79 protein-coding genes, 1 tRNA gene and 1 riboswitch (1 of these 81 running past the window's edge) are annotated in these 83,725 nt (G+C 67.3%); of the genes, 38 read left to right on the top strand and 42 right to left on the bottom strand.

Annotated features, from left to right (window positions below):
• On the bottom strand, positions 1-811 hold an 811-nt coding region (locus tag IV112_RS04680; RefSeq protein WP_304001282.1), incomplete at its 3' end, for a proton-conducting transporter transmembrane domain-containing protein.
• Between the two features lie 94 nt (positions 812-905).
• Positions 906-3,386 carry an ABC transporter permease gene (locus IV112_RS04675; RefSeq protein ID WP_304001280.1) on the bottom strand — a complete coding sequence of 827 codons (2,481 nt, stop codon included), beginning with the start codon at positions 3,384-3,386 and terminating at the stop codon, positions 906-908.
• A gap of 107 nt (positions 3,387-3,493) precedes the next feature.
• Here IV112_RS04675 and IV112_RS04670 point away from each other — a divergent pair, with 107 nt between their 5' ends.
• Complete coding sequence (locus IV112_RS04670; protein ID WP_304001278.1) at positions 3,494-4,198, top strand: uracil-DNA glycosylase; 705 nt, start codon at positions 3,494-3,496, stop codon at positions 4,196-4,198.
• Here IV112_RS04670 and queF read toward each other — a convergent pair.
• The 7 genes from queF to mltG are packed head-to-tail and all read right to left on the bottom strand — an operon-like array spanning position 4,188 to position 9,586.
• Positions 4,188-5,012: an NADPH-dependent 7-cyano-7-deazaguanine reductase QueF gene (gene queF, locus IV112_RS04665; RefSeq protein ID WP_296811190.1), complete on the bottom strand. Its 825-nt coding sequence runs from the start codon at positions 5,010-5,012 to the stop codon at positions 4,188-4,190. The genes IV112_RS04670 and queF overlap by 11 nt on opposite strands.
• Positions 5,012-5,650, bottom strand: a complete 639-nt coding sequence (locus tag IV112_RS04660; protein WP_304001276.1) for an ankyrin repeat domain-containing protein — start codon at positions 5,648-5,650, stop codon at positions 5,012-5,014. Before IV112_RS04660 ends, queF begins: the two co-directional genes overlap by 1 nt.
• On the bottom strand, positions 5,647-6,444 hold the full coding sequence (locus tag IV112_RS04655; RefSeq protein WP_304001274.1) for a TatD family hydrolase: 798 nt from the start codon (positions 6,442-6,444) through the stop codon (positions 5,647-5,649). Before IV112_RS04655 ends, IV112_RS04660 begins: the two co-directional genes overlap by 4 nt.
• A 27-nt stretch (positions 6,445-6,471) precedes the next feature.
• On the bottom strand, positions 6,472-6,837 hold the full coding sequence (locus tag IV112_RS04650) for a PilZ domain-containing protein (protein ID WP_304001272.1): 366 nt from the start codon (positions 6,835-6,837) through the stop codon (positions 6,472-6,474).
• Between the two features lie 22 nt (positions 6,838-6,859).
• Positions 6,860-7,915, bottom strand: coding sequence for a DNA polymerase III subunit delta' (holB, locus tag IV112_RS04645; RefSeq protein ID WP_304001270.1), 1,056 nt, complete (start codon positions 7,913-7,915; stop codon positions 6,860-6,862).
• Positions 7,916-8,533 carry a dTMP kinase gene (gene tmk / locus IV112_RS04640; RefSeq protein WP_304001268.1) on the bottom strand — a complete coding sequence of 206 codons (618 nt, stop codon included), beginning with the start codon at positions 8,531-8,533 and terminating at the stop codon, positions 7,916-7,918.
• 39 nt (positions 8,534-8,572) lie between these two features.
• The gene (mltG, locus tag IV112_RS04635) at positions 8,573-9,586 is read right to left on the bottom strand and encodes an endolytic transglycosylase MltG (protein ID WP_304001267.1); all 1,014 of its coding nucleotides are present in this window, start codon (positions 9,584-9,586) and stop codon (positions 8,573-8,575) included.
• 90 nt (positions 9,587-9,676) lie between these two features.
• Here mltG and ygfZ point away from each other — a divergent pair, with 90 nt between their 5' ends.
• From ygfZ to IV112_RS04610, 5 genes are all read left to right on the top strand, one after another.
• Positions 9,677-10,699 (top strand): CAF17-like 4Fe-4S cluster assembly/insertion protein YgfZ, encoded by a 1,023-nt coding sequence (gene ygfZ / locus IV112_RS04630; RefSeq protein ID WP_304001265.1) that lies wholly within the window; start codon positions 9,677-9,679, stop codon positions 10,697-10,699.
• Positions 10,696-10,986: a DUF4936 family protein gene (locus tag IV112_RS04625; RefSeq protein WP_304001264.1), complete on the top strand. Its 291-nt coding sequence runs from the start codon at positions 10,696-10,698 to the stop codon at positions 10,984-10,986. The genes ygfZ and IV112_RS04625 overlap by 4 nt, the downstream gene beginning before the upstream one ends.
• Before the next feature lie 15 nt (positions 10,987-11,001).
• Positions 11,002-11,775: an NRDE family protein gene (locus IV112_RS04620; RefSeq protein WP_304001262.1), complete on the top strand. Its 774-nt coding sequence runs from the start codon at positions 11,002-11,004 to the stop codon at positions 11,773-11,775.
• 150 nt (positions 11,776-11,925) lie between these two features.
• On the top strand, positions 11,926-13,668 hold the full coding sequence (locus IV112_RS04615; RefSeq protein ID WP_304001261.1) for a sensor histidine kinase: 1,743 nt from the start codon (positions 11,926-11,928) through the stop codon (positions 13,666-13,668).
• Positions 13,669-13,791: 123 nt separating this feature from the next.
• On the top strand, positions 13,792-14,199 hold the full coding sequence (locus tag IV112_RS04610) for a response regulator (protein WP_304001259.1): 408 nt from the start codon (positions 13,792-13,794) through the stop codon (positions 14,197-14,199).
• Here IV112_RS04610 and IV112_RS04605 read toward each other — a convergent pair.
• The 7 genes from IV112_RS04605 to IV112_RS04575 form a co-directional block, all read right to left on the bottom strand.
• Positions 14,166-14,588 carry a GNAT family N-acetyltransferase gene (locus IV112_RS04605; RefSeq protein WP_304001256.1) on the bottom strand — a complete coding sequence of 141 codons (423 nt, stop codon included), beginning with the start codon at positions 14,586-14,588 and terminating at the stop codon, positions 14,166-14,168. The two genes, IV112_RS04610 and IV112_RS04605, sit on opposite strands and share 34 nt — an antisense overlap.
• A gap of 2 nt (positions 14,589-14,590) precedes the next feature.
• Positions 14,591-15,070 carry a L,D-transpeptidase gene (locus IV112_RS04600; RefSeq protein WP_304001255.1) on the bottom strand — a complete coding sequence of 160 codons (480 nt, stop codon included), beginning with the start codon at positions 15,068-15,070 and terminating at the stop codon, positions 14,591-14,593.
• Positions 15,070-15,543 carry a tRNA adenosine(34) deaminase TadA gene (tadA, locus tag IV112_RS04595; protein WP_304001254.1) on the bottom strand — a complete coding sequence of 158 codons (474 nt, stop codon included), beginning with the start codon at positions 15,541-15,543 and terminating at the stop codon, positions 15,070-15,072. The genes IV112_RS04600 and tadA overlap by 1 nt, the downstream gene beginning before the upstream one ends.
• Before the next feature lie 107 nt (positions 15,544-15,650).
• Complete coding sequence (gene epsG, locus IV112_RS04590) at positions 15,651-16,514, bottom strand: chain length determinant protein tyrosine kinase EpsG (RefSeq protein ID WP_019918454.1); 864 nt, start codon at positions 16,512-16,514, stop codon at positions 15,651-15,653.
• An 11-nt stretch (positions 16,515-16,525) separates the two neighbouring features.
• Positions 16,526-17,914, bottom strand: a complete 1,389-nt coding sequence (gene epsF, locus IV112_RS04585) for a chain length determinant protein EpsF (protein ID WP_304001253.1) — start codon at positions 17,912-17,914, stop codon at positions 16,526-16,528.
• A 12-nt stretch (positions 17,915-17,926) separates the two neighbouring features.
• A complete protein-coding gene (gene epsE, locus IV112_RS04580; RefSeq protein ID WP_304001250.1) occupies positions 17,927-18,730 on the bottom strand; it encodes a polysaccharide export protein EpsE in 804 nt (267 codons plus the stop codon).
• 73 nt (positions 18,731-18,803) lie between these two features.
• Positions 18,804-19,748 (bottom strand): EpsD family peptidyl-prolyl cis-trans isomerase, encoded by a 945-nt coding sequence (locus tag IV112_RS04575; RefSeq protein ID WP_304001249.1) that lies wholly within the window; start codon positions 19,746-19,748, stop codon positions 18,804-18,806.
• 273 nt (positions 19,749-20,021) lie between these two features.
• Here IV112_RS04575 and IV112_RS04570 point away from each other — a divergent pair, with 273 nt between their 5' ends.
• Genes IV112_RS04570 through IV112_RS04550 form a run of 5 tightly spaced genes read left to right on the top strand, consistent with a single transcriptional unit; the run spans position 20,022 to position 24,115 of the window.
• Complete coding sequence (locus IV112_RS04570; protein ID WP_304001248.1) at positions 20,022-20,357, top strand: hypothetical protein; 336 nt, start codon at positions 20,022-20,024, stop codon at positions 20,355-20,357.
• A 1-nt stretch (position 20,358) separates the two neighbouring features.
• Positions 20,359-20,670, top strand: coding sequence for a DUF3301 domain-containing protein (locus tag IV112_RS04565; protein WP_304001247.1), 312 nt, complete (start codon positions 20,359-20,361; stop codon positions 20,668-20,670).
• 40 nt (positions 20,671-20,710) lie between these two features.
• Positions 20,711-22,513, top strand: a complete 1,803-nt coding sequence (gene pabB / locus IV112_RS04560; protein ID WP_304001245.1) for an aminodeoxychorismate synthase component I — start codon at positions 20,711-20,713, stop codon at positions 22,511-22,513.
• Positions 22,488-23,579 (top strand): aminopeptidase, encoded by a 1,092-nt coding sequence (locus tag IV112_RS04555; RefSeq protein WP_304001243.1) that lies wholly within the window; start codon positions 22,488-22,490, stop codon positions 23,577-23,579. Before pabB ends, IV112_RS04555 begins: the two co-directional genes overlap by 26 nt.
• Positions 23,576-24,115, top strand: coding sequence for an adenine phosphoribosyltransferase (locus IV112_RS04550; RefSeq protein WP_304001242.1), 540 nt, complete (start codon positions 23,576-23,578; stop codon positions 24,113-24,115). The genes IV112_RS04555 and IV112_RS04550 overlap by 4 nt, the downstream gene beginning before the upstream one ends.
• Position 24,116: 1 nt before the next feature.
• On the opposite strand, the gene epsL is transcribed toward IV112_RS04550, so the two are convergent.
• Positions 24,117-25,364 carry an XrtB/PEP-CTERM-associated polysaccharide biosynthesis outer membrane protein EpsL gene (epsL, locus tag IV112_RS04545; protein WP_304001240.1) on the bottom strand — a complete coding sequence of 416 codons (1,248 nt, stop codon included), beginning with the start codon at positions 25,362-25,364 and terminating at the stop codon, positions 24,117-24,119.
• A 201-nt stretch (positions 25,365-25,565) separates the two neighbouring features.
• Between epsL and IV112_RS04540 the strand changes: the two genes are divergently transcribed.
• Genes IV112_RS04540 through IV112_RS04525 form a run of 4 tightly spaced genes read left to right on the top strand, consistent with a single transcriptional unit; the run spans position 25,566 to position 29,146 of the window.
• Positions 25,566-26,900 carry an undecaprenyl-phosphate glucose phosphotransferase gene (locus IV112_RS04540; protein WP_019918464.1) on the top strand — a complete coding sequence of 445 codons (1,335 nt, stop codon included), beginning with the start codon at positions 25,566-25,568 and terminating at the stop codon, positions 26,898-26,900.
• A gap of 4 nt (positions 26,901-26,904) precedes the next feature.
• Entirely contained in the window at positions 26,905-27,258 is a 354-nt protein-coding gene (locus IV112_RS04535; RefSeq protein WP_304001239.1) for a VanZ family protein, read from the top strand.
• A complete protein-coding gene (locus IV112_RS04530) occupies positions 27,258-27,905 on the top strand; it encodes a lytic transglycosylase domain-containing protein (RefSeq protein ID WP_304001238.1) in 648 nt (215 codons plus the stop codon). Before IV112_RS04535 ends, IV112_RS04530 begins: the two co-directional genes overlap by 1 nt.
• Complete coding sequence (locus IV112_RS04525; protein WP_304001237.1) at positions 27,905-29,146, top strand: TIGR03862 family flavoprotein; 1,242 nt, start codon at positions 27,905-27,907, stop codon at positions 29,144-29,146. Before IV112_RS04530 ends, IV112_RS04525 begins: the two co-directional genes overlap by 1 nt.
• On the opposite strand, the gene IV112_RS04520 is transcribed toward IV112_RS04525, so the two are convergent.
• The gene (locus tag IV112_RS04520; RefSeq protein ID WP_304001235.1) at positions 29,134-30,144 is read right to left on the bottom strand and encodes a class 1 fructose-bisphosphatase; all 1,011 of its coding nucleotides are present in this window, start codon (positions 30,142-30,144) and stop codon (positions 29,134-29,136) included. The genes IV112_RS04525 and IV112_RS04520 overlap by 13 nt on opposite strands.
• Positions 30,145-30,311: 167 nt before the next feature.
• On the opposite strand from IV112_RS04520, the gene IV112_RS04515 reads away from it, so the two are divergent.
• Complete coding sequence (locus IV112_RS04515) at positions 30,312-31,571, top strand: D-amino acid dehydrogenase (RefSeq protein ID WP_304001234.1); 1,260 nt, start codon at positions 30,312-30,314, stop codon at positions 31,569-31,571.
• On the opposite strand, the gene IV112_RS04510 is transcribed toward IV112_RS04515, so the two are convergent.
• Both IV112_RS04510 and IV112_RS04505 read right to left on the bottom strand, forming a co-directional pair.
• Entirely contained in the window at positions 31,572-32,444 is an 873-nt protein-coding gene (locus IV112_RS04510; protein WP_304001233.1) for an NAD(P)-dependent oxidoreductase, read from the bottom strand.
• A gap of 10 nt (positions 32,445-32,454) precedes the next feature.
• Positions 32,455-33,339 carry an NAD(P)-dependent oxidoreductase gene (locus IV112_RS04505; protein WP_296811133.1) on the bottom strand — a complete coding sequence of 295 codons (885 nt, stop codon included), beginning with the start codon at positions 33,337-33,339 and terminating at the stop codon, positions 32,455-32,457.
• Between the two features lie 137 nt (positions 33,340-33,476).
• On the opposite strand from IV112_RS04505, the gene ybiB (IV112_RS04500) reads away from it, so the two are divergent.
• Positions 33,477-34,388: a DNA-binding protein YbiB gene (ybiB, locus tag IV112_RS04500; protein WP_304001232.1), complete on the top strand. Its 912-nt coding sequence runs from the start codon at positions 33,477-33,479 to the stop codon at positions 34,386-34,388.
• A 27-nt stretch (positions 34,389-34,415) separates the two neighbouring features.
• Here ybiB (IV112_RS04500) and IV112_RS04495 read toward each other — a convergent pair whose 3' ends face one another.
• Positions 34,416-35,903, bottom strand: coding sequence for a methyl-accepting chemotaxis protein (locus IV112_RS04495; protein ID WP_304001230.1), 1,488 nt, complete (start codon positions 35,901-35,903; stop codon positions 34,416-34,418).
• A 32-nt stretch (positions 35,904-35,935) separates the two neighbouring features.
• Entirely contained in the window at positions 35,936-36,094 is a 159-nt protein-coding gene (locus IV112_RS04490; RefSeq protein ID WP_304001229.1) for a hypothetical protein, read from the bottom strand.
• A 737-nt stretch (positions 36,095-36,831) separates the two neighbouring features.
• On the opposite strand from IV112_RS04490, the gene nirB reads away from it, so the two are divergent.
• The 6 genes from nirB to ybiB (IV112_RS04460) all read left to right on the top strand — a co-directional run bounded on the left by nirB (position 36,832) and on the right by ybiB (IV112_RS04460) (position 46,682).
• A complete protein-coding gene (gene nirB, locus IV112_RS04485) occupies positions 36,832-39,300 on the top strand; it encodes a nitrite reductase large subunit NirB (protein WP_304001227.1) in 2,469 nt (822 codons plus the stop codon).
• Positions 39,301-39,426: 126 nt separating this feature from the next.
• Positions 39,427-39,747 carry a nitrite reductase small subunit NirD gene (nirD, locus tag IV112_RS04480; protein ID WP_304001226.1) on the top strand — a complete coding sequence of 107 codons (321 nt, stop codon included), beginning with the start codon at positions 39,427-39,429 and terminating at the stop codon, positions 39,745-39,747.
• 123 nt (positions 39,748-39,870) lie between these two features.
• Positions 39,871-41,085, top strand: a complete 1,215-nt coding sequence (locus IV112_RS04475) for a nitrate/nitrite transporter (RefSeq protein WP_304001223.1) — start codon at positions 39,871-39,873, stop codon at positions 41,083-41,085.
• 13 nt (positions 41,086-41,098) lie between these two features.
• Positions 41,099-42,772 (top strand): bifunctional protein-serine/threonine kinase/phosphatase, encoded by a 1,674-nt coding sequence (locus IV112_RS04470; RefSeq protein WP_304001221.1) that lies wholly within the window; start codon positions 41,099-41,101, stop codon positions 42,770-42,772.
• 157 nt (positions 42,773-42,929) lie between these two features.
• Positions 42,930-45,659: a nitrate reductase gene (locus IV112_RS04465; RefSeq protein WP_304001219.1), complete on the top strand. Its 2,730-nt coding sequence runs from the start codon at positions 42,930-42,932 to the stop codon at positions 45,657-45,659.
• Positions 45,660-45,692: 33 nt separating this feature from the next.
• On the top strand, positions 45,693-46,682 hold the full coding sequence (gene ybiB, locus IV112_RS04460; RefSeq protein WP_304001217.1) for a DNA-binding protein YbiB: 990 nt from the start codon (positions 45,693-45,695) through the stop codon (positions 46,680-46,682).
• A 44-nt stretch (positions 46,683-46,726) separates the two neighbouring features.
• Here the strand turns inward: ybiB (IV112_RS04460) and IV112_RS04455 are convergent, their stop codons facing one another.
• From IV112_RS04455 to IV112_RS04440, 4 genes are all read right to left on the bottom strand, one after another.
• Positions 46,727-47,581, bottom strand: coding sequence for a dienelactone hydrolase family protein (locus tag IV112_RS04455; RefSeq protein ID WP_304001215.1), 855 nt, complete (start codon positions 47,579-47,581; stop codon positions 46,727-46,729).
• Positions 47,582-47,627: 46 nt separating this feature from the next.
• On the bottom strand, positions 47,628-48,215 hold the full coding sequence (locus tag IV112_RS04450) for a hypothetical protein (RefSeq protein WP_304001213.1): 588 nt from the start codon (positions 48,213-48,215) through the stop codon (positions 47,628-47,630).
• 31 nt (positions 48,216-48,246) lie between these two features.
• Positions 48,247-49,020, bottom strand: a complete 774-nt coding sequence (gene yaaA, locus IV112_RS04445) for a peroxide stress protein YaaA (RefSeq protein ID WP_304001211.1) — start codon at positions 49,018-49,020, stop codon at positions 48,247-48,249.
• A 204-nt stretch (positions 49,021-49,224) separates the two neighbouring features.
• Positions 49,225-49,503 (bottom strand): HU family DNA-binding protein, encoded by a 279-nt coding sequence (locus IV112_RS04440; protein WP_019918484.1) that lies wholly within the window; start codon positions 49,501-49,503, stop codon positions 49,225-49,227.
• A 220-nt stretch (positions 49,504-49,723) separates the two neighbouring features.
• Between IV112_RS04440 and IV112_RS04435 the strand changes: the two genes are divergently transcribed.
• The 5 genes from IV112_RS04435 (at position 49,724) to IV112_RS04415 (ending at position 52,267) form a co-directional block, all read left to right on the top strand.
• Positions 49,724-50,332, top strand: coding sequence for a septation protein A (locus tag IV112_RS04435; protein WP_020164442.1), 609 nt, complete (start codon positions 49,724-49,726; stop codon positions 50,330-50,332).
• Between the two features lie 16 nt (positions 50,333-50,348).
• The gene (locus IV112_RS04430; RefSeq protein ID WP_304001209.1) at positions 50,349-50,651 is read left to right on the top strand and encodes a YciI family protein; all 303 of its coding nucleotides are present in this window, start codon (positions 50,349-50,351) and stop codon (positions 50,649-50,651) included.
• Positions 50,648-50,932, top strand: a complete 285-nt coding sequence (locus IV112_RS04425) for a BolA family protein (protein ID WP_304001207.1) — start codon at positions 50,648-50,650, stop codon at positions 50,930-50,932. Before IV112_RS04430 ends, IV112_RS04425 begins: the two co-directional genes overlap by 4 nt.
• A 51-nt stretch (positions 50,933-50,983) precedes the next feature.
• The gene (locus IV112_RS04420; protein WP_020164439.1) at positions 50,984-51,808 is read left to right on the top strand and encodes a peptidylprolyl isomerase; all 825 of its coding nucleotides are present in this window, start codon (positions 50,984-50,986) and stop codon (positions 51,806-51,808) included.
• Between the two features lie 96 nt (positions 51,809-51,904).
• Entirely contained in the window at positions 51,905-52,267 is a 363-nt protein-coding gene (locus IV112_RS04415) for a hypothetical protein (protein WP_304001205.1), read from the top strand.
• 39 nt (positions 52,268-52,306) lie between these two features.
• Here the strand turns inward: IV112_RS04415 and IV112_RS04410 are convergent, their stop codons facing one another.
• The gene (locus tag IV112_RS04410; RefSeq protein ID WP_304001204.1) at positions 52,307-52,876 is read right to left on the bottom strand and encodes a flavodoxin family protein; all 570 of its coding nucleotides are present in this window, start codon (positions 52,874-52,876) and stop codon (positions 52,307-52,309) included.
• The gene (locus IV112_RS04405) at positions 52,873-53,604 is read right to left on the bottom strand and encodes a pirin family protein (RefSeq protein WP_304001203.1); all 732 of its coding nucleotides are present in this window, start codon (positions 53,602-53,604) and stop codon (positions 52,873-52,875) included. The genes IV112_RS04410 and IV112_RS04405 overlap by 4 nt, the downstream gene beginning before the upstream one ends.
• A gap of 94 nt (positions 53,605-53,698) precedes the next feature.
• Between IV112_RS04405 and IV112_RS04400 the strand changes: the two genes are divergently transcribed.
• From IV112_RS04400 to IV112_RS04385, 4 genes are read left to right on the top strand one after another with little or no spacing between them, the layout of a single operon-like run.
• A complete protein-coding gene (locus IV112_RS04400; protein WP_304001201.1) occupies positions 53,699-54,670 on the top strand; it encodes a LysR family transcriptional regulator in 972 nt (323 codons plus the stop codon).
• Complete coding sequence (locus tag IV112_RS04395) at positions 54,667-55,623, top strand: CobW family GTP-binding protein (RefSeq protein ID WP_304001200.1); 957 nt, start codon at positions 54,667-54,669, stop codon at positions 55,621-55,623. The genes IV112_RS04400 and IV112_RS04395 overlap by 4 nt, the downstream gene beginning before the upstream one ends.
• A 56-nt stretch (positions 55,624-55,679) precedes the next feature.
• Positions 55,680-57,272 (top strand): protein adenylyltransferase SelO, encoded by a 1,593-nt coding sequence (locus tag IV112_RS04390; protein WP_304001199.1) that lies wholly within the window; start codon positions 55,680-55,682, stop codon positions 57,270-57,272.
• Positions 57,269-58,240: a succinylglutamate desuccinylase/aspartoacylase domain-containing protein gene (locus IV112_RS04385; protein ID WP_304001198.1), complete on the top strand. Its 972-nt coding sequence runs from the start codon at positions 57,269-57,271 to the stop codon at positions 58,238-58,240. Before IV112_RS04390 ends, IV112_RS04385 begins: the two co-directional genes overlap by 4 nt.
• Before the next feature lie 113 nt (positions 58,241-58,353).
• Here the strand turns inward: IV112_RS04385 and IV112_RS04380 are convergent, their stop codons facing one another.
• From IV112_RS04380 to IV112_RS04355, 6 genes are all read right to left on the bottom strand, one after another.
• Positions 58,354-60,402: a TonB-dependent receptor gene (locus IV112_RS04380; RefSeq protein WP_304001197.1), complete on the bottom strand. Its 2,049-nt coding sequence runs from the start codon at positions 60,400-60,402 to the stop codon at positions 58,354-58,356.
• Between the two features lie 62 nt (positions 60,403-60,464).
• The gene (locus tag IV112_RS04375) at positions 60,465-61,250 is read right to left on the bottom strand and encodes a DUF4465 domain-containing protein (RefSeq protein WP_304001196.1); all 786 of its coding nucleotides are present in this window, start codon (positions 61,248-61,250) and stop codon (positions 60,465-60,467) included.
• A gap of 26 nt (positions 61,251-61,276) precedes the next feature.
• A complete protein-coding gene (locus tag IV112_RS04370; protein ID WP_304001195.1) occupies positions 61,277-62,095 on the bottom strand; it encodes a PEP-CTERM sorting domain-containing protein in 819 nt (272 codons plus the stop codon).
• 168 nt (positions 62,096-62,263) lie between these two features.
• A riboswitch (cobalamin riboswitch) is annotated at positions 62,264-62,484 on the bottom strand.
• Positions 62,485-63,024: 540 nt separating this feature from the next.
• Positions 63,025-65,829: a formate dehydrogenase subunit alpha gene (gene fdhF / locus IV112_RS04365; protein WP_304001194.1), complete on the bottom strand. Its 2,805-nt coding sequence runs from the start codon at positions 65,827-65,829 to the stop codon at positions 63,025-63,027.
• A gap of 16 nt (positions 65,830-65,845) precedes the next feature.
• Positions 65,846-67,534: an NAD(P)H-dependent oxidoreductase subunit E gene (locus IV112_RS04360; protein ID WP_304001193.1), complete on the bottom strand. Its 1,689-nt coding sequence runs from the start codon at positions 67,532-67,534 to the stop codon at positions 65,846-65,848.
• A 98-nt stretch (positions 67,535-67,632) separates the two neighbouring features.
• Positions 67,633-68,634 (bottom strand): MBL fold metallo-hydrolase, encoded by a 1,002-nt coding sequence (locus tag IV112_RS04355; protein WP_304001192.1) that lies wholly within the window; start codon positions 68,632-68,634, stop codon positions 67,633-67,635.
• 108 nt (positions 68,635-68,742) lie between these two features.
• On the opposite strand from IV112_RS04355, the gene IV112_RS04350 reads away from it, so the two are divergent.
• Positions 68,743-69,096: a hypothetical protein gene (locus IV112_RS04350; RefSeq protein WP_304001191.1), complete on the top strand. Its 354-nt coding sequence runs from the start codon at positions 68,743-68,745 to the stop codon at positions 69,094-69,096.
• 49 nt (positions 69,097-69,145) lie between these two features.
• Here the strand turns inward: IV112_RS04350 and IV112_RS04345 are convergent, their stop codons facing one another.
• Together IV112_RS04345 and IV112_RS04340 are read right to left on the bottom strand one after the other, a co-directional pair.
• On the bottom strand, positions 69,146-69,970 hold the full coding sequence (locus IV112_RS04345) for a quinoprotein dehydrogenase-associated SoxYZ-like carrier (protein WP_304001190.1): 825 nt from the start codon (positions 69,968-69,970) through the stop codon (positions 69,146-69,148).
• 171 nt (positions 69,971-70,141) lie between these two features.
• Positions 70,142-71,047, bottom strand: a complete 906-nt coding sequence (locus IV112_RS04340; RefSeq protein ID WP_304001189.1) for a quinoprotein relay system zinc metallohydrolase 2 — start codon at positions 71,045-71,047, stop codon at positions 70,142-70,144.
• Positions 71,048-71,149: 102 nt separating this feature from the next.
• Here IV112_RS04340 and IV112_RS04335 point away from each other — a divergent pair, with 102 nt between their 5' ends.
• From IV112_RS04335 to IV112_RS04325, 3 genes are all read left to right on the top strand, one after another.
• Positions 71,150-72,538, top strand: a complete 1,389-nt coding sequence (locus IV112_RS04335) for a TolC family protein (RefSeq protein WP_304001188.1) — start codon at positions 71,150-71,152, stop codon at positions 72,536-72,538.
• Entirely contained in the window at positions 72,535-73,581 is a 1,047-nt protein-coding gene (locus tag IV112_RS04330) for a hypothetical protein (protein ID WP_304001187.1), read from the top strand. Before IV112_RS04335 ends, IV112_RS04330 begins: the two co-directional genes overlap by 4 nt.
• A gap of 173 nt (positions 73,582-73,754) precedes the next feature.
• Entirely contained in the window at positions 73,755-76,919 is a 3,165-nt protein-coding gene (locus IV112_RS04325) for an efflux RND transporter permease subunit (protein WP_304001186.1), read from the top strand.
• Between the two features lie 278 nt (positions 76,920-77,197).
• Here the strand turns inward: IV112_RS04325 and IV112_RS04320 are convergent, their stop codons facing one another.
• Positions 77,198-77,677 carry a DUF6647 family protein gene (locus IV112_RS04320; protein WP_304001185.1) on the bottom strand — a complete coding sequence of 160 codons (480 nt, stop codon included), beginning with the start codon at positions 77,675-77,677 and terminating at the stop codon, positions 77,198-77,200.
• 92 nt (positions 77,678-77,769) lie between these two features.
• On the opposite strand from IV112_RS04320, the gene IV112_RS04315 reads away from it, so the two are divergent.
• Entirely contained in the window at positions 77,770-78,213 is a 444-nt protein-coding gene (locus IV112_RS04315; protein ID WP_304001184.1) for a putative toxin-antitoxin system toxin component, PIN family, read from the top strand.
• Between the two features lie 170 nt (positions 78,214-78,383).
• Positions 78,384-80,591: a TonB-dependent receptor family protein gene (locus tag IV112_RS04310; protein WP_304001183.1), complete on the top strand. Its 2,208-nt coding sequence runs from the start codon at positions 78,384-78,386 to the stop codon at positions 80,589-80,591.
• Here IV112_RS04310 and IV112_RS04305 read toward each other — a convergent pair.
• From IV112_RS04305 to senB, 5 genes are all read right to left on the bottom strand, one after another.
• Positions 80,579-81,367 (bottom strand): TatD family hydrolase, encoded by a 789-nt coding sequence (locus IV112_RS04305; protein ID WP_304001182.1) that lies wholly within the window; start codon positions 81,365-81,367, stop codon positions 80,579-80,581. The genes IV112_RS04310 and IV112_RS04305 overlap by 13 nt on opposite strands.
• Before the next feature lie 125 nt (positions 81,368-81,492).
• Positions 81,493-81,720, bottom strand: a complete 228-nt coding sequence (locus tag IV112_RS04300) for a glycine zipper 2TM domain-containing protein (RefSeq protein WP_019918139.1) — start codon at positions 81,718-81,720, stop codon at positions 81,493-81,495.
• 326 nt (positions 81,721-82,046) lie between these two features.
• Positions 82,047-82,131, bottom strand: a tRNA-Leu gene (locus tag IV112_RS04295).
• A gap of 40 nt (positions 82,132-82,171) precedes the next feature.
• A complete protein-coding gene (gene selD, locus IV112_RS04290; RefSeq protein ID WP_438362227.1) occupies positions 82,172-83,239 on the bottom strand; it encodes a selenide, water dikinase SelD in 1,068 nt (355 codons plus the stop codon).
• 26 nt (positions 83,240-83,265) lie between these two features.
• Positions 83,266-83,725 carry the 3' portion of a selenoneine biosynthesis selenosugar synthase SenB gene (gene senB / locus IV112_RS04285; protein ID WP_304001180.1) on the bottom strand. It continues 530 nt past the right edge of the window, so 460 of the gene's 990 nt are visible here — the last part of the coding sequence; its start codon lies beyond the right edge, outside the window; the stop codon is at positions 83,266-83,268.

Below are 83,725 nucleotides of genomic sequence, written 5' to 3'. Positions count from 1 at the left end.
CGTCGGTGCCGGCCAGCACCGGCCACAGCCGCGCCAGCAGGAACACGCCGGCCTTCACCATGGTGGCCGAATGCAGGTAGGCCGACACCGGTGTCGGTGCCGCCATCGCATTGGGCAGCCAGAACTGGAAGGGGAACTGCGCGCTCTTGGTGAAGGCGCCGAGCAGCACCAGCACCAGCATCGGCCGGTACAGCGGATGCGCACGCACCGTGTCGCCGGCCGCCAGCACCGCGTCGAGGTCGTAGCTGCCTGCGATGTGGCCGAGCAGCACCACGCCCGCCACCAGGCAGAGGCCGCCGGCGCCGGTCACGGTCAGGGCCATGCGCGCGCCGCGGCGTGCATCCTTGCGGTGGTGCCAGTAGCCGATCAGCAGGAAGGAGAACAGGCTGGTCAATTCCCAGAACAGCACCATCTGGAACAGATTGCCGGACAGCACGACACCGCTCATCGCGCCCATGAAGGCGAGCAGGAAGGAGAAGAAGCGCGGCACCGGGTCGGCCGGCGACATGTAGTAGCGCGCGTACAGCACCACCAGCGCACCGATGCCCAGCACCAGCATCGAGAACATCCAGGCGAAGCCGTCCATGCGCAGCACGAAGTTCAGGCCGAGCGACGGCAGCCAGGAAATTTCCTGACGGATCACCTGCCCGGCCGCGATCTCCGGAAACAGCAGCGCCGCCTGCACCGTGCAGAGCAGCGCGATCAGGCCGGCCAGCGTCGATTCGGCATTGCGCGCATTGGTCGGCAGCAGTGCTGCAATCAGGCTGCCGGCGAAAGGCAGTGCGACGAGGGTGATCAGCGGCAGTTGCATCGGATGACCATCTTCTTGTTCTCGTTTGGAACGGACAGACGAACAGGACGAGTGCGCGGCGGCAGCGCCGCGTCACATCGGCCGTACGAAAAAATCAGAGCGCGCGCAGGCTGGTCAGCGCGGGTGCCTTCAGCGCTCCGCGCAGACCCAGCATGCCGGCGGCAAGCACGGCCAGCACGCTGAATGCGACGCCGGCCAGCGGCAGGCCGGCGGAGGGCAGATACGGGAGCTGAAAGGCCTGGCGGGCCAGCAGCATGGTCAGCACGAGAGCGCCGAATGCGGCGAGCACGCCAGCGAGAGCCCCGAGTATCGCAAATTCCGCGGCCAACGAGGCACGCAATTGCCGGTCGCGTGCGCCGAGGGTGCGCAGCACCGCCAGCTCGAAACGCCGCTCGTCGTGCGTGGACTCGATGGCTGCCAGCAGCACGACCACGCCAGCCAGCAGCGCGAAACCGAACACCACGCTGACTGCCGCCGACAGCTGGTCCATCAGCGCGCGGAACTGGCGCACCACGGCATCGACATCGACCGCGGTCAGATTGGGAAAGCGCGCCACCAGTTCGTTGGTGAAGCCGGCTGCCGTTGCCGGCAGATGGAAGGAGGTGATGTAGCTGGCCGGGAAGTCCTCCAGCACGCCGGGGGTCGCGACGACGAAGAAATTGACGTTCATCGAATCCCACTCCAGCTCGCGCAGGCTGCCGACCACCGCCTCGACCTGGCGGCCGGCGATATCGAAGCGCAAACGGTCACCAGGCGCGATGCCCAATGTGCGCGCCAGTCCGGCCTCGACCGAGAAGGCGGGCTGCGCGGCGTCCCAGTTGCCGGCGACGATGCGGTTGCCAACCTGTACGTGGTCGTCCCAGGACAGGTTGAATTCGCGCTCGACCAGCCGCTTGGCGCGCGCGTCGTCATAGTCGTCCGGCGACACCGCACGGCCGTTCAGCGCCACCAGGCGAGCGCGCGACATCGGCAGCAGCTGCGGCGGCGCCAGGCCGGCATCGGCGAACTGCGCGCGCACCGCGTCGAGCTGGTCGGGCTGGATGTTCAGCACGAAGCGGTTCGGTGCGTCGACCGGCAGCCGATTGCGCCAGGCATCGAGCAGATCGCCGCGCACGATGACCAGCAGCAGCACGGCGGTGAGGCCGAGACCGAGCGCGGCGATCTGCACCGTCGAGGCGACGCGCCGGCGGGTCAGGCTGGCCAGACCGTAGCGCCAGCCGCCGGCAGTGCCGCCGCGCAGCCGCGCCACCAGCGCCAGCGCGCCCCAGGCGACCGCCGCGTAAATGCCGCAGGCGGCCGCGAAGCCACCGACCACGACGGCGCCCAGCGTCAGGTCGCCGGCCATCAGCACGATCAGCGCCGACAGGCAGGCCAGGCCGAAACCGTAGGCGCCCCAGGACACGACGTCGGCATCGTCCCATTCGCGCCGCAACACGCGCAGCGTCGACACCCTGCGCAGGCGCAGCAGCTGCGGCCAGACGAAACCCAGCATCAGGGTCATGCCGACGGCAAAGCCGTACAGCACCGGCGTCGGTCCCGGCTGCGGCAGCGTGGTCGCGAACAGACCGGCCAGCAGCGCCTCGACGCCGAACTGCGTGGCATAGCCGACCACGCAGCCGAGCGCGCAGGCGAGCAGGCCGACCAGCACGAATTCGATCAGGAACAGCCGCGTCAGCCGCGCCTGCGTGGCGCCAAGGCAGCGCATCACGGCGCAGCCGTCGAGATGGCGCTGCATGTAGCGGCGCGCCGCAAGGCCGACCGCCACGGCGGCGAACACGACCGCCAGCATCGCCGCCAGGCGCAGGAATTTCTGCGCCCGGTCGAGCGCGCCGCGCACCTCGGGCTGCGCCTCCTCGACATTCTCGACGCGCTGGCCGCGCGCCAGCTGCGGCTTCAGCCAGGCGGCGTAGGCGCGCACCGCGGCATCCTCGCCGGCCACGTGCAACCGGTAGCTGATGCGGCTGCCTTCCTGTATCAGCCCGCTGGCCGGCAGGTCGGCCGCGTTCAGCATCAACCGCGGCACGATGGCGAAGAAGCTCGCACCGCGATCCGATTCGAAGGTGAGCACCGCGGCCACGCGCAGCTTGAGCTGGCCGACGCTGATCGTATCGCCGCTGCGCACGCGCAGCGCACTGGTCGCGCGTTCGTCCAGCCACACCGTGCCGGGCTCGGGTATCGCCCGCGTGTCGGCGTCCGGCGCATTCAGTTCTGGCGCGATGCGCAGCTTGCCGCGCAGCGGGTAACCGTCGGCCACCGCCTTGACGCCGACCAGCTGCGCGCCGTCGGCGGCCGACGCCATGCTGGTGAAGCTCCAGCTACGGATCGCACGCAGACCGCGCGACTGCGCTTCATCGACGTAGGCGTCGGGCAGCGGGTTGTCGCCGGCCACGCGCAGGTCGCCGCCAAGCAGCTGGTTTGCCTCGCTGACCACCGAGCGCGACACCCGGTCGGTGAAAAAGGACACCGAGGTCAGTGCCGCCACCGCCAGCAGCAGCGCCAGGCCAAGCACGCGCAGTTCGCCGGCGCGGAAGTCGCGCAGCGCCATGCGCGCGGCCAGAATCAGATCGGAGGTCATCGCTTCATTCTCTTTCTTGTCTTGTCCGGCGTCTGTCGACCGCTCCCGGTACGACAGCCAGGTCGGGCACAATGCGCGCCTTGCGTTTCAGCCCGTATGGACACCCGATGTCGAAAAACGATCTCGACAGTTTTGTTTCCGCCGTCGCGGCCGGTGCATTGATTCCCGAGCCCGCCACGATGTTCAACCCCTGGGGCGATCACGACCCGCTGCACGACACCGGTCCGGACGCACCGCGCATCCGCGCCGACCACCTGCAGCGCTATCTGGCCGCCCGGCTCGGGCGCGCTCGCGTGCTGCTGATCGCCGAAGCGCCGAGCTACAGCGGTGCCAAGTTCTCCGGCATGGCGATGACCAGCGAGCGCGACGTGCTGGCCGCCCATGCCGCCGGCCGCGGCAGCGACTATTTCGACGGCGGCTTCCAGCGCACCAGCCGCGTGCTGCCGCAGCTGAAGAACACCGACGGCATGCTGGAGCGGACTGCCAGCATCGTCTGGGCCGCGATGGCCGGCAATGGCTGGGCACCGACCGACTTCGTGCTGTGGAACGCGGTCGCCTACCATCCGCACGACGCCGGCCGGCCGCTGACCAACCGTGCGCCGAGCGTGAGCGAACGGCGCGCGCTGCGCCCGCTGCTGGAACAGTTCCTCGCCCTCTTCCCCGGCGTGCCGCGGCTGGCCATCGGCCGCATCTGCCAGCACAGCCTGGCCGACATGGGCATCGACGCGCTACCGGCGCGGCATCCGAGCTACGGCGGCGCGCCGGAGTTCCGCGCCGCGGTAGCCGACCTGCGCGCCCGGCTTACTGCCTGATCAGCTTGACGAAACTGTCGGGCGGCGACTCGAAATTGCTGCGCCAGGGGTTGATGTCGAGCCCGCCGCGACGGGTGTAACAGGCGCACACGGTCAGCAGTTCGGGCTGGCAGCGCGCCATCACGTCCATGTAGATGCGTTCGACGCAGTGCTCGTGGAAATCGGCGTGATTGCGGAAGGACACGATGTAGCGCAACAGCCCGGCGCGGTCGATCTTCGGTCCGCGGTAGCGCAGTTGCAGCGACGCCCAGTCCGGCTGCAGCGTGACCGGGCAGTTGGACTTCAGCAGGTCGGAGCGCAGCGTTTCCTCGACCGTGTCGCCGCTGGCGGACAGCAGCGCTGCGTCCGGCTGGTAGCGGTCGCAGACGATGTCCAGGCCGTCGATCGACTCGCCCACCATCTGCGTCTGCACCGGCGGCACGCCGTCCGGCGCATACATCTGCACCGTCACGCCGGACTGACAGGCAGCCGACAGATCGGTCTCGATCAGCGCGCGCACCGCTTCCAGCGAACTCATGCGTTCGTTGTTGTAGCCGTTCAGGTAGAGCTTGAGCGACTTCGACTCGACGATATGGCTGCTGTCGGCCGGAATGTCGAAGCGGCCGATCGCGACTTCAGGCTTGCCCTGCGGGTTGAGCCAGGAAATCTCCCAGGCGTGCCAGCGATCGACGCCGCCGAAGGGTAGCGTCTGCGCAGCGATGCCCAGCGCCGCGCGCGACGCCTCGCGCGGCATCGGGAACAGCAGGCCGGCGTCGTAACTGTCCGGATAGTCCGTCGCGTGGCCGAGGCCGGATCCGCTCGCAGGGTGCGTCATCACTGCCCCATCGCCGCGCGTATCAGCGCGGCCGCGTCGGTGTTGCCGGCCTTCATCGCCCAGTCGAGTGCGGTCTCGCCGTCGCGGCCGCGGATGCGCGCGTCGGCGCGTGCGGCCAGCAGCACCCTCACCGATTCGATATTGGCCTTGGCCGCCAGCATCAGCGCGGTGGCGCCATTGGGCGCAGGCGCGTCGACCGGCGCACCGCGCGCGATCAGTGCCTTCAGCACCGCCGTGTGCCCCTGCATCGCCGCGTAGTGCAGCGCCGACCAGCCCTGGGTATTGACCGGATTGGCGCCGGCTGCGAGCAGCTGGTCGACCACCGCCACGTGGCCGTTGAAGGCGGCCACCGCCAGCGCCGTCTCGCCGACCGCATTGACCGCCTCGACCTTGGCGCGGCGCGCCAGCAGCGCCTTTACGAGCTCGGTATAACCGTTGCGTGCGGCGATGATGAGCAGCGTTTCACCGCGCGGATCGACCGAATTCACGTCCAGCCCACGGTCGATGAAACTGGCCACCTTGCCGGTGTCGCCGAGGTTGGCGGCGTTGATCAGGTCGTCGTACGCGGCCGCCGACACGCCACTGGCGCCGGCCAGACCAAGGATGAAACCGAGCAGTGCGATGCGCAGTGCCTTCATGCGGCCACCTCCTCGCGGCCAGCCAGTCGGGCGGCGTCGTGGAACAGGCGGAAGAAATTGTCGGAGGTGACGCGGCCGACCTCCTCCACCGTCATGCCACGCACCTTCGCCAGTTCGGCGGCGACGTGCGGCACGAAGGCTGGCTCGTTCATCTTGCCGCGGTAGGGCACCGGCGCCAGATAGGGCGAATCGGTCTCGATCAGCATCGACGCCAGCGGGATGGCCTTGGCTACGTCGCGCAACTGCTGTGCGTTCTTGAAGGTGACGATGCCAGAGAAGGAAATGCAGAAGCCCATGTCGATCGCCGCTTCGGCCACTTCGAGCGTTTCGGTGAAGCAGTGCATGACGCCGCCTACCTCGTGCGCGCGTTCCTCGCGCATGATGGCCAGCGTGTCCTCGGCCGACGAACGGGTGTGGATGATGAGCGGCTTGCCGCACTCGCGCGCGGCGCGGATGTGCGTGCGGAAGCGCTTGCGCTGCCATTCGAGGTCGCCGGTCAGGCGGAAGTAGTCGAGTCCGGTTTCACCGATGGCGACCACGCGCGGATGGGCGGACATGTCGACCAGCTGCGCCACGTCCGGCTCGGTCACGTCCTCGTAATCGGGGTGCACGCCGAGCGAGGCGAACACGTTGGCGTGTCGCTCGGCCATGCCGGTGACGCGCGGCCACTGTTCGATATTGACCGACACGCAAAGTGCGTGGCTGACCTGCTGCGCCTGCATATTGGCGAGCACTTCGTCCTCGCGCGCGGCGAGGTCAGGGAAATCGATATGGCAGTGTGAGTCGATGAACATGAAAAACCGTTGTGGATCAATACTGAATCAGAGCGTGTGGGTCTGTCGCGACGAACCGAGGTAGCCGCCGACCACCTGTTCGATCTTGGCCCGCGCCGACTTGCTGCTTTCGTCCTCGCCGAAGCGCAGGCCTATGCCCTGCTGCTTGCCGCCCTGCGCGTCGGCCGGCGTCACCCAGGCCACCGTGCCCTGGATGGGCAGCTTGGCCGGATCTTCCATCAGCTGCAGCAGCAGGAACACTTCGTCGCCCAGACGGTAGGCGCGGTTGGTCGGCAGGAAGATGCCGCCGCCCTTCAGGAAAGGCATGTAGGCCGCGTAGAGCACCGATTTCGACGTCACCGCCAGCGACAGCACGCTGCGCCGGTTACCCGGCTGGATATGCGGATCGCTCATGACAGCCTCCCTTTTCGTGCGCTCAACGTTGCGACCGGAACAGACGGGCGTAACGGATGAGCATGTCTTCGAGGAACAGGCGCGCATTCAGCGGGTGATGCGCCAGCGCCCGCACCTTCAGCAATTCATTGTACCCACGCAGGACAGTGCCCACGTCGCTGCGTTCCGCCAGCTGCCCGAGCTGGGCGCGTCGGCCGACAAATACCCGCGGCTCGCCGGCCTGCGCCAGCAGCACGAGGTCGGCCAGCCAGCGCTGCAGCCAGGTGACCAGCGTCGGCAGATCGGTCAGGCCCGGTTCACCCTTCTTGCGCCCCTTGAGCCAGCCGTCCCAGCGCGCGGCGACTTCCAGCGGCGCGCTCAGCGCGTGCTTCGATACATCATCGACAAACTGGGCCTGGATTTGAGCATCCTTCGAACTGGCGAGGTCGCGCGCATGCAGTGGCGAGCCTGCGCACAGCGCCAGGGCATCCCCGGCATCGCGCACGCCCTGGGCTGCGAGCCAGGCCAGCGACTGTTCGATGGGCGGCTGCTGGAAGGACAGCACGCGGGTGCGGCTGCGTATCGTCGGCAGCAGCTTTCGAGGATGGTCTGTTATAAGTAAAAACAATGTCTTGGGTGGCGGCTCTTCAAGTGATTTGAGAAGAGCGTTCGCGGCATCGACGTTCATCGCTTCGGCCGGATACAGCAGCACTACGCGATAGCCGCCCTGGTGCGAGCCAACGCCCAGACGATCGGTCACCGCCCGCACCTGGGCAATGCGGATCAGTTTCGATTTCGCCTTGCCGTCACCGTCGTCGGGCGCCGCCTCGTCGCCCTCGTCGGCCTCGTCGTCGAGCGCCTCCGGCCGCACGACCAGCCAGTCCGGGTGGTTGTCGGTGGCGATCAGCCGGCAGGACGCGCATTCGCCGCAGGCTGCCTGTTCGCCGCGCGCCCGCTCGCACAGCATGCGCGCCGCCAGCGCTTCGGCGAATTCGCGCTTGCCCAGGCCGGCCGGCCCGGCCAGCAGCAGCGCATGCGGCATCCGTTCGGCCAGCGCCATCAACTGCGACCACTGCGGCTTGCACCAGTCGTAAATCATTCAGAAACAGTACCTTGAAAGAATTTCTTCAAGTTGAATGGAAACTTCTTCCGGGGTCCGCGCAGCGTCGAGCACCTGCATGCGTCGCGGGTCGGCCTTGGCGCGCGCGAGGTAGGCGGCACGCACCCGGTTGAAGAAATCCGACTGTTCGCGCTCGAAGCGGTCCGGGTCGCCACCGCTGGCCGCCAGTCTTTGCGCCGCCACCTCGCAGGGCAGATCGAAAAGCAGCGTGAGTCCGGGCTGCAGACCGCGCTGTACCCAGGTTTCGAGCGCTTCGAGCCGCGCCGTGTCCAGCCCGCGACCGCCGCCCTGGTAGGCGAAGCTGGCGTCGGTGAAGCGGTCGCACAGCACCCATTCCCCGCGCGCCAGCGCGGGTTCGATCACCTGCGCAAGGTGTTCGCGGCGGGCGGCAAACATCAGCAGGGCTTCGGTATCCGGGTGCATGGCCTGGTGCAGCAGCAGCGCGCGCAGCGACTCGCCCAGCGGAGTACCGCCCGGTTCGCGGGTCAGCAGCACCGCATGACCGCGTGCGCGCAGCCAGTCGGCGGTGCGGGCGATCTGCGTGCTCTTGCCTGCACCGTCCATGCCTTCGAAGGTGATGAAGCGGGTGTTGTGCATCGGGTTCGGATGAATGGGAATGATGGGTGACAGCCGGCTTCAGTTGCGTGCAGCGCGCGCCGGCCGCCGCTGGTAGCGATCGACCGCGCTGTTGTGCTCGGCCAGCGTCTTCGAGAACACGCTGCTGCCGTCGCCGCGCGCGACGAAGTAATAGTAACGGGTGGGCGCCGGATTCAACGCCGCTTCGATCGATGCGCGCCCGGGCGCGGCAATCGGCGTCGGCGGCAGGCCACGCCGCAGATAGGTGTTGTAGGGGCCGTCGGTCTGCAGGTGCGCGCGCGTCAGATTGCCGTCGAAGCGCTCGCCCAGCCCGTAGATCACGGTGGGGTCGGTCTGCAGCGGCATGCCGGCACGCAGCCGGTTCACGAAGACCGACGCCACCTTGTCGCGATCGGCCGCGGCGCCGGTTTCCTTCTCGACGATGGACGCCATGATCAGCGCGTCCTGCAGCGAGGCGTAGGGCAGATCGGGCGCGCGCGCCGCCCAGGCCTGTTCCAGTTGCGCGCGCATCGCATGATGGGCGCGCTTCAGTATCGACAGGTCACTGTCGCCGGCGGCAAACAGATAGGTGTCCGGAAAGAACCAGCCCTCGACGAACGTTGCGTCGCTGCCGAGCCGGGCCAGCAGTTCGGCGTCGGACAGCGCGGCGGCGTCCTGCTTCAGGTCGGGACTGGCGGCCAGCGCAGTGCGGATCTGCTTCAGGGTCCAGCCCTCGATGAAGCGTACCTCGCGCATGCTCACATCGCCGCGCGTCATCATGCCCAGCAGTTCGAGCGGCGTCACGCCGCTGTTGAAGGCGTAGCTGCCGGCCTGCAGCCGGGTGCCATCGACCGCGACGCGGCCGATCAGGCCGAGCAGGCGGCCATCGACCGGAACGCCCGCCGCCTCGATCTGGCGCGCCGCCTGGCGCAGCGCGGTACCCGGGCGCAGCGTGTATTCGACGGCATCGCCGCTCCAGTGCAGCGGGCGCTGCGCGTACCAGACCAGTGCGGCACCGATCAGCGCGGCGACTACAGCCAGAAGAAGGAACAGACGGACAAGCAGACGGGTCATGCGAAAGAGGCGGGAACGCGCAGGCAGCACGCGCGGCCCCGTATGTTAACCTTTTCGGCAATCTCTCCTGCCTACGGATTTCGCAACATCATGATGCTCAACGACCTGATTCCTTCCGGCGCGTCGGCCGACGACGGCCAGTTCCCCGCCATGCAGGACGCCGCCGCCGAAATGCGCGCCGCGCAGCAGGGCACGGTGCTGGTGCCGCTGACCCATCTCGCCCGGCTGCGCGCCGACGGCGAGGACGCCGCCACCTTCCTGCACAACCTGATGACCAACGACGTCAAGGGCCTGCCGGTCGACGGCGTGCGCAGCGCTGGTTTCTGCACCGCCAAGGGGCGTCTGCTCGCCACCTTCACGATGTGGCGCGACGGCGACGCCACCGTACTGCAGTTGCCGCGTGCGTTGGCAGAGGCGATGCGCAAGAAGCTGTCGATGTACATCCTGCGCTCCAAGGCCACGCTGACCGACGCGACCGGGGCGACGCCCGCGCTCGGACTGGCCGGCCGCGACGCCGAAGCCGCACTGCAGGCGGCCGGTCTGCCGGTTCCGGCGGCGCCGATGACACAGGCAGCGGCCGATGGCGTGCGTGTGCTGCGCCTGGCGAACGACCGCTTTGAGATCGTGCTGCCGGCCGACCGGCTCGAAGCGGTCTGGAGCGCGCTGAGCAGCCGTGCGACGCCGGCCGGCACGCCGGCGTGGCGCTGGTTCGACATCCGCGAAGGTCTGGTCAGCGTATGGCCGGGCACGCAGGAGGAATTCGTGCCGCAGATGGTCAATTTCGAACTGACTGGCGGCGTCAGTTTCAAGAAGGGCTGCTACCCCGGGCAGGAGATCGTCGCCCGCACCCAGTACCTCGGCAAACTCAAGCGCCGCATGTACCGCGCAAGTGCCGACTGCCCGCCCCCGGCGGCGGGCACGCCGGTGCACGGCGTGGACACGAACGGACAGGCCTGCGGACTGGTGGTCGATGCGGTGGCGCTGCCGGACGGCGGCTGCGATCTCCTTGCCGTGGTGCAGATGTCGAGCACCGAGGCGGGCGAGGTGCGCATCGGCGGTCTGGACGGGCCAGTGCTGCGCTTCACTGCCCTGCCCTACGCGCTTGGCGAATGACGGTGCGCATCGACTACTACATCTACTACCGCATCGACACGACCCGCGAGGCGGCCTTGCTGGCCGCGCTGAGCGCCATGCAGGCCTCGCTGCAGGCGGCCACCGGCATTGCCGGCCGGGTGCGTCGCCGGCTGGATGATCCGCAGACCTGGATGGAAGTGTATGAAGGCGTGAACAATCAGCGGCTGTTCGAACTGGAACTGGGCTGCCACGTCCAGAGCCACGGCTTGCACGCATTCCTGGCGCCGGACAGCGTGCGCCATCTCGAACGCTTCCGGACCGCCTGACGGACGCCGCAGCCCATGTGTCTTATCGTGCTCGGCTGGAAGCTGCAGCCGGACTGCCCACTCATCGTCGCCGCCAATCGCGATGAGTTCCACCGTCGCCCGACGGCCGCACTCGACTTCTGGCCGGATGCGCCGCAGGTGCTGGCCGGGCGCGACCTGCAGTCGGGCGGCAGCTGGATGGGCGTGAGTCGCTGCGGCCGTTTCGCAGCCCTGACCAACTACCGCGACCCGTCGACGCAGCGCGACCACACCCGCTCGCGCGGCGAACTGGTCGCCGGCTTCCTGACCGGCCGGCAGACCGCCAGCGACTACGCCCGGCAGGCCTGCGGCGAGGCAGGCGCCTACAACGGTTTCAATCTGCTGCTCTGCGACGGCGACACGCTGGCGTGGGTCGGCCATCGCCACGGTGCAGAGGCGCAGTGGCGCGTGCTCGACGACGGCGTCCATGCGCTGTCCAACCACCTTCCGGGTACGCCCTGGCCCAAGCTGCTGCGCGCCCGCGACGGCTTTGCGCGGGCACTTGCGCAGGAGGACGCCGAAGCGCGTCAGGAGGCACTTTTCGACACGCTGCGTGACGACACGCCGGCCCCTGACGCCGACCTGCCGGACACCGGTGTCGGTCTTGAATGGGAGCGCCGCCTGTCACCGGTCTTCATTGCCGGCGAGGAGTACGGCACCCGGTCGAGCACCGTGCTGACAATGTGCCGCAGCCGTATCGACGTCGAGGAGCGCTGCTACGGCCCGGGCGGACGCGCGGACGACAGACGCCGCATCGCGATCGATCGCTGAACGCTCGCGGACACCGGCGGTCAGTCAAGTTTGAAGGCAGAATGCCGACAACAGGCCGACACTGCCCGCCGTCGCCTCCACCCCCTCCAACCCTGCAGCAGCGGCGGGTGAAATGATGATTGGCAGCACTCCGCTACGGACACGTGCAGCATGACTTCCACGATCGCAGCCCCACTGCCGCCCGACGAACACGAACGCCTGCAGGCGCTGCAGGCCTGCCGGCTGCTCGATACGCCGCCCGAACCAGCGTTCGACGATCTGGCGCGCATTGCTTCGCAACTCTGCGGCACCCCGATCGCGCTGGTCAGCCTGGTCGACCAGGACCGGCAATGGTTCAAGTCGCGCATCGGTCTGGACGCCACCGAAACACCGCGCGAGCAGGCCTTCTGCGCACACGCCATCCTGCAGCACGAGGTGCTGGTGGTGCCGGACGCGACGATGGACGCGCGCTTTCGCGACAACCCGCTGGTCACTGGCGGGCCGGGCATCCGCTTCTACGCCGGGGCGCCGCTCGAAGTCGCCGATGGCCGGCGCATCGGCACGCTGTGCGTCATCGACACCGTGGCACACGAGCTCGGCGCCGCCCAGCGCGAAGCGCTGGCCGCGCTGGCGCGGCAGGTGGTCGCGCAAATCGAACTGCGCCTGCATGTGAGCGAACTGCAGGCCGCACACGCGCGGCAGAACCTGTTCGAACAGCAGTTGCAGCGTTTCAATGCCGAAATGAAGGCGCTGGTCGACCATCGCACCGCCGAACTGAAGGCGGAACGGGACCGCGCCGAGCTTTACTTCGACATTGCCGGCAACATGATGGTGGTTGCGGACAACGACGGGCGCATCGTGCGCGCCAACCGGATGGCGGCCGATGTGCTGGGCCACCCGGGCAACAGCCTGCCTGGACGCGACTGGTTCGAGCTGTGCTTTCCGGAAGACGAGCGTGCCGATGCGCGCGCCTTCTTCGCTCAGCTGGTCAGCGGCGAACGCGACGCGGCGCGCCGCTTCCGCGGCCACGTACTGACGGCCGACGGTCAGTTGCGCGTCGTGTCCTGGCACACCACGCGACTGCACGACGAACAGGGCGCGACCGCCGGCCTGCTCGGTGTCGGCGAGGACATCACGGCGCGGCTGCAGGCGGAGGAACATCTGCAGCGCACGCTCTTCGAACTCGAACGCAGCAACATCGCGTTGCAGCAGTTCGTGCATGTTGCCTCGCACGACCTGCGCGAGCCGATCAACTCCATCCTGAATTTCGCCAAGCTGCTCCGGCGTGACGCCCACGAGGCGGATGCGACGCGACGCGAGCGCTACGTGGACTTCATCGTGCGTGGCGGCGAGCGGCTGCGCGCGCTGGTGGACGATCTGCTTGCCTTCGTACGGCTCGACGCGACCGAAGCACGGATGGACGCCGTAAATCTGGCGGAACTGGTGGAAGAAACGCGCCAGTCGCTGGCCGCCGCCATCGGTCGCAGCAGCGCGACCATCCGCGTCACGCCGCTGCCAGTCATTCGCGGCGACCGCAGCCTGCTCGGCCTGCTGCTGCAGAACGTGATCGACAACGCGCTGAAGTTTCACGCGCCGGGCACGCCGCCGGAAGTCGATATCGCTTACGCCGTGGTCGGCGACGAACTGCACATATCGGTGCGCGACAACGGCATAGGCATCGCACCGGAATTCCAGGAGCGCATCTTCGAGGCTTTCCAGCGGCTGCATGCACAGGCCGAGTACGAGGGCACAGGCCTCGGACTCGCGCTGAGTCGTCGTATCGCCGACATGCACCATGGCCGCATCTTCGTCGAGTCGCAGCCCGGCGCCGGCAGCCGTTTCGTGCTGGCATTACCCGCGAGATGCCGTATCGGCATCGCGTCGCATACGATGCAGCGGACGGAGATAGCGTGATGCCCGCATGCCTGACAGGACGCTCGCCATGCCGATGAAAGCCCATGCTGTCGGAACTGTCGCCGTCAGGATGCAGGCGCCTCGATCCCGCGTGCGCCGCACCGATCAACCGGAGTTTGCACAATGACGACCGCAGCGCTGCGCACCGTGATGCTGATCGACGACAACGACGCCGACAACTTCTTTCACGGCATGATGATCGAGCGCTCCGGCCTGGCGACGGAGCTGCTGGTATTCGAGTGGGCGGAAAAGGCGCTGGAGTGGTTCCACGCGCACCCGGGCCACGCGGTCGACCTCATCCTGCTCGACATCAACATGCCGCGCATGAATGGCTTCGAGTTTCTCGAACAGTTCCACCAGCTGCCTGCGTCGCATCAGGCGGATGCCCGCGTCTGCATGCTCAGTTCGTCACCGCTGGACAGCGACCGCGTCCGCGCCTTCACCTTCCCGCGCGTGACCGACTTCATCGTCAAGCCGCTGGGGGACGGCTTCCTGTCTCAGCTGACCAAGGCCTGCGACATACGCCGGTGAAGGATGCCGGCCTCGTCGAATACCGGTCCGTCGGCAACGAAACCCTGCGCCTCGTAGAAGCCCAGCGCATGCATCTGCGCGTGCAGCACCACCTCACGCATTCCGCGCCGCCGCGCCTCGGCGAGCAAAGCCTGCAGCAGCGCCCGGCCCACACCCGTCGAGCGGAACGGCGCGCGCACGGCCATGCGACCGATGTGGCCGTCGGGCAACAGGCGCCCGCAACCGACCGGGTGACCGTCGAGCAGCGCCAGCGCATGCACGCTGGTAACGTCGTCGGCGTCCCACTCCATCTCTTCCGGAACCTGCTGTTCGACGATGAATACTTCGCGGCGTATCGCTTCGAGCGCCGGCGTCATCGACACCCAGTCACCCAGCTCGACGCGCAGCACGCTCAGTCCGTGATGCGGACCGGGGTGCCCGCCGGCACCAGGTCGAACAGTTCGATGATGTCGCGATTGCGCATGCGCACGCATCCGATCGAGCCGGGCACGCCCATCTCCGCCGTATCCGGGCTGCCGTGCAGATAGATGTAGCGACGCATCGTATCGACCTCACCCAGCCGGTTCACGCCCGGCTCGCAGCCTGACAGCCAGAGAATGCGCGTCAGTATCCAGTCGCGGCCCGGATGTGCGGCCGCCAGCTCGGACGACCACAGTTCGCCGGTCGGGCGCCGGCGCACGAACACCGTGTTCGCCGGCGCACCGGCGCCGATGCGGGCGCGGATGACGTGCCGCCCGCGCGGCGTGCGGAAGCTGCCGCGCTGCTCGCCGGCGCCGTTCTTCGCTGTCGACACACGATAACGACGGATCAGCACGCCGGCCTCGTCGTACAGGCGCAGCCACTGCGAGCGGATATCGATGTCGATATGCATCAGGCGGTTTCGATGCGCCGGCGGCGGGCGGCGAAGAAGTCGCTCAGCAGGCGACCGCATTCCTCGGCCAGCACGCCGGACTCGACTTCAGCATGATGGTTGAGCCTGGGCTCGGCGAACAGGTCGGTCACGCTGCCACAGCACCCGGTCTTCGGGTCGCGCGCGCCGAACACGACACGCGCGATACGCGCGTGCTGGATCGCACCGCTGCACATCGCGCACGGCTCGAGCGTCACGTAGAGCGTGCAGCCGGGCATGCGGTAGTTCGCCAACGCCTGCCCCGCCGCGCGCAAGGCCATCACCTCGGCATGGGCGGTCGGATCGTTGGCCATGATGGGACGATTGAAGCCGCGGCCGACGATCTCGCCGTCGCTGACCACGACGGCGCCCACTGGCACCTCGCCAAGCGATCCCGCCTCACGGGCGAGCGCAAGCGCCTCGTTCATGAAGAGCAGATCGGCGTCGCTGCTCATGACCGGCCCTCAGGCCGCTGCATCGGCCTTGCGCACGCTGGCACTGTGAGAGATCTGTGTCAGCACGATGACGCGGGGCAGTGTGTCCCTGGACGCAGTCGACACGATCAGGGCTCGTTCATCACCGAGCCGACGACGGTCGCGCTGGCGGTGATCAGTTCGTCGGCCAGGCGACGCAGGCGCGAGGCGCGGCTCACGTTCTTGCGCGCAACCATCAGCGCACCGCTCGCGCGTACGGCAATGGTCTGCGCGTCGGCGTACTCGGCGCCTGCAGGCGTGTCGATCAGGATGACGTCGAAGTCCTTCGACAACTGCCCCAGCAACTGGCTGAACACCGGTCGCGACAGCAGTTCCTGCGGGTTCGGCGGCACTGCACCGGCCGGCATCACGCACAGGTCGAGCAGCGCCGGCACGCGCTGCACCGCATCCGGACCACCGCGCCCGGCCAGCGTTTCCGACAGACCGACCCGGTTGCTGACCGAGAACAGCGTGTGCTGACGCGGGTTGCGCATGTCGGCGTCGATCAGCAGCGTGCGCTCGCCCAGCTGGGAGAACACGACGGCCAGATTGGCGGCGATGAAGCTGCGCCCCTCGCCACGCTCCGGACTGACGATGGCCAGCGTCTTGCGCTCGGCTTCGGCGTCGAACCAGCGCAGCATGAGCTGACTGCGCAGCGCGCGCAGTTCTTCGACCTGGTGGGTGAAGGGACGATAGGCCGCGATCACCTCGTCACTGACTGCGCTTTCGCCAGCCTGCAGGAATGGGTAGTCGAACTGGCGCGACAGCGCGAACTGGATGTCGGATTCCTTCAGCAGGCCGAGCGAGATCGCCGCGTCGCCGAAGCGCAGGCCGCGCTCGCGCTGCGCACGCAGGATGCGCTCGGCGCCGTCCGGGCTCAACCGGCCGGCGTCGATCAGGATGGCGCCGATGGCCCGCCCGGACCCGGTGTCGATGGAAGTGGGTGCGTTCATGGTGATGTCCTTCAGGCGGTGGCCGCGCGGGCGCGTTTTGCACCCTTGTTGAACTTGACGGTCGAGATCAGGCCGAGCACCGGCACACCGAGCAGTTGCTGCAGATCGTCGTCACCGCGCACACGCTGATCCAGCAGTTCGAGCAGCAGCACGGTGCCGACTGCCAGCAGCACGCCGAGGAAGACGGCGACCAGCGTGTTCAGCAGCAGGTTGGGACTGGAGTGCTCGACCGGTGCGATCGCCGGCGTCAGCACGACGATATTGGTCTGCGTGGTCTGGCTTTCGAGGCTGGTCTGGGTGAAACGCTGGGCCACGGCATCGTAGGCGCGCTGCGCGCTCTCGACCTCGCGCTGCAGGACGGCCAGGTCGTCGCGCTGCTTCTTCAGTTCGAGCACGCGGTTCTTCTGCGCCGCCAGTGCTGCACGCACCTCGGCCTCGCGCTGCACATTCACGCGGTTGCTGGTGCTCAGCGTGCTGGCCACCTTCTTCATTTCGGCATCGAGCTTGCTGCGCAGGGTATCGACCTCGCCCTGGGCGCGCTGGTACTCCGGGTGGTTGCGACCGAAGCGCTGGCTCATTTCGTTCAGCCTCGACTCACCGCGCGCCAGTTCCGACTTCAGGCCGATGATGAGCGAGTTCTGCTGCACTTCGGGCAGCGTTTCGATCTGCGACTGGCTGACCTGCGCCTGGCGCGACGAGCTGTCGCTGCGCTGCGCCTGGATCGCGGTGTACTGGCTGGAGAGCTCGGCCAGACGCGCGCTCTCGATGTCGAGACGCTCGTCGGTGTTTACGATGCCGGTTTCCTGCTGGAAGGCCGACAGCTTGCTCTGCGCCTGCTCGAGGTTTTCGCGCAACGCCTTGGACTGGCCAGCGAACCAGTTCGCGTACTGCTTGGCCGGTTCGATCTTCAGTTCAAGGTTGGTGTCGATATAAGCCTGCGCGAAGGCGTTCGCGACGGCCGCGGAGAACGCCGGATCCTGGCCGCTGAATGCGATAGACAGCACGTTCGAGTCGCGCGACGGCTTGACGTCGAGCTTCTTCTTCAGCAGATCGGCAAAATAGGCGTCCATCGAGCCCTGACCGTCGGTCGCTTCGCGCCACTGTTCGACCGCCTGGGCGCTCTTTTCGAAACCAAGCATCCGCACCACGCGCTGGGCGACGCGATCCGAGGTAACGATGTCCACCTGGGTGGCCATGTAGCCTGGCGTCACCAGCGCCGGCAACGTGACGCCAAGGATGGGATCGGGCGACTTCACGTCGATCAGCACCGAGGTGGCCGAAGTGTATTGCTTGGGCAGCACCAGACTGACTACCACCGTGGTGGCGACGACGACCAGAAGCACGGCCAGACCGACCAGCCAGCGCGCACGCAGAATGAGCAGGAATTGCTGAAACGTCATGGAATCATCCGATCAGAAAAGGCTTTCGCGCACGTAAACGACATCGTCGCTCTGCAGCGTCATCGACATGTCGGGCTCGATCGCCTCCACCGCACCGGCCGCATTGCGGCGATGCAGCTTGAGGCGCTTGTCGGTGCCGCGCAGCGTGATGCCGCCCCCCTGGGCGAGCGCCTGCATCACGGTCATGCCGCGTTCGAGGCGGTAGGACCCCGGACGATTCACTTCCCCGTAGATGTAGAACACCGGCGCGCGGTGGATGTAGAGGATGTCGCCCCCCATGACGGGTATGTCCGCATTGATCCCTTCCGGCTGGAACAGGGCCGGAATGTCGATCTCGGCGCGGAAGGGCTTGTCGTTGCGGGTACCCACCAGCGTCACGATGTCGGCACCGGTCACTGACGCACCGCCGGCAGTGGCCAGCATGTCGGTGACCCGGGTGTTGGCGATCTCGATCGGATAGCGGCCCGGGCGATTCACCATGCCCAGCACCGAAACCTGGTTGCCGCGGATCTGCAACAGCAGCACGTTCACCTGCGGCTTCAGCACGAAGCCGCCGTCGCGCAGCTTGTCGGCGATCAGCTTCTCGGTTGCCGGCAGCGTCAGACCGCCGACCGCCACGCCGCCGATCAGCGGATAGGTGATGCTGCCGTTTTCGGTCACCCGCGTCTCGACGGTCAGATCCGGGTTCTGGAACACGGTGACGCGGATGACGTCGCCGGAACCGAGCACGTACTCACGCGCATCGGCGGCACTGGCGGCCGGCAGCAGCAGCATCCCGAAACAAAGGCCTAGCAGCAGACGTACGAACTTCGTCATATCGAGGGGTTTCCAGTTGATCAGTCCGATAGGACGGTGCCGTGCGCTGGCGCGGCGCCGCCCCGAGAGAGGCTTACTTGAGCCCCGAAAGTCCCTTGTCCACCGGCGATTCAGCACCGGCGGCAGGCGCTGCGGCCGGCGCGGCAGTTGCAGCAGCCGGTTCAGCAGCGGCCGACGCAGGTGCAGTGAATTCGCCCATGTACTCGATCTTGCCGCTTTCACGCAGCTTCTTCACTTCCGACTGTGCCAGCTCACCCTTGCGCTGGTTCAGCAGGAACTGTTCGATCACCGGCCGTGCGGCGTTCTCGTCAACCGGCACGCTGCGCGAAGCAGCCACCTCGATCACCAGAATGCCGTTCGAGGTGCCGAGCACGCCGATCTGGCCGTCCTTGATCTGGTGCACTCGCTTCACCATTTCGAGCGGCAACTGCTCGGCGGGTTTGGTCACCGCATTGGCGGTGAAGCGCACGTTCTCGCTGCGCAGCCATTCTGCGATCTGCTGCAGATTGCGCGGTTGCGACATGAACTGTTCGAGCTTGGGCGTGAAGTCGGGGCCGGCCGCGATCGCCAGCTCGCGCAGATTGAAGATGCGGCGCTCGGAGAACAGCTCCGGATGCTGGCTGTAGTATTCCTTGATTTCGCTGTCGGTCGGCTTGACCGCAGCGCTGGACACCTGCTCGAGGTAGGCGCGGGCAAGCACCTCGCGACGCGCAGCCTCGATCGCCTGCAGCGTCTTCGGATCGCGGTCCAGCTTCTTCTCGACCGCCTGCTGCACCAGCAGCTCCTGGTCGATCAGGCGCTCGAGAACCTGGCGGCTGGCCGCCTTGGCCTGCTCGGGATTCGCCACATTGGTACGCTGCATGACCTGATTGATCTGATGCACCGAAACTTCACCGCCGTTAACCTTTGCGGCAACCTGAGTTGCCGTCTTCTTTTCGCCGCCCTCGCCGCCGCAGGCAGTCAGGATGGCTGCAGCGATGACGGTCAAGGCGATGGAACGGCGTGCGTGATGTGGCATGTTTTCCCCGAATGATTATTGCTGATTTGTGACATGAGGCCGTCGGCCAAGATAGCCCAACTGACCAAGGCTGAACAGTATCGGGCGCGTGTTACAGCGCCGTTGCGTGAAATGTTTCCGTAATGCAGCATGCCTGCCACGCGGCGATGGCAGCTTGCCATGCCTTGCTCCGCGGCCGGCGGCAGACAAAGCGGGCCGCGCCGTCCAACCCCCGACCAACCCTCTTGCACACGATAGAATCGGGCACGCTTCCCGGTTCATATCGTCTTACATATGTCTTTCTCTCCCGACGCCTTTGCCGAGGCCTTGTCCGTCTTCGCGACCCACGAACGGATGGATCCGCTGATGCTGCTGTGCAAGCTGACCGAGGAATCCGGCGAACTGGCCGAGGCCGTACTGGTCCAGCGCGGCTACAAACCGCACAAGACGCTGCCCGCCGACGCGTCGATCGACGAAGCCGCCGACGTGTTGCTGTGCCTGCTGCTGGTGCTGTCCCGCCTGTATCCTGAGCGCAGCCCTGCGCAGCTGGCGGCGCAGCTGGCCGAGCGCATCGACGGCAAGCTGGGACGTTATGTCGCGCGCCAGCCGATGGCGCAACCGGAGCGCTGACATGCCGACCTTCGAACTCGTGTCGCTGCTGCTGATCGCCGGCCTGATCTGGTTCTGGCTCGACAGCCTGAATGCGCGTGAAGCGGGCATGGAAGCCAGCCGTGCCGCCTGCAATGCGGAAGGCACCCAGCTGCTCGATGATACCGTAGCCATCCGCTCGACCTCGCTCGCCCGCGACGAAGGAGGTCAGATGCGCATCAAGCGGACCTATGCCTTCGAATACAGCGACACCGGGAACAACCGCCGCCACGGCTCTGTCACGTTGCTCGGCCGACGCGTGATCGCGCTCTACATCGCACCGCACGTCGTCTGAACACTGCTCACGCCAGCACCGGCCCGCTGCCGGCAACACCATGAAATTCATACTCGATTTCTCGACCCCGGACAGACTGCCACGCCGCCTCGTGTTCGGCGAACCGCTTGAAGTGGTTCGCGCCGACAGCGTGGATGCCGTCCGCCCTGCCCTGCGTCGCGTGGCCGAGGCCACGCAGCGCGGTCTGCATGCGGTCGGCTACGTCGCCTACGAGGCGGCGCCCGCCTTCGATCGCGCGGCGCGCGTGCGCAGCGGATGCAGCGTGCCGCTGGTGTGGTTCGGCCTGCACCACGCGCCGGTCGACTGCGGCCCCGACGCACCGGCCCCGTTCGAGGTGCCGGCGTGGGAACTGGACACCGGGCGGGACGAATACGGACAGGCGATCGACGCGATCCACGCCGCCATCCGTCGCGGCGACGCCTACCAGATGAACTACACGGTGCGCGCCCACGCACACTTCTCCGGCGACGCTCAGTCCTACTACGAGCAATTGCGACAGGCGCAGCAGGCCGAGTTCTGCGCCTATGCGGACATCGGCACCCACCGCATCCTGTCGGCGTCGCCGGAGCTGTTCTTCGCGTGGCAGGACGGCGTATTGACGACGCGACCGATGAAAGGCACCGCACGTCGCGGCCAGCTGCCGGAAGAGGACGCCGAACTCGCGCGCTGGCTGCGTGATTCGGAAAAGAACCGTGCCGAGAACCTGATGATCGTCGACCTGCTGCGCAATGACCTGTCGCGGCTGTCCATGCCGGGTGGCGTGCAGGTGCCGCACCTGTTCTCGATCGAGAACTACCCGACCGTGCTGCAGATGACCTCGACCATCACCGCGCGCACCCGCCCCGAAGTGACGCTGGACGACGTGTTTGCCGCGCTGTTCCCGTGCGGCTCGATCACCGGCGCCCCCAAGCTGAAGTCGATGGACATCATCGCCGACCTCGAGAAATCGCCGCGCGCGGTCTACTGTGGCGCGATCGGCCATGTGGCACCGGGCGGTGCGGCGCGCTTCAACGTCGCCATCCGCACGGTCACGCTCGACGCAGCGAGCGGACGGATGGAGTGCGGCCTGGGTGGCGGCATCACCTGGGATTCGGTCGCCGCCGACGAGTACGCCGAAGTGCAGACCAAGAGCCGCTTCCTGACGCGCGCCGGCAACGGCTTCGAACTGTTCGAGACGCTGTTGCTGGTCGATGGCCGCTACGAACTGCTCGACCGCCACCTCGCCAGGCTGACCGCGTCGGCGCGTCATTTCGGCTTCGCCACCCCGCAGGACGCGGCGGCGGTGCTGGCGGCGCATGCGGCGGCACATCCACAGGGTCGTCTGCGCGTGCGCCTGCTGTGCGCCGCCGACGGCCACCTGCGCGTCGAGAGCGGCGCCGCTGGCGAGCCCGACAACAGCCCGCGCAAGGTCAGGCTGGCGTCGGCACCGGTGTCCCGCGCCGAACCGCTGCTCTACCACAAGACCACACGCCGGGGCATCTACGACGCCCACCTGTCGCAGGTCGCCGGCAGCGCCTTCGACGTGCTGCTGTGGAACGACGCCGGCGAACTGACCGAATTCACGCGCGGCAATCTTGTGCTGGACATCGACGGCAGCCTTTACACGCCACCGGTATCCAGTGGCCTGCTCGATGGCACGCTCAGGCGCGAACTGGTGGAGCGCGGCGAACTGATGGAACGCGTCCTCACCCGAGAGGACCTCGGCCGCGCCCAGTCCGTCTGGTTCATCAACAGTGTACGCGGCTGGATACCGGTCACCATCGACAACGCGCCGCTGGACACGGCCCCCGCCGTCGTTCCCGCCTACGCCGACCCCTATGCCGGACACCGCGACGCGGGCTGAGCGGCGCCGGCACCGCGGCCTCGTCGTCGGTCTGGCGCTGCTGCTCGGCGGCTGCAACGGCAGCTTCTCGCCACGCTACTACTGGCAGGCGGCACACGGCCAGTTCGAGCTCTGGCGGCTGGCGCGTCCGCTGGCCGCAGTCGATGCCGACCCGTCGAGCACGCAGACGCTGCGCCACAAGCTCGCGCTGGCGGCAGAGATCCGCGACTGGGCCAGCAGCGAGATGGCGCTGCCGGACAATGGCAGCTATCGCCGCTACGCCGACCTCGGGCGCCCTTTCGTCGTCTGGAACGTGTTCGCGACCGAGCCGCTGTCTATCAAGCCGCGCCAGTCCTGCTTCCCGATCGCTGGCTGCGTCAGCTATCGCGGCTTCTTCGCCGAGGTCGATGCCCGCAGGCACGCCGACGCACTGGCGGGCGAGGGGCTGGACGTGCATGTGAGCGGCGTGCCGGCCTATTCGACACTGGGCTGGTTCGACGACCCGCTGCTGAACACCTTCATCCACTACCCGGAAACCGAGCTGGTGCGTCTCATCGTGCATGAACTGGCGCACCAGATCGTCTATGTGCGCGACGACACCGAATTCAATGAGTCCTTCGCCAGCGCGGTGGAAGAGGAAGGCGTGCGCCGCTGGCTGGCGCGCCCCGGCAAGGAAAGACTGCGCGACGGGTTCGAGCGGGCGCAGCGGCTGCGCAGCGATTTCTCCGCGCTGGTGATCCGCTATCGCGACGCACTGGATGCGCTCTACCGCAGCGATCTGGCAGATTCCGAAAAACACGCCGACAAAGCGCGCCTGCTCGAAGAACTGGGCACGGATTATCGCGCTCTGCGCGACACGCGCTGGGCCGGCTTCCGCGGCTACGATCGCTGGTTCGCGCAGGACATCAACAACGCGACGCTGGCGTCGATCGGCCTCTACACTGCAGCCAGACCGGCCTTCACGCGACTGATAGCCGCCTCGCCCGACATGCCCGCCGTATGGGCGACCATGCGCGAGCTGGCTGCACTGCCGCGCGACGAACGACGCGCCCGGCTCGGCCTGCCCGCCTTCCAGGAAACGCCATGACACATCCGGCCGACCTTGCGCCGCTGCGCTCGCTGATCCGCACCATTCCCGATTTTCCCGAGCCGGGCATACAGTTCCGCGACATCACGCCGCTGCTGGCCGACGCGCGCGGCCTGACGCAGGCACTGGACGCACTCGAACGCAGCATCGAGCCCGCCAGCGTCGACATCGTCGCTGCCATCGAGGCACGCGGCTTCCTGCTCGCAGGTGCGCTGGCGCAGCGACTGGGCGCTGGTCTGGTGCCGGTTCGCAAGCCCGGCAAGCTGCCGGGCCCGACGCTGGGCGTCGACTACGCGCTCGAGTACGGCAGCGACCGGCTGGAAATGCACGTCGGCGCTTTCGCCAGCGGAGCACGGGTGCTGGTGCTCGATGACCTGATCGCCACCGGCGGCACCGCCGTGGCCTGCGGCGAACTGGTCGAACGCGCCGGCGGCCGGCTCGTCGGTTTCCGCTTCCTGATCGACCTGCCGGCACTCGGCGGTTCGGCCCTGCTGGCTGCGCGCGGCTGGAACAGCCACGCGCTGCTGCAGTACTGACTCAGAACAGGTACTGCAGCGACATCGATACACTGTCGGTGCGGTACTGAAAGAAATTGACGTTGGAATCGCGACGATCATGGCGCCACTGCGCGTTGGCGCTCAGGTTGCGTTGGATGGACCACGTGGCGCCGACACTGTAAGTGTAGAGGTCCTCGGTACGCTGAGCCGCGCGATCACCCAACAATGCCAACACCGCCGGATCGATAAAATCGCTGTTACCACGACCCTGCCCATCGCGGGCGCGATACTGCACGAGTCCATCGACCCGCAGCTTTCCGGTGACATACCAGACCGGGGTCAGGCTATAAGTTTCGGTCTCGAAATAGGTGGTGAAGTTGTCGTCCAGCCCGCTGATCTGGCGCTGTGCGTCGAAGGTCAGGCCCAAATGGCCGGTCGGTCGCCATTCCCACGAAAACCTCCCGTACACGTCGTCGTAATTGCGCGTCGGTGCCCGCTCGTGCTCGCGTTTGGACACCCCGACCGAGGCCGACAGTTTCGAATGCCCGAATGGCTGCCAGCGCACCCGAAATTCCGCGTCCTTCTGCTTGTAAGCATTGTCGCGAAGGACGCTTGCAGCGCGGTTTGGAAAGTCCCCTCGGCTCTCGCGTCCCAGCAGCTCGAATGCGGTACCACCTCGCGTCGTGTAGCGTGCTCCCGCCTCGAGGCGATCGATGTCGTAATCACTCGGACGACGTATCGCCGCATCATTGCGTTGAGTATCTCGGTTCAGGCTGCCAAACAGCGCCCAATAAGCGTCAAGCATATAGCTTCCATCGAAGCGCCAGGTTTCCGCATCGACAAGATTTTTAGTCGGCTCCGCCGGCCGAAAATCGCCGAAACCGAGCATGTAGCGTCGCTTGGTGTAGCTCAAGTTGCCGCTCAGGTCGCTGCCGACGGTCCAGCGCCAGCCAGCAGCGAGGTTATAACCATCGTTATCGAGCAGGCTGAGGTCGTTGTACCGCGTACGGTTGAATGTGGTGTTCGCGGTAAGCACCTGCCGACCCAGACGCTTCTCGCCAACGATGCCGGCGCTGAGTATTGTGCTGTGGTCACCGCGAGGTGCGTTCGGCCCAAAGGACGTCGGTTCACTGCCATCGGGCAGATAGAACACGTTGTCGACATATTGCCAGTTCGCCGAGGTGACCAAGCTGAACACATCGTCCTCGTCCGCGCGGGCGCTGTCCGCAATCGGCAGGGTCAGTAACAACAGCACAACGGGCAAACATTTTGAAATGTTATTGTTCATTGAAGAGAGTATGAATGCGGGCCGTGACGCTTTTCTTTCCAGCACGCAAATCGTGAAAATACGCAAAAACGCTTCCGGTATTCTAGCCGGCACGTCGTCTGCAGGTCTCCAGATCCATTGAATTCACCGGTTTCATTCCCGATGCTCGCCAAGTTTGAGCGTAACACTTCCGTATTGCGGGCACCGTTGAGCCTATCCGGCATGGTCGAAATGTTCCTCGACCCGCTGTCGCTCATCCTGTCCCTGATCGCCTGCGCGCTCTATTACGGCGATACCGTCGACGCGCGCTATGTCGTGCTGTCGCTCGTCGTCTTTTCCCTGTCCTTCCCTGGCTCGTCGCTGCTCAGCATGCGGCCGCGTCGGGTGATCCGGCAGACCGTCATCAGCTGGCTGCTGATCGCCTTCATCCTGCTGTTCTTCGGTTACGCCAGCCAGTACATCGAGAACTTCCCCTACGAGGTCGTGGTGTCCTGGCTGGTTGCGGCACCGCTGACACAGCTGGTCGCCCACTTCGTTGCCCGCGGCTATCTGCAGCGCGCCGCCGCGCAGGAAGCGAACCAGACCCGCGTCATCATCGTCGGCTGCAACGATATCGGTGTGTCGCTCGCCGAACAGTTCGAAACCAATCCTTACCTGGGTGTGCGCTGCGTCGGCTACTTCGACGACCGCGCCCCCGAGCGCATCACCCAGCTCAACGGCCTTCCGCTGCTCGGTCGTCTGCGCGATCTCGCCGCCTACGTGAAGGCGAACCGCATCGACCAGATCTACCTGGCGCTGCCGATGGCCAGCCAGCCGCGCATCCTGTCGCTGCTGGACGATCTCAAAGATACGACGGTGAGCATCTTCTTCGCACCGGACATTTTCCTGACCGACCTGATCCAGGGGCGCATGGACTACGTGGCCGGCGTACCGGTGGTGGCCGTCTGCGACACGCCGTTCACCGGCATCAACGGTCTGGTCAAGCGCGCGAGCGACATCGTGCTGTCCATCATCATCCTGCTGCTGATATCGCCGCTGCTGCTGGCGATCGCGATAGGCGTGAAGATGAGTTCGCCCGGTCCGGCACTGTTCCGCCAGCGCCGCTACGGCCTCGACGGCAAGGAAATCGTCGTCTACAAGTTCCGCTCGATGACCGTGCAGGAGGACGGCGGCGTGGTGAAGCAGGCCACCCGCAACGATCAGCGCATCACCCGCTTCGGCGGATTCCTGCGTCGCACCTCGCTCGACGAACTGCCGCAGTTCATCAACGTGCTGCAGGGGCGCATGAGCATCGTCGGCCCGCGGCCGCACGCGGTGTCGCACAACGAAACCTACCGCAAGCTGATCAAGGGCTACATGGTGCGTCACAAGGTCAAGCCGGGCATCACCGGCTGGGCGCAGGTGAATGGCTATCGCGGCGAAACCGAAACTGTGGACAAGATGCAGAAGCGCATCGAATACGACCTCGAGTACCTTCGCACCTGGTCGCTCGGACTGGACCTCTGGATCATCGTCAAGACGGTTGCCGTCGTGTTCAGCGACCGCAATGCCTACTGAGGTCATGCGTCTGGAACCTTATCTGCAGTGGGCGGCCGGGCTGTTCGCGCTGACGATGATCGCCAGCCTGATCCGCCTCGGCGAAACCTCGCTGGCGGTCGGCCTGATTCCGTCGCCCTGGGACAAGCTCGCCCACGCCGGCACCTTCGGCGCGATCGCGCTGTCGCTGTGGCTGGCGGCCGGCCGGCGCTGGCTGTACGCGTGCGCAGGACTGGCGCTGGCGCTGGCTTGCTATGACGAGTGGCGGCAGCTCATGTTGCCGGGGCGCGAAGCCGATCTTTACGATCTGCTCGCCAACACCGTCGGCATCGCGCTGGCGGTCTGGTTCGCCACCCGACTGACTCCGAAGGAAGGCTGATGCGTACGCCCGTCATGCTGCTCGCGACACTGCTGATGCCCGTTGCCCACGCCGGCGATTCCGCGGACTATCAATTGCGGCTGCCGGGCGGCGCCGACTACCGCCTCCATCAACCCGAATCGCCGCGCATTTCCGAGGCCGAACGCAAGCAGGCACGCCGCGAAGCGCTGGGCAAGCTGCCGTTCTCCGCACAGATCGAGGCGGCGGCCGAGGCCGGCGGCATCGAACCCGAACTGCTGCACGCCGTCGTCCACGCCGAGTCGGCCTACAACCCGCGCGCCGTGTCGCCCAAGGGGGCGCTCGGTCTGGCCCAGCTGATGCCGTCCACCGCCCGCATGTACGGCGTGTCCGACGCGTTGAAGCCCGCTGACAATCTGCGCGCCAGCGCACGCCACCTGCGCGACCTGCTGGACGATTTCGGCGACATCGAACTGGTGCTGTCCGCCTACAACGCAGGCGCCGGCGCGGTCAGAAAGTACGGCGGTGTGCCGCCCTACGCGGAAACACGCGCCTATGTGCCCAAGGTTGCCGGCCGCTACGAGGCGCTGAAGAAGCGCGCAGAAGTACCCGAACCGCTGCTTCCACCGAGCCCCTACCGCCTGCGCAGCGACGACAGCGCGCTGCGGCTGGTGCAGACGCCGGACTGATGCCCCTGCCTCACACCGCCGTTCAGGTCGCCATCGTCGGCGGCGGACCGGCCGGGCTGATGGCGGCCGAAGTGCTGTCGGCGCGCGGCCTCGCGGTCGATCTGTACGACGCCAAAGCGTCGGTCGGCCGCAAGTTCCTGCTCGCCGGCAAGGGCGGCCTCAATCTGACGCACGCCGAAGCCGCCGATCAGTTCGTTACGCGTTACCGCGAACGCCGCGCCGAAGTCGGCCACTGGCTGGCCGAATTTGATGCGGCCGCGCTGCGTGACTGGTGCGCGGGTCTCGGCATCGACACCTTCGTCGGCAGTTCCGGGCGGGTATTTCCGACCGACATGAAGGCGGCGCCACTGCTGCGCGCATGGCTGGCGCGGCTGCGTGCGGCCGGCGTGCGCTTTCACATGCGCCAGCGCTGGACCGGATGGAACGTCGCCGGCGCGCTCACCTTCGACACGCCGGACGGCGAGCGGCTGGTCGGCGCGCGCGCGACGCTGCTCGCCCTCGGCGGCGCCAGCTGGCCGCAGCTTGGCTCCGACGGGGCCTGGATGCCGCTGCTCGACGCGCGCGGCGTCGCGCTCGCGCCACTGCGTGCCGCCAACTGTGGCTTCGACATCGACTGGAGCACGCACTTCGCCGAGCGCCACGCCGGCGCACCGCTGAAGAACGTCGCCATCCGCTTCGACGGAATGGACGGGACGCCGATCGAACGACGCGGCGAGTGCCTGGTCAGCGCGCACGGCCTCGAAGGCAGCCTGATCTATGCGCTGTCCGCCGCGCTGCGCGAACGGCTCGAACGCGACGGCCACTGCGACATCGCGCTCGACCTGCTGCCGGCGCACGACGCGACACGCGTGCTCGACGAAATCCGCCGCCCGCGCGGCTCGCGTTCGCTCAGCTCGCATCTCGCCAGCCGGCTCGGCTTGGGCGGCGTCAAGCTGGGGCTGGTGCACGAGGTGCTGGACAAGGCTGCGATGGCCGACCCGTCACGCCTGGCGGCGACGCTAAAGGCGCTGCCGCTGCGCCTGCAGCGCACACGGCCGGTGGCTGAGGCCATCAGCACGGCGGGTGGCGTGCGGCTGGAGGCGCTGGACGACGGACTGATGCTGAAGGCGCTGCCCGGCGTGTTCTGCGCTGGCGAGATGCTGGACTGGGAGGCGCCGACCGGTGGCTACCTGCTCACCGCCAGCATGGCCAGTGGCCGCGTCGCGGCCGCTGGCATCGCGCGCTTCCTTCAGACGGCGTGATAGCCGGTCACGCGCTCCACTTCGTTCTTCGACCCGAGGATGACCGGCACACGCTGGTGCAGCTTTTCAGGCTGGACGTCCAGGATGCGCTGGTAACCCGTGGTCGCCGCGCCGCCCGCCTGCTCGATCAGCATCGCCATCGGATTGGCCTCGTACATCAGGCGCAGCTTGCCCGGCTTGGTCGGGTCTTTGGTGTCCTTCGGATACATGAAGATGCCGCCGCGGGTCAGGATGCGGTGCACATCCGCCACCATTGAACCGACCCAGCGCATGTTGAAATCCTTGCCGCGCGGACCGCTCTTGCCCGCCAGTAGCTCGTCGATATAGCGCTTGACCGGCGCTTCCCACCAGCGCGCGTTCGACGCGTTGATCGCATATTCCTTGGTGTCTTCCGGCACGCGCATGTTTTCGGTGGTCATGACGAAACTGCCGGTCTCTCGGTCCAGCGTGAACGCGTGCACGCCGTTGCCCACGGTCAGCACCAGCTGGGTGGCCGCGCCATACACCGCGTAGCCGGCTACCAGTTGCTGGGTGCCGGGCTGCAGGAAGGCCTTCTCGTCGACCGGCTCGACGCTGCCATTCAGCTCAGGGCAGCGCAGCACCGAAAAGATGGTCCCGACCGAAATGTTCACGTCGATGTTGGACGAGCCGTCCAGCGGATCGAACAGCAGCAGGAATTCGCCCTTCGGGTAACGGTTCGGAATCTGGTGCGGAAGATCCATTTCTTCCGACGCCATCGCCGCAAGATGGCCGCCCCACTCGTTCGCTTCGAGCAGGATTTCGTTGGCGATCACGTCCAGCTTCTTCTGCACCTCGCCCTGCACGTTCTCGCCACCGGCCTCGCCGAGCGAATTGGTCAGGCCGCCCTTGCCGACTGCGTTGCCGATCGCCTTGACCGCGCGGGCGACGACTTCGACCAGGAAGCGCAGCTCGGCGCAGATGCGCTCGCCGTCGCGCTGTTGCTGGATCAGGAACTGGCTCAGGGTGATGCGGGACATGTGTCGCGACTCCGGAATGGCAGGAAATGCATTATCGTGCACAGCACCATGATCCGGGTCGCACGATTTCACGTCCGACCGATTTGAAAGCCGGCAGCGCGCCCAGCGCACGGAACCGGCAGCGGTCGCACCCGGTCATCCACAGCGTCGTCCATAACTAGAACCGCATGCACATCCTCGTTCTGGGTGCCGGCGTCGTCGGCATCACCACCGCCTGGTACCTGCGCCAGGCCGGTCACACCGTGTCGGTCATCGACCGGCAGGCTGATCCCGCAATGGAAACCAGTTTCGCCAACGGCGGCCAGATTTCGGTCAGCCACGCCGCGCCCTGGGCCTCACCGCAGGCACCGATGATCGGGCTGCGCGGACTGCTCGATTCGAATGCCCCGGTGCGCTTTTCGCCGACCGCCAACCACCGTCAGTGGCGCTGGATGGGCGCCTTCCTGTACGAGTGCCTGCCCGGCCGCATGCGTCGCAACACCGATGCACTGGCGCGACTGGCCGTCAGCAGTCAGGCCGAGCTGCAGTCGCTGCGTCACGCGCTGAAGCTGGAGTATGAGCAGTCGGCAAGCGGCATCCTGCACGTGTTTTCCGAGCGTCGCGAATTCGAGCGCGCCCGTGCGCGCGCGGAATGGCTGGCGCCGCACGGCATACGCATCGACAGCTGCGACGCCGCGCGCTGCATCGACATCGAACCGGCGCTGGCGAACAGTCAGCGCACGCTGGTAGGTGGCCTGCACGCACCGAACGACGAGACCGGCGACGCGCACCGCTTCACGCGGGCGCTGGCCGCCGCCTGCGTCGACGCCGGTGTGACCTTCCACTACGAAATCACGGTCGAGGCGCTGGACATCCACGAGAACACGGTACGCGGCGTCGCCGTGCGCGACGCGCGCGGCGTGCGCGGCCTGCTGCGCGGCGAACAGGTGGTGTGCGCGCTCGGCACGCACACCCGCCAGCTGGTCGAGCAGCACGGCCCGCGACCGGCGCTGTACCCGATCAAGGGCTACTCGATCACCTTCCCGGCCGGACCGAATGCGCCGCGCACCAGCCTGACCGACGAGGAACACCGCATCGTGCTGTCGCGCCTCGGCGACCGCGTGCGCGTCGCCGGCATGGCGGAACTGGGCGGACTGACGGTGACGATAGAACCGGAGCGCGTGCAGTTGCTGACCCGGCTGGCGCGCGAACTGTGCCCGGACGCCGGCGATTTCGACGCGGCCGAGGCCTGGGCCGGCCTGCGTCCCTGTACGCCGGGCAATGTGCCGCTGATCGGCCGCAGCCGGATCGATGGCCTCTGGTACAACACCGGCCACGGCTCACTCGGCTGGACCCTGGCCTGCGGTTCGGCCAGGCTGCTTTCAAGGCTGATGGACGGTCAGAGCCCGGCCTTCGACTTCCCCTGCCTGACCGGCCGGCGACACTGATCAGGCGCTGCCCGGCCCCTCGAGCACGGTGAGCAGGGCCGAGGTATCCAGCGTACCGCCGCCCTGCGCCATCAGGGCATTGAGTTGCTGCCACACCGCAGCCGACAGCGGCATCGCCAGCCCCAGTTCGACCGCCTCGCCGAGCACGATGCCCATGTCCTTGTGATGCAGGCGCGACTGCACGCCGGCCGAAAAATCGCGCGTCGCCATCTTGCCGCCGAACAGTTCGAGTGCACGCGACGAAGCCGAGCCGTGCAGCATCGCCTCGCGCACCTTGCCGAAATCGACGCCACTGGCCGCAGCCAGTCGTGCCGCCTCGGCCGCTGCCTCGATGAAGGCGCACAGGACGAGCTGGTTGCAGGCCTTGGTGACCTGCCCCGCACCGTTCGGCCCGACATGCACCTGGGTGCGGCCGACCGCCGCCAGCAGCGGCTTCATGCGCTCGAACACCGCCGCCTCGCCGCCAACCATGATGGCCAGCGTCGCGTCGATGGCGCCGCGCTCGCCGCCCGACACCGGCGCGTCCAGCATGTCGATGCCGCGCGCCCTGAGTGCCGTGGCGATGTCACGCGCCACCGACGGCGGAATGGTGCTGTGGTCGATGAAGACGCAGCCTGGCGCCGCCCCTTCGATGACGCCTTGCGGCCCCAGCGCCACCTCGCGCACGTCGGCGCCGGTGGTGACGATGCAGCACACCGCGTCCATGCCGCGTGCGCAATCCGCCGGCGACGCCGACGGTCGTGCGCCCTGGTCGAGCAAGGGCTGCATCGATTCGGCGCGACGCGCCCACACGGTCACGTCGTGCCCGGCGCGCAGCAGATTGGCCGCCATCGCGCGGCCCATCGCGCCCAGACCGATGAAGCCGATCTTCATCGCGAGCCCCTCAGCGCTCGACGCCGCCAAGACCTTCGAGCACCTTCAGCACGGCGATCGAATCCTCCTCGCCCAGCCCCTGCCCGACCATCGCGTTCAGCATCTGCGCCGCGGCGGCGGCCGACGGCAGCGCCAGGCCCATGCGGTGCGCCTCGTTCATGACGATGCGCAGATCCTTCTGGTGCATCCACGACTTGAAGCCCGGCTTGAAATTGCGATCCAGCATGCGCTGACCGTGGTTCTCCAGGATGCGGCTGTAGGCGAAACCGCCGAGCAGCGCCTCGCGCACGCGCGCCGAATCGACGCCGCTCTTCTCGGCGAAGGCGAAGGCCTCGGCCAGCGCCAGCACGCCGACGCCGGTCAGTATCTGGTTGCAGGCCTTGGCCACCTGGCCGGCGCCGCTGTCGCCGACGCGGGTGACGTTCTTGCCCATCAGCTGGAACAGCGGCAGCACGCGGTCGAACGCCTCCTGCGTGCCACCGGCCATGATGGTCAGTGCGGCGTTGATGGCGCCAACCTCACCACCGGATACCGGCGCATCGATCATTGACACACCCTTGGCAGCCAACTGGGCGGCGATGGTGCGTGCCGAATCCGGCGCGATGGTGCTCATATCGACGAAGATCAGGTCGGTGCGACCGGCCGCGCCTTCGGCAATGCCCTGCGGGCCGAGTGCCACCTGTTCGACGTCCGGCGCGTCGGCCACCATCGAGAACACGACATCGGCTTCGCGCGCGACGTCGGCAATGGTCGAGTGAAAGGTCGCACCGCTGTCGCGGAAGGGTTCGAGCGATTCGGGGCGACGGGCCCACAGGTGAAGACTGTGACCGCCCTTGGCCAGATGACCCGCCATCGGGCGGCCCATCAATCCGAGTCCGATGAAACCTACTTTCATGTCCGTCTCCTTATATGTATGCGTCGCTGTGCGCGGAGCGGCTCTGACCCCGCGGCAGGCGCCGGTGTTCCGGCGCGACGAATCCGAATATAACGCAGGCCGGCACAGGGTTCCGGCGCGGGCATAATCCTGTACCCATGAACTACACGAAACAGATCAAGGAAATCGGCCGCGGCGCCAAGGGCTCACGCTCGTTGTCGCGCGACGACGCGCAGGCACTGTTTGCCGACATGCTGGACGGGCGCGTGCCGCCGCTGCAGCTGGGCGCCATCGTGCTGGCGATGCGTATCAAGAGCGAGTCGCTGGACGAACTGCTCGGCTTCAAGGCGGCGATCGATGCGCGCATCGCCCACATCGTCGCTCCGGCCGGCCCGCGCACGGTGGTGCTGCCGACCTACAACGGCGCCCGTCGCCGCCCGAATCTGATGCCCTTGCTGGCGATGCTGCTGGTACGTGAGGGCATTCCGGTGCTGATCCACGGCCGCTTCGATTTCGACACCCGCGCCGACCCGTTCGCGCTGCTGCGTGCGCTCGATCTGCCGATGGCGGACAGTCCGGCACACGCCGGCGAGCTGCTGGCGGCGCAGCGCATCGCCTGCATCGGCGTCGACAGGCTGCTGCCTGGCCTGGATGCCCTGCTGTCGCTGCGCCCGCAACTGGGCGTGCGCAACTCGGGCCATTCAATGACCAAGATGATCGATCCGATGCCCGGACGCAGCGTACGCGTGGTACCGGTGACGCATCCGGAATACCTGGAGAAGATGACGCAGTTCCTGCGTCTGGACGGTGGCCGCTCGATGCTGATGCGCGGCACCGAGGGCGAGGCCTATGCCAATCCCGCGCGCCGACCGCAGATCATCGGCTTCGTCGATGGCGTCGAATCGGTGCTGTGCGAAGCGGAAGAAGGCAGCGCGCTGACGCAGCCCGAACCCGGCATCGAGGCGGAGGCGAACGCGCGCCTGATACGCGACATGCTGGAAGGACGCAGCGCGGTGCCCGCGCCGCTGCTCGCCCACCTCGACGCCTGCCGGCAGCTCGCCTGTATCTGAGCGCGGTGCGGCAGCAGGTCGACCGCTTCAGCTCACCCTGAACTGGCTGCCTGCGTCGACCAGCGACTGCGCCATCGCATTCAGCTGCGCCGCCGTCGCGCGGTCCTCGGCCGCCATCGCGGCCGTGCTGTCGGCCAGCGCCGCGACCTGCTCGACCCCGGTTGCGATCTCGGTCGCCGCCTGCGACTGTTCCTTCATCGAATCCGATATACCGACGATGATGGTCATCATCGCCGCGATGTCCGCGGACACCGCGGCGATCGACTGACTGACTTCACCGACGCGATCGACGCCGCGCTGCGCGGTGGCGACCGTGCTGGCGACGCTGTGCAGCGCCTCGTCCTTGCTCGCCTGCATGGCTTCAACGGTTCGGGCGATGTCCTCGGTCGCGTTGCGGGTGCGTTCGGCAAGCTTGCGCACCTCGTCCGCCACGACCGCAAAGCCGCGCCCCTGCTCGCCCGCACGTGCCGCTTCGATGGCCGCGTTCAGGGCCAGCAGATTGGTCTGGTCGGCGATCTCCTTGATCAGCGCGACGATGGATTTCACGCTTTCGAACTGCGCGCCGATCCGCTGCATGCCGTTCTCGACCTCATGGATGGACGCGCCGGTATGGCGGATCTCGTCGGCCAGCGTGTGCATCACCGCCACCCCTTCGTCCGCCGACACGCCGCCGCGGCGCACGCGGAGGCTGGCCTCCTCTGCGTTCTGCGCAATCTGCTGGATGGACGCCGTCAGTTGCTGCACGGCCGAGGCCATGCGCTGGGTTGCTTCGCTCTGCTGACCGGTCGAGGCGGTCACCTGCTCGGCATTGGCCACCATCGTGTCGGCCACGCGCTGCGCGCTGGCGGACTCGGCCACCAGCAAGCTCACGGTGCGCGACAGCCGCGCCCGCATCTGCTCCATCGCGGCGAGCAGCGACATGCCCGCCTGCTGCGGAATCGCCGACGCGAGATCGCCGGCACCGATGCGCTCGGCCGCTTCGCCGACGCGCGCCGCCTGCAGCGCCTCGCGCGACAGGCCCAGCGCCATGTAGCACAGCAGCCCGGCCTCGGCCACGACGAATGCTGCGTGCACCAGAACCATGTTGAAGTTGGCGCCGCCATTGAAGATGAACACGCCAAGGCCGGCTGCCTGCATGAAGTTGAACGCCAGGTGGTGCACGGCGATCAAGCCGGCGGCCACCAGCACCGGCCGCCAGTCACGGTAATAGAGCAGGAAGGCGAGCAGCACGAAGATGCTGAAGTGCGCCTCGATCAGGCCACCGGTCAGCTGGATCAGCAGCGCGGCCAGCACCATGAAGGCACTGGCGAAGCCGGTGCGCGACACCAGCGAGCCCGGTGCCATCCGGAACAGCGCGTAAGGCACCAGACAGGCCGGCACGCCGACCAGCAGGGCGGTGGTCAGACCGCCTGAAATGGCTGCAAGGACGATGCACACCGCGGACAGAACGGTCGCGGTGCCGAGCATGACCCGGTCTGCGCTGACGTAATAGGCGTGAAGCGCGTGGTCGTTCATCGTGAAGGTCTCCAGAGGATGTTCTTGTCCGGTCAGTCGCGGGTCACGCAGACACCGACCGGATTGTTTTTCATGTGCGCAAGCAGCACGCCACCGCTGGCGACGAGCCAGCTTGCGAGCAGGCACCAGGCGAGCGCGGTGCGGCCTGTTCCGGTGCGGCGCTTGGAGTGGTCAGGACCTCGATCGTTCATGACGTGTTTAACGGCCCCGCCAGGACTTACTGGAGCGCACCGGCGTGAAGAGCGGCTGCACCACATCCGTGCGAAGACGGCCCGACCGGCGACGGCCAAGCACTCCAAACAGACCTCGAAATCCAGGCAACAACTCATATGAATCAGCAGGTTGATCCCTTCTGAGCGATGGCTCCGAACGGGTGAAACGGACCTGGCAAAACTTTTGCTTTGTCGACACCCGTGAGAGGGTTGGCCGCGCGTGCGGGCATCTCTGCACCAGGCTTGGTTCACATCGGCACCATCGAAGTTCGCCTCACGGCACAGCCGGCACGGCGGACTTGGATAGAAAAGCCCGGGCACACACGACGCAACGATGCGTCGTGCCCCGGCTGGTCGCCCGGTCACTGAAGCAGGTCGACGACACAAAGCGGGCGCAAGCCTGCGACACACCGGCACCGCGTCCAGGATGGATCGGCTGTCGTCAACGCTGCGGGACGCATCGACTGCGCCGCGCAGCCCGGTTTTATCGGCTTCGTCTCCCAATGGCGGGACACGACCGACCAAGCGCGTCATTTGCCGACCGGCACGATCCGGTCACGAAAGGTTTTGCCCTACAGGCGCCAGCGATGCTGCAGGCGCAGGTCCGTGCTCGTCCCTGCGAACCGTCACCGGTCCGCGACAGCACAGCCGGGTAAGGGATGTCGGCCGCACCCGCTGCGGCCTGTTATTGCAGCAATCGGTAGAGGGAACGGGTCATGGAAAAGAAGCGTCTGGTCATGGTCGGCAACGGGATGGCGGGCTGTCGCACGCTGGAAGAGCTGCTCAAGATCGCACCGGAGATGTACGACATCACCGTGTTCGGTGCGGAGCCGCATCCGAATTACAACCGCATCCTGCTGTCGCCGGTGCTGGCCGGCGAAATGACGGTGCAGGACATCATCCTGAACGACTGGGACTGGTACCGCGACAACAACATCACGCTGCACACCGGCAAGAAGATCGTCAAGATCGACCGCAAGGCGCGCAAGGTATTCGCCGATGACGGCACCGAAGCGGAATACGACCGCCTGCTGCTCGCCACCGGTTCCAACCCCTTCATCCTGCCGGTGCCGGGCAAGGACCTGCCGGGCGTGATCGCCTACCGCGACATCGCCGACACCGACGCGATGATCGAAGCCGCCGCCACGCGCAAGCACGCGGTGGTCATCGGCGCCGGTCTGCTCGGACTGGAAGCGGCCAACGGCCTGGCGCTGCGCGGCATGCAGGTGACCGTGGTGCATCTGGCGCCGTGGATCATGGAACGCCAGCTCGACAAGCCCTCGGCCGACATGCTGCAGGCCTCGCTGGAAAAGAAGGGCCTCGCCTTCCTGCTGGAGAAGCAGACCGAATCGCTGATCGCCGGCGCCGATGGCCGGGTGTCCGCAGTGCGTTTCAAGAGCGGCGAAACCATTCCGGCCGACCTCGTCGTGATGGCCGCCGGCATCCGCCCCAACACCACGCTGGCCGAATCGGCGGGCATCCACTGCAACCGCGGCATCGTCGTCAATGACACGCTGCAGACCTACGACCCGAAGATCTACGCGGTCGGCGAATGCGTGAACCACCGCGGCATCGCCTACGGTCTGGTCGCGCCGCTGTTCGAACAGGCCAAGGTGTGCGCCAACCACCTTGCCCAGTACGGCATCGGCACCTACAAGGGCTCCGTCACCTCGACCAAGCTGAAGGTGACCGGCATCGACGTGTTCTCCGCCGGCAACTTCATGGGCGGCCCAGGCTGCGACGACATCGTGCTGCACGACCCGGCGGGCGGCGTCTATAAGCGTCTGGTGCTGGAAGGCGAGCGCCTGGTCGGCGCCTGTCTGTATGGCGACACCGCCGACGGCAGCTGGTACTTCCAGCTGATCAAGGACGGCCAGGACATCCACGCCGTGCGCGACCATCTGATGTTCGGCCAGAACCACCTCGGCGACGTCGGCCACAAGGGCCAGACCCAGGCCGCCTCGATGCCTGACAGCGCAGAGGTCTGCGGCTGCAACGGCGTGTGCAAGGGCACCATCGTCAAGGCGATCAAGGAGAAAGGGCTGTTCTCGCTGGACGACGTGCGCAAGCACACCAAGGCCTCCAGCTCCTGCGGCTCCTGCACCGGCCTGGTCGAACAGATCCTCGCCTCCTGCGTCGGCGGCGCCTACACGCCGGCCGATTCGAGTTCGAAGCCGATGTGCGGCTGCACCGACATGAACCACGGTGACGTGCGTGCGGCGATCCGCGACCGCCACATGATCGACATCCCGACCGTGATGCGCGAGCTGAAGTGGAAGACGCCCAACGGCTGCGCCTCCTGCCGCCCCGCGCTGAACTACTACCTGATCTCGACCTGGCCGCACGAGGCGAAGGACGACGCGCAGAGCCGCTTCATCAACGAGCGCGCGCACGCCAACATCCAGAAGGACGGCACCTATTCGGTGGTGCCGCGCATGTGGGGCGGCCTGACCACGCCGGGCGAACTGCGCGCCATCGCCGACGCCGCCGAGAAGTACAAGGTGCCCACCGTCAAGGTGACCGGCGGCCAGCGCATCGACCTGCTGGGCGTGAAGAAGGACGATCTGCCGGCGATGTGGGCCGACTTCGCCAAGGCCGGCATGGTGTCCGGCCACGCCTACGGCAAGAGCCTGCGCACGGTGAAGACCTGCGTCGGCGCCGAGCACTGCCGCTTCGGCACCCAGCTGTCCATGGGTATGGGCGTGAAGCTGGAAAAGATGCTGTTCGGCATGTACAGCCCGCACAAGGTAAAGCTCGCCGTGTCCGGCTGCCCGCGAAACTGCGCCGAAGCCGGCATCAAGGACGTGGGCGTGATCGGCGTCGAATCCGGCTACGAAATCTATGTCGCCGGCAACGGCGGCATCAAGACCGAGGTGGCGCAGTTCTTCTGCAAGGTGGCCAGCGACGACGAGGTGATGGAGTACTCCGGCGCCTTCCTGCAGCTCTACCGCGAAGAGGGCTGGTACCTCGAACGTACGGTGCACTACATCGAGCGCGTCGGTCTCGACTATGTGAAGGGCAAGGTGGTCGATGACGCCGAGAACCGCAAGGCGCTGTACGAACGCCTGCTGTTCGCGCTGCAGGACTACAAGGACCCGTGGCTGGAGCGCGCCGAAGCCGACGCGAAATCCGAGCTCGGCCGTGAGTTCCGCACCATCGCCATCAAGCAGGCGATGAAGGCCTGATCTTGGGATGAGGGACTAGGGGTCAGGGGCTAGCGACAAGCCCACTTCGCGCGGCACAGCCGCGCCTGTTCCCTAGCCCCTAGCCCCTCACCTCCAGCCCCTCCAGACACACATACAGGAATCCTCATGAGCACCGAAACCTCCACCTGGGCGCACGTCTGCGCACTCGAAGACATCCCCCTGCTCGGCTCGCGCGTGGTGAGCGCCGATGCCGGCGACATTGCCATCTTCCGCACCGACGGCGACCGCGTGTTCGCTGTGCATGACAAGTGCCCGCACAAGGGCGGCCCGCTGTCGCAGGGCATCGTGCATGGCGACACGGTCACCTGTCCGCTGCACAGCTGGAAGATCAAGCTCGAATCGGGCGAGGCGGTGGCACCCGATGTCGGCTGCACGCGCGGCTTCGACGTGAAGGTCGAAAACGGCCAGGTACTGCTGAAGGCCTGAAGCCTTCGCGCGGCGGACACGGCACCCACCGGCCGCCGCAACTTCGTTCAACACAGATCCCGAAGAACGGCTGTGCGCAACGCTGCGCGCAGGCCGGACTGATAACGGGGAGGTCATCCGCCGATGGACAGGAAAGCATTTCTCAAGGCCGGCCACACGCCCACGCTGTTTGCCGCCTTTCTCTACTTCGATCTCGCCTTCATGGTGTGGGTGCTGCTCGGCCCGCTCGGCGTGCAGATCGCCCAGGACCTGCAGCTCACGCACGCACAGAAGGGCTTCATGGTGGCGGTGCCGGTGCTGGCCGGCGCGCTGCTGCGCATGCTGATGGGCGTGCTGGTGGACCATCTGCAGCCGAAGAAGGCCGGCGCCATCGGTCAGGTCATCGTCATCGCGGCGATGTTCGTCGCCTGGCAGTTCGGCATCCACAGCTACGAACAGGCGCTGCTGCTCGGCTGCTTCCTCGGCTTCGCCGGCGCCGCCTTCGCGGTTGCGCTGCCGCTGGCCTCGCGCTGGTATCCGCCGGAACACCAGGGCACGGCGCTGGGCATTGCCGGCGCCGGCAACTCGGGCACCGCACTGGCCGCGCTGTTCGCACCGGGTCTGGCCGCGGCCTTCGGCTGGATCAACGTGTTCGGCCTGGCGCTGATTCCGCTGGTGGCCGTATTCATCTTCTACCTGCTGGTGGCGAAGGACGCGCCCGAATGCCCGCCGCCGAAGACGCTGGCCGAATACCTGAAGGTGCTGAAGGACCGCGACGCATGGTGGTTCATGTTCTTCTACAGCGTCACCTTCGGCGGCTTCGTCGGTCTCGCCTCCTCGCTCACCATCTACTTCAACACCCAGTACGGGCTGGACGCGAAGATGGCCGGCTACTTCACCGCCGCCTGCGTGTTCGCCGGCTCGCTGGTGCGGCCGATCGGCGGCAACCTGGCCGACCGCATCGGCGGCATCCGCACGCTGAGCATGATGTACGTGATCGCCGCCGCCTTCCTGTTCGGCGTGAGCTTCGGCCTGCCGCAGGCGTGGATGGCGGTGGTCGTATTCGTAGGTGCCATGCTGGCGCTGGGCATGGGCAACGGCGCCGTGTTCCAGCTGGTGCCGCAGCGCTTCCGCCGCGAGATCGGCGTGATGACCGGTCTGGTCGGCATGGCCGGCGGCATCGGCGGCTTCTACCTTGCCTCCTCGCTCGGCTATTCGCGCGAAGTCACCGGCAGCTACCAGACCGGTTTCGTCGTGTTCGCCGTGCTGGCGGTCGCCGCGCTGGTCGGCCTGACCCGCGTGAAGACGCGCTGGCGTACCACCTGGGGTGCGGCACACCTGACGTCCGCCCGCATCTGAGCCGGCCGGCGTCATGACACTCGCAGTGTCCATCGGCCAGTGCTCGATCACCGGGCCGCGACCGCGCAACGAGGACTTCGTCGGCGCGGTCACGCCGACCGGCGAAACACTGGACGCCAAAGGCGTGCTGCTGGCGGTCGCCGACGGCGTCGGTGGTCACGCCAAGGGACGTGAAGCGGCCGAGTTCACCGTGCGCGGCCTGCTCAACGACTATTACGCGACGCCCGACACCTGGCGCATCGCGCAGGCGATCGACCAAGTGCTGGGCGCGCTGAACCGCTGGCTGGTCGCGCATGCCGCGCGTACCCGCGAATCGGCCGGCATGGCTACCACGCTGTCGGCGCTGGTACTGCGCGGCACCCGCTGGCATCTCGCCCACGTCGGCGATTCACGCATCTACCTGTATCGCGACGGCAGGCTGACCCAGCTGACCGAGGACCACACCTGGGCACACCCGGAGCTGTCCAACGTGCTGCACCGTGCGGTCGGCCTCGATGCGCGCCTGGCGGTCGACCATGCCGACGGCGAGCTGGAGATTGGCGACACTTTCGTGCTGATGAGCGACGGCGTCTGGAACACGCTGCGCGACGACGGCATCGCCGCCGTGCTGGCGCGTGGCGGCGACGCCGAGTCGCTGGCGTCGACGCTGGTGCTGCAGGCCGAAGCGCGCGGCGCCAACGACAACTGCACCGCGCTGGTCGCGCGCGTCGACGCGCTGCCGCAGGCCGCACTGCGTGACCGGCTGGCCGAGGCGGCCGGTCTGTCGCTGCCACCCCGGCTGGCAATCGGCGAAGAACTGGACGGTCTGCGCGTCGAGGCGGTGCTGCACGAGTCGCGCGTCACCCTGCTCTACCGCGTCACCGATCTGGCCAGTGGCGAGGCGCGCGTACTGAAAACGCTGCGCGAGGACGCCGATCCGGACGCCGTCGCCGCACTGGTGCACGAGGAATGGCTGGCACGTCGCGTCGTGTCGCCGCAGTTCCCGCAGGTGATCGGCCATCCGCGCAGCCGTCTCTATTACCTGATGAGCTGGCACGAAGGCGCCAGCCTGCGCGCGCGCCTCGATGCCGGCCACCACTTCGGCAGCGAACAGGTGGTCAAGCTGGGCTGCAGCGTGCTGCGTGCGCTCGGCACGCTGCACCGTCTGGGCATCGTCCATCGCGACATCAAGCCGGACAACCTGCACCTCGACAGCCAGGGCACGCTGCGCGTGCTCGATCTGGGCGTCGCGGCGTCCGACGGCGAGGACTTCAAGGAGATCAACAACCCGGGCACGCCCAGCTATATGGCGCCGGAGCTGTTCGCCGGACAGAGCGCCAGCGAATCCAGCGATCTGTTCGCGCTCGGTGTCACCCTCTACCAATTGCTGACCCGCCACTACCCGTGGGGCGAGATCGAACCCTTCCAGCGCCCGCGTTTCGGCGAGCCGGTGCCGCCCACGCGCTATCGCCCGGACCTGCCGGAGTGGCTGGAGGCGGTGCTGCTGAAGGCCATCGCCCGGGCGCCAGAAGCGCGCTTCGAAACCGCCGAGGAATTCCTGCTCGCACTCGAACGCGGTGCCCACCGCCCGCTCGCGCTGCCTCGCCGCGCGCCGCTGGTCGAGCGCATGTCGGTGCGCCTGCTGCGCGTGCTGCTGGTGGTGTCGCTGCTGATCAACATCCTGCTGCTGTGCGTGCTGCTGCGTTAGCCCTTCCCGGAAAGCATGGCGCACCAGTCGCATGCATTCACAGGTCATTGCGCCCCGGCGCGGAGCGCTGAAAGCCCGAACCGCACCGGTTCGCACGCGAATCGCCCCTCAGTGACGTGGCATACCCCTTGCTAAAAGTCTCGCGGAGACAAAGAACATGACCCAGAGCCAACACGAAACCCGCTCGACCTGCTGCTACTGCGGTGTCGGGTGCGGCGTGATCATCGAACACGACGGCAGCCGCATCACCGGCGTGAAGGGCGACCCGGACCACCCGGCCAACTTCGGCCGTCTGTGCACCAAGGGAGCGACCCTGCACCTGAGCGCCCGCCCGGACACGCGCGCGCTCCACCCCGAGCTGCGCACCGCGCGCGACATGCCACGCAGCCGCGTGAGCTGGGACGCCGCACTGGCGCACGCCGCCGACCGCTTCGCCGCCATCATCGACGAGCACGGTCCGGACGCGGTCGCCTTCTACATTTCCGGCCAGCTGCTGACCGAGGACTACTACGTCTTCAACAAGCTTGCCAAAGGACTGATCGGCACCAATAACGTCGACACCAATTCGCGGCTCTGCATGAGTTCGGCGGTGTCCGCCTACAAGCAGACGCTGGGTGCCGACGCCCCGCCCTGCAGCTACGAAGACATCGACCACACCGACTGCCTGCTGATCGCCGGCGGCAACCCGGCCTACGCTCACCCCATCGTCTATCGCCGCATCGAGGACGCGCGCCGTGCCAATCCGGCGATGAAGATGATCGTGGTCGACCCGCGACGCACCGATACCGCCTCCGACGCCGACCTGCACCTGCCGCTGCTACCGGGCACCGACATCTGGCTGTACAACGCGATGCTGCACGTGCTGCTGTGGGAAGGTCACGTCGACGACACGTTCATCGCCGCGCACACCGAAGGCTTCGCCGAGTTGCGCAAGCACGTGCGCGACATCACGCCGGCGGTCGCCGCCGAGGTGTGCGGCCTGCGCGCCGAGGACATCGTCACCGCCGCCAAGTGGTTCGGCGAATCGAAGGCTGCAATGTCGATGTGGTGTCAGGGCCTGAACCAGTCGCATCACGGCACGCACAACGGCACGGCGCTGATCGCGCTGCACCTGGCCACCGGCCAGATCGGTCGCCCCGGCGCCGGCCCGTTCTCGCTGACCGGCCAGCCCAATGCGATGGGCGGTCGCGAAGTGGGCGGCATGGCCAACCTGCTGTCGGCCCACCGCGACATGGCCAACGCCGAACACCGCGCCGAAGTGGCCGCGCTGTGGGGCCTGCCGGACGTGCCGTCGCAGCCCGGGCTGACCGCGGTCGAGCTGTTCGATGCGGTGCGCGACGGCAAGGTGAAGGCGGTGTGGATCGCCTGTACCAACCCGGCGCACTCGATGCCCGATCAGACGCGCATCGTCGAAGCGCTGAAGGCGGCCGAATTCGTCGTCGTGCAGGACGCCTACCGCGGCACCGAAAGCGCCGCCTTCGCCGACCTGCTGCTGCCGGCCACCACCTGGGGCGAGAAGGAAGGCACGGTCACCAATTCCGAGCGGCGCATCACGCACGTCAATGCCGCGCTGCCTGCCGCCGGCGAAGCGCGCGCCGACTGGGTGATCGCGCGCGACTTCGCACGCGCGCTCGGCGCCCGCCTGGGTCGCGACGCGGAGGCACTCTTCCCCTACGAAACAGCCGAGCAGGTGTTTGCCGAACATGTCGAGAGCACGCGCGGCCGCGACCTCGACATCACGGGCCTGTCCTACGCGGTGCTCGACCGACTGGGTCCGCAGCAATGGCCCTTCCCGGCCGGCGCCGAAGGCGGTACCGCCACCCTTTACACCGATCGCCGCTTCGCCACGGCAAACGGTCGCGCCCGCTTCGTCGTGCCGTCGGCCGCAACCACCGCGGAGAAGATCGACGCCCGCTACCCGCTGCACCTGAATACCGGCCGTCTGCGCGATCAGTGGCACTGCATGAGCCGCACCGGCCAGGTGGCGCGCCTGTACAGCCACGTCGACGAGCCGCGAGTCGAGGTGCATGCCGACGACCTGGCCCGGCGCGGACTGAAGGACGGCGATCTGGTGCGCATCAAGAGCCGTCGAGGCGAAATCGTGCTGCGTGCGTACGCGAGCAACGCCCAGCGCCCGGGCAGCACCTTCGTCGCCATGCACTGGGGCCGCAACGCGCTGTCGAACAGTGGCGCCAATGCGCTCACCGCCGGCCGCGTCGACCCCTACTCGAAACAGCCCGAACTGAAGCATGCAGCGGTACAGATGAGCCGCGCCGACCTGCCCTTCCAGGCGTTGCTGCTGCGCACGGAAACGAGCGACGAGTCGGCACAGCGCAACACGCTGACGCGGATGGAAGCGCTCGCCCCCTTGCTCGCCCGCTTCGCCTACGCCTCGCTGTCGATGGCCGGACGCGACCGCCCGGCGCTGGTGCTGCGCATCGCGCACGACCAGCCGATTCCCGAAGACTGGCTGGCCGAACTCGACCGCCTGTGCGGCCTCGACAACCCGGCCTGTCTGGCCTACCGAGACGCACGACGCGACATCACCAAACGCGCGCTGATCGAGGACGGGCTGCTGACCGGCATCCGCCTGACCGGCGAAACCGCCGCCGCCGCCTGGCTGCGCGAGGTGATGGTCGAGCGCCAGCCGACTGCGGAACTGCGGCGCTGGCTGTTCGCACCGCTGGCGACGCCACCGGTCGCCGCGAAGAGCCGCGGCCGCATCGTCTGCAACTGCCTCGATGTTGCGGAACCCGACATCGTCGAAGCGATCGCAGGCGGAGCGGACCTCGACACCCTGCAGGCGACGCTGCGTTGCGGCACCTCCTGCGGTTCCTGCGTACCCGAACTGAAAGGCATGCTCGACGCCCGACGGCAGGCGGCATGACAAGAAACTGAACTGGATGGAGCGCCGTACGCGATGCTGAGCCCACAGAGCCTGACTGAAATGCTGTCCGCGATCGGACGCGGCGACGACGCGCGTGACCTCGCCGAGACCGAGGCGCACGGCCTGTTCGCCGACATGCTGGACGGCCGCATACCGGCGCTCGAACTGGGTGCGGTGCTGGCCAGTCTGCGCTGGAAGCACGAGTCGGCCGACGAGCTCGCCGGCTTTGCACGCGCACTGAACGAGCGCGTGCCGACGCTGGAACTGCCGCCGCATCTGCCGCGCATGGTGGTCATTCCGAGCTACGCCCGGGCCGGCCGCGCGCCCAATCTGATGCCGCTGCTGGCGCTGATGCTGGCGCGGCTGGACGTGCCGGTGCTGGTGCATGGCCTGAGCGGCGGCAACGCGCGGCCCGGCAGTCTCGACGTGCTGGAGCGGCTCGGCCACCTGCCGTGCAGCACCGTGACCGAGGCGCTGAACACGCTGCACGCCGGCCACTGCGCCATCCTGCCGACCGAAGTGCTGAACCCGTCGCTGGACAGCCTGATCCGGCTGCGCGAGCGCATGGGCCATCGCAATACCGCGCACGTCGTGGCAAAGCTGCTCGATCCGGCGCCGCTGCACAGCCTGCGCGTCATCTGCGTCGCCGACGCGCAGTTGCTGTCACGCCTGCACGACATGTTCCTGCGTACGCCCGAAAGAGCGCTGCTGATGCGGGCGCCGGACGACGACTCGTTCGCCGACCCGCTGCGCCGGCCGCGCATCGAACTGTTCGAGCGCGGCAGCGCGCGCATGCTGTTCGAGGCGGAAAGCGGCGCGCTGCCGCTGACCAATCCACTGCCGCCGGGCGAGGACATCGATGGCACCGCCGACTGCATACGGGACATGCTCGAAGGTCATCGCGCGATTCCGCAGCCGCTGCTGAACCAGCTTGCCGCCTGCCTGTTCGGCAGTGGCGCGGCGCGCGACCTCACGCACGCCAAGGCCACCGTGTCGCTCGGCCTCGCACACACCGCACACTGAGGCCTGCACGACCGGACGCACGCGCCCTGCGCGGGCGCGAACGCTTACTGGCCGTTGGCCGCCATCCAGGCGAGACAGCGCTTCCAGGCGTCGGCCGCGTCGCCGGCGCGGTAACTCGGGCGGTAGTCGGCGTGAAAAGCGTGCGGCGCGTCCGGGTAAAGCACGATGTCCGACTTGCGCGCCGCCGCCGACGTCGACTTCTTCAGCGCCGCGCGCATGGCGTCGACATCGCTGTTCGGAATGCCCTGGTCCTGACCGCCGTAGAGCCCGAGCACCGGCGCGTGAATGCTGTCGACCACGTCGAGCGGATGCAGCGGTGTCAGTTCGCTCGGCACCCCGTCGAGGCGTCCGTACCAGGCGACGCCGGAACGCAGCGCGGGCTGATGCGAGGCATACAGCCAGGTCACGCGTCCGCCCCAGCAGAAGCCGGTCGCGTGCAGGCGCTTCACGTCGCCGCCCTGCTCGCGGGCCCAGTCGACGCAGGCATCCAGGTCGGCCATCACCTGAGCGTCAGCCACCTTCGACACGACGCGCTCGATGATTTCCTGCACGCTGCCGATCGCCGCCGGATCGCCGTGACGGAAGAACATTTCCGGCGCGACGGCCAGATAGCCTTCGTGCGCGAAGCGACGGCAGACGTCGCGGATGTGCTCATGCACACCGAAGATTTCCGACACCACCAGCACCACCGGCGGCTTGCCCGGCTTGTCCGGCCGCGCGCTGTAAAGCGGCAGCGCGCGGCCGTCGCTGGCGCGCGTCGACGACATGCCGGTCACCAGACCGCTGTCCGGCGTCGTGATCACCTGCTGCGCGATGACCGGTTGCACCGCGATGGCAAAGCCGGCTGCGCCGGCTCCGAGCAGGAAATCACGCCGGTGGGGATTGTCGGGCTGGGTCACGTCGGCACTCCTCTTGCGGTTCGGAAAGGGTTCAGCTTTCGAGGGTTCAGCGTTCGATGAAGCGCGGTTCGGGTGCCGGCGCCGCGTGTGCATAGGCGTCGAGCTGGCGCGCCAGTTCGACGCGTCCGGCAGCGGCCGCCTGCGGCACGTAATTGCGGAACAGCTCCGCCACGGCGGCGCGCTCCCCACCCTGGAACTTGTCGGCCATCGGCATCAGCCGCTCGATCGCCTGCAGCCCCTCCGGCCACTTGCCCTGCGCGGCCAGCGCGATCGACAGCTCGGCCAGACGGCGCGCCAGCGGCAGGTCCGGCGTACTGCCTGCGCGCTGTTCTTCGAGCGCCAGCGTCTCGCGCAGCAGTTCCTCGGCGCCTTCCCAGTTGCCCAGCATGCGCTTGAGCTGCGCGTAGTTATATATGCGCTGCGAGCGCGCCTCGGCCGGCACGTTCTTGAAATCCGGATGGACCAGCGCCTTGTAGCACAGCTCGTCGGCGAGGCCGATATTGTTGTCGGCCCTGGCGGCCAGGCATTCGCGGAACAGTCGATCCGACGCGTTCTCCTGTGCCTGCGCGCCTCCTGCACAGGCCAGTGCGACGGCCAGCGCAAGCGCGCCACGGACGATGCGGAACTGCTTCATGGCTTGCTTCTCCTCGGTGTAGTTATGTGTCTCAGTCGAGACGTCTTCTGAATATCCATTCGGTGGCCGTCGACGCCGCGGCGTCGAGCGCATAGCCCTCGACCGCGAAATCGCGCAGCGCGTCGGCATCGTCGATCCGCTTCTCCGCCGCATAGCGTGCCATCAGGCCGCGTGCGCGTTTGGCAAAGAAACTGATCACCTTGTAGTTGCCGCCCTTCCAGTCCTGGAACACGGGCTGGATCACCTGCGCCTTCAGTACCTTGCGTCGCACGGACTTGAAGTACTCATCGCTGGCGAGGTTGACCAGCACCGGGTGCGCATCGTTCTCGAACAGTGCATTGAGCGCCTGCGCGGGCAGGTCACCCCAGAACGCATACAGATCCTTGCCGCGCGCGTTCGGCAGCCGGGTGCCCATTTCGAGCCGGTAGGGCAGCATCAGGTCGAGCGGTCGCAGCACGCCGTACAGGCCGGACAGGATGCGCACGTGCTGCTGCAGCCAGTCCAGTGCAGCGGGCGGCAGAGTCGGTGCATCGAGGCCCTCGTAGACATCGCCGTTGAAGGCGAGCACCGCCTGACGTCCCTGCGGCGCCGTGTAGTCGCGCGTCCAGTCGGCGTAGCGGGCGACATTGAGCGCCGCCAGCGGATCGGAGATCGACATCAGCGACGCGATGTCCGCCGGGCTCTTGCGGCGCAGGATGTCTATCAGTTCGGCGGAATGGTCGAGGAAATCCGGGCGGGTGGACTTTTTCGTGGCAAGCGGCGATTCGTAGTCGAGTGACTTGGCGGGCGACAGGACGATGATCATGGGGCTGGCTTGGCGAGCGATGAGACGTGGTGCGCGGATGGTAACGTGAGCCGACGGCGCTGCGCAGCAGCTTGCGGACGCACAAAAAGAAAACGGGAGTGTCGTCACTCGACACTCCCGCTTTCCCTGGCCGCACCGTCGGCATGGACCGCCGGTACGCCATCCGCAGGCCCTGTGAGGACACCTGCGGAACGAATCCGTTGCTTACTTCTTGTTGATCGACTTCTTCAGCGCTGCGCCTGCAGTGAACTTGGCAGTCTTGGCGGCCGGGATCTTGATCGTTGCGCCGGTGCGCGGATTGCGGCCGGTACGGGCAGCGCGCTTGCCGGTTGCGAAGGTACCGAAGCCCACGAGCGTGACCTTGCCGCCCTTCTTCAGTTCGGTGGTGACGGACTCGAGGAAACCATCGAGCATGCGGCCGGCGGCGGCCTTGGAAACATCGGCTTTCTTGGCGAGTGCTTCGATCAGTTCTGCTTTGTTCATCTAAGTCTCCTACTTGGTTGTACGCAAGGGCGCGCGGGAAAACCTGACGGGATGATAGTGAGGCCGGGCGCGCTTCACAAGCGGGTATGCGGACTTTCTTCATGAATTCTCGCGCCCTCCCGCAACATTTTCATCGCCAAGCCAGTTCCATGCCGGATTTCGGTGTTACCGGATGTGTGTGTTGGACACTGTTGCGAACGACCGGGCATAATCCGCGACCATGAAATTCCTGTTCGACCTGCTGCCGGTCCTGCTTTTCTTCGCAGCCTACAAGTTCGCCGGCGCGTCGCCCGAGGCCTCGCATGCGCTGGCGACCCAGCTGCTGGGTCAGGGCATCGTCGCCAGCCAGGCCCCCATACTGATCGCCACCGGGGTGGCCATCGTCGCGACCATCGGTCAGGTGCTGTGGCTGATGGCACGTGGCCGCAAGGTCGACACCATGCTGTGGGTGAGCCTGGCCATCATCGTCGTGTTCGGCGGCGCCACGCTGTTCTTCCACGACGCGACCTTCATCAAGTGGAAGCCGACCGTGCTCTACTGGCTGTTCGCGCTGACGCTGACGGTGTCTGTTCTCTTCCTCAAGCGCAATCTGATTCGCGCACTGATGCAGGAACAGGTGGAACTGCCCGAACCCGTATGGTCGCGGCTCAACGCGTCGTGGATCGCCTTCTTCACGGTGATGGGTGTACTCAACCTCTATGTGGCCTACAGCTACAGCGAGGAAGCGTGGGTGAACTTCAAGCTTTACGGCGGCATGGGTCTGATGTTCCTGTTCGTGCTCGCGCAAGGTTTCATGCTGTCGCGTCACATCGAAGAAAAGAATTCCTGATCCAATAGAGGACTGCATGTACTACGCATTGATGGGCGAAGACGTCCCCAACAGTCTCGATAAGCGGATGGCGGCCCGACCCGGTCACCTGGCCCGGCTGCAGGCACTGCAGGACGAAGGCCGGCTGCTGATCGCCGGTCCGCTGCCTGCCGTGGACGCCGTCGATCCGGGTGCTGCTGGTTACACCGGCAGCCTCATCGTCGCCGAGTTCGAATCGCTGGAAGCGGCGCAGGAGTGGGCGGAAGAAGACCCCTACACGGTCGAGGGCGTGTTCGCCCGCATGACCGTGAAGCCCTTCCGCAAGGTGTTCCCGGCGTGAGCGACGCCGCTGCACTCGAAGCGACGATACGCGAGCGCCTCGCAACGCTCGCGCCATCGGCGCTCGAACTGATCGACGAGTCGCACCTGCACGCCGGTCACGCCGGCGCGCGTTCGGGCGGCCGGCACTATCGTCTGTCCATCGTGTCCGAGCAGTTCGACGGTCGGCGCACGATGGAACGTCACCGCATCATCTACGCTGCACTGGGCGACCTGATGCAGCGCGACATCCACGCCCTGTCCATCGTCGCACGCGCACCCGGCGAAAACGCCGCGCCGTGACGGACAGGCACAACGCAATCCGCAACCGGATTCCACCCGAAAGGTAAATCGATGAAACACACGCTTTCCGTCCTGACCCTCGCCGTGATGACCGCATTCGCCGCACCCGCCATGGCGCAGAAGGCCAAGGAGAAGGCTGCAGCGCCCGCCGCCGCGCCGGCCGAAGGCGTGCTCGCTACGGTCAATGGCAAGGCGATCCCGCAGGGCCGCGCCGACATCATGATCCGCAACCAGGTGGCCCAGGGCCAGCAGGACGGCGACCAGCTGCGCAACGCCGTGCGCGAGGAACTGATCCGCCGCGAAGTGCTGACCCAGGCCGCTGCCGCCAAGGGCATGGACAAGAACGCCGCGCTGATGCACCAGGCCGAACTGGCCAAGCAGGCGGTGCTGATCCAGGCCTATCTGCAGGATTACGTGCGCAGCCACCCGGTCACCGAAGACACGATCAAGGCCGAGTACGAGAAGATCAAGACCGGTCTGGGCAACAAGGAATACAAGGCGCGCCACATCCTGGTGAAGACCGAGGACAAGGCGAAGGAAATCATCGGCAAGCTGCAGGCCGGCGAGAAGTTCGAGGACCTGGCCAAGGATTCGGAAGATCCGGGCTCGAAGGACCGCGGCGGCGACCTCGGCTGGAGCGCGCCGGCGCAGTACGTGAAGCCCTTCTCGGAAGCGCTGGTCAAGCTCGAGAAGGGCAAGTTCACGCCGCAACCGGTGCGCAGCGACTTCGGCTACCACATCATCAAGCTGGAAGACGTGCGCGACCTGAAGCTGCCGTCCTATGATGAAGCAAAGCCGCAGATCGCCCAGCGTCTGGAGCAGCAGACCATCGCCGCCCACGTGAACGAACTGCGTCAGAAGGCCGCGATCAAGTAATCACCCGGCGCCGCCCGCCTCACGGCGCGTCGCCTCAACCCCGCGTCCACCCGGCCGTAAATCCGGTCGGATGGACCGAGGAAGGAAGGACGCGACATGGGACAGCACGCAACCGAGCAGGGCCTGGAACCGGCGCACGAGCCGGAGTCGATGCTGCGCCTGTGGTGGCGCTACATCTGGCCCTTCCTCTACTTCCGCGATTGCACGCGCGGTTCCTGGATGGAGCGCGTGCAGAGCTACCGTCACAACCGCTCGATGCGGCGCCACCTGCCCGGCTTCATCGTGAAGTGGCTGCTGTTCACCGCCTTCTGGTTCGCCTTCGGCATGATGTTCGACGAGTTTGCCGGTCTGGTGATTCCAGCCGCCTGCTGCTTCGTCACCGGCACCTGGACCGGCATCGTCGCCATCGTTCTCGCCGTGGCGTGGACCTGGCTGGAGCGCTTCCCCGAGCTGTACTGACCTTCGGGGAAACGCCCTGCCTTCCCGGGCCCCGCCCGCTCAGCGTGCGGCCAGTCGCGCCGCTTGCTGCGCAACGCGTGCGCCGAACAGTCGTGCGGTCTTCAGATCGCCTTCGACCATTTCATCGACCGACGCATCCGACGGCGTAGCCGCCATCGCACCGGCGAAGGACGCCACGTAGTTGATATCTTCGCGCGTCGCCGCCTTGCTGTTGCTCGGCATCAGGCCGGTGCCGACCCACAGCATGCTGTGCTGCATCGCCAGCGTCATGAAGTAATGCAGCGTCGAGTGCTTGTCGCCGTTCATCGACGCCGAGTTGGTGAAGCCGGCAGCCAGCTTGTCCTTCCACTGCTGCGTGAACCACGGCTTCGAGGTCGCGTCGGCGAATTTCTTGAACTGCCACGACACGCTGCCCATATAGGTCGGGCTGCCGAACACGATGGCGTCTGCCGCCAGCAGCGTCGCCCAAGCCGACTCCGGCACATTGCCCTCGGCGTCGATTTCGATCTGCTGCACCTGCGCGCCCTCTGCTGCGCCGTCGGCAACGGCTTGCGCCATGCGGCGGGTGTGGCCGTAGCCGCTGTGATAAACGATGGCAACTTGCGTCATGCTGATCTCCCTTCAGTAGTGGAATGACTGCCCAGATCGAACAGCAGCGCATGTGCGGCACGCCCCTGTTCAAGTACAACTTCGTCCTCGTGCTCGATGCGCAGCGCATCGCCGGTTTCGAGGCGCTGCCCGTTCACCGTCAGTTCGCCGTCGATCAGGTGCACATAGGCCTTGCGGCCGGCGGCGAGATGGTGGGTGAGCGGCGCGTGACCGCTGTCGAGGCGGCTCGCGTACAGCGCAACGTCGGCGTGGATGGTGAGTGCGCCGTCGCGCCCCTCTGCATTCACCAGCGGCAGCAGACGACCTCGCCGCGCGCTGTCGGCAAAGTGCTGCTGTGCGTAGCCGGGGGCGATGCCGCGCGATTCCGGCAGCAGCCAGATCTGCAGCATGCGCACCGGTGTCGTCGCGGCGTGGTTGAACTCGCTGTGCTTGACGCCAGTGCCCGCACTCATGCGCTGCACGTCGCCAGCGCGCAGCACGCCGGTATTGCCGAGTGAATCGCGGTGCGTCAGTTCGCCCGCCAGCACCACGGTGACGATTTCCATGTCGCGGTGCGGATGGGTGCCGAAGCCGCCTGACGGCTCTATCGTGTCTTCCATCAGCGCGCGCAGCGTGCCAAAACCCATCTGTGCCGGGTCGTAGTAGTCGGCGAAGGAGAAGCTGAAATGCGACTGGCCCCAGCCGTGGTCGTCGAAGCCGCGTTCGGAAGATTTGCGCAGACTGATCATTGCCCATCTCCTTGATGTGTTGGTTGATGGGTGAATTGTGGCGACGGGTCGATCGACGATGTCGGCATGTCGCTGATATCATCATTCAAATTATTTGAACGACTACATCTCCACCACCGTGTCCGAACGCGACCATCCGCTGACGCCCGAAGCGATCCGTCTGATCGCCACCATCGACGAAGCCGGCAGCTTCGCCGCCGCCGCGCGCGTGCTCGGCAAGGTGCCGTCGGCTCTCAGCTACAGCGTGCGCCAGCTCGAAGATGCGCTCGACGTGCTGCTGTTCGACCGCGCCAGCCGCACCGCCGTGCTGACGCCGGCCGGCCGCGAACTGCTGGTCGAAGGCCGACGCCTGCTGCTGGAGATGGACGCCGTCGCGAGCCGCGTCAAGCGCGTCGCCAGCGGCTGGGAGGGTCAGCTGGCCATCGCCGCCAACGCGCTGATGTGCCCGCACACGCTGCTCGATCTGGTCGACGCCTTCTACGCCCAGCGCGACACCGCGCGCCTGCCGCCGCCGACGCGCATACGCCTGCGCCAGGAGGTGCTGTCCGGCACCTGGGAAGCCTTGCTGTCGGGCGCGGCCGACCTCGCCATCGGCGTCGACGCCGACGACACGCGGGTCAGCGGCGTGCAGGTCGAGGCGCTCGGTGACATCCCCTTCGTATTCGTCGTGGCGCCGCATCACCCGCTGGCGCGCGTCGCCGAACCGCTGGACCCGGCGATGATCCGCATGCACCGCGCGGTCGCCATCGCCGACAGCGCAATGAAACTGTCGCCGGTGTCGCGCAATCTGCTGCCCGGACAGGACGTCCTCACGGTGCCGACGCTGGACATGAAGATCGACGCGCAGCTGCGCGGCCTCGGCTGCGGTTTCCTGCCCGAGGCGCGCGTGCGCGCCCACATCGAAGCGGGACGACTGGTGGCGAAAGCGACTGGCGAGGACAAGGTCGCCCGCTTCGCCATCGCCTGGCGCAGCGCCGGCCAGCGCGGCCGCGCACTCGACTGGTGGCTGCAGCAACTGGCCAGCCCGCGCACCCGCCGGGCTCTGCTCGAAGGCGTGCCGGCATGAGCGCGCAACGCCTGCCGGTGGTGCTGCTGACCGGCTTTCTCGGCGCCGGCAAGACCACGCTGTTGAACCGCCTGCTTGCGCGTGCCGACATGGCCGACACGCTGGTCATCGTGAACGAGTTCGGCGAGGCCTCGCTCGATCACCGGCTGGTCACGCACACCGCCGACCAGACCGTGGTCGAACTGGCCAGCGGCTGCGTCTGCTGCACGCTGCGTGGCGACCTCGCGCAGACCTTGCGCGACGCGCACTGGCGCTTCGCACGCGCCGGCCGCCGCCAGTTCGAACGCATCGTGATCGAAACCACCGGCCTGGCCGATCCGGCACCGGTGTTGCGCACGCTGGCCGCCGATGCGCGCGTGGTCGAACGCTACCGGCTGAGCTGCACGCTCACCGTGGTCGATGCCACGCACGCGGCGGCGACGCTGGCCATGCGCCCGGAAGCGGTGCGCCAGGTCGCCGCCGCCGACCGCCTGCTGATTAGCAAGACCGATCTCGCCGACGCCGCCGCGGTCGTCACGCTGCGGCAGACGCTGGCCGCGCTGAACCCGTTCGCGCCTCAGCTCGACCTGCAGACCGCGAGCCTCGGGCCGGCACTGTTCGACCCGCCAGCCGTCATGCGCTACCGCGCCGCACCGCCGACCATCGCCGCGCCGCATGCCGTGCGGGCAGACAGCACCCTGATCGAGCAACCGCTGCAGCGCGCGCAGATCGACGCCTGGCTCGCCGCCTGGCCAGACATCGCCGGCCCCGGCCTGTTGCGCATGAAGGCACTGTTCGACGTCGCCGGCGAGTCGCGCCCGCTGGTCGTGCAGGGCGTACAGCATGCGCTCTACCCGCCGACACTCCTGCCCGCCTGGCCCGACGCCGCGCGCGGCTCGACCGTGGTGTGCATCACCCAGGGCATAGCCGACACCCGTCTGCAGGTCTGGCTGTCCGCGCTTCATCACGATTGAACCCGCGCGCCGTCGCTTCGCTCACAATGCAGTCTTCCGCACGTACCAGCGCATCCATGTCAGCCGCACACAAACGACTCGACGAGATCGAGTTCGACAACCTGTTCGTACGCAGCCTGCCGGCGGATCCATCGGACCTCATCCGCTCCCGCCAGGTGCGCAACGCGTCGTATACCTTCACGCCGCCGACGCCGGTGGCCGCGCCCGCACTGCTGGCCTGGTCCGACGTGCTCGGCGCCCAGCTCGGCCTCGCCCGCCCGGCGCGGGTCGACGCGGCGGTCGAGGCACTGGCCGGCAACCGCGTGCTGCCCGGCATGCAGCCCTACTCCGCGCGCTACGGCGGCCACCAGTTCGGCAACTGGGCCGGCCAGCTCGGCGACGGCCGCGCCATCACGCTGGGCGAAATGTTCGACATCCACGGTCAGCGGCAGGAACTGCAACTGAAGGGCGCCGGACCGACCCCCTACTCGCGCCGCGCCGATGGCCGCGCAGTACTGCGTTCGTCGGTGCGCGAATTCCTGTGCAGCGAAGAGATGTTCCACCTCGGCATTCCGACCACGCGCGCGCTGAGTCTGGTCGCCACCGGCGACCAGGTGGTGCGGGACATGTTCTACGACGGGCGTCCGGAGTACGAGCCCGGCGCCATCGTCTGCCGCGTCGCGCCGAGCTTCGTGCGCTTCGGCCACTTCGAAATCCTGACCTCGGAGCAGGAACTGCCGCTGCTGCGCCAGCTCGCCGACTGGGTGATGACGCATCACTACCCGGGCATCGGCTCATACGCCGAGTGGTTCTCGGAAATCTGCCGCCGCACCGCGACGCTGATGGTGGATTGGATGCGCGTCGGCTTCGTGCATGGCGTCATGAACACCGACAACATGTCCATCCTCGGCCTGACCATCGACTACGGCCCCTACGGCTGGCTCGAAGGCGTGGACATGATGTGGACGCCGAACACCACCGACGCCCAGGGTCGTCGCTACTGCTACGGCCGCCAGCCGCAGATCGGCTACTGGAACCTCACCCGCCTGGCCGCCGCGCTGGCGCCGCTGATCGACGACCGCGACGCCATCGACGCCGCGCTCGAACGCTACGAACAGACCTTCGCCGACGGCTGGACCGCGATGCTGGCCAACAAGCTCGGCCTGCCGCTGCCGGCACCCGGTGACGACGCCGAGCAGGACATGCGCAGCCGTCTGTTCCAGCTGCTGCAGCACGAAGAGTGCGACTTCACGATCTTCTTCCGTCGCCTCGCCGACGTGCCGCTCGCTGCCGCGGCGGCGGGCGACGCGGCAGCGCTCGCTCCGCTGCACGAAGCCTTCTACAGTGGCGAAGGGCCGTCGCCCGAGCATGGCCGCGAGCTGCTCGGCTGGCTGCAGCAGTGGGCGCAACGCGTCACCGCGGGCGGCGAGCCGGATGCCGCACGCATCGCCCGCATGAACGCGACCAATCCGAAGTACATCGTCCGCAACTGGCTCGCCCAGCGTGCGATCGACGATGCCACCGCCGGTGACACCGGCATGATCGAGCGCCTGCTGAAGATGATGCAGCGCCCCTACGACGAACAGCCGGAATTCGACGACCTCGCCGGCCGCCGCCCGGAATGGGCGCGCAACAAGCCCGGCTGTTCCGCACTGTCCTGCAGCTCATGAACCTGACCAGCCTGCGCACCCACTGCTACCACGGCCTCGAAGCCGGCCCGAAACTGATCGTGCTCGGCGCCGTGCACGGCAACGAAACCTGCGGCACCCAGGGCATCGCCCGCGTCCTTGGCGAACTCGACCGCGGCGAGCTGCGCATCCTGCGCGGCTCGGTCACCTTCGTGCCGGTCACCAACCCGCTCGCCTATCTGCGCGGTCAGCGGGCGGGCGACCGCAACCTGAACCGCAATCTCGGCCCGAAGGAGGCTCCGCAGGACTACGAGGACCGCATCGCCAACGCACTGTGTCCGCTGCTGGCGGCGCACGAGGTGCTGCTCGACCTGCATTCCTTCCACACCGGCGGCGAGCCCTTCGCCATGCTGGGCCCGCAGGACAACACCGGCCCGCTCGAACCCTTCGCCCACGCCGCAGCCGAAGAGGCGGTGGCGCTGCGCCTCGGTGCGCGTCGCCTGGTCGAGGGCTGGCTGGACACCTATGCAACCGGCGTGCGCACCCGGCTCGCGCGCACCGCGCCGACCGAGCGCGCGCAACTGCTCAGCACGGACCCCGACTACGGCGTCGGCACCACCGAATACATGCGCCGCATGGGCGGTTACGCGATCACGCTCGAATGCGGCCAGCACGAAGACCCGTCCGCGCCCGATTTCGCCTGGCGTGCGATCCGCAACACGCTCGCCCACCTCGGCCTCACCGACGACACACCGCCGCCCGCGCGCTCCGACTGCGAACTGCTGAAGCTGGTCGAAGTGATCGACCGGCTGCACGCCGGCGACACCTTCGCGCGCCCCTGGGCCAGCTTCGATCCGGTGTCGGCCGGTGACCTGATCGGCACGCGAGAGGACGGCAGCGAAGTGCGCGCCCGACGCGACGGCTTCATCGTCTTCCCGAATCCGGGCGCCACACCGGGCAACGAGTGGTTCTATTTCGCCCAGCGCAGCGAGCGCGTCCTGCACGGCTGACGCGAGCGTGGTCCCGCGCCGCAACAGGATCAGCTACTGTCAGCCCGATACACGGTCGCAGCCGCAGTCCGAGAACCGCTTGTATCTGCTCAGATCGACAGCGTGCCGAAAACCTACATCTTCCAGCTCACCGCCACCCAGGCCGCTCGCTCGGGCATGGGGTAGTAGGTATTGCTGTAGGCAAGCGTCGAATACACCTTGTCGAACAGGTTGTTGATGCCGGCCGACCAGGTCGCGGCGCCGGCGCGGGTGCTGAATGCGAGGTCGAACACGGTGTAGGACGGCAGCGGAGCGAAGCTGCGGTTGTCGAGGTCGTTGCCGTCGAAGCGGCGGCCGGCGTGGCGGGCGCTCAGGGTGAAGCGCTGCGCATCGGCCGGCGTCCATTCGACGCGGGCGTTGGCGGTGCGGCGCGGCACCAGCGGCACGTCGGCGTCGCTGCCTTCGAAGCGCGGCTGCACGTAGCCGGCGTTGGTGGCAAACAGCACACCGGGCCGGATGCGCCAGCGCAGATCGATCTCGACGCCGGTGCGCACCGTGGGCAGTTCGTAGTTGCGATTCACGCTCAGGCCGCTGGCGCTGTCAAAGTAGATTTCGTCCTCGATTCGCATGCGATAGACCGTGGCGCCGAACTCGACCGTTTTCCCACGCACGCGCAAACCCGCTTCGCGCGTGCGGCCGCTCTGCGGGCGCAGGTCGGCCGCCGCGAGTGCGAGTTCATCGACGTTCGGGTTGCGGAAGTGACGGCTGTCCGCGGCGAACACGGTCAGTGCCGGCGACAGCTGCCAGCTCGCCCCCAGTTCGCTCGCCCGGTTGCGCCAGTCCGATGCGGTGGCGTCGGTGGCGCGGAATGCGTTCACGCAGCTGCCGGGCACTTCGACCGGAAACGGAATGAAGATGTACTGGCACTCGCGCGTGTAGCGGCTGCCCGCGGTGCGACTCTCGGCGCGGTCGTGGCGCAGGCCGGCGTTGACGCTGACGCCCTGCCCCAGCCTGAACACACCTTCGGCCCAGCCCGCGTGGCCATTCAGTTCACCGCTGCGCCGGGTCGAGTTTCCGACCACGAAGTCGCCGTTCTCGCGCCGCAGGTAGTCGGACGACTGGCTGACGTAGCCGAATGCCAGGTCGTGCCGCTGACCGAAGGCGTCGATGCCCAGTTCGTGCGTCAGGCGCAGATCGCGCCGGGTGGCGTCGATCACGTTGCGCTGGTCGGCCAGCGAGGTGCCGCCTTGCGCACCGATGAAGTAAGGGTTCTCGCGGTCGCGGTGGTCGAACTGCACGGTGAACAGCCCGGCGTCGCCGAAATCGGCACGCAGCCGGGCGCCCAGCGTGCGGTCGTCGGTGCTGCCGCCATCGAGCGGTGAGGCGCTGCTGCCCCGTCTTCGCGCACTGCTACCGCGGAAGGCTTCGGCGCTGACTGGCCCCGGCAGGCCGTACTCGTCGATGTGGCGCGCCGCGCGCAGGCTGAGGTCGATGAAGGACCACGCGCCCTCAGGCAGCAGACTTAGCTCGACCGCGCTGTCGCGCGCGGCGTAGCGATCGTTGTCACGGTAGCCGTCGCTGTCCTGCCGGCTCAATGTGACACTGGCTGCCAGCGGCCCAGTGCCGCCGGCTGCGCGCAGCCGCGCTTCGCGGGTGCCCCAGGCGCCAGCGCGCAGATCGAGCTGACCGGTGAGCGGCCCGGGCCGCGGGCGCCGGGTCTGGATGTGCACGATGCCGCCGACCGCACCGTCGCCATGGCGCACCGCCCCGGCGCCGCGCAGCACTTCGATGCGCTCGACCTGCGACAGCGAAACCGAAGACAGGTCCGCGCCCGACAGATCGTCGGCATTAAGGCGCACGCCGTCGACCAGCACCAGCACATTGCTCACCGCGGTCGCGCCCAGGCCGCGCATGTCGACGGTGGCGCCCTTGTCGCGGCCGAAATAGCTCTGCAGGTTGAGGCCGGCTTCACGGCTGAGCAGTTCGCCCATGCCCTGCGCACCGGCACGCTCGATGTCGTCCGCGGTGATGACCGACACGCCGTGCGGCACCGCGCGCAGCGTGTCATCGGCCGACGGCGCGCTGATGACGATTTCGTCGAGCCGGAAGGGCTCGTCGGCGTGAGCCTGCATGGCGGGTAGACACGCGAGGGCCGCCAGCGCTTGCCGGAAGAAGATGTTCATGAAAATGGCCTCAGCACCGGCTTCGCCCACAGGGCGAAGCCGGGCATGACTCAAGGTATGACTCAGGCCATGCGGCGGCGGGCGACGGCACCGACCAGCGCCAGGCCGGCAAGCAGCAGCGCCGCCTGTTCGGGTTCCGGCACGGCGGCGACCGCGAGGTTATCCATCGCGAAATAGGCCGGCGTGTTCATGCCGAAGGCGCCGTTGTCGCTGGATGCGAGCGCGAACTGCAGACTGCTCACCGTGCCCAGCGCGCTCAGGTCGACCCAGCGCCAGTCGGTGACGATGTAGTCGTCGGCGCTGTCGGCAAAGCGGTAGTCGGCAAGCATGAAGTCCACGCTGCCGGTGCTCTGGCCGAAGCTGTCGAGGCCGGTGACGGTGAGCATGAACCAGTCGGCATCACTGCCGGCCGCCCCGCCGAACTGCTTGGCGAAGCCGTCGCCGTTGAGCATCGACAGCGCGGCATAGGTGCTGTTGGTGAACCATGCGCCCAGCACATTCACCGGCGCGGCGAAGCTCGCCACTGGCGCGCCGATATTGGCCACCGCGTAGTTGGCCGAGCCTTCGGCGCCGCCGCCGGCGATGGCGCTGTGCTGGTTCAGATAGCCCTCGGTGGTGGTGTCGGTCTGGTTGGAATAGACCCAGTCGGTGTGGCAGCAGTCGCCACCCCAGTCGTTGAAGCTGTGGTTGAAGGTGGCGGCACCACTGGTGAAGGTGGTGCTGGTCTTCGGGAAGAAGACGCTGTCGGGGGTCAGCGTCAAGTCGTCGAAGGTCGATACGCTGACCGCGGCGGCCGGTTGGCTCAGGGCGAGTGCGCAGAGCGAGAGTGCAAGCGTGCGGATATTCATGTGTGGTGTTCCTGGTGCGGCGCCGTTCAGGCGCGGTTGCGACGGACGATGACGGACAGCAGGCCGAGCGCGGCGGCATACATCGCCCACTGCGAAGGCTCCGGCACCGGCGGTGTCTGCGCGTCGAAAGCGGCGTAGTGGATGACGCCCACCGCGTCGAGGTCGAAGCCGCTGCTGCCGCTGGTCGGGTACGGGTCGTAGATCGGGTGCGGGCCGCCGTAGGCCGCCGGGTAGCTGTCGAAAGTCGAGCCATTGCCGACCACGTCGATCAGGCGCACGTACTGCACCTTGTTCACGTCCAGGCCGGCGATGCCGCTCAGCAGGTCGAGATCGAACGGCGTGCCGTAGCCGGCGCGGTACTTGCCGGCCAGGCCGTCGATATTGGTCGGGTCGATGGTGCCGAAGCCGGATACGGGGCTGGGTGTGAAGGAGTAGTTCGGGAAGCGGAAGAAGTCGGTGCCGTTGGACGACACCTCGACGAAGGCCAGTTCGAGGAAGGTATTGCTGAAGCTGTTCTCGAACACCGCGAAATCGGCGCCGGCGCCATTCGTGATGTAGCCGTCGAACGTCAGCGTGATGCGGCCGCCGTCGCCCAGCACGACGACGTCAGTCGAGGTGCCTTCGGCCTTGCCCAGGCCTTCGGCCGGGTTCTTCCAGGCGGCGTCGACGTTCGGGCCGGGCTGGTAGTCCGAGTAGCCGGTGGCCCACTGGACGAAGGCAGCGCTGTCCTTGTGGATGGCGATGGAGCCGGCGCTGCCGGCCGCCGGCGCGAACGGCCCGGCGTGTGCGGAACCCGCCAGCGCGAAGCCGGACAGGGCGATGAGGGTGGAAAGTGTGGTGCGCATGCAGACCTCCGTGCAGTGCCGGCATCACCCGCCGGCGAAGTGCAGAAAATCCGATGGCGCACGGCAGGCCGCGCGAGAAACGCACAGGAACGGATAGGACGGCCGCAACACGGCCGAGCGAACGCATGCGCCCCAGGCCGCCCACCGCAGCCATCGGTCGTCGGGTCGAAAGACCCATTGCGCCAGGCCGGTCTCCGGGCTCACGAGGGGATATGTGCGATCCGCCTTCCCGTGCCGAAGGCACAGTGGCTGAATGGATCGCTACGACTCGCTTACCGTTGCGGGGGCAGCGCCGGAATAGCAGACCGCGAATGCGGCTGCGCACCGGACTTCCCGTTTCACCCCTTGCAGCGGACGCTGTGCGGGGCACCTGAGGCGAGCGCAGGGTATGCGAAATGCGGAGCGCGGGTCAAGGCAGGCGAGGACGCCAGCGCCGCGGTCGGGGTCAGAAGACCCCTCCCACAGAACCCCAGCCAAGCTCCGGCCGTGGGTCGAGCGCAGCTTCCGTGGGAGCGGCCTTGGCCGCGACAGGGCCGATGCCGGCCGCACAGCCTTCGATCCCGGCCGCTGTCGGGGTCAGAAGACTCCTCCCACAGAACCCCAGCCAAGCTCCGGCCGTGGGTCGAGCGCAGCTTCCGTGGGAGCGGCCTTGGCCGCGACAGGGCCGATGCCGGCCGCACAGCCTTCGATCCCGGCCGCTGTCGGGGTCAGAAGACTCCTCCCACAGAACCCCAGCCAAGCTCCGGCCGTGGGTCGAGCGCAGCTTCCGTGGGAGCGGCCTTGGCCGCGACAGGGCCGATGCCGGTTGCACAGCCTTCGATACTGGCCGCTGTCGGGGTCAGAAGACCCCTCCTACAGGAGCGCTCGCCGACGCATGACCAAAAAAAACCGGGGCTCAAGGCCCCGGTCTTCACTGCTGCAGCTTGCGCTTACGCCGTCACCGGCTTCGCCTGTCCACCGCCGTAAGTCGACAGCTGGGTCGGCGTGCCGCCCTTCTTCAGACGCACGGCGCAGTACTTGAACTCCGGAATCTTGCCGAACGGGTCGAGTGCCGGGTTGGTCAGCATGTTCGCTGCCGCTTCGTAGTACGCGAACGGAATGAACACGGAACCGACCGGCACGTGCGGATCGATGCGCACGTACAGTGCGATCTTGCCGCGGCGGGATTCGACGGTGACCACATCGCCTGCCTTCACCTTCAGCTTCGCGACGTCGTCCGGATGCACGGTGACGGTAGCGATCGGCTCGATGCTGTCGAGCACCGACGCGCGACGGGTCATCGAGCCGGTGTGCCAGTGCTCCAGCTGACGGCCGGTGATGAGCACCATCGGGTACTCGGCGTCCGGCTTCTCGTTGGCGGTGATGAGCTTGGCCGGTACCAGCTTGGCGCGGCCGTTGGGCGTCGGGAACTTGTCGATGAACACCACTTCGTCGCCCGGGTCGCCCTCGTTCTCGCACGGGTAGGTGACCGAATGCTCGGCCTCCAGACGTTCCCAGGTGATGCCGGCGATCGAATGCATCGCCTTGCGCATTTCGTTGAACACGTCCTTCGAACCGCCGTAGTTCCAGTCCAGACCCAGGCCACGGGCCATTTCCTGGATGATCCACAGATCCTGACGGGCGTCGCCCGGCGGGTTGATGGCGGCGCGGCCCAGCTGCACCTGGCGGTCGGTGTTGGTGAAGGTCGCGGTCTTCTCGGGGAAGGCCGAGGCCGGCAGCACCACGTCGGCGAAGTAGGCGGTTTCGGTCAGGAAGATGTCCTGCACGACCAGCCAGTCGAGCTTGGCCAGCGCGTCGCGGGCGTGGTCGACGTCCGGGTCGGACATCGCCGGGTTCTCGCCCATGATGTAGCAGCCGTGCAGCTTGCCGGCGTGGATGGCGTCCATGATCTCGACCACGGTCAGGCCCGGATTCGGGTCCAGCGTCGTGCCCCACAGTTCTTCGAACTTCTGGCGGATGGTCTGGTTGCCGACCGCCTGGTAGTCCGGGAACACCATCGGGATCAGACCGGCGTCGGACGCGCCCTGCACGTTGTTCTGGCCGCGCAGCGGATGCAGGCCGGTGCCGCGGCGACCGATCTGGCCGGTCATCATGACCAGCGAAATCAGGCAGCGCGCGTTGTCGGTGCCGTGCACGTGCTGCGACACGCCCATGCCCCAAAGGATCATCGAGGCCTTGGAGGTGGCGAACATGCGCGCGACCTCGCGCAGCGTTTCCGCCGGGATGCCGCAGATCTTGGCCATCTTCTCGGGCGAGAAGTCGGCCACGTTCTTCTTCAGTTCCTCGAAGCCGGAGGTGCGGTCATTGACGAAGGCTTCGTCGACCAGGCCCTCTTCGATGATGGTGTGCATCATCGCGTTCAGCATGGCCACGTCGGTGTCCGGCTTGAACTGCAGGAAGTGGGTTGCGTAGCGCTGCAGGTCGTTGCGACGCGGGTCGCACACGATGAGCTTCGCGCCGTTGCGCACTGCGTTCTTCATCCAGGTCGCGCCGACCGGGTGATTCACCAGCGGGTTCGAGCCGATCAGGAAGATCACTTCCGAATGCAGCACGTCGCGCACCGGGTTGGACACTGCGCCGGAACCGACCGCTTCAAGCAGTGCGGCGACCGACGAGGCGTGGCACAGGCGGGTGCAGTGGTCGACGTTGTTGGTGCCGAAGCCGGTACGCACCAGCTTCTGGAACAGGTAGGCCTCTTCGTTCGATCCCTTGGCCGAGCCGAAGCCGGCCAGCGCGTTCGGCCCCTTGCTGTCGCGGATTTCGCGCAGCTTGCCCGAGGCCAGCGCCAGCGCCTCTTCCCACGTGGCTTCGCGGAAGGCGGTCAGCGGATTGGCCGGATCGACCACGAAGTCCTTGTGCTTGGGCGCGTCGGCGCGGCGGATCAGCGGCTTGGTCAGACGCTGCGGGTGGCGCGCGTAGTCGAAGCCGAAACGGCCTTTAACGCACAGGCGTTCCTCGTTGGCCGGGCCGTCACGGCCGGTCACCATCAGGATCTTGTCGTCCTTGACGTGATAGGTCAGCTGGCAGCCGATGCCGCAATACGGGCAGACCGAATCGACCTTCTTGTCGGCCTTCACCATGCCGACACCGCCGGCTGGCATCAGCGCGCCGGTCGGGCAGGCCTGCACGCATTCGCCGCAGGCGACGCAGGTCGAGGCGCCCATCGGGTCGTCCTGGTCGAACACGATCTTCGAGTCCGAACCGCGGAAGGCATAGCCGATCACGTCGTTGCCCTGCTCTTCGCGGCAGGCGCGCACGCAGCGGTTGCACTGGATGCAGGCGTCGAGGTTCACGCTCATCGCCGGGTGCGATTCGTCGCAGGGCGGCTGTTCGCGCGCTTCGAAGCGCGAGTCGGTCACGCCGAGCTTGCCGGCCCAGTAGGCCAGTTCCGAATCCGGCTTGTAGGTCTTCTCGGGCATGTCGGACAGCAGCAGCTCGACCACCATCTTCTGCGCCTTCACGGCGCGCTCGGATTCGGCCTTCACCTTCATGCCGGGCGTCGGCGCGCGGCAGCAGCTGGGGGCGAGCACGCGCTCGCCTTCGATCTCGACGACGCAGGCGCGGCAGTTGCCGTCCGGGCGATAGCCGTCCTTGTAGCAGAGGTGCGGGATGTCCACACCCTGGCGGGCAGCCGCCTGGATGATGGTTTCGCCCACACGGGCCTTCATCGTCTGCCCGTCGAGCGTGAATTCAATACTTTCCGCGGCGACCGCGGGATCAAGAGGTGCGTTCATATGGGTTGCCGTCCCTTCACTTGATTTCGTCAGGGAAATACTTGATCACGCAGCGCACCGGGTTCGGTGCCGCCTGCCCGAGACCGCAGATCGACGCATCGACCATGGTCTGCGACAGTTCCTCGACCAGCGCGGTGTCCCACACCGGCTTGTCGATCAGCGTGTTCATCTTCGAGGTGCCGACGCGGCAGGGCGTGCACTGGCCGCAGGACTCGTGCTCGAAGAAGTGCATCATGCTGCGCGCGGCGTCGGTCGCCGTGTCCTTGTCGGACAGGATGATCACCGCGGCCGAACCGATGAAGCAGCCGTGCGGCTGCAGCGTGTCGAAGTCGAGCGGGATGTCGCCCATCGAGGCCGGCAGGATGCCGCCCGAAGCGCCACCCGGCAGGTAGCCGTAGAAGGTGTGGCCGTCGAGCATGCCGCCGCAGTACTCGGCGATCAGCTCCTTGACCGAGATGCCGGCCGGCGCCAGATGCACGCCCGGCTTCTTCACCCGGCCGGACACCGAGAACGAGCGCAGGCCCTTGCGGCCGTTGCGGCCCTGGCTGGAGAACCACTCCGGGCCCTTCTCGACGATGTCGCGCACCCAGAACACGGTTTCCATATTGTGTTCGAGGGTCGGATAGTTGAAGAGGCCGACCTGGGCCACGTACGGCGGACGCAGGCGCGGCATGCCGCGCTTGCCTTCGATCGACTCGATCATCGCCGACTCTTCGCCGCAGATGTAGGCGCCCGCGCCGCGGCGCAGGTGGATGGGCGGCAGCGCACAGGGCGGATCGGCCAGCAGCTTCTTCAGTTCCTTCTGCAGCAGTTCGCGCACATGGGCGTACTCGTCGCGCAGGTAGATATAGACCTCGCCGATGCCGACGCAGTAGGCGGCGATCAGCATGCCTTCGAGGAAGCGGTGCGGGTCGCGTTCGAGGTACCAGCGGTCCTTGAAGGTGCCGGGTTCGCCTTCGTCGATATTCACAGCCATCAGGCGCGGCGCGGCTTCGCTGCGCACGATGCGCCACTTGCGGCCGGCCGGGAAACCAGCGCCGCCGAGACCGCGCAGGCCGGAGTGCTCCATCGCGGTGATCACGGTTTCCGGATCGCGACGACCTTCCACCAGATCACGGAACAGCTGGTAGCCGCCCGCCTTCAGATAGGCCTTGTAGCCGATGTACTTCGGTGCCGGCGCGGTCGTTTCCTTCGCCTTCACCGCCGCCTTGACCGCCGCCTCGGTGGCGCCACCGAGCGCGTTCTGGCCGACCACGACCACCGGTGCCTGTTCGCAGCGACCGACACAGGGCGCCGGAATGACGCGCACCTTGGTGCCGAGGATGCCCGGCAGCTTGTGCAGCAGTTCGTCGGCACCGGCCATCGCGCACGACAGCGTTTCGCAGACGCGCACCGTCAGTTCCGGCGGCGCGGCTTCGCCTTCGCGGACCACGTCGAAGTGGTGATAGAAGGTCGCGACCTCGTACACCTCGGCCTGCGACATCTTCAGCTCCGCCGCCAGGGCAGCCAGATGGCGGGCGTGGACGGCACCGATATTGTCCTGCAGCAGGTGCAGGCACTCGATCAGCAGGTCGCGGCGGCGCGGCATCCTGCCGAGCAGCGCACGGACCTCGTCCACCGCCTGCTGATCAAGCGCGCGCCCCTTGGGCGTCGGCTTGACCATGCGGCGCATCTGTTCCAGCGGGATGGAAAACGGTTCCGACATTTACGGTGATCCTCTTCAGTCAGTTCGTTGTGCGTGACTTCTTCGCTTTTGTCCGCGATGTAGTTTTCGGGGCGCCTGTACCGACGCCCTCGCATTGTTCAGTGCTGTCCTTCTTCCGGTCCTGCGCCCTTGTCCGTCAGTGCGCCGAACTCGCCCTGCTCCCGGTGCAGGTAGGCGAAATGCACGTTCCGCCGGTGCCACACCGAGTACCCGTACCAGTCATTGAAGCCGACGGCCTCGACCTTCTCCAGCGATTCAAGCAGCGACACGCCCTGCTCGAACAGCGTATCGACCTGCGCGATCAGCGTATCGAGGTAGCGACGTGGCGCCTCCAGCACCTCGCGGCCACCCGGTGCACCGTGCGCCGGCACCACCTGCTTCACGTCCATCCGGCCCAGCTGCGCCAGCGCGTCGCGCCAGCCGCGCTCCTGCGCGTTGTACAGATCGGGCAGATAGCGCGCGGCGCCCAGCTCGCCGGCAAAAAGCGTTCCCGTCGCCTCGTCGAGCAGCGCCGTCGCACCGGGCTGGAAGGTGTGGCCGAAATGAAGCAGCTTCAGCCTGCGCGAAACGCCGGGCAGATGGCCCGTGCTTTCAAACACTACCGTCGCCGGTGTCGGTTCGGTACTCGACATCATATTTTCGCCCAGTGCCGCGGTCAGGCGCTCGACACAGGTGTGGCAACTGGCCCGGATGAAGCGGTCTGTTTCAATCTGCGCCGCAACCGGCACACCCCGTGACACAAAAAAACCGTTGCCCAGCACGTGGTCGCCGCCGCCGTACAGATTGACCGCAGCGATCACCGGTTTGCCGAATCGCGATTCGACAAAGGTCTTCAGGTGCTGCGCGAAGCGGTGGCTAGTGCCGGTGCCGATCAGCACCAGACCGCGCGCGTCCTCGATCACGCCGATATTGGTGACGAAGCCGGCGTTTTCGGCCGTCACTTCGAAGGACGGCGCCGGCAGCACGTGCACGCCGTCGGCCAGCGTGCGCACGGTCAGCGCTGGCAAGGTCTGCGCCTGCAGCACCGCCGCGGGCAGGAACCAGAAAATCGCGATGACCGCGCCGCGCAACAAGGAAAGAATCCCGCGAAACTTGGGCATACCGACGGTGGTCTTCAGCGCTGTGCTAGCCTTTTCTGCACCCGACGAGGCCGAGCCACCGAGGTTCGCAGATAACAAGTCCGTCGATAACAATTGAGGAGAACCGGTTTGAACGTCCATCGTTTCCAGATCACTGTCGCCACGCTCGCCGCCCTGCTCGCGCCGGGGCTGGCTTCTGCAGCGAACGACTACCCGACGTCGTCGCGCGTCGAATTCGCGCTCGAATGCCTGCAGACCTATGGCAACAACCACGAATACATCTACAAGTGTTCGTGCCTTATCGACGAGATCGCCGAAAAGCTGAACTACGACGAATACGTCGAACTGTCGAGCTTCAGCCGCTCGTCGGGCATGAGCGGTGAGCGCGGCGGCATGTTCCGCGGCACCGACCAGACCAAGGATGCGGTCAAGAAATACATGGGCATCGTGTCCGAGTCAAAGAAGCGCTGCTTCATCAAGTAATGCCCGTTGCGGCCGGCGTCGCCGGCCGTACACTGCCTGTCCGCGGCGCTCAGCTGCCGCCCTTCATGCCTGGCCGGATGGCCACCGCGCTCTCGAACTTCAGGTCCTTCGAATCGACGATGACCGCCTTCAGTTCGCCCTCGCCCTTGGGCACGAACCAGAAGCGGAAGTTGGGGTTTTCGCTGATCGAGAAATCGACGTCGGCGGTCATCACCGGCTCACCGGCGTAGCTCACCTCGACCCGGCGCACGAAGTGCGGCGGCACGTAGAGGCGCGTCAGCTGGTCCATCGCCAGACCGGAACTGTTCGGGTGACTGATCATCAGCTGTGCCGCGCTCGGCTGACCGGCGACGGCGTCGTCGTCGAGCTTGAGCTTCATCTTGCCCAGGCGCGCCATCGCCTCTTCCTGATCCTTGCCGGCCGGCGCCGAACAGCCGCCCGACGCCTTCACGTAGCGGCGCGCCATATAGACCTTGCCGTCACTGGTTTCGGCCAGCGCGCGCACCCAGCTGTAAGCCTCGATGCGCACCCGCGTCTCGATGTCGGCGCGCCCTGCAATGGGCGAAAAGGTGAAGGTGCCACCGATCGGCGACGGGTTCTCGTCGATCACGAGGTGCACCTTGCTGACATGTACGCCGCCCGGCTGCTGCTTCGTGCGTACCGCCAGCGGCACCACCGCTGCGTCCTCGGCGCGGACTGGTGCCTCCAGTTCGATCACGCTGCCGGCCGTGTCGTCGATCACCGGGCGATCACCGACCAGCAGCGTCTTCACCTTGCCCCAGATCGCCGTGTCGGACCCGTCGTCGGCCGCCTGGACACCGGCGACCCACAGAAAGCCGGCCAGCAGAAAGGCAAGCCTGCGCGAAATACTCATGTTCTTCTCCTCCAGATGGACTGCTCTGCGACGATCAGTCTGACGCCGATCGCTCGATTGTTCTGTAACCCAGGTCGCCTGGCCGCCGTGCACCGACACACGCCGCAGTCGCGGTCAGAAGACCGCTCCTACAGCTTCGATCCTGCGCAGGCGCACAGCGCTCCACCTGCCTCAATCTTCCCACTCCAGTTCGGCGTACGCCGCGGTGACGTTGCGCTTGTGGAACAGGTCGGCCAGCTCCCAATCGCCGACCTGGTCGCGCGCCACCTCGTCTGCCGCCTGCGCCAGTTTGCGGCCGGCCTTGATTGCCGCTCTCGTTTGATCGGCGAGGGCCTGCAGGTAGTTCCCCTGTTTCGCAAACGCATCCCGCCACGCCGGGCCCGCGTCACCGTGACCGGACACGACGCGCTTCACGTCGAGTGCGGCGAGTTGCGCGTTCACCTTGATCCAGCCCAGCAGCTTGCCGTCGACCACCGGCATGTGACCGACAAACAGCAGGTCGCCGGCGAACAGCGTGCCGCTCGTTTCGTCGAGCACGGTGAGGTCGTTGTCGGTGTGCGCGGTCGGCCAGGCGCGCAGACGCAGCACGCGTCCGCCGAGGTCCAGCGTGTCCTCGCCGCTGACCGTGCGCGTCGGGGCGACCAGCTCCAGCCCGCGCCCGGCTTCGCCCATCAGCCGCTCGGCCGAAGCGATGTAGTTGCGACCGCGCGCCGCCAGGGCCGCCGGCAGCTTGGCGTGGCCGACGAATTCCGGCTTGTCGGCGACGAAGGCCTGATTGCCCAGCAGGTGATCCGGGTGCACGTGCGTGTTGATGACGTAGCACACCGGCAGCGCCGTCTTCTGTCGCACGGTCTCGCGCAGCGCGGCACCGACCGCCGGCGATCCGCCGGTGTCGATCACCGCGACGCAGCGACTGCCGACGACGAAACCGAGGTTCGAAATCGCACCGCGGTTGTGAGCATCCTGCTCGGCGGTAACCCCATTGAACACGAACACGCCCGGCGCGAGCTCCTTCATCGGCAGCGTCTCCGCCGCCATCGAAGCGCTCACCGTCAGCGCGATTAGCCCACCCATCATCGACCGCCACAGGCGCCCGGCAACGGCGCTTGCGGATTTGCACTCAACTGTCAGCATCGTTAGCATTCGGCGTCCATACGCGGCCCAGAATAACAAATCAGGATGCAGCGCCTCACCTCACCTCTTCCACTGCTGCTGACGCTTCTGGCCCTGTCCGGTTGTGCCATGCACCACGTGGAGCCGGCGCCGCTGCAGCCCGAAGCGTCGCAATCGGCATTCCGCCAACGCCAGCTGACCGATGCGCAGACGCGCGACTTCCTGGCGCAGCGCAATATGGATGTCGCGCAATGGCCGCCGGCGAAATGGGCGCCCGAGCAACTGGTGCTGGCCGCCCTCGACCGTCACCCGGCCACCGCGCAAGCACGTGCCCGCGCCCAGCTCGCCCGCGCCGAGCTGCAGACCGCCGGCCTGAAGCCGCGCATGTCGCTGGCGCCGGACATCGAACGCACCAACGAACGCGACCCCGGCCAGTCAGCCTGGAGCGTCGGGCTGGCGCTCGACCTCGCCATCACCGGGCAGTCGGTGCGCGAGGCGCGCATAGAACGCGCCCGCCTGCTGGCCGACAGCGCACTGCTCGACGAAGCCGATGCCGCGTGGACGATACGCAGCAACGCGCGCCGCGCACTGCTCGAACTGTGGTCTGCCAGCGAAGAACTGAAACTGCTGGACCGCCTGGTCGTGAGCTGGCTGGACGCGCAGGCGGCGATGCAGAAGCGCTACGAGCTCGGCGCCGCCGACGCGCTCGACCTGACGACGACGCGCACCGCCGCCGCGCAGGCCGAGTCGCGCTACGTGCTGACCGAGCAGCGGCAGATCCGCGCCCGCGGCGAACTGGCGCAGGCGCTCGCCTTGCCGCTGTCGGCGATCGACGCCTTGACGCTCGATTTCGACGAGTTCGAACAGCCGCCGCCGTTGCCCGCCGACGACGCGCTGCGCAGCGCGGTGACGCTGGACCGCATCGATCTGCGCCGCGCGCTGGCTCGCCACGCCGCCGCCGAAGCCGGCCTGCAGGTGGAACTGCGCGCGCAATACCCGGAGATCCGTTTGCAGCCCGGTCTGCTGTGGGACCAGGGCGCGACCGTCTGGAAACTCGGCGCCTCGCTGCCGCTGTTCGCCGCGCAGCGCCAGGCCGGCCCGATCGCCGAAGCCGTCGCACGTCGCGAAATCGCGGCCCAGGACTTCCTGCTGCTGCAATCGCAGGCACTCGCCGCGCTCGACCTCGCGCGCGCCCGGGTCAAGGCCGCCACGCTCGATACCGATGGCGCCGAAGCGGAACACGACGAGGCGCGGCTGCAGTTCACCCGTACCGAACAGCGCTTCACCCGCGGCGACGCCGACCGGCTCGACCGCGTGCTCGCCCTCACCCGCCTGCTCGAAGCCGACATCCGGCTGTTGCAGGCGCGCACCCGCACACTGGCTTCGCGCCTCGCGCTCGAAGACGCCATGCAGCGCCCGCTTGCCACCGGCGCCGCCACGGAAGGACAGCCATGAAAGCACTGACACCGCATCGCGCGATGTTCCTGATGGGTCTGCTCATCATTGCCCTGGTCTGGGCGCTCATCTATTACGCACGCGACGAATGGAAGCTCTACGAAGCGCCGGCCGACGACGACATCGCCGTGCCCTCGCTGGTCGAACGCGACGAGAGCGGCATGAGCAGCGTCAAGCTGACGGCCGCGGCGCAGAAGGCGAGCGGCATCGAAGTCGGCCAGCCGCTGACCGTGCGCGCCGGCACCGAGCGCGAGGCGCAGGCAGCCGTACTCGATGTCGAACCGCTGTTCGCGCTGCGCGCGCAACTGCAGGAAGCGCGTGCCGACATCGCCCGCCTGGCTTCGCAACTGGCCCGCTCGGAGGCGGAGCGCGACCGCATCCAGGCGCTGTACAGCGACGACCGTAACGCGTCGGAGCGCGCATTGCAGACCGCACGCAGCCAGGCCGAACAGGACCGTGGCGCACTGGCCGCTGCGCGCGCCCGCGCCGACGGTCTGCACGCGCGACTGGTGCAGGGCTGGGGTGCACTCGGCGGCACCGCCTCCGGCGAAGCGCCGCGTGAACTGGACAAGCTGGCCGACCGCCGCGCCTCGCTGGTGGCGATCGCCTTGCGCGGCGCCGGCGACGCGCCGCCGACCATGCAGCTGCGCCTGCCCGACGGCGAAGAATCGATCGAGGCGCGGCGCATCGGTCTGGCGCCGCGCAGCCTGGCGCACGCGGCCGGCGAAACCTGGCTGTACAAGACCGAGCGCGTGCTGCCCACCGGCACCCGCCTCGCCGCCCGCGGCGTGACCGGCACCGCGGTGCTGCATCTGGTGCCGAACAGCGCCGTGGTCTGGTACGCCGGCCTGCCGTGGATCTATGTGCGCGACGACGACGAGCCGGAGGAATTCATCCGCCAGGCCCTGCCCGCCGAATCGCAGCGCCCGGACGGCTGGCTCGCGCCGGCACTGGAAGACGACGCACGTGTCGTCACCCGCGGTGCACAGCTGCTGCTGTCGGAAGAGCTGAAGCACACGCTGGCGGACGAGAACGATGACTGAGCGCAGCAGCAGGTCAGAGGACATCCCCGCTCCGGCGCAGCGCCTGTGGGAACGGCCTTGGCCGCGACACGGCCTCGGAATGCCGCACGCGTCGATTCGGGCCGCTGTCGGGGTCAGACGACCCCTCCTGCAGGAGCACGGCTCAGGCGAAGCACAACCGGCAGGGGCGCGCGATGATTGAAGCCATCGTCCGCTTCTCCGTCCGTCGGCCGGGCATCGTGCTGGCGCTCGCGCTGGTGCTGACGATCTACGCGGTCAGCCGCATGGTCGACGCGCGGCTGGATGTGTTCCCGGAGTTCGCGCCGGCGCAGGTGGTGATCCAGACCGAAGCGCCCGGACTGCCGGCCGATCTGGTCGAAACCCGCGTCACCACACCGATCGAGGCGGCGGTGTCCGGCACGCGCGGACTGAAGGAACTGCGTTCGCAGTCCATTCCCGGCCTGTCGGTGGTGACCGTCATCTTCGACGAGAAGTCCGACCTGTTCCGCAACCGCCAGCTGGTCGCTGAACGACTGGGGACGCTGGGCGCACTGCTGCCCGCCGGTGTCACACCGGTCATCACGCCGCTGACCTCGTCGGCGTCGACACTGCTCGGCGTCGGCCTCACGTCGGACAAGCGCAACCTGATGGACATGCGCTATCTGGTCGATTCCGTCGTGCGCCCTCACCTGCTGGCGGTGCAGGGCGTGGCCGACGTGAATGTGTTCGGCGGCGATGTACGGCAATGGCAGATACAGCTCGACCCGGCCCGCCTGCGCGCGCTCGGCGTCACGCTGGCCGACGTCGAGACGGCGGCGCGCAGCGCCGCGACAGTCGCCGGTGCCGGCTTCGTCGAGAACGACAATCAGCGCCTGCTGATCGCCATCGACGCCACCCCCTCGACCGCGCGCAGCCTGGAACAGCTGACCGTGACGCTGCCCGACGGCCGTTCGCTGGCGCTGGGCGACATCGGACGCGTGCGCGAGGCGCCCGGTCCGGCCATCAGTGCGGCGCAGATCAATGGCACGCCGGGCGTGTTCATGATGGTGCAGGGTCAGCTCGGCGCCGACACGCTGGGTGTGACGCTCGAACTTGAGAAGGCACTGGCCGATCTGGCGCCGCTGCTCGAACGCGAACAGCTGGTACTGCACCCGGCGCTGTTCCGGCCGGCCAACTTCATTCAGACCGCACTCGGCAACGTGCGCGCGGACGTGATCATCGGCGCCTCGCTGGTCATCGTCGTACTCTTCCTCTTCCTCTACAACCTGCGCACCGCCTTCATCTCGGCGGTGGCGATTCCGCTGTCGCTGCTGGCGGCCGTGCTGGTGATGCTGGAAACCGGTGCCAGTCTGAACATCATGGTGCTGGGCGGGCTGGCGATCGCGCTCGGTGAGGTGGTGGACGACGCCATCATCGATTGCGAGAACATTTACCGCCGCCTGCGCGAGAACCGGCACAAGGGCTCGCCGGTGCCGACCTGGAAGGTGGTGTTCGACGCGTCGATGGAGGTGCGCAGCTCGGTGGTCTACGCCACCTTCATCGTGGCGCTGGTGTTCGTGCCGCTGCTCACGCTGTCGGGCGTTGCGGGCAAGCTGTTCGCACCGCTGGGCACCGCCTACATCCTGGCCATCCTCGCCTCGCTGGTGGTGGCGCTGACCGTGACGCCGGCGATGAGCTGGCTCATGCTCGGTCAGCGCGAACTGCCGGACGACGACCCGCCGCTGATCCGCTGGCTGCGCCCGCGCTACGAGCGCACGCTGCGCGCGATCGAACGCCGGCCGCACGGCCTGGTCGCGGGCGTCATGTTCATGCTGGCCGGCGGCATCGGCGTGCTGCCGCTGTTCGGTGGCGAATTCATCCCGCCGCTGCGCGAAGGTCACTACATCGTGCACCTGTCGACCATCCCGGGCACTGCGCCGGGCGAGGTTTTGCGCGTAGGTCAGCGGGTGACCGAGAAGATTCTCGAGATCGACGGCGTGAAGTCGGTCGCGCAGTGGGTGGGCCGCGCACAGAACGGCGCCGATCCTTTCGGTCCGCACTACAGCGAAGTCGAGATCGAGATCGGTCCGCTGCCGGCGAAGGAGCAGGAGCGCATCCTGGCCGACATCCGGCGCACCGTCACCGGCGACGATGGCGACGAGGACCGCTCGGACGAGGAAGCGCAGAACACCGTCGGCTTCCCCGGCCTCGCCTTTTCGGTGAACACCTTCCTGACCGAACGCATCGGCGAGACCGAATCCGGTTTCCCGGCGACGCTCGTGGTGCAGGTGTTCGGCACCAATCTCGACCGGCTGGACGCCGATGCCAGCGCCGTCGCGGCTGCGCTGTCGCGGGTCAAGGGCGCGACCGACGTGCAGGTGCTGGCGCCGCCGGGTACGCCGGAAATCGTCGTGCGGCCGCGGCTGGACAAGCTCGCGGTGTGGCGCCTGTCGCCGGAGGATGTGCTGGCGGCGGCGCAGACCGCCTTTGCCGGACGCCGGGTGAGCGAGGTCTATCGCGGCACGCTGGCGACACCGCTGGTGGTGACATTGGATCCCGACCACCGCCGCTCGCCGACCGAAGTCGGCCGCCTGCCGCTGCGCACGCCCGACGGTCGGCTGATCGAACTGCGCGACGTGGCCGACATCGCGATCGAGAACGGGCGCTACAAGATCCTGCACTCCGGCGGCAAGCGCGTGCAGACCATCACCGCCAACCTCGCCGCCGGGCACGATCTGGGCCGCTTCAGCGACGACGTGCAGCGGGCGCTGCGCGAGGACGTGAAGCTGAATCCGGGCAGCTATTACAAGGTGACCGGTGCGGCCGAGGCACAGGCCCAGGCCCGGCGCGAGCTGGTCACCCACTCGCTGCTCGCCGCCGCCGCCATCGCCGTGCTGCTGATGCTGGCCTTCACCAGCCTGCGCAACCTGATGATCACCTTCGTGAACCTGCCGTTCGCGCTGATCGGCGGCATCCTCGCCGCGCTGGCCGGTGGCGGCTGGCTGTCGCTTGGCTCGGTGGTCGGCTTCGTCACGCTGTTCGGCATCACGTTGCGCAACTCCATCATGCTGGCGTCGCACTACCAGCATCTGGTCGAGCAGGAAGGCCACCGCTGGAACGTCGATACCGCCATCCTCGGCGCCACCGAGCGCCTGCCGTCCATCCTGATGACGGCACTGGTGACCGGTCTCGGCCTGATGCCGCTGGTGATCGGCTCGGGCGAGCCCGGCCGCGAGATCGAGGGCCCGATGGCCGCCATCATCGTCGGCGGTCTGGCCACCTCGACCATCCTGAACCTGTTGGTGCTGCCGACGCTGCTGCTGCACTATGGGCGTTTCGAGCCCAAGGACGAGGACCGCAGCGAGGCGAAGTCTCGGTAGGCCACTCCTGTCGCCACGGCCCTGTCGCGGCCAAGGCCGCTCCCACAATGGAACTGCGCCTGCTCCGCGACCTGAGCCTGAGTCAGGGTTCTGTGGAAGGGGTCCTCTGACCCCGACAGCGGCCTGTATCAACGCCCGCGAACCTCAGCAGCAGCGTCGCGGCCAAGGCCTCTCCCACAAGGGGAACGCATTAGCGCCGAGACCCGAGCGTGAGCAAGGGTTCGGTGGGAGGGAGCTTGCTCGCGATTGCAACCTCGATCGAAGCCGTACCGATCGCGCTACTTCACGATCAGCGGATCGATCATGATGTCGCGCGTGAAGAAGGTGTTCTGCTCGCCCGCACAGCTCATGAAGCCGAGCGCCTCGCCGAAGCGCAGGAACTGCCCCTCGCGCTTCAGGTAGGCGTTCTGCGCCTGGTAGGCCTCGGTTTCGGTCTTCAGCGTGGTCGGGCAGTCAGCGAAGATGGCGTCGCCGCGGGCCTTGTGCTGCAGCACATGCACCAGTTCATGCAGCAGGAAGGAATTGTCGGCGGCGTTCTCGAGGTCGAGCGTATCGCGCAGGTAGATGACGTAGTGCTCGGTCTCGAAGGTGGCCGCGATATTGGTGCAGCCGGCCGCTGCCTCGGGACAGACCGCCTTCGCCAGTTCGGCTTCCGTCAGCACCTGCACCGGCGGCAGCGCGTCGACCGGAATGGGCGGATAGCCGGACAGCTTGGCTGCGAGGTCGACCAGAAAGGCCAGCAGTTCCTGCGAAACCATGACGCACCTCCTTCCGCCGATGCGCAACAGACCGCGCGCCGGGCGGAAACGTTCGCCGCGGCGACGCTGAAGCCCTACACTGCGCGCCGATCATGAAGGACATCGTGAAGCACATCGTTCTCGACACCAACGCGGTACTCGACCTGCTGCTGTGGCACAACGCCGAACTGGACTGCGTGGCACAGGCGCTGGCCGACGGCCGCGCGCGGCTGTCGTGCGACGAAGCCTGCCTGCGCGAACTGCGCACCGTGCTGCGCTACGACAAGTTCGGCCTCGACGACGAGGCCGCCGCCCGCCTGTACGCCGACTACCTCGCACGGATCGAACTGCATCCGCTGCCTGAGCAGCCCGATACATCGCTGCCGCGCTGCCGGGATCGCGAGGACCAGAAGTTTTTCGACCTCGCCGTGCGCAGTGGCGCCGACCTGCTGGTATCGCGCGACCGCGCCGTGCTGCGCCTTGGCCGGCACCGGCTGTGCCCGTCGACGTTGAAGGTGGTGGCACCGCCCGCGCTCGCCGTCCTGCTGGCGCGCTGAACCTGGCGTCGGCACCCGGCCAGCCGGTTCAAGTTTTTCGTGAGGCTTTGTAAGCAGCGGCTGCCTATACTCGCGCCCGTTCGATCAGGCGCGCACAGACGCGCCGCGCATCCGAGACAGCAGGCCCGCGCAATTGCGCCCGGCCGTAGACACCCAGAGAGAGACCTCCAATGACAACCGTGCTCCGCCACACCCCGATTGCCCTCGCCCTTGCGCTGATGGGTCACACCGCGCTGGCCGCTCCGCCCATCCTCGCCCCGACGGTGGTCATCACCGGTACCCGGGTCGAGCAGAATTCCTTCGACCTGCCGATGGCCATCGATTCGATCGATGCAGCAACCATCCAGGAGCAGCGCGCGACGGTGAACCTGTCCGAAGTGATCAACCGCGTACCCGGCGTGGCCGCTGCCGGCAAGGAGAACTACACCCAGGAACAGTCGCTCACCATCCGCGGCTTCGGTGCGCGCTCAGCCTTCGGTGTGCGCGGCGTGAAGCTGTTCGCCGACGGCATTCCGGCCAGCACGCCGGACGGCCAGGGCGGTACCGGCCTTTTCGACCTCGCCTCGGCCAACCGCATCGAAGTGCTGCGCGGCCCTTTCTCGGCGCTGTACGGCAACCACTCGGGTGGCGTGGTGCAGGTGTTTACCGAGGACGGCCCGGAGCGCTTTACGATGACGCCCAGCTTCCAGTTCGGCAGCTACGACACGGCCCGCTATGGACTGAAATTCGGCGACACCATCGGCATTTTCAACTACACCGCCAGCGTGTCGCACTTCCGCACCGACGGCTACCGCGCCTACAGCGAGTCCGACAAGGACCAGGCGAACTTCAAGGCGAAGTGGCGTCTGAGCGACAACGCGACGTTAACCGTGGTGGGCAACTACATGCACCAGCAGGGCCAGGACCCGCTCGGCCTGACCTTCGCCCAACTTAACGACAATCGTCGTCAGCAGGGCACGTCCAACCGCAATCTGGCCGGCAATCCGGGAACCGCTTCCTTCTACGGCACCCGCCGCACGCTTGAGAACACCCAGGGTGGTGCCGTGTTCGAGGCGCAGCTGACCGAACGCGATTCGCTGCGCGCGATGTTCTACCTCGGCAACCGGAACAACGAGCAGTACCTTGCACTAAACGCCGGCACACAGGACAACGTGACTGCTTCGGGCGGCGTGTCAGCGTTCGATCGCGATTACTGGGGTACCAACCTGCGCTGGACCCGCAAGTACGAGAAGGTCACCTTCAGTCTCGGCGCCGAGTACGAGCGCGCCGACGAACACCGTCGTGGCTATCGCAACGGCGAAACGAAGAGTGGGGCACAGGCGCTGAGCACCGTGTTCGGCTTCCGCGGCGATCTGAAGCGTGACGAGAACAACGTGGCCGAGCAGTCAGGCGCCTTCTTCCAGGGCGAATGGGCGGCCACCGACACCGTCCTGCTGTCCGGTGGCCTGCGCTACACCAAGCTCGACTTCAAGTCGCGCGACCACTTCGTCTGCAACGGCGGCTGCTCCGGCACGACGAACGCCGCCGGCGTGAACCCGGATGACAGCGGTTCGGTCTCCTACAGCGACTGGACCTCGGCCCTCGGCGCGGTGTGGAAAGTCACCCAGACCACCAACCTTTACGCCAACGCCGGCCGCAGCTTCGAGGCGCCGACGCTGATCGAACTGGCATATCGTCCGGATGGCGGCAGCGGTCTGAACTTCGATCTCAAGCCGTCGACCAGCAACCAGTATGAGGTCGGCGTGAAGACTTTCCTGAACGATTCGACTCGCCTTGACGCCGCTGCCTTTTACATCGATTCGTCCGACGAGATCGTCATCCGCAGCAACGAGAACGGCCGTGCGGTGTACCAGAACGCCGGTGACACCTCGCGTCGTGGCATCGAGTTAGCGCTCGATTCGCGGCTCACCCGTGACGTTGGCGCATACGCCTCGCTAACCTTCATCAAGGCCGAGTTCGACGATGCTTTCCGCACCTGTCTCGCCACCCCCTGCGCACCGGGACAGGCAGTCACCGTGAGCGACGGCAACCGCATCGCCGGCATTGCCAACAAGTCCTTCTACGGCGAAGTGACCTACAAGCACGATCCGTGGGGCTTCAAGAGCGCACTGGAGTACCGCGCCAGCGGACGCATGTTCGGTGACGACACCAACGACGTTCGTGTCGGTGGTTATGGCGTTGCGGCGATTCGCGCCGGCTTCACGCAGAAGGTGAAGGGCTGGACGCTGAACGAGTTCGCGCGCATCGACAACCTGTTCGACAAGGACTACGTAGGCTCGGTGTACATCAACGCAGGTAACGCGCTGACCGGCCGCTACTACGCCCCGGCCGCAGAACGCACCTGGCTGATCGGCCTGTCCGCGTCCTACTCGATGTAAGCGCTCGCCAGCCGGGGCAGCACGCGCAGCGCGTTGGCCCCGGTGGCGGCAACCAGTTCGTCGGTCGCAATGCCCCGGATGCCGGCGATCACCTGCGCGATGCGCGGGAGATGGGCCGGCTCGTTGCGTTCACCGGCGGCGAATTCCGGCGGGATGTCCGGTGCATCGGTTTCGAGCACGATGGATTCAAGCGGCAGTTCGGTCACCAGACGGCGCAGATTCAGTGCGCGCTGCCAGGTCACCGCTCCGCCGAAGCCGAGCGCGAAGCCCAGCTTGATGAATTCGTCGGCCTGCTGACGGCTGCCGTTGAAGGCATGGGCGATGCCGCCCGGCCCGTTGCGGCCGAACACGGCGCGCAGGTGCTTGAGTATCCGGTCCTGACTGCGCCGCACATGCAACAGCACCGGCAGGCCGCGTTCGCGCGCGAGCTTCAGCTGGGCGACGAAGTACCACTCCTGCAGTTCGGGATCGATGTCGGTGACGAAGAAATCGAGACCGATCTCGCCTACGGCGAGGACGTCATGAGCATCCAGTTCCATCGCCAGCCGGTCCAGATCGTCGGGTCGCGCGGCCGGCACGAAGAGCGGATGGATGCCCAATGCAAAGCGCAGATCCGCCTGCCCGTCACACAGTGCCCTCACCCGGCCGAAACCGTCACGGTCGACGGCCGGCAGCACCATGCAGCCGACGCCGGCAGCGCGCGCGCGCGCGATCATCGCGCTGCGGTCAGCGTCGAATTCAAAGGCATCGAGGTGGCAGTGGGTATCGATCAGCATGATCGGTCGTGGTAAGCGGATCCGGTCAGCATAGCGCTGCTCAGCCCAGCCAGGAAACGACAAGGGCCGGCGGCGCACCTGTGCACCACCGGCCCCGGAGCGGGACTGACTTTCGCCTCGCTCGTTCAGCGCTTCTTCTTGCCCATCTCGTTACCGATGGCGCCACCAACGATGGCACCACCCACGGTACCGACAGTGCTGCCGCCGGTCAGCACGGAGCCGGCGACACCACCGGCCGCGGCACCTATCATCGCGTTGCTTTCGCTGCGGCTCATACCGGCACAGCCAGTCGTCAGGGCAGCCAGCACGGCCACGATGGATACGGTCTTGAGGGTATGGATCGGCGTTTTCATCGCGTTTCTCCGCAGTCATTGATCGGTCAGCACGCGATGTCGATCGCTCGCGGCTTGATCTGAAGTCTAGGGAGCGATGCGCTGTCGCGCGGTAGGCCGGCAACGAAGCGATCTGTCGGCGGAATCCGACGGCTGGCGGGCGTTGCGCGCGGAAGCCGAGCCGGCTGATCGCCCGCACACGCGGATGCGGTGGGAGGGACCTTCTGACCGCGACAGCAGCCTGAACCGAAGCCGGCGGACCGCGGCGACCCAGTCGCGGCCAAGGCCGCGCCCACAGGGAAATGCGCCAGTTCGGCGAACTGAGCCTGAGGCGACTGGTCCTGCATTGGTGCCCGGAACGGGACTTGAACCCGTAAGCCTTGCGGCGGCGGATTTTAAGTCCGCTGTGTTTACCAGTTTCACCATCCGGGCGGACGGAACGGCGGCGAGTATGCCACCGATGAGACGTGAATCAGCCGGCGCGCACGACCGGCGCTGCGCTGCGATCACCGACGCGACCGATCACGGTGGCCGCATCGAAGCCGTGACGGCGGAAGGTGGCGATCACCGCATCCAGCGCGTCCGGCGTGCAGGACACGAGCAGGCCGCCGCTGGTCTGTGGATCGGTGAGCAGTGCGCGATCTTCCGCCGCGAAGCCGTCGGCCAGCACGACGCGCTCGCCGTAGCCGGCCCAGTTGCGGTTCGATGCGCCGGTGACGAAGCCCTGCGCTGCGAGTTCGCGCGTGCCGGCATGCAGCGGCACTGCCGACCAGTCGATCGACACGTCGCAGCCTGAACCGCGCGCCAGCTCGAGCGCGTGGCCGGCAAGTCCGAACCCCGTCACGTCGGTCAGCGCATGCACGCCGGGCAACGCCGCCAGATCCGGCCCCGGTGTGTTCAGCTTGGTGGTGCTGGCGATCATGCGCGCGTAGCCGGCCTCGTCCAGCGCACCCTTTTTCAGCGCGGCCGACATGACGCCGACGCCGAGCGGCTTGCCCAACACCAGCACATCGCCCGGCTGCGCGTCGGCATTGCGGCGGATGCGATCCGGGTGGGCGATGCCGAGCGCCACCAGACCGTAGATCGCCTCGACCGAATCGATGGTGTGGCCTCCGGCGACGACGATGCCGGCCTCGCGGCAGACCGACGCCCCACCTTCCAGGATGCGGCCTATGGTCGTCGTCGACAGTACGTTGATCGGCATGCCGACCAGCGCCAGCGCGAGGATGGGCCGGCCGCCCATCGCATAGACGTCGCTGATCGCGTTGGTGGCGGCGATGCGGCCGAAGTCGAACGGGTCGTCGACGATGGGCATGAAGAAATCGGTGGTCGCGATCAGCGCCTGTTCGTCGTTGAGGCGATACACCGCCGCATCGTCCGACGTTTCGATGCCCACCATCAGTTCCGGCGGCACCGGCATCGCCGCAGTGTGCTTCAGTATCTCGGACAGCACGCCGGGCGCGATCTTGCAGCCACAGCCGCCGCCATGCGAGAGGGAAGTCAGTCGGGGTTCGGTGCTCGCTGCCTGCGCTTCGTTCATCTGTCCATCCAGTTCTTGCGGGGTTGTCATGCGGTCGCGACGCCATGTCGCGGGCCGAAGGATGCCAGACATCCGTCGACCAGCGCGACCAGTGCCGCACGCTCTCGTTCGGGTGCGAACAGCGGCGCGCGCGCGGCGCACTGCCGGTCGAGCCGGGCCAGCCAGCCGGCATCGTCGCGTGCGCGGGCGATGCATGCGGCCAGCGCCGCCGCGTCGCCCACCTCGAAACAGCCATCGTAGTCCTCGCCGAGCAGGCCGACGTTGCCGTCGATGCGCGACGCGATCACCGGCACGCCGCAGCGCACTGCCTCGATCACTGTATGTGCGCCGCCCTCCATGCGGCTCGGATGCACCAGCACGCTGGCGCGCGCCAGCCGACGCAGCGTGTCGCCGTGCGTCAACCCGCCCAGCCAGCGATAGTGCGGGCATTCGTGCATCAGCGTGCGCGCCCGCTCGCCCAGCGCGGGATCCAGCGCCCCGCCGATG

The sequence above is a fragment of the Methyloversatilis discipulorum genome (assembly GCF_018780585.1).
GTDB classification, from domain to species: domain Bacteria; phylum Pseudomonadota; class Gammaproteobacteria; order Burkholderiales; family Rhodocyclaceae; genus Methyloversatilis; species Methyloversatilis discipulorum_B.
The sequence above is the reverse complement of the archived record's forward strand: the minus strand, read 5'-3'. Positions and strand labels throughout refer to the sequence as shown.

Coding starts and splice junctions, on each gene's coding strand:
- IV112_RS04490 (WP_304001229.1), bottom strand. CDS start 36,094: ATGAACGATCGAGGTCCTGACCACTCCAAGCGCCGCACCGGAACAGGC.
- IV112_RS04575 (WP_304001249.1), bottom strand. CDS start 19,748: ATGCCACATCACGCACGCCGTTCCATCGCCTTGACCGTCATCGCTGCA.
- IV112_RS04430 (WP_304001209.1), top strand. CDS start 50,349: ATGTACTACGCATTGATGGGCGAAGACGTCCCCAACAGTCTCGATAAG.
- IV112_RS04495 (WP_304001230.1), bottom strand. CDS start 35,903: ATGAACGACCACGCGCTTCACGCCTATTACGTCAGCGCAGACCGGGTC.
- IV112_RS04360 (WP_304001193.1), bottom strand. CDS start 67,534: ATGTCGGAACCGTTTTCCATCCCGCTGGAACAGATGCGCCGCATGGTC.
- IV112_RS04515 (WP_304001234.1), top strand. CDS start 30,312: ATGCACATCCTCGTTCTGGGTGCCGGCGTCGTCGGCATCACCACCGCC.
- IV112_RS04470 (WP_304001221.1), top strand. CDS start 41,099: ATGACACTCGCAGTGTCCATCGGCCAGTGCTCGATCACCGGGCCGCGA.
- selD (WP_438362227.1), bottom strand. CDS start 83,239: ATGAACGAAGCGCAGGCAGCGAGCACCGAACCCCGACTGACTTCCCTC.
- pabB (WP_304001245.1), top strand. CDS start 20,711: ATGAAATTCATACTCGATTTCTCGACCCCGGACAGACTGCCACGCCGC.
- IV112_RS04555 (WP_304001243.1), top strand. CDS start 22,488: ATGCCGGACACCGCGACGCGGGCTGAGCGGCGCCGGCACCGCGGCCTC.
- nirB (WP_304001227.1), top strand. CDS start 36,832: ATGGAAAAGAAGCGTCTGGTCATGGTCGGCAACGGGATGGCGGGCTGT.
- yaaA (WP_304001211.1), bottom strand. CDS start 49,020: ATGATCATCGTCCTGTCGCCCGCCAAGTCACTCGACTACGAATCGCCG.
- IV112_RS04435 (WP_020164442.1), top strand. CDS start 49,724: ATGAAATTCCTGTTCGACCTGCTGCCGGTCCTGCTTTTCTTCGCAGCC.
- nirD (WP_304001226.1), top strand. CDS start 39,427: ATGAGCACCGAAACCTCCACCTGGGCGCACGTCTGCGCACTCGAAGAC.
- IV112_RS04530 (WP_304001238.1), top strand. CDS start 27,258: ATGCGTACGCCCGTCATGCTGCTCGCGACACTGCTGATGCCCGTTGCC.
- ybiB (WP_304001232.1), top strand. CDS start 33,477: ATGAACTACACGAAACAGATCAAGGAAATCGGCCGCGGCGCCAAGGGC.
- IV112_RS04615 (WP_304001261.1), top strand. CDS start 11,926: ATGACTTCCACGATCGCAGCCCCACTGCCGCCCGACGAACACGAACGC.
- IV112_RS04310 (WP_304001183.1), top strand. CDS start 78,384: ATGACAACCGTGCTCCGCCACACCCCGATTGCCCTCGCCCTTGCGCTG.
- IV112_RS04535 (WP_304001239.1), top strand. CDS start 26,905: ATGCGTCTGGAACCTTATCTGCAGTGGGCGGCCGGGCTGTTCGCGCTG.
- IV112_RS04660 (WP_304001276.1), bottom strand. CDS start 5,650: ATGAAGGCACTGCGCATCGCACTGCTCGGTTTCATCCTTGGTCTGGCC.
- IV112_RS04300 (WP_019918139.1), bottom strand. CDS start 81,720: ATGAAAACGCCGATCCATACCCTCAAGACCGTATCCATCGTGGCCGTG.
- IV112_RS04355 (WP_304001192.1), bottom strand. CDS start 68,634: ATGCCCAAGTTTCGCGGGATTCTTTCCTTGTTGCGCGGCGCGGTCATC.
- tmk (WP_304001268.1), bottom strand. CDS start 8,533: ATGCACAACACCCGCTTCATCACCTTCGAAGGCATGGACGGTGCAGGC.
- IV112_RS04620 (WP_304001262.1), top strand. CDS start 11,002: ATGTGTCTTATCGTGCTCGGCTGGAAGCTGCAGCCGGACTGCCCACTC.
- IV112_RS04565 (WP_304001247.1), top strand. CDS start 20,359: ATGCCGACCTTCGAACTCGTGTCGCTGCTGCTGATCGCCGGCCTGATC.
- IV112_RS04600 (WP_304001255.1), bottom strand. CDS start 15,070: ATGCATATCGACATCGATATCCGCTCGCAGTGGCTGCGCCTGTACGAC.
- IV112_RS04550 (WP_304001242.1), top strand. CDS start 23,576: ATGACACATCCGGCCGACCTTGCGCCGCTGCGCTCGCTGATCCGCACC.
- IV112_RS04375 (WP_304001196.1), bottom strand. CDS start 61,250: ATGAATATCCGCACGCTTGCACTCTCGCTCTGCGCACTCGCCCTGAGC.
- epsG (WP_019918454.1), bottom strand. CDS start 16,514: ATGAACGCACCCACTTCCATCGACACCGGGTCCGGGCGGGCCATCGGC.
- IV112_RS04340 (WP_304001189.1), bottom strand. CDS start 71,047: ATGATGGGTGGGCTAATCGCGCTGACGGTGAGCGCTTCGATGGCGGCG.
- holB (WP_304001270.1), bottom strand. CDS start 7,915: ATGATTTACGACTGGTGCAAGCCGCAGTGGTCGCAGTTGATGGCGCTG.
- tadA (WP_304001254.1), bottom strand. CDS start 15,543: ATGAGCAGCGACGCCGATCTGCTCTTCATGAACGAGGCGCTTGCGCTC.
- IV112_RS04610 (WP_304001259.1), top strand. CDS start 13,792: ATGACGACCGCAGCGCTGCGCACCGTGATGCTGATCGACGACAACGAC.
- IV112_RS04420 (WP_020164439.1), top strand. CDS start 50,984: ATGAAACACACGCTTTCCGTCCTGACCCTCGCCGTGATGACCGCATTC.
- IV112_RS04390 (WP_304001199.1), top strand. CDS start 55,680: ATGTCAGCCGCACACAAACGACTCGACGAGATCGAGTTCGACAACCTG.
- IV112_RS04475 (WP_304001223.1), top strand. CDS start 39,871: ATGGACAGGAAAGCATTTCTCAAGGCCGGCCACACGCCCACGCTGTTT.
- IV112_RS04540 (WP_019918464.1), top strand. CDS start 25,566: ATGGTCGAAATGTTCCTCGACCCGCTGTCGCTCATCCTGTCCCTGATC.
- IV112_RS04520 (WP_304001235.1), bottom strand. CDS start 30,144: ATGTCCCGCATCACCCTGAGCCAGTTCCTGATCCAGCAACAGCGCGAC.
- IV112_RS04655 (WP_304001274.1), bottom strand. CDS start 6,444: ATGTTCATCGACTCACACTGCCATATCGATTTCCCTGACCTCGCCGCG.
- IV112_RS04505 (WP_296811133.1), bottom strand. CDS start 33,339: ATGAAAGTAGGTTTCATCGGACTCGGATTGATGGGCCGCCCGATGGCG.
- IV112_RS04335 (WP_304001188.1), top strand. CDS start 71,150: ATGCAGCGCCTCACCTCACCTCTTCCACTGCTGCTGACGCTTCTGGCC.
- IV112_RS04395 (WP_304001200.1), top strand. CDS start 54,667: ATGAGCGCGCAACGCCTGCCGGTGGTGCTGCTGACCGGCTTTCTCGGC.
- ybiB (WP_304001217.1), top strand. CDS start 45,693: ATGCTGAGCCCACAGAGCCTGACTGAAATGCTGTCCGCGATCGGACGC.
- mltG (WP_304001267.1), bottom strand. CDS start 9,586: ATGACCCGTCTGCTTGTCCGTCTGTTCCTTCTTCTGGCTGTAGTCGCC.
- queF (WP_296811190.1), bottom strand. CDS start 5,012: ATGACGCACCCTGCGAGCGGATCCGGCCTCGGCCACGCGACGGACTAT.
- IV112_RS04330 (WP_304001187.1), top strand. CDS start 72,535: ATGAAAGCACTGACACCGCATCGCGCGATGTTCCTGATGGGTCTGCTC.
- IV112_RS04410 (WP_304001204.1), bottom strand. CDS start 52,876: ATGACGCAAGTTGCCATCGTTTATCACAGCGGCTACGGCCACACCCGC.
- IV112_RS04305 (WP_304001182.1), bottom strand. CDS start 81,367: ATGCTGATCGATACCCACTGCCACCTCGATGCCTTTGAATTCGACGCT.
- IV112_RS04380 (WP_304001197.1), bottom strand. CDS start 60,402: ATGAACATCTTCTTCCGGCAAGCGCTGGCGGCCCTCGCGTGTCTACCC.
- IV112_RS04345 (WP_304001190.1), bottom strand. CDS start 69,970: ATGAGTATTTCGCGCAGGCTTGCCTTTCTGCTGGCCGGCTTTCTGTGG.
- IV112_RS04510 (WP_304001233.1), bottom strand. CDS start 32,444: ATGAAGATCGGCTTCATCGGTCTGGGCGCGATGGGCCGCGCGATGGCG.
- IV112_RS04675 (WP_304001280.1), bottom strand. CDS start 3,386: ATGACCTCCGATCTGATTCTGGCCGCGCGCATGGCGCTGCGCGACTTC.
- IV112_RS04570 (WP_304001248.1), top strand. CDS start 20,022: ATGTCTTTCTCTCCCGACGCCTTTGCCGAGGCCTTGTCCGTCTTCGCG.
- fdhF (WP_304001194.1), bottom strand. CDS start 65,829: ATGAACGCACCTCTTGATCCCGCGGTCGCCGCGGAAAGTATTGAATTC.
- epsL (WP_304001240.1), bottom strand. CDS start 25,364: ATGAACAATAACATTTCAAAATGTTTGCCCGTTGTGCTGTTGTTACTG.
- IV112_RS04325 (WP_304001186.1), top strand. CDS start 73,755: ATGATTGAAGCCATCGTCCGCTTCTCCGTCCGTCGGCCGGGCATCGTG.
- ygfZ (WP_304001265.1), top strand. CDS start 9,677: ATGATGCTCAACGACCTGATTCCTTCCGGCGCGTCGGCCGACGACGGC.
- IV112_RS04315 (WP_304001184.1), top strand. CDS start 77,770: ATGAAGGACATCGTGAAGCACATCGTTCTCGACACCAACGCGGTACTC.
- IV112_RS04415 (WP_304001205.1), top strand. CDS start 51,905: ATGGGACAGCACGCAACCGAGCAGGGCCTGGAACCGGCGCACGAGCCG.
- IV112_RS04465 (WP_304001219.1), top strand. CDS start 42,930: ATGACCCAGAGCCAACACGAAACCCGCTCGACCTGCTGCTACTGCGGT.
- IV112_RS04320 (WP_304001185.1), bottom strand. CDS start 77,677: ATGGTTTCGCAGGAACTGCTGGCCTTTCTGGTCGACCTCGCAGCCAAG.
- IV112_RS04440 (WP_019918484.1), bottom strand. CDS start 49,503: ATGAACAAAGCAGAACTGATCGAAGCACTCGCCAAGAAAGCCGATGTT.
- epsF (WP_304001253.1), bottom strand. CDS start 17,914: ATGACGTTTCAGCAATTCCTGCTCATTCTGCGTGCGCGCTGGCTGGTC.
- IV112_RS04625 (WP_304001264.1), top strand. CDS start 10,696: ATGACGGTGCGCATCGACTACTACATCTACTACCGCATCGACACGACC.
- IV112_RS04525 (WP_304001237.1), top strand. CDS start 27,905: ATGCCCCTGCCTCACACCGCCGTTCAGGTCGCCATCGTCGGCGGCGGA.
- epsE (WP_304001250.1), bottom strand. CDS start 18,730: ATGACGAAGTTCGTACGTCTGCTGCTAGGCCTTTGTTTCGGGATGCTG.
- IV112_RS04450 (WP_304001213.1), bottom strand. CDS start 48,215: ATGAAGCAGTTCCGCATCGTCCGTGGCGCGCTTGCGCTGGCCGTCGCA.
- IV112_RS04650 (WP_304001272.1), bottom strand. CDS start 6,837: ATGAGCGATCCGCATATCCAGCCGGGTAACCGGCGCAGCGTGCTGTCG.
- IV112_RS04670 (WP_304001278.1), top strand. CDS start 3,494: ATGTCGAAAAACGATCTCGACAGTTTTGTTTCCGCCGTCGCGGCCGGT.
- IV112_RS04385 (WP_304001198.1), top strand. CDS start 57,269: ATGAACCTGACCAGCCTGCGCACCCACTGCTACCACGGCCTCGAAGCC.
- IV112_RS04405 (WP_304001203.1), bottom strand. CDS start 53,604: ATGATCAGTCTGCGCAAATCTTCCGAACGCGGCTTCGACGACCACGGC.
- IV112_RS04370 (WP_304001195.1), bottom strand. CDS start 62,095: ATGCGCACCACACTTTCCACCCTCATCGCCCTGTCCGGCTTCGCGCTG.